This window comes from Streptomyces sp. NPDC032745 (assembly GCF_055579465.1).
Genome location: NZ_JBVING010000013.1, coordinates 138,724 through 253,519 on the forward strand (window position 1 = coordinate 138,724; position 114,796 = coordinate 253,519).

Here is a 114,796-nt window from a genome sequence, read left to right on the forward strand (position 1 = left end):
GCCCGCACGCCGCGGTCGGCCAGCCAGTGCGCCAGCCTGTTGGACCGCGTGTCCAGCTCCCGGTAGGTGAGCGATTCGTCCTCGCCGATGACGGCGAGCGCCTGGGGTCTCTCTTCGGCTTGTCTTCGCACGGCGCCCACCAGGCCCTGCTCCAGGGTCGGCTCGACGGTGTCGTTGACCTCTTCGAGCAGCCGTTCCCGCTCCCCCGCGATCAGTACGTCGATGTCCCCGACGCGCACGCCCGGGTCGACGACCAGCTGCTCCAGGACGCGCGCGAAGCGGGCGGCCATGGCCTCGACGGTGTCCCGGTCGAACAGCTGGGTCACGTACTGGATGTCGCCCCGCAGCGCCCCCGACTCGTCCAGGGCCATGCTGAAGAACAGGTCGACCATGGCCTTCGTGGTGAGGGCCTGTACGAACTCCACGTCGAGCCCGGGGAACTCGAGGACCGGCTTCTCGAAGTTCTGCCAGCCGCACATCACCTGGAACAGCGGCCGGTACGCCGTGGAGCGGTCGGGGTTGATCGCCTCGACCAGCACGTCGAACGGCACGTCCTGGTGCTCGTAGGCCGCCAGCGCCTTGTTCCGCACCTGTGCGAGCACGTCGGCGAACGACGGGTTCCCGGAGAGGTCCACGCGCAGGACCAGGTTGTTGACGAAGCACCCGATCAGATCGGCCAGCGCCTCGTCGGTCCGCCCGGCGATCGGGGTGCCGAGCTGCACGTCGTCCCCGCCGCCGAGCTTGCTCAGCAGCACCGCCAGCGCGCCGTGCATGACCATCGCCATGGTCGTTCCGCGGTCGGCCGCCAGCTTCTCCAGCCCGGCCGCCACCTCCGGCTCCAGGCGGAAGCCGACCGTGTCGCCGTGGGTGGTCGCTTCGACGGACCGCGGGCGGTCCAGCGGCAGGTCCAGCGGCTGCGGTACCCCGTCCAGTTCGTCGCGCCAGTACGCGATCTGCGCCGCGCCGAGGCTGTCCGGGTCGTCCAGTTCGCCGAGCACCTCGCGCTGCCACATCGTGTAGTGCTGGTACTGGACGGGCAGCGGCTCCCACTGCGGCGCCCCGCCGTCCTTGCGGGCGGCGTAGGCGGCGGCCAGGTCCCGTGCCAGCGGTGCGCCCGAGCTGCCGTCCGTGGCGATGTGGTGGATGACCAGGACCAGGACGTGCTCCTCGGGCGAGCAGCGCAGCAGGTGCGCCCGGAACGGGATTTCGACCGCCAGGTCGAACCCGTGCGCGACGGCCTCGTCGATCGCGCCGGGCACGCCCTCGGACGCCACCTCGACCACCGACAGCCGCGTCTGCTCCGAGGCCTCGGCCATCGGCAGGATCCGCTGGTGGGGCTCGCCCTCGCCGTCGGTCACGTACGTGGTGCGCAGGATCTCGTGCCGGTCGACCACGTCGCTGATCGCCGCGGCGAGGGCGCCCTGGTCCAGGGGGCCGGTCAGCCGCAGCGCCGACGGCATGTTCCAGGTCTCCCCGCCCTCCAGTTGGTGCATGTACCAGTAGCGGCGTTGCGCGAATGACAGCGGAACCATTGCTTCACTCCTTGAGGATCGTCTGGCTCAGGCCTCAGGGGACGCGAGCAGCCGATTCCTCCGCCCACGCAGCCACCTGTGGCAGGTCGAAGAACGTGCGGGCCTCTCGCTCCCCGGCTCGGCGAAGGCGCAGCCGATCAGCCGGGTGGGGAGCGGAAAATGCCCGCATGGTGCCAAACATGGAGCCGCCCCGGTGACGCGCGGTCAGCCGAGGCGGCTCGGGAGGAGACTCTGACCAGTTCGTACGAGCTGGTCGGGGTCACGCTCTCTTCTTGAACGTGGAGACCGCCCACACGTAGCCGAGGACGGCGATCCCGACGCACCAGGCGACGGCCGCGATGGCGTCGCCGCTCGAGGGGTTGCCCGCGAGCAGCCCGCGCAGCGTCTCGATGATCGGGGTGAAGGGCTGGTACTCGGCGAACTGCCGAACGCCGACGCCCATCGTTTCCGCCGGCACGAACGCGCTGCTGAGGAACGGCAGCATGATGAGCGGCACGGCGCCCAGGCCCGCCGACTCCGCGGTCTTCGCGGCCAGCCCCATGGCGACCGTGAGCCAGCCGGCCGCGATGCTGAGCAGCACGATGATGCCGACCACGCCGAGCCAGTCGACGGCGCTCGCCTTGGGGTCGAACCCCATCAGGAAGGCCACGCCGATGATGGCCGCGCAGCCCACCAGGGCGCGCACGGCGGTGATGACGACGTGTCCGGTCAGCATGGCGCCGCGGGAGACGTCCATGACCTTGAACCGGTTGATGATGCCCTTGGTCATGTCGGAGTTCACGGCCGTCGCGGTGGCTCCCAGCCCGTAGCTGATGGCCATGACGAGCAGACCCGGCGTCGCGTAGTCGATGTAGTCGTCGCCGACGCTGAACGCGCCGCCGAACACCTTGACGAACATCAGCATGATCACGATGGGGAACAGGACCGCGTTGAACATCGTGATGGGGTTGCGCACGTTGTGCTTGATGTTGCGGCGCAACATGATCGAGGAATCGGCCAACGGCGTCGAAGCAGTGCTCACTGTGCGATCGCCTCCTTGCTCAGGTGCTCGGTACGCGTGGGGTCGGTCAGGGCGAGGAAGACGTCGTCGAGGTCCGGTCGCTGCACCGAGAACTCCTGGGCGTCCAGCGAGTGCGCGTCGAGCTGGTCCAGCAGGACCCGCAGCGACCTCGTCTCACCGTCGCTGGCCACCCGCAGGGTCAGCTCCTCGTCGTCCCGCGTGGACCCGGTCAGGAGGCGGGCCGCCGCGTCGAGTTCGTAGAGGTCGGCGAAGCGGAATCGGATGTGGGTGCCGGGGATCTGGCGCTTGAGCTCCTCCGGGGTGCCCTGGGCGACCAGACGGCCCCCGTTGAGCACCGCGATCTGGTCGGCGAGCTGGTCGGCCTCCTCGAGGTACTGGGTGGTGAGGAAGATGGTGGTGCCCTCGGCCACGAGCTCGCGGACGATCCCCCACATGGTGCGCCGGCTGCGCGGGTCGAGACCCGTCGTCGGCTCGTCGAGGAAGATGATCTCCGGGTCGCCGACCAGCGTCATCGCCAGGTCCAGCTTGCGGCGCATACCGCCGGAGTAGGTCGACGACAGCTTGTCCGCCGACTCCACCAGGTCGAAGCGCTCCAGAAGCTGCGTGACCACCCGGTCACCGCCCCGCACCCGCTTCAGGTCCGTCATCAGCTGCAGGTTCTCGCGCCCCGACAGCAGATCGTCGACCGCGGCGAACTGACCGGTCACGCCGATGGCCGCGCGCGCCTGCTTGGTCGCGGTCGCCACGTCGTGCCCGGCGACGCGCACCGTACCGGCGTCGGCCTTCATCAGCGTCGTGAGGACGTTGACCGTCGTCGTCTTGCCGGCCCCGTTCGGACCGAGCAGGGAGAAGATCGATCCTGCGGCGACATCGAAATCGATGCCGTCGAGGACGACCTTGTCGCCATATGCCTTGCGCAGCCCTGAAACTGCAATCGCTGAACTTCTCATTCCTCCACTTTCCTCTCCGGGCCTGTCACGCACCTGTCACATCCCTGACACGGCGTTCGACAAGATCGCCCGGGCCAGAGGACCGCTCATTCCATCCGCGAAACCGCCCCGCCCTAACGACCGCGGGCGGACTGAGCCTCGATCACGTCCAGCACCTCACGGCCGAGATCGACCAGATACATGTGATCGCCCGGAAACTCCACATAGCTGAATTCGGCGGTGGTCGACGCCTGCCACTGCTGGGCTTCTTCCGCAGTGACCAGTCCGTCGGAGGCACCCCGCAGCGAGCAGATCGGGACCGAAACGAGTTCGTCGGTGCTCGGGACGTAGTTCTCGTGCATTTCGCAGTCGGCCTGCAGCACGGGGAGAATCAGTTCCCGCATCTCCGGGTGGTCGAGGGCCTCGTGCCGGAACCCCGCGAACTCCTCGACCCTGGCGAGGAACTCCTCGTCCTGGAGCCCGGTGGCCCGCCGCTCGCGCTGGGTCCACGGCCCGGGCGAACCGCTGACGACCAGCCGCTCGACCTGCACACCGCGCGCGGTCAGCAGGTGCACCAGCTCGTACGCGAGCACCGCGCCCAGGCTGTGCCCGAACAGCACGACCCGGGCCCCTTCGCCGAGGTCCGCGACGACCTCGTCGATCGAGCCCTTGGCCGCCTCGACGACGTTCCGGTACGGCTCCTCCAGGATCTTCCGCTCCCGGCCCGGCAGGTCGACCGAGGTGACGCGCCACCGGCCGGCGGCCGGCTCCCGCCACGGGTGGAAGAACGAAGGACCTGCTCCTGCGAACGGCACGCACAGCAGCGTGGCCTGGTCCCCGTGTTCCGCGGACATGCCGGGCTCTGTCACCCCGACCAACCCCAATCATCCATTCGATCGTTTGTTGAACAGTTCCGGTACATAGATGTCCGGTCGCTACGCGAGCTTGCGGCCCACGACCTCGAAGAATTCGGCCACGGGTGCGGGCATGTGCATTTCGTGGTGCGTGGCGTGCATCTCGTGCACCTCGAGGGAACCGCCGACGTACGGGCGCCACAGGTGCGCGTACGACTTCTCCTCGAGCGTCGCGTTGAAATACAGCACGTCGCCGCGGTAGACCGGAGATTCGAAATCCATCATCCGGTTCGTGTTGTTCGCCATGACCTTCGACATGGTGTCCAGCAGGCCCTGCCGGTTGCCCATGCGGATGTACTGGCTGAAGTCGTCCTCGAGCTCCACCCGGTAGTCCGACGACTCCTTGCCGGCGTGTACCTCCGTGAACCCGTGGCCACCCGGCTGGGCGTCCAGGATGGCCACGAAGGCGACCTCGTGGCCGAGCCGGTCGAGCGCATCCGCGACGGCCTGCACGATGGTGCCGCCGTAGGACCAGCCGATCAGGTTGAACGGCCCCTCCGACTGGATCTTCAGCATCTGGGTGACGTAGTCGTCGATCATCTCCTGCACGGAGCCCGCCAGCGTGTCCACGCCGTCGGAGCCGCGGGACTGCAGGGCGTAGGCCGGCCGGTCCTGCAGGTGCAGCACGAAGCTGTAGTACGCCCAGCCCAGCCCGCCGCCTCCGTGGAAGAACCACACCGGCGCCTTGCCCGTACCGGGATCGCTGTTCAGGGGCAGCACGACCGCGAACGAGTCCGCGTCGTCCGCGGGAACGCCGCCGGCGAGCATCAGCGCGGCCAGCTCGGCCACCGTCGGGTACTTGATGACCGTCCTGATGGGAATGTCGATGTCGAACTCGTTGCGGATGCGGACGCTGAGCCGGGTGGCCAGCAGCGAGTGCCCGCCGAGCGCGAAGAAGCCGTCGTCGATGCCGACCTTCTCCAGGCCGAGCAGCTCGCCGTAGAGGGCGCACAGCTTCTCCTCGAAGGCGTTGCGCGGCTCCCGGCTGACCACCGCGGTGTTCGCGTCCTCCGAGGGCAGTGCCCGCCGGTCGAGCTTGCCGTTCGAGGTCAGCGGGATCTCCGACAGCGGAATCAGCACGGAGGGCACCATGTAGTCCGGGAGTCGCTCGCGCATGTACTCGGACAGCTCGGCGAGCAGCGCACCGGTCGGCTCGTCGTCGGACTCGGGCACCACGTAGCCCACGATGCGCTTGTCGTCCTCGTGGTTCTCGCGCACCACGATCACCGCCTGCGCCACACCCGGATGCCCGGCCAGCACGTTCTCGATCTCGCCCAGCTCGATCCGGAAGCCGCGGATCTTCACCTGGGTGTCGGCCCGGCCCACGTACTCCAGCTGACCGTTCCGGCTCCAGCGGACCAGGTCGCCGGAGCGGTACATCCGCTCGCCCGGCACGCCGAAGGGGCAAGCGACGAACCGCCCCGCCGTCAGATCCGGCCGGCCGTGGTACCCGCGGGCCAGGCCGTAGCCCGCCACGTACAGCTCCCCGGTCACGCCGGTGGGCGCCGGCAGGAGGTTCGCGTCCAGGACGTAGGCGCGCAGGCCCGGGACGGCCGGGCCGATCACGCTGGCGCGGAAGCGGGCGGCGGAGTTCTCGTCCAGGTCGATGCGGGTGACGTGCACCGTGGTCTCGGTGATGCCGTACATGTTCACCAGCACCGGCGCATCCGGGGCGTGGCGCTGGTACCAGTCGGCAAGGCGGTTCAGGTCGAGGGCCTCGCCGCCGAACACCACGTACCGCAGGGCCAGGTCCTGGCCGGGAGCGTCCGCGTCGGCCTGGACGAGCTGGTAGAAGGCCGAGGGCGTCTGGTTGAGGACGGTCACCCGCTCGCGGGCGAGCAGCTGGAGGAAGTCGCCCGGGGAGCGGGAGACGTCGTAGGGGACCACGACCAGGCGTCCGCCGTGCAGCAGCGGCCCCCACAGCTCCCACACCGAGAAGTCGAAGGCGTAGGAGTGGAAGAGGGTCCACACGTCGTCCGCGCCGAAGGCGAAGTCCTCGGCGGCGCTGAAGAGCCCGACCACGTTGCTGTGCGGGATCAGCACGCCCTTGGGGCGGCCGGTCGACCCGGAGGTGTAGATCACGTACGCCGGGTGCTGGGGGCGCAGGGGCGTGCGGCGCTCGGCGTCGGTGAGGTCGGCGGCCGTCTCCTCGGCGAAGGACCCGGCCTGGTCGAGGTGGACCAGCGGGAGGTCCTGGTCCAGCCCCTGCGCGGCAGCGTTCGAACTGGTGGTGACCAGCAGGACCGGCTGGGCGTCCTGGACCATGTACGCGATGCGGTCGGCCGGGGAGTCGGGGTCGATCGGGAGATAGGCACCGCCCGCCTTGAGCACCGCGAGCAGCGCGACGACCAGCTCGGCCGAGCGCTCCAGGCAGACTCCGACCAGGGACTCGGGGCCGACGCCCTGGGCGACGAGGTGCCGCGCGAGCCGGTTGGCCCGGGCGTTGACCTCGCCGTAGGTGAGCGTGTCGCCCTCGTGGGACACGGCGACCTCGTCCGCCCGCTGCGCCGCCTGGCGTTCAAACAGCTCGACCAGGGTGACCTCGGGGATGTCGTGGCCGGCGGGGTTCACGTCCCGCAGCAGCCGCTGCCGCTCGGCCGCGCTCAGCACGTCGACGTCGCCGACGCGGACGCTCGGATCGGCGGCCAGCTGCTCCAGCACCCGGACGAGCCGGGCGGCGATCACCTCGGCCGACTCGCGGTCGAACAGCTGGGTCGCGTACTGGAGGTCGCCCTGCAGCGCGCCCGACTCGTCCGCGGTCAGGCTGAAGAACAGGTCGACCATGGCGGTCGACGGGATGGCCTGCTCGAACTTCACCTCGAGCCCGGGGATCCCGAGGTCCGGCTTCTGGTAGCTCTGCCAGGCGAACATCACCTGGAACAGCGGCTGGTAGGACGCGGAGCGCTCGGGGTTGATGGCCTCGACGAGCAGGTCGAACGGGACGTCCTGGTACTCGTAGGCCGTCAGCGCCTTGTCCCGCACCTGGGCGAGCAGCTCGGTGAAGGTCGGGTTGTCGGAGAGGTCCGCCCGCAGCACCTGGGTGTTGACGAAGAACCCGATCAGATCGGCCAGCGCCTCGTCGGTCCGTCCGGCGATCGGGGAGCCGATCGTCAGGTCGTCCCCGCCGCCGAGCTTGCGCAGCAGCACCGCCAGCGCGCCCTGCAGGACCATCGACATGGACGCACCGCGCTCGTCGGCCAGCCTCTGCAGCCCGGCCGCGACCTCCGCGTCCACGGAGAGGCCGATCGTCTCGCCGTGCGAGTTCGCCTCCGCGGGCCGCGGGCGGTCCGTCGGCAGGCTCAGCGGCTGCGGCACGCCGTCCAGCTGCTTGCGCCAGTACTCGACCTGCTGCGCGGCGAGGCTTTCCGGGTCGGACACCTCGCCGAGCACCTCGCGCTGCCACTGCGCGTACTCCTTGTACTGAACGGGCAGCGGCTCCCACTGCGGCGCCTGGCCGTCCTGGCGGGCGGCGTAGGCGGCGATCAGGTCCCGCATCATCGGCGCGCTCGAGCTGCCGTCCGAGGCGATGTGGTGGACGACCATGACGAGGACGCGCTCCTGGGGGGAGCAGCGCAGCAGGTGCGCCCGGAAGGGGAGTTCGCCCTCCAGGTCGAACCCGTGCGAGACGGCTTCGTCGATCGCGCGGGACATGTCCTCGGGCGCCACGTCGGCCACCTGCACCTGGGGCGAGGCCTCCGCCACCGTCAGGATCCGCGAGTAGGGCTCTCCGTCGTCATCCGTCGCGTACGTGGTTCTCAGGATCTCGTGCCGGTCGACCACGTCGCGGATCGCCGCGGCGAGGGCGTCCTGGTCCAGGGATCCGGTCAGCCGGAAGGCGGCGGAGATGTTGTAGGTCGCCGCCCCCCCTTCCAGCTGGTGGAGAAGCCACATACGGCGTTGTGCGAATGACAGCGGAATCATCACTTCACATCCTTAACGATCATCTGGCGCAAGCTGGGGCGACGGGGAGCGGCCGACTCCTGCGACCAGGTGGCGAGCGCGGCCACCGACGGCAGGTCGAAGATCTTCCGGATCGGTATCTCGATCCCCATCTCGGCGCGGGCGCGGCTGATCAGCCTGGTGGCGAGCAGCGAGTGCCCGCCGAGCTCGAAGAAGCCGTCGTCGATGCCGACCCGGTCCACACCGAGCACCTCGGCGAACAGCTTGGCCAGGGTCTCCTCGCGGGGAGTTCGAGGCGCTCTGTAGGCGGCGCCGTTGTACTCCGGTTCGGGCAGCGCGGCCCGGTCCAGCTTTCCGTTCGGGCCGAGCGGCAGCCGGTCGAGGAGCATGAAGGCGGCCGGCACCATGAAGTCCGGCAGCCGCTCCGAGACGAAGCCGTGCAGCTCCTTCGTCGACGGGCCGGAGCCGTCGCCGGTCTTGGTGTCCTCGCCGGTGACGACGGGCACGACATAGGCGACCAGCTGCTTGCTGGTGCTGCCGGCGCGCCCGTCGCAGGCGATGACGACGGCCTGCGCGACCCCGGGGTGCGCGGTGACCGCGGCCTCGACCTCGCCGGGCTCGACGCGGAAGCCGCGCACCTTGACCTGCGCGTCCCCGCGGCCCGCGTACTCCAGCCGGCCGTCGGCGTTCCAGCGCGCCAGGTCACCGGTGCGGTACATGCGCGAGCCGGACGGGCCGAACGGGTCGGCGACGAAACGCTCTGCGGTCAGTTCTGCGCGGCCGTGGTAGCCGCGGCCCACGCTTCCGCCGACGTACAGCTCGCCGACGGCGCCGGGCGGCAGCGGAGTCAGGCCGGGGCCGAGGACGTAGGCCCGCATGTTGCCGAGCGGGGTGCCGACGGGCGTGCTGCCCGACCCGGGCTGCATGTCGCCGTGGACGGCGAAGGTGGTGGCGTAGAACGACTCGCTCTGCCCGTAGGCGTTGACGACCCGTACGCCCGGGAAGGCCTTTCGCGTCTTCTCGACGAGCGACGAGGGCAGGGCCTCGCCGGCGAAGACGACCGTCTCCACGCTGGTGCGGCCGGAGATCTCGTCGACGAGTTCGGCGAAGGCGGACGGCACGGTGGAGATGACGCTGCCGCTCCAGCCCTCCCGCTCGCCCAGGACCAGGACGTCCCGGACCACTTCGACGACGCCGCCGGAGGCGAGGGTCGTGAAGATCTCGAACGCCGAGACGTCGAAGTTGACCGACGTGCCCGCGAGGAGCCGCTTGCCCGGCTCCATGCCGACGCGGGAGGCGAGCCGCAGCACGCCGTTGACCACGTTGGCGTGGGTGATGGCGACGCCCTTGGGCTTGCCCGTGGAGCCGGAGGTGTACATGACGTACGCCAGCTGATCCGCGTGGAGCGGCAGTGCGAGGCCCGTGTCGTCGCCGGACAGGTCGAGCGTGTCGAGGAAGACGTCCGGGGCGTCGTGCCCCGGCAGCACCGCGACGGTCTTGGAGTCCGTCAGGACCAGGCGCGGCCGCGCCTCCTCGAGGATGGCCTCGAGGCGGTGGCTGGGGTACTTGGGGTCGACCGGCAGGTACGCGCCGCCCGCCTTCAGGACCGCGAGCAGTGCGACCACCAGGTCCGCCGACCGCGGCAGCGACACCGCGACCACCGACTCCGGGCCCACCCCGCGTCCGGCCAGTTCGCGCGCCAGGCGGTTGGCCCGGGCGTCCACCTCGCGGTACGTGAGCGACTCGCCCTCGGCGATCACGGCGACCTCGTCCGGGGTCCGCGCCGCCTGTTCCTCGACGAGCTCGTTGATCGTGACGTCCGGAGTCGGGACGGCCGTGTCGTTGAACTCGGTGAGCAGCCGGTCGCGTTCGGCCGGATCCAGGATGTCGACGTCGGCGACCTTCAGGTCGGGGCCGGCCGCCAGCTGCCGCAGGACGCGCACGAGGCGGGCCGCGAGCACCTCCACGGCGTCCTGCTCGAAGACGCCCTGCGTGTACTGGAGGATGAAGTGGAGGTGCGGGTCGAGCGCCGCCATCAGCGTCAGCGGGTAGTTGGTGCCCGTGGCCGCGCGCAGGCCCGTGAAGGCGATCCCGTCCGCGGCGTCGGAGGCGGCGCCGATGCCTTCCTCGTCGACCGGGTACGACTCGAAGACGACCAGCGTGTCGAAGAGGGACTTCAGGCCGACGGACTGCTGGATCTCGGTGAGCCCGTAGTAGTGGTGGTCCAGGAGCCGGGCCTGCCGGCTCTGCAGCCGGGTGAGGACCTCGGCGAGGGTGTCGCCGGGTCCGTACTCGACGCGTACGGGAAGGGTGTTGATGAACATCCCGACGATCGAGTCGACGTCCGTCACCTCGGGCGGGCGCCCGGAGACGGTGGCGCCGAGCACCACGTCCTGGCGGCCGGTGAGCTGGCCGAGCAGCAGCCCCCAGGCACCCTGGACCAGGGTGTTGACGGTGACGCCCAGCTCGGTGGCGCGCCGGCTCAGGGCGCGGGCCTCCTCCTCGGGGAGCGTGATGTCGACCTGGCCGACGCCCTCGCCCCCGCCTTCGGAGCCGGGCACGAGCAGGGTCGGCTCCTCGACGCCGTCCAGCTCGGCCGCCCACACCCGGGCGGTCTCCTCCTGGTCCTGGCGGGCGCGCCAGGAGAGGAACTCGCCGAAGTCGCGGGTCGCGGGCAGACCGGCCGGGTCGCCGTGGGACGCGTAGAGCAGCAGCAGGTCCCGCATGAGCAGGGGCATGGACCAGCCGTCGATGAGCACGTGGTGGGCGGTCATCACTAGCTCGGCGCGGCCGTGCTCGAGGACGACGAGCGCCACGCGGATCAGCGGCGGGGTGGCCACGTCGAAGTAGGCGCTCCGGTCCTCGGCGAGGAACGCCTCGAACTGCTCGGTCCGTTCCGCCTCGTCGAGGGCGGTCAGGTCGAGGTACTGCCACGGCAGCGACACCGTCTCGGGCACCACCTGCACCACGTCGCCGTCCGCCCGGTTGACGAACGCGGCGCGGAGGCTGGGGTGGCGCGCCAGCAGGGCCTGCGCAGCCAGGTGCATCCGCTCCGGGTCGACCTCGCCGGACAGGTGGAACACCAGCTGCATGTGGTAGGCGTCGAACTCGGCGCCGGCCAGCATCGTGTGGAACAGCATCCCGGACTGCACCGGGGTCGTCGGCCACACCTTGGCCAGCTTGCCGAACCGGGTCTCCCAGGTGTCGATCTCCTGCTGGCCCACCTCGACCAGGGGTGCGTCGCTCGGGGTCAGGCCGCCGGCTTCGGGGGTCGTGGCGTGCCGGGCCAGGGCGGTCAGCGCCTCGACCCACAGCCCGGCCAGCTCGGTGACCTCGTCGCGGGAGAGCACCCCGGTCGGGAAGCCGAAGTAGGCGGTCAGCTCGTCACCGGCGGCCACGGCGTTGATCTCCAGCGCCGACAGCACCGGCATGTCCGCGTCGGGCGCGGCGATCAGGTCCTGGTGGGTGGTGTCCGGCGCCCAGCCGAGGCCCCGCAGCTCCTCGGGGATGTCCGCGCTGGACGCCCGGCCCAGGTAGTTGAAGCCGATCCGCGGCTCCCGCCGTCCGGCGAGCGCGGGGGCGGTCTCCGTGTTGAGGTGGCGCAGCAGGCCGTAGCCCATGCCGTTGTCCGGCACGGCGCGCAGCTGTTCCTTGACGGCCTTGACCGCGCGGCCGGCGGCGGGGCCGCCGGCGAACGCGTCCGCGACGTCGACGCCCGCCAGGTCCAGCTTCACCGGGTACATCGCGGTGAACCAGCCGATCGTGCCGGACAGGTCGGCACCGGGCACGAGGTGGTCCTCGCGGCCGTGGCCTTCGAGCCGGACCAGCGTCGAGTCCCCGGACACGCCCCGCGTCCGACGCCAGCGCGCCAGTGCCAGCGCCAGGCCGGCCAGCAGCCCGTCGTCGACACCGCCGCGGAACACCGCGGGCACCGTGTCGAGCAGGGTCGCGGTGACGTCGGCCGGCACCTGGATGCGTACGGTGTCCACGGTGGCCGTGACATCGCGCGCCGGGTCCACGTCCCGGGCGCCGAGCACGGGCTCCTCGCCGCTGAGCATCTCCTGCCACACGGGCAGTTCCGCCACCCGCTCCGGGGTGGCCGCCTCGTCGGCGAGGGCGTGCATCCACCGGCGCAGCGAGGTGCTCTCCGGGGCGGCTTCCGGGGCGAGGCCCGCACGGATCCGCTTCCATGCGGCGGCCAGGTCCGGCACCAGGATGCGCCAGGACACGCCGTCGACGACCAGGTGGTGCAGCACGATCAGCAGGCGGTCCGCCTCCGCGGCGGAGGTGAGCCACACGAACTGGGCCATGACGCCCGCGTCCGGGTCGAGCCGGTCCGCGGCCGCGTCCAGCTCGGCCTGCACGTCGGCGCCGGCGTAGCCGACCTCGTGCACCAGCGCGCCGGCGTCCACGCTGCCGACGGGCTCCATGCGCAGGCCCGGCTCCGCCCGGTCGAGGCGGGAGCGCAGCACGTCGTGACGGTCCAGGACGGCCTGGAGCGTGGCGAGCAGACCCGTACGGTCGATGTCCTCGGGCAGGGTGAGCAGCGCGGACATGCAGAACCGGCCGGTTGCGCCGCCCAGGCCGAGTACGTGCGCACCCGTCGGGGGCAGCGGAGCCCAGCCCACGCCACCGCCCGGCAGTTCGGCCAGGACGACCCGCTCCTCTTCCTCCCGGCCTTCGACCAGTTCCGCGAGCCGGGCGACCGTGCGGTGCTCGAAGATCTCCCGCGTGCTGACCACCACGCCGCGCGTCTTGGCCCGCGCGACGACCTGGATGGAACGGATGCTGTCGCCGCCGCTGGTGAAGAAGTCGTCGTCGATGCCCACCTGCTCGCTGCCGAGCACGTCCGCGTACACCTCGGCCAGGACCCGCTCGGCCTCGTTGCGCGGCGCCCGGTACTCGGTGCGGGCGAACTCCGGCTCGGGCAGCGCGGCCCGGTCCAGCTTTCCGTTCGCGTTCAGCGGCAGCCGGTCCAGCACCACGATCAGCGCGGGCACCATGTAGTCCGGCAGCCGCTTGGCCACGAACCGCTGCAGGTCCGCCGGGGAGAGGGCGGCGTCCGGGGCGGCTTCGCCGTCGGTGGCGCCCGCGGGCGCCACGTAGCCGACGAGCCGTGCGGTGCCGGTGTGGTCCTCGCCGACCGTGACCACGGCCTGGCCGACCGCGGAGTGCTGGGCGAGGGCCGTCTCGATCTCGGTCGGCTCGACACGGATGCCGTTGACCTTCACCTGGTTGTCGGCGCGTCCCGCGTACTTCAGCCGGCCGTTCTCGTCCCACTGGGCCAGGTCACCGGTGCGGTACATGCGCGCGCCGGCGGGGCCGAAGGGGCATGCGACGAACCGCTCCGCGGTGATGGTGCCGTTGCCGTGGTAGCCGCGGGCGATCAGACCGCCGACGTACAGTTCGCCGATCACGCCGGGCGCGACCGGGGTGAGCTCCGGCCCCAGCACGTACGTGCGCATGTTGGCCAGGGGCGCTCCGACCGGTACCGCACCGGTCCCGGCCGACTGCTGCGGGAGCGTGTGCGTGGCGGCGTAGAAGCTTTCCGTCTGTCCGTAGGCGTTGACGACACGGACGTCGGGCAGGGCGCGGCGCACCTTGCGGACCAGGTCGGCCGACAGGGCTTCGCCCGCGAAGATGACGGTGTCCACCTCGAGTTCGAGGCCGTCCGGGGCACCGGTGATCTGGTCGAGCAGCGCGGAGAACACCGCGGGCACGGCGCTGATGGTCGTGCCGGACCAGCTGCCGCGCTCGGCGAGTTCGAGCACGTCACGGACGACCTCGACGCTCGCACCGCTGGTCAGCGCGGTGAAGATCTCGAACACGGAGACGTCGAAGTTCACCGAGGTCGCGGCGAGCATCCGGGAGCCGGCCTCGACCTGCACGGTCCGACGCAGGTCCTGCACACCGTTGACCACGCTGCCATGGGTGATGGCGACGCCCTTGGGCGTCCCGGTCGACCCCGACGTGAACATCACGTAGGCCAGGTTGTCCGGCCCGATGCGGACGTCCGGGGCCTCGACGGCCCGGCCCTCGAGGCTCAGGTCGTTGAGGTGGAGTACCGGCTGGCGGCACTTGGACACGGTCGGCGCCGTCTGGTAATCGGTCAGCACCAGTGCGGGGTCGGCCGTGTCGAGCAGCAGGTCGACTCGTGCGGCCGGGTAGTTGGGGTCGATCGGCAGGTAGGCGCCGCCGGCCTTGAGTACGGCGAGGAGCGCGACCACCAGGTCAGCGGACCGTGGCAGTGCCACGGCGACCAGGACGTCCGGCCCGACACCGCGGTCCTGCAGCACCGCAGCCAGCCGGTTGGCGCGGGCGTCCAGCTCCCGGTAGGACAGCGTGGCCCGTCCGGACACCACCGCGGTCGCGTCCGGCGTCTGCGCCGCCTGGGCGGCGACGAGCTCCGGCACCGTCGTGCCGCTCACCGGTACCGTCGTCTCGTTCAGCTTGGTCAGCCAGCTGCGTTCGGCGTCGGTGAGCACGTCCACCCCGCCGAGCCGCGTCCCCGAGTCGGCGACCACCTGGCGCAGCACGCGCACGTAGCGGTCGACGAGGCTCTCGGCCGTGGCGTGGTCGAACAGCTCGGTCGCGTACTCCAGCCGCCCGTACGCGCCACCGGCCGGGGCCGGGACGATGTTGAAGAACAGGTCGAACTTCGCGGTGCCGGTGCCTGCCGGGACGGGGGTGATGCGCAGACCCGGGGTCTCGATCTGCGACCACTCGAACTGCCAGGCCAGCATGACCTGGAACAGCGGCTGGTAGGCGGTGGTGCGGTCCGGGCTCAGCAGCTCCACCAGGCGCTCGAACGGAACGTCCTGGTTGTCGTACGCGGCCAGGGCCCGGTCGCGGACCTGGTCCAGCAGGTCGCCGAACGAGGGGTTCTGCGAGAGGTCGACGCGCAGCACCCAGGTGTTGGCGAAGAAACCGATCAGGTCGTCGAGCTGCTCGTCGGCGCGCCCCTCGATCGGGCTGCCGATGGTCAGGTCGTTGCCGGCGCCGAGGTGGTGCAGGAGCACCGCGAGCACGGCCTGGGCGACCATGGGCGCGGTGGCGCCGTGCGACCCGGCGAGCTTCCCGACTCCGGCAAGGAGTTCCGGTTCCAGCTCGAAGTCGACGTGGCCGCCGCGGTGGTCGGCCGCCGTCGGCCGCGGCCGGTCCAGCGGGAGCTGGACCGGCTGCGGGACGCCGGCCAGTTCGGTGCGCCAGTAGTCCAGCTGCGCCGCGGCGACGCTGTCCGGGTCCTCCTCGTCGCCGAGGACCTCGCGCTGCCACAGCGTGTAGTCCTTGTACTGGATCGGAAGGGGAGTCCACTGCGGCGCACCGCCCTGCTTGCGGGCCGAGTACGCCGACAGCAGGTCCCGGATGAAGGGCGCCATCGACGCCCCGTCCGCGGCGATGTGGTGGATGACGAACACCACCACGTGCTCCTGCGGGCAGATCCGCAGCACGGTGGTCCGCAGGGGGAGCTCCGTGTCGAGGTCGAAGCCTTCGCACGCGGCCTCGGCGGCCGCGGCCTCCACCGCGTCCGCGGCCACGTCGACCACCCGGAACTGGAGGGCGGCCTCCTGCGCGGGCACGATCCGCTGCTCCGGGGTGCCGTCCTCGTTCTCGGCGATCAGGGTGCGCAGGCTCTCGTGCCGGGTGACGACGTCCGTCACCGCCGCGGCCAGGGCCGCCGTGTCCAGCGGCCCGTCCAGGCGCAGCACGAACGGGATGTTGTAGGTCGCGGACGGGCCTTCCAGACGGTGGAGGAACCACAGCCGACGCTGTGCGAAGGACAACGGGATCATCGACGTACTCCTACACGTTCATCGGGCGAAGCTGGGGGCGGTTCGACGTGCCCGTCTTCTCGAGCCGGGTCGCCAGTTCGGCGACGGTCGGACTGCGGAACACGGTGGTGACCTTCACGTCGACCTTGAGCTCGTTGCGGATGCGGCCGGTCAGCCGGGTGGCGAGCAGCGAGTGCCCGCCGTGGTCGAAGAAGTCGGCGTCGATGCCGACCTCCTCCAGACCCAGCAGTTCGGCGAACAGCCGGCAGAGGACTTCCTCGTTGTGGTTGCGAGGCCCTCGTCCGGTCACGGCGGCTTCCGTGTGGTCCGGTGCGGGGAGCGCCTTGCGGTCGAGCTTCCCGCTCGGCGTGGTGGGGAAGGCCGCGAGCGGCACGATGGCCGAGGGGACCATGTACTCGGGCAGGTTGTCCCGGGCCAGGTCCGTCAGGGCCGTGAGATCCAGCTGGGCCGCCGGCTTGGCCGTCACCACGTACGCGACGAGCCGCTGGTCACCGGGGCGGTCCTCGCGGACCAGGGCCACCGCGCCGTCGACGTCCGGGTGCTTGGCCAGCGCCGTCTCGATCTCGCCGAGCTCGATGCGGAAGCCGCGGAGCTTGACCTGGAAGTCGGACCGGCCGATGTACTCGACCTGGCCGTCCTGGTTCCACCGCACGACGTCGCCGGTGCGGTACATCCGGGTTCCCGGCTCGCCGAAGGGGCAGGCGACGAACCGGTTCGCGGTCAGCTCCGTCTGTCCCAGGTAGCCCCGGGCGAGCCCGGTACCGGCCAGGTACAGCTCGCCGGTGACCCCCGGCGCGACCGGGCGCAGCGCCTCGTCCAGCACGTACACCTGGGTGTTCCACACGGGGGCGCCGATCGGCACCCGGTCGGCACCCGGCACGTGCTGGTACGCCGTGACCTCGACGGACGCCTCGGTGGGCCCGTAGAGGTTGTGCACACCGCAGCCCGGCAGCACCTCGACGACGCGGTTGGCAAGCGCGGGCGGGAACGCCTCACCGGCGACCTCGATCCAGCGCAGGCTGGTGCACTCCTTCGCCGAGGGCTCGTTGACGAACGCCTCCAGCAGGGAGGGCACGAAGTCCGCTCCGGTGACACGCTCCCGCTGGATCAGGTCGGCGAGGTAGGCCGGGTCCCGACGCCCGTCGGGACGCGCGATCACGACCGCGGCGCCGACCTGGAGCGGCGCGAACAGCTCCGGCACCGAGACGTCGAAGCTGGCCGTGGTGCTCAGCAGCACCCGGTCCCGGGCGCCGACGTCGAAGTGCGCCAGACCCCACTTGAGCCGGTTCAGGATCGCCCGGTGCGCCACCTGCACGCCCTTGGGACGGCCGGTGGAACCGGAGGTGTAGATGACGTACGCGGCGTTGTCCGGCGTCAGTGCGCGCTCCGGGTTCGTCTGCGGGTACTCGGAGACGTCCGGAAGGTCTGCGTCGAGCACCAGCAGCGGCTTCGCGCTGTCCAGCACGCGCGCCACCCGGTCCTCGGGCAGCTCGGTGTCGATCGGCAGGTAGGCCGCACCGGCCTTCACCACCGCGTAGATCGCCACCATCAGGTCCACCGAGCGGGGGATCTTCACGGCGACCAGCTGCTCGGCGCCGGCACCCTGCTCGACCAGCCAGTGCGCCAGCCGGTTCGCGCGCCGGTTGAACTCGCCGTAGGTCAGGGTCTCCTGCTCGCCGATCAGCGCCACACCGTCAGGGGTGCGCTCCACCTGAGCCTCGAACGCGCCCGGCAGAGTGTCCGGCGCCACCGGATGTGCCGTGTCATTGATCCCCTTGACCAGCCAGTCCCGCTCCTGCGCCGACAGCACCTCCATGGCACCGACCGGCTTCTTCGGGTCCTCGAGCACCTGCTCCAGCACCCGGACGAGCCGGGCGGCGATCTCCTCGGCCGCGTCGCGCTCGAAGAGGTTGGTCTGGTAGTCGAGGGAGAGCCGCAGGTACGGGTCGGAGGAGTTGAGGGTGAGCGGGTAGTGCGAGCCGGCGAACGGCCGGATGGCGTCGATCGTGAAGCCCGCCGAGTCGTTCGCCTCGACGATGCCCTCGCGGTCGATCGGGTAGTTCTCGAACACGACGATCGTGTCGAACAGGGCGGGCAGTCCGACGCCGCGCTGGATGTCGGCCAGGCCGTAGTAGTGGTGGTCGAGCAGTGAGATCTGCCGGTCCTGCAGGTCGGCGATGACCTCGCCGACGGTCTGGTCCGGCCGGCAGCGCACCCTGGTCGGCAGGGTGTTGATGAAGAGGCCGACCATCTCGTCCGAACCGACCAGGTCCGCCGGGCGACCGTTGACGGCCGCGCCGAACACGACGTCGTTCTGGCCGGTCAGCTTCGAGAGGAGGACGGCCCACGCGCCCTGGAGCAGCGTGTTCAGCGTGACGCCGAGTTCCGCGGCGCGCCGGGCGAGTTCCCGGCCCTTGTCGATCGACAGCGGGACCTCGACGCGGCCGAGGCGGGAGGCCTCACCCTTCTCGGGAAGGTCCGCGGCCAGGAGGGTCGGCTGGTCGAATTCGGCGAGCTCGTCCTTCCACCGGGCGGCCGATGCGTCCCGGTCCTGCTTGGACAGCCAGCCCAGGTAGTCGCCGTAGCTCCGGACCGGGGCGAGCTCCTCGGTGCCGCCGTACAGCCGCACCAGGTCCTTGATCACCAGCGGCGACGACCACCCGTCGAACAGGGTGTGGTGGGCCGTGATGATGAGCTTCGCCTTCTGCGGCCCGCAGGTGAGCAGGGCCAGGCGGATCAGCGGCGGCCGGGTGGGGTCGAGCTGGTCGGCCCGGTCGTCGGCGAGGGCCTTGTCGACCGCCGCTTCCTGCCCGGCCTCGTCGAGACCGGTCAGGTCGATGTGCCGCCAGGGGATGTCGACGTGCTCCGCCACGACCTGGACCGGATCGCCGTCGGCTCCGGCCACGAACGCGGAGCGCAGGTTCGGGTACCGCTCGAGGAGCGCCTGCCCGGCCGCCCGCATGCGCGCCGGGTCCACGTGCCCGGTCAGGTGCAGCAGGAACTGCATGTGGTAGACGTCGAAGTTGCCGTCGGCGAGCGCGGCCTGGAACTGGATGCCGGACTGGCCCGGGGCCTGCGGCCACACCTGGACCAGCTTGCCGTAGTGCTCCTCCCAGTCGTCGATCTCGTCCTGCTTCACCGAGACCAGCGGGGCGTCCGAGGGCGTGAGCCCGCCGGTCTGCGGGCGCGCGGCGTGCGCGGCCATGCCGTGCAGCACCTCGACCCACAGCTCGGCCAGTTCGGCGGTGCGCTCGTGGGACAGCACCCCGGTGGGGAACATGAAGACGGCCTGGAGCCGGGCGCCGTCGGCGGTGTCCGTGACGACCGAGTTGACCTCCAGCGCGGACAGCGCGGGCAGGTCCGGGTCGGGCATCGGGATCAGCTGGGCGGACCAGTCCGCCGGCACCCAGCCGTCGGCGCGCAGGTGCTCGGGCACGTCGGCGTCGGAGATCCGGCCGAGGTAGTTGAAGCCGATCTGCGGCGCCGCGTAGTCCTCGAGCTGCGGGGCGGTCTCCGGGTTCAGCCAGCGCAGCAGACCGTAGCCCAGTCCCTTGTCCGGGACGCCGCGCAGCTGTTCCTTGACCAGCTTGATCGCCTTGCCGGCGGCGGAGCCGCCCGCGAGCACGTCGGCCAGGTCCACGCCCTGCACGTCGACCCGGGCCGGGTACATGCTGGTGAACCATCCGACGGTCCGGGAGAGGTCCGCGCCGGGGACGACGTCCTCCTCGCGCCCGTGTCCTTCCAGGCGGACGAGGGTCGAACGGTCGTCACCGCGCCAGCGGTTCACCGCGAGGGCGAGCGCGGCGAGCAGCACGTCGGTGCCGGTGCCCTTGAACGCGGCGGGAAGCTTGGTCAGCACCGCCTCGGTGACCTCGGCGGGCAGCTGCACGCGCACGATGTCGAGGGTGGACATGGTGTCCACGGCGGGATCGAACGCCCGCTCGCCCAGCGGGAGGTTGGGCGACTCGAGCATGTCGCGCCAGTAGTCCAGCTCCTCTTCCCGCTCCGGGGAGAGGGCCTCGGACTCCAGCGCCGCCGCCCAGCGGCGGGCCGACGTGCCGACCTCGGGCAGCTCGGCCGCCTTACCGGACTTGACCTGCTGCCACGCCTCGGCGAAGTCCGACATGAGGATGCGCCAGGAGACGCCGTCCACCACCAGGTGGTGCAGCACCACGAGCAGCCTGCCCGCACCGGAGTCCGCGGCGAACCAGACGAAGTCGGCCATGGTCCCGGCTTCCGGGTCGAGCCGGCCGGCCGCGGCGTCCACCTCGGCCTTCGCCGCCTCCAGCGCGGCGGGGTCGTCCCACCCGCCGGCTATGGGCACGCGGCGGATCAGCTCCGCCGCCCGTACGGCGCCCTGCGGACGTACGACGAGGGAGGGCTCGTCACCGCGCACCAGCTGCGCGCGCAGGAGGTCGTGCCGGTCGAGCACGGCGTCCAGCGTCGCGGCCAGTCCGCTCTCGTCGATGCCCGTGGGCAGCTCGAGCACGATCGACATGGCGAAACGGTTGATCCCGCCGCCGTGCTCGAACACGTGCTGCGCCACCGGCTGCAGCGCCAGCTCGCCGACGCCGCCGCCCTCGAGCTCCGCGAGCACCGGCACCTGGTCCTTGCGGTCGGAGGCCACCTCGGCCAGCCGCTCCGCGGTGCGGCACTCGAAGATCTCCCGCGTGGTCAGGTTCAGGCCGCGGGCCCGGGCCCGGGCCACGACCTGGATGGAGCGCAGGCTGTCGCCGCCGACGGCGAAGAAGTCGTCGTCGATGCCGACCCGGTCCACGCCGAGCACGTCCGCGTACGCGGCGGTGATGATCTTCTCGGCCTCGGTGCGCGGCTCCCGGTAGGCCTCGCCCAGGAACTCCGGCTCGGGCAGCGCCGAGCGGTCCAGCTTGCCGGTCGGGCCGAGCGGCAGCTGGCTGACGGCCACGAAGGCCGACGGCACCATGTAGTCGGGCAGCCGTGCCGCGACGAACTTGCGCAGCTCTGCGGCCGAGGCTCCGGCCTGCACGTCCACGTCGCCGATGCCGCCGGCGCCGTCGTCACCGACGGCCCCCTCGCCGGTGTGCACCACGTAGGCGACGAGACGCCGCCCGTCCGAGCCCACCTCGCGGCTGATCACCACGGCCTCGCTGATACCGGGGTGCTGCGTGATCGCCGCCTCCACCTCGGCGGTCTCGATGCGGAAGCCGCGCACCTTCACCTGGCCGTCACCGCGGCCGACGCACTCCAGTTCACCGTGTGCGTTCCAGCGGGCCAGGTCGCCCGTGCGGTACATCCGCTCGCCGGCGGCGAACGGGTTCGCCACGAAGCGCTCGGCGGTCAGGCCCGGGCGGTCGTGGTAGCCGCGGCCGAGGCAGGTGCCGACGACGTACAGCTCACCGATCACGCCCTGCGGCACCGGGGCGAGGCCCGGGCCCAGCACGTAGGCACGCATGTTCCCCAGCGGGGTGCCGATGGGCGCGACGTCGCTCTCCGCCCACTCCTGGGCCGCGGGGAGGGAGAAGGTGGTGGCGTAGAAGCTCTCGCTCTGCCCGTAGGAGTTCACGATCTGTACGTCGGGCAGGGCCTCGCGGACCTGGCGCACCAGTCGGGCCGGGAGCACGTCGCCCGCGAAGACGACCGTGCGCACGTCGGTCGCCTTGTCCAGGTGACCCACGAGTTCGCCGAGCACCGAGGGGACACCGCTGATGACGTGGCCGTCCCAGCTGTCCCGCTCGGCGAGCGCCAGCGCGTTCGGCACGACCTCGGCGGTGCCGCCGGTGGACAGGGTGGTCAGCAGCTCGAAGACCGAGACGTCGAAGTTCACCGAGGTGCCGGCGAGCATCTTCCAGCCGGTCGGGGCGTCGATGACGCGCACCAGCTCCTGCACGCCGTTGACGACGCTGCGGTGGGTGATCGCCGCGCCCTTCGGCTTGCCCGTGGAGCCGGAGGTGTACATCACGTACGCCAGGTTGTCCGGGCCCAGCGGCGAGATGCGGCCGGTGTTGTCCAGCGCTCCCCGGGGCGCGTCCCATTCGGCGCGGAGGTCGAGGTTGATGCTCGACATGTCGTTCTGCGGCAGGTCCTGCGCCGTCGCGGTGTCGGTGACCACGAAACGCGGGCGCGCCTCGGACAGCACGGTCTCCGCGCGTCCGGCGAGGTACTGCGGGTCCATCGGCACGTAGCCGGCACCGGACTTGAGGATGCCGAGCAGGCCGACGACGAGGTCCTCCGTGCGGGGCAGCGCGAGGACCACCAGGTCCTCCGGGCCGGCACCGCGCCGGACCAGCTCCCACGCGACGGCGTTCGCCCGGTCGTCGAGCTCCCGGTAGGTCAGCGTCCGGTCGTTGCACACGATCGCCGGGGCGTCCGGGGTCCTGGCCGCCTGGCTCTCGAACAGCTCCGGGACCGTCAGCTCGGACGCCGCCGTGGCGTTGTCGTTGAACCGGACGAGCAGAAGGTCCCGCTCGGCCGCGTCGAGCACGTCGATGCCGCCGACGGCGCGCTCCGAGTCGGCCACGAGCTCGCCCAGCACGCGCACGAACCGGTCGGCGAGGCGCTCGACCGTCGCCCTGTCGAACAGGTCGGTGGCGTACTCCAGACGGACTCCGGCCCCGCCGGCGCCGTCCGGGATCATGTTGAAGAACAGGTCGAACTTGGCGGTTCCGGTCTCGAGCGTCTCGGACTCGACACCGAGGCCGGCGAACTCCAGGTCCCCCAGGGGCTCCTGCCAGGCGAGCATCACCTGGAAGAACGGGTGGTAGGCGGTGGACCGGTCCGGGTTGAGCAGCTCCACGAGGCGCTCGAACGGCATGTCCTGGTTGTCGTACGCGGCGAGCGCCCGGTCCCGCACCCGCTGGAGCAGCTGGAGGAAGGTCGGGTTCCCGGACAGGTCGACGCGCAGCACCCAGGTGTTGACGAAGAACCCGACGAGGTCCCGCAGCTCCTCGTCGGTGCGGCCGGCGATCGGCGCACCGAGGGGGACGTCGTCACCGCAGCCGAGGTGGTGCAGGAGCACCGCCAGCGCCGACTGCATGACCATCGACACCGTGGTGTCCTGTTCCGCGGCCACCTTCTCCACGGCGCGGAGCAGGTCGGCCTCGATCGGGAACTTGACCAGGTCGCCGCGGGGGCTCGTCATCTTGGGGCGCGGGCGGTCCGTGGGCAGGGCCAGCGGCTGTGCCATGTCGGCCAGGGCCTCGCGCCAGTACTCCAGCTGCCTGGCGGCCAGGCTGTCCGGGTCGGACTCGTCGCCGAGCATGTCCTGCTGCCACAGCGTGTAGTCCGCGTACTGCACCGGGAGCGGCTCCCACACGGGGGCGTCGCCCTCCTTGCGGGCCGAGTACGCCGTGGTGAGATCGCGGAGCAGCGGCCCGAGGGACTCACCGTCCAGGGCGATGTGGTGCACCACGAGGACCAGGGTGTGGTCGAGCGGGCCGGTCCGGACCAGCGTGGCGCGGATCGGCACGTCGGCGGCCAGGTCGAAGGTCTCGACGGCAGCCGCGTCGACCGCCGCCGCCCTCTTCTCCTCGGCGACCTCGACGACCGGCAGGCCGAAGGGCTTCAGGCCGGACGCCAGCACCTCCTGGTGCGGGATGCCGTCGTCGCCCTCGACGATCACCGTGCGCAGGACTTCGTGCCTGTCGATGACATCGCGGAGCGCCGTCTCCAGCGCACCCACGTTCAGCTCACCGGTCAGCCGCAGGGCGAAAGCGCCGTTGTAGGTCGGCGAAGGGCCTTCGAACCGGTCCACGAACCACAGCCGACGCTGCGCGAACGACAACGGGATCATTGTTTCTCCAAATCGGCGGAACCAGGGAGCAAGTCGTCACTCAGCTCTGGTCGAGCAGGGTCAAAAGTTCGTCGTTGTAGAAGTCGTCGATGGAGCACGCCCCCGACAGCGTCGAGAAGTACCGGTCGATGTGCTCCTGGTGGCCGACCAGCTTCCGCAGCATGTCGACCCGGCCCTCGGGCTTGAGCTCGGCCACGTTGAGCGCGCCCTGGTAGTGGTTGAGGGCCTCGTTGCTCAGCTCGTTCTCGTAGCGCCTCAGCGCCGACTTGAGCTTGGCGTCGTCGTGCAGGCCGTCCCCGATGAAATCGGTGAGGTTCTGGGCCTGGACGAAGGCCTCGGTGATGCCGCGGGCGGTGATGGAGTCCTTGTGGTTCACCGCGTCGCCGACCAGCGCCCACCCGGGCCCGTAGGCCTTGCGGAAGTAGTTGTCCTGGTGGCCCGTGCCGTACAGCTGCTCCACGCGCTCGCCCGACTGCATGCGCTCCCACAGCTCGGGCGCGGTCGTACGGAACGCATCGAGGTAGGCGGGTTCGACGGCCTTGCGGACCGCGCCGAAGTCCGCCTGCGGGAAGTAGGCCATGAGCAGCGTGAGGTCGTTGTTGGTCGGCAGCACGCCGATCCAGCGGCCCGGCTGCTCGTACAGCTCGAAGTCGGACGGGACCCCGGCCCAGTAGCTGTAGTAGGTGCAGGTCAGCCGCGGGTGCTCGATGACGTTCTCCGCGCCGACCTTGCGGGCGACCAGCGATCGCATGCCGTCCGCGCCGACGACCAGGCGGGCCCGTTCCGTCGCCTCGGCGCCGCCCGGCGTGGTGTACCGCACGCCGACGACCCGGCCGTCCTCGAACAGCAGGTCGTTGACCGCGCAGCCCTCCTGGAAGTCGACGCCGGCCTCGACGGCGCCCTCCGCGAGGATCGGGTCGAGCACGAAGCGCCGCGGCGCGTACGTGGCGGTCAGGCCGTCCATCGGCAGGGAGAAGCCCTCGATGCGGACACCGGGGCCCTCGTAGACCTGCTTGGTGATGGGCCGGCAGCCCGCGTCCTTGAGCTTGTCGAGCAGTCCCCACCGGTTGAGCAGCGCCACGCCCTGCATGTGCAGGTAGTGCGAGGACAGCGTGTCCTGAGGGAATCGCGCTTTCTCCAGGAGCAGCACTCGATAGCCCTGCTGCGCAAATAGCATGGCCGTCGGCGAGCCCGCACAACGGGCACCGATGACAATCACGTCGTACATGGCGCCTCCGCCTCTCTTACCAGGTAGTTTTTGACCCAACGCGGCAGCAACCAGAAATCCGTTGTGATTGAGCGCGCTATCGACGCAGCGGACCGAATAACCACTGCCGAGCATGAATTCGATGCTAGCCGATACGAACTAGCGGGATAAATAGAGCCAGTGCGAGGAACACACGCCGATGCCGTGTCGTGTCTCGCCGGCGAGACACGACAGGGCATCGACCACGCTTGGAGCTACCGGGTCGGCGCACCCAGGGATTCGATGTACGCAGAGATCGACGCCACGGTCGAGTTGAGGAACATCTGGTCCATCGGAACCTCGACGCCCAACTCGTCCATAAAGGCACCCTGAATCTTGACCATGATCAGGGACTGGCCGCCCAGGGCGAAGAAATCGTCGTCGACCGATATGTCGTCGTGCTGGAGTTCCCGGCACCAAATGGCGCGCACACTGTCGGCAATCATCACAGCCCTCTCGGTTGTCATCAAAGTCCGTCGACTATGCGGCAATGCCGCTGTCGGCGAACTGCTTCCGGTATGCATCGACCAGCGCGACGCGGTCGACTTTCCCGTGCGGGCTGAGCGGAAGCAGCGGGACGTTCACGAATTTGGCGGGCACCATGTTCCGCGGCAGCGTCTCCAGGAGGCCGGTGCGCAGGTCGTCCTCGGCGAGGTCGTCCCCCGCCGGGACGATGAACGCGATCAGCTCGGCCTCGCCGGCGTCGGTGTACGTGATCGCCACGGCGGCCTCACGGACCCCGGACAGCCGGGCGAGCGCGCGCTCGATGTCGGTGGGGTCGATGCGCATGCCGCGCACCTTCACCTGGGCGTCGATCCGGCCGAGGACGACGAGCTCGCCGGCCTCGTTCACGTGGCCGCGGTCGCCCGTGCGGTACACGCGGCGCGGCTCCCCGTCGACCTCGATCGTCGTGAACTTGGCGTTCTCGGGGCCGTTGTTGAGGTAGCCCGCGCCGACGCTGGCGCCGGAGATGCAGATCTCGCCCTGCTCCCCCGGCGCGACACCGCGCAGGTCCTCGTCGACGAGGTGGATGTCGGTGTTGTAGGCCGGCCTGCCGACCGGCGGGACGTCGTGCTCGCCGGGCCGGTAGTCGGCCAGGTCGTACGAGGTCGCGACGTCCGTGCACTCGGCGACGCCGTACTGGTGCAGGAGGGTGCACGTGTTGCCCTCGCGCCGCGCCCAGTCCGTGAGCCGTTGGACCTTCAGGGCCTCGCCGCCGAAGAGCACGTAGTCGAGCTTGGCGAGGACGTCGCCGCCGCGTGCGGTCTCCCAGTCCACCAGCAGGTACAGCGTGCTGGAGGCGCAGTGCACCACGCGGATGTCGCGCTCGCGGAGCAGGCGGTAGGCCATCATCGCGTCGAAGTTCCGGGTCGCCATCAGGTTCTGGGTGGCGCCGACGAACAGCGGTGTCATCAGGCTGCGCTGGGAGAGGTCGAACCCGAACGCGCTGACGACCAGGTGGTTCGACCCGGTGTGCAGGCCGTACTCGAGCTTCAGCCAGTTCATCAGGTTGAACCAGCCCTCGTGCCGCACCGCGGTCAGCTTGGGCGTACCGGTCGAGCCGGACGTGAAGACCGCGTAGCAGATGTCGTCGCCGGTGACGGTGACGTCGGGAGCGGTCGCCGGGAGGGCCGCCAGGCCGTCGGCGAGCTGCTCGAGGTCGATGACGTCGACGTCCGCCGACTCGACCATGTCGGCCGTGGCCGGGGAGGCGACGATCAGGGCGAGGTCGGGCACCTGGCCCAGCAGCAGCTGGAGCCTGGCCGCGGGGTAGGCCGGGTCGAACGGCACGTAGGCCGCGCCTGCCTTCAGGGTTCCGAGGATGGCGACGAGCATGTCGATCGAGTAGTCGAGACAGACGCCGACCTTCGCACCCCGGCCGTGTCCGCGCTCGGCGAGGAAGTGGGCGAATCGATTCGCCTTCACGTCCAGCTCTGCGTACGTCAGCTCCTGGCCGGCCCAGAAGACGGCAACGGCGTCGGGCGCCGCCGCCACGTTCGCCTCGAACTGCTTGTGGACGACGGGCGCCGAGGGCAGGGCGACCCGCTTTCCCTGAAGGATCATCAACTGACTCCGATGTGAGAGGTGTCCGGTCGGACGAGCCGCCGGCGCACCCCCGGGAACGGGAGGGGGCGGCCGGCACGTGGGGGCGATGCGCCTCTAGGCGGTCCGGCGATCGGCGGTTTCGAGCACCTGGGTCACCCACTTGTCAACGGGCAGACCGTGCGCGGCAGCCGTCTTCGAGTAGTACTCCAGCTGGCCTGCGGACAGCTCTATGGTGAGCGTGGTGACCTTCTGCCGGCGCTTTTCAGCGGCCGCCGAGTCGGCCAGCCGGGGTACCTCTTGCTTCTCGTCGCCGCTGCCCGCGGGGACCTCGGTCGTGTCGCTCTGCACGGCCAGGCTGGCACGGACCGACCTGCGGAGTTCGTTGCGCGACCACTTCTGCTGTTCGGCCTTGCGCAGCCAGTAGTCCTGCTCCGGCGGCGACAGGCGGGCCACCTCTGCGTGGTGGGCGAAGCTGAGGCTGTCCCGCCTGCGGTGGTGCTCGAACCGCCGGCCCACCCAGGCGTAGTTGCGCAAGGTCTGGTAGTCGAGCCCCGTGCGCTCGATCGCCTCCTTGTACCGCCGCCACCCGTAGGTGGACTCCCCGTAGTTCATCCAGTCGGCGAGCCACCACGCGGAGGAGTTCACGAGCTCGCGCAGGTTGGTCCCGATCTGCTCCCAGGACCGCTCCGACAGGTTCTGCGGGAAGACCATCCCCGACTTCTGCACCGTGGCCTGCGACCCCGCGAACGACAGGACCGCATCGCGTTGCGCGGGCTCACCGCTGTTGCCCACCGGCCCCGCCTTGTATCTGCTGGCGGTCCTCACAGCGCCGCTCACAACCTTCATCTCCCCACTCAGAGTGTTTGCCTGGGCGTACACGGGTCGCTCGGGCGAGCACCCGGGCGGCGGACACTGTCGTTCCCCTGCGGCCGGCGTACGAGCATCCGAGCGGCGCTCAGCCCGCCGCCATGGCCTCGCGGAGGCTCTTGGGGCGCAGGTCGGTCCAGTTCTGCTCGACGTACTCCAGGCACTCGGACCTGGCCGCCTCACCGAAGACCACCCGCCAGCCGGCGGGCACCTCGGCGAACGCGGGCCACAGGGAGTGCTGCTCCTCGTCGTTGACGACAACGTGGAAGCGGCCGTTCTCGTCGTCGAAGGGGTTCGTGCTCAACTGGCACCGTCCTTAACTGTCACGGGGTGACTCGGAGTTGGAGATGGCCCAGGCGCGGGTTCACCGGTCGGCTCCGTCCGGTCGGCGGGACACCCGGCATCGGTGGCGACCCCGGCGTTGCCGCGTCACCGCAAGGACTCGACCGTCAGCGGTACCAGGGCGGCAGGCCGGCCGACCTCCCGGTCGTCCTCTGCACCCCACTGGATTCCTGGGAGACCGGCTGCCTCACGTTCCTGGGATGAGGACGTACGGCAGCCGATCGGCCCGTCCGCTGTCCGCTCCGGTTCGAGCGGTGGCGCGGGACCTCGGCCGTCTCGGTCGGGCCGCGGTCGTCGTACGGGCTTGGCTGCCCGCGTTGCTGGTAGCCGACTTGCCGCCACTGTATCCACGGCCCTTTTGAGACCCGGTCAAGGTCCGCTCGAGCGGCCGGGCGAACGGAGGTCTCCGAGCGCCTTCGGGCCGGTCTTCGCCGCTCACGGTGGCGAACCGCTCGAGATCCGCACGGACCTCGCCGCAGTCACGCGCGGGATTTCAGGCCACTGCCCGGCGTGCACCCGCGCTCTCCCCGATGTCCGCCGCCCCGTGTCCGCGCCGCACCGCCGGAGGATCGCTCGAGAGCCGCCACACCGGGGGCGGAGTCCGGCTGGTACCCGCACGCTGCCAGCCGGACAGCGCTCTATGGTCCGAGGACGCGCGGCCGATCGGAGGGAGAGAGATGGACGGCACACGACCTGCCTTGCGCCTGTTCGTCCTGCACCACGCGGGGGGCTCGCACCTGCTGTACCGCCACTGGCCCGCCGAGCTGCCGGACACGTGGGACGTGCGGCTGCTCGACGCCCCGGGCCACGGCCTCCTCCTCGACCAGCCGCAGATCGCAGACGCCGGCCGCCTCGCCGACCACCTGCTGCGCATCATCGAGCCCCAGCTGAGGGACGGCCCCTACGCCCTTTTCGGGCACAGCATGGGCGCTCTCCTCACGTACGAGATCACCCGGCGGGCCGTCGACCGGGGCCTGCCGCTGCCGGTGTGGATCGGTGTCTCCGCACGAACCTCACCGCAGCTGGCCGGGCCGAAGAACCGTTACCACCAGCTGCCCGACGCCGAGCTGCGGACTCGTCTGAAGCTGCTCGGCGGCACACCCGACGCGGTCTTCGACGACCCCGACCTGTGGGCCCTGTTCGAACCGGTCATCCGGGCCGACCTGCGCCTGGTGGAGACCTGGCGCCCCGCTCCCGGCACCGGTCCGCTGCCCGTGGCGCTGTCCGCCTACGCGGGCGGCGAGGACCACTCCGCCTCACCGGCGCGGATGACCGGCTGGGAAGAGCACACCGAGCACTTTCTGGGCCTGCACGTCTTCGACGGCGGTCACTTCTACTTCCAGGACGATCCCGGTCCGCTGCTGCGGCAGATCGAACGGGACGCGACCACTGCGCTCGCCGCGGCGGGCGCGATGCGCTCCTCCTGAACCCTTTGGCGAACCGCCGACGCGTGGCCGCCCGACTCCTGCAACTGACTGAGATGCCAGCGTGTGTGAGGGGATGAGATGGAGTTCCGCCTGCTCGGTCTCGTGGAAGTCCAGGACGAACGGACCGGTCTGCGGATCGTTCCCACCGGTGCCAAGCAGCGTGCACTGCTGGGGGCACTGGTGGTGAAGGCCGGACACAACGTCTCCGTGCAGCGGCTCATCGACGAGCTGTGGGGCGAGCGCCCGCCCGCCAACGCGGCGAACGCGCTGCAGCTCCATGTGGCCCGGCTGCGCCGGCTGCTGTCCGGACCGGAGAGCCAGAGCGTCACACAGCATGCACAGCACCCGTGGATCGTGACCACCTCGCGCGGCTACACCCTGCAGCTCGCGCCCGTCGAAACGGACGCCGCGCGCTTCCAGCACCTCACCGACGAGGCCCGGCGGATCCTGTCCAGCGACCCGGGGCGGGCCGGTGAGCTGCTGCGCCGGGCGCTGTCGCTGTGGCGCGGCCCGGCTCTGGAGGGCAGCGTGCTCGGCGACATCTGCGCCGGCAAGGCGGCCCAGCTCGAGGAACACCGGCTGACCGCTCTGGAGATGATGTACGACGCGTATCTGCGCACCGGGCGCCACGGCGAGATCACCGGCGAGCTGGTGGAGCTCACCACCGATCACCCGATGCGGGAGAGGTTCTACGACCTGCTGATGGTCGCCCTGTACCGCTGCGGACGGCAGGCGGAGGCGCTCCGCGTGTACGAACGGGCGCGCAACCGCCTGGTCCACGAACTCGGTGTCGAGCCGGGCCCCGCTCTGCGCGGCCTGATGGAGGCGATCCTCCACCACGACCCGGCTCTCGCCGCGGCGGCGGGCACCCGCCCGGCCGACCCGCCTCGGGCCGGGACGGCGCCCGCGGAGACGGACGCGACGGCCGACGACGCGGTGCTTCCCCTCTGCGAGGAGATAGCCCGTCTGCACCGCCGCATCGAGCGGCTGCAGCAGGAGCAGAACCAGCTGTGGTGCCGCTTCAACGAGCTGACGGCGAGCACCGCGCCGCGGGTGACCGCCGGCGCGGGGCTCGCCTAGGCCGTGTCGCCAGCGGGTCCACCGGGGCCCGCGGGGCGGGTTCAGGCCGCCGTCAGTACCTCGCCGAGGGCTTCGGACAGGGCCGCCCGGAAGCCGTCGAGGAACGTGTCCACCTCGCGGTCCGACACGTTCAGCGGCGGGGCGAGCCGGATGACGTCCGGCATCACCGCGTTCACCAGGAGGCCCTTGTCCTGGGCCGCCTGCTGCACCTGCGCCGCGAACTTCCCGTTGAGCACGACGCCCAGCAGCAGGCCGGCGCCGCGGACCTCGCGCACCAGCGGGTGGTCCAGGGTCTCCAGGCCGCGCCGCAGCCGTTCCCCCGTCCAGGTCACGTGGTCGAGGATGCCCGTCCGCTCGATGGTGTCCAGTACGGCGAGGGCGCCCGCGCACACCACGGGGTTCCCGCTGAAGGTGGAGCCGTGCGCGCCGGGCGTGAGCAGCTCGGCGGCCGCGCCGAAGGCGAGCGTCGCGCCGATGGGCAGACCGCCGCCCAGGCCCTTGGCGAGGGTGACGACGTCCGCCTCGACGCCTTCGGCCTCGGCCGCGAACCAGCGGCCCGTGCGCCCGATGCCGGTCTGGATCTCGTCCAGGACGAGGAGGGTGCCGGTCGCTGCGGTGATCTCGCGGGCGGCCCGCAGGTAGCCGGGCGGAGGCACGACCACGCCGTTCTCCCCCTGCAGGGGTTCCAGCATCAGCAGCGCGGTGTGCGGGGTGACGGCGGCACGCAAGGCCTCGACGTCCCCGAACGGCACGTGGCTGACGTCGCCCGGCAGCGGATGGAAGGGGCGCTGCTTGGCCGGCTGGCCGGTGAGGGCCAGGGCCCCCATGGTGCGGCCGTGGAAGCCGCCGACGGCCGACACCATGTGCGTGCGGCCGGAGAGCCGGCCGATCTTGAAGGCCGCCTCGTTGGCCTCGGCGCCGGAGTTGGAGAAGTAGACCCGGCCCCGGCGCCCGGCGAGCTGCAGCAGGCGCTCGGCGAGGCGCACGGTCGGTTCGGCCATGAAGAGGTTCGAGACGTGTCCGAGTGAGGCGACCTGTTCGGAGACGGCCCGTACGACCGCGGGGTGCGCATGGCCGAGCGAGTTGACCGCGATGCCGCCGACGAAGTCGAGGTACTCGTTGCCCTCCGCGTCCCAGACCTGGGTGCCCTCGCCCCGGACCAGGGGCAGCAGGGGGGTGCCGAAGTTGTCCATCATGACGCCCTGCCAGCGGCGGGTCAGCGCCGCGTTGCCCGCCCCGGTCAGGTCCGCCGTGTCCGCGCCGTTGCTCATGCCGTCGCTCCCTCGAAGCTCACGTCGTTGTTCACTGCGTACAGGGGGCCCTCATGAGACGGAGAAGCGCTCATGAGGCGTACTCGCTGTTCTCGTGGACGTACTCGGCGGTGAGGTCGTTGGCCCAGATGACGGCGGAGTCCGCGCCCGCGGCGAGGTCGACGGTGATCCCGACTTCGCGTCCGGTCATGTCCACCAGCGTGCGGTCCTCGCCCACCGATCCGTTCTTGCAGACCCACACGCCGTTGATGGCGACGTTGAGCCGGTCGGGCTCGAAAGCGGCGGAGGTGGTGCCGATGGCGGACAGGACGCGGCCCCAGTTGGGGTCCTCGCCGTGGATGGCGCACTTGAGGAGGTTGTTGCGGGCGACGGAGCGGCCCACCTCGACGGCGTCGTCCTCGCTCGCGGCTCCCACGACCTCGATGCGGATCTCCTTGCTGGCGCCCTCGGCGTCCCCGATGAGCTGCCGGGCCAGGTCGGCGCAGACCGTGTGCACGGCCTCGGCGAACTCGGCGTATTCCGGGGTGACTTCGGACGCCCCGGAGGAGAGCAGCAGCACGGTGTCGTTGGTGGACATGCAGCCGTCGGAGTCGACCCGGTCGAACGTGGAACGGGTGGCGTCCCGCAGCGCCCGGTCCAGTACCGCTGCGTCCAGGGCGGCGTCCGTGGTGAGCACGACGAGCATGGTGGCGAGCCCGGGCGCGAGCATCCCGGCGCCCTTGGCCATGCCGCCGACGGTCCACTCGCCCCGGGTGACGGCGGCCGTCTTGTGCACCGTGTCGGTGGTCATGACGGCGACTGCCGCGTCCTCCCCGCCGGACTCGGACAGCAGGGTGACGGCGCTGTCGACGCCGGCCAGGATCCGGTCCATGGGCAGCGGCACGCCGATGAGCCCGGTGGAGCAGACCGCCACGTCCGCCGCGTCCAGGCCGAGCCGCTCGGCGGCCTTCTCGGCGGTGGCGTACGTGTCCTGGAAGCCCTGCGGTCCGGTGCAGGCGTTGGCGCCGCCGGAGTTGAGCACGACCGCGCGGATCTCGCCGTCGGCGAGTATCTGCCGGGACCACTGGACGGGGGCGGCCTGCACCCGGTTCGAGGTGAAGACGCCGGCCGCGGCGCAGCGCGGCCCGTTGTTGACGACGAGAGCCAGGTCTCGGTTGCCGTTCTGCTTGATTCCTGCGGCGATGCCCGCCGCCGTGAAGCCTCGTGCTGCGGTGACGCTCACTACATCTCCTTGTTCGCCCCGCCGCGGTTGCGGCTGATGTCACTGCCGCCCGTGCAGCGCAGAGGTGCGACTGTCGTCGTCTGCGGCCCGGCAGCTGCGGGTGTTGCCCCAGCCACCGCTGGGAGGTGCCCCCAGCTCACGGTGCGACTCCGATCGTGGAAAGCCCCAGGCCCTCGGGCAGGCCGAAGGCGGCGTTCATGCTCTGGACGGCACCGCCCGCGGTGCCCTTGGTGAGGTTGTCGATGGCGCTGATCGCGATGATCCGGCCGACGGCCGGGTCGAGGGCCACCTGGATCTGCGCGGCGTTCGATCCGTACACGGCGCCGGTGCCGGGCCACTGTCCCTCGGGCAGCAGCCGTACGAACGGCTCGTCGGCCAGCGCCTTCTCGTACGCGGCCCGTACGTCGTCCGCACCGACCCCGGGCCGCGCCGCGGCGGAGCAGGTGGCGAGGATGCCGCGCGGCATGGGGGCCAGGGTCGGAGTGAAGGAGACGGCGACCCGGTGACCCGCCGCGGCGCTGAGGTACTGCACCATCTCGGGTGTGTGCCGGTGGCCGCCGCCCACGCCGTACGGCCGCATGGAGCCCATGACCTCGCTGCCGAGCAGGTCCGCCTTGGGCGCCTTGCCGGCGCCGGACGTGCCGGACGCCGCGACGACCACCGCCTCGGGTTCGGCCAGTCCCGCCGCGTACGCGGGGAACAGGGCCAGCAGGACGGCGGTCGGGTAGCAGCCCGGTACCGCGATGCGCTTGGTGCCTGCCAGCGCGGCGCGGGCTCCGGGCAGCTCGGGCAGGCCGTACGGCCAGGTGCCCGCGTGCGGCGTACCGTAGAACGTCTCCCAGTCGGCCGCGTCCGCGAGGCGGAAGTCCGCGCCGCAGTCGATGACGAGCGTCTCGTCGCCCAACTGCTCCGCGACGGCGGCGGACTGGCCGTGCGGCAGGGCGAGGAAGACGACGTCGTGCCCTTTGAGGACGTCGGCAGTGGTGGGCTGCAGCTCCCGCCCGGCCAGCGGAGCCAGGTGCGGCTGCAGCGCGCCGAGGCGCTGTCCCGCGCTGGAATGCCCGGTCAGAGCACCGATCTCCACTTCAGGGTGGGCCAGGAGCAGGCGTAGGAGCTCGCCCCCCGCATATCCACTCGCCCCCGCCACGGCTGCTCGCACTGTCATGAACCCTCCCGATGTGACACACATGTCCTTCTCACGCGATCCGGGCCTGTCACCCGTCGCGTTCGCCGTACATACGACAGCCTCGGAATTGATTGCGGCTCGAAGGCACGGCTCACAGGTGCCGGGCCCGCACCACGCCAACGGCTCGTCGTGCGGGCCGGCGTCCTGGTGTCGCCGGGTGTCGCGGTCGGGGAGGGCGCTCTCGTGACCCGCCTCGGCGTGAGCGCTAGGACGCGCCGCAGTACTCGGCGTTGAGGATGGTGAGGATGTCGTCCGGTCGCCAGTCGCTGTTGTAGTTGAACGTGAGCTGGTGGCCGGCGTCCTCGGTGGTGGCGACCAGGGAGAGCCAGCCCACCGTGCCTCCGTCGCGGTACCAGATGGTGGTGCCGCAGCCCAGCGTCAGCCGTTCGAGGCCGAGGCCGTAGGACGAGAGCGGGAAGTCGGGGTTGACGATGGTCGTCTTCATCTCCGCCAGCTGCTTCGGCGGAAGCAGCTTCCCTCGCATCAGGGCGCTGTAGAACCGGTTCAGATCGGCTGCGCTGGAGATGATGTCGAGGTTGCCCCAGGTCTGCGACCCGTTGACCTCGGTGACGTCGTCGATCTTGTCCGGCTGCGTCTGGAAGAAGAGCTTGGAGTAGGCGCGGCTGCTCGGCTGGGGCAGGTTGGTGCCGTTGCCGGGGGTGGACGTCGCCGTGAGCCCGAGGGGTTCGATGATGCGCTTGCGCACCTCGTCCTCGTACCGCTTGCCGCCGACCTTCTCGACGATCATCGCGGACAGGATGTCGTTGGTGTTGGAGAACCCGTGCCTGGCGCCGGGCTGGAACGCCGGCGCGTGCGAGAGGGCCACCTCCACGCGCTTGTTGTGCGGCATGGTCTCGTACCGGTGCTGGAGGTAGCCGTCGCCCAGGACGTACGTCGAGACGTAGTCGCCGTCGGCGAAGTAGTCGGACAGGCCGCTGGTGTGGTTGAGCAGCTGTCGTACGGTGATCGCGCGGCCGTCGTTGCCGTTGCCCGTCACCAGGCCCGGCAGATGGCGCTCCACAGCGTCGTCGAGGCTGAGCTTCTTCTCCGCCTCCATCTGGAGGAGGACCGTCGCCACGAAGGTGGCGGTGACGTGCCCGACACGGAACCGGTCGTTCTTGCCGCGCGGTGCACCCGTGTTCAGGTTGCCCACGCCCGATGCCGACTTCCAGACCCCGTTGGCATCCCGGGCTTCGACCGTGATGCCGGGGATGCCGGCCGCAACGGCCGCGTCGATCGCGCGCTGCGTCGCCTGGTGGGCGGCCGCCTTGGAGGCCGTGTCCTCCGTTGCCTGGGCGGGACCGGTGAAGGCGGTGGCCATGATCGCGAGTGCCGCCAGACCGACCACGCCGGCCTTTGGTCTCTTCCGTATCGTCATCTTCATTCCCCGTCCTGAAGGTCGTCTGAATTTCGCCGATGCCGTGCTTGTGCGATCCGTCGGCGAAGTCGAACCACGGCATGAAAATACCTGCCCGCTGGTTCTTTTCGACATTCAGGCGGCCGATTTACATGCACAAGCAGGCCCATTGAATGGCCCGAAGTCGCCGACCCGGGCGGGAAATAGAGCCGCGGCGGGCAATTAATTCCTGTCAGGATTGGACATGCGGTCGTGTGCCGTCCTGTCGACGGGACAACCCTGCGGCCGTTCGAACGCCGCTCAGGTACCGCTCCAGCCCGCCCCGCGAAACTTCTCGCCGGTTATATACACCCCTCTGATGGAGGCATGATGGCACGTCAGGCCGGTCTAACCGCAGGGCCGCATGGCGGCCCGGCAACCGCTCCCCCGCAGCCCCCGGCACGGCAGCCGCGCACTGCGGGGGCCGCGCCGCGCCGGGGCCAGGTGCTGACGACCAAGGTGGGCCTGCAGATGCCGACCGGGATGGCCTACGACGAGTGGGAGCGGGCCGGGCGCCAGCTCGCCGGCGTCCTCGACTCGTCCTCCTGGTGGCTGGGTGACTGGCTGAGGTACGGCAAGGACCACTACACCGACCGGTACCAGCGCGGGATACAGGCCGTCGGCCTCTCGTACCAGACCCTGCGCAACTACGCATGGGTCTCACGGCGCTTCGACTTCACTCGGCGCCGGCCCACCCTGAGCTTCCAGCACCACGCCGAGCTGGCTTCCATGACGGTCGAGGACCAGGACCGCTGGCTCGACCGCGCCGAGCAGGGGCAGTGGACCACCAAGCAGCTGCGCGGCGCCATCCGCGCCGCCCGCCAGGGGGAGCAGCTGCCCCGCACTCCCACCGAGCCGAGCCGCCGTCTGGAGGTTCCCGGCAGCCGTGTCCAGTGGTGGCACAAGGCCGCGGAGCAGCTGGGCGTCGACTTCGAGCAGTGGGTGATGACCACGCTGGACAGTGCGGCCGCGAGCGCCCTGGACGACCTCGCCGAGCAGACCCGGCCCGTGGCCGTCAGCGCCTGAGTCCCCGTCGCCGAGGCCCTTCGGCGCGTCAGGACAGCTGGCTCATCAGCCCGGCGGTCTGGCGCTTGTACGTGCACTCACTCTGCCCGAAGGACTTCTGTACCCGGTCGCGCACCTCGTCCGGCTGCTCCTGGCTGAGCTTGAACATTCCCTCGGCCCCAGTCACCGTGAACCGGAAGGCCCCTACGGCGGGCGCGATCTTGCGGAAGTAGTCGAGCGACTCGGTCATGTCCCAGCCGTTGCCGAACGCCCCCTCGAAGGCGCGCACGGTGGACTCGACCACGCCCAGCGTCTCGTCCATCGAGTCGATCTTCTCCACCACGCCCCGGACGTGCACCGCGGTGAAGTTCCAGGTCGGGGCGGCCGGCGTCTTCTCGTACACGGTGGGCGACACGTAGGAATGCGGGCCGGTGAACGTCAGCAGCAGGACGCCGCCCGTCTCCAGCGCCGACCAGTGCGGGTTCGCCCGGTTCATGTGTCCGAGCAGCGTGGCACCGGGCAGGTCGCCGGACCAGTCGCCGGACGTCTCGGGGTCGAAGATGACCGGGAGGTGCGTGGCGAACGGACCGTTCTCGGGGCTGCCATTGGCCACCGCGAGCGCCAATGGATTACCACGGATCAGGTCAACCATCCACGAACTGTCCGGTTCGCGGTAAGAGCTGGGCACGAACATTCGGATACACCCTTTCAACAATTGGCTCAGGGCATGACCCTGGCTCAGGGCATGACTGATCGCATTACTCCGGACACAGGACACATGGGCAATCGGCCACCGGCCGCGTCACGCGGAGATCTTGATAATCCGCGCCGACCATATCGCCGTCCCGTCGACAGGACAAAGCCTTCGGATAATCGAGCACCTCGAGAAGCCCTCAAAACAGTCTTCAGGCCGTCTTCAAGTTGCCTTGAGTTACTCTCGGGAGCAACACTGCAGAACGGTCTCTCGGGCCACCGGCCGAGTTTTCCAGACGCAAGCGGGAGAAATTTCTATGGGCATAACTGGCAGGCGCAACCAAGAGATCTACGACGTGGTCGGTATCGGCTTCGGCCCGTCCAACATGTCGCTCGCGATCGCCTTGGAGGAGCACGGGGCGAGCGCTCCGCAGCATCCGGTCAAGTCCCATTTCTTCGAGCGACAGCCCTCGTTCGGCTGGCACCGGAACATGCTGCTGCCGTCGACGACCATGCAGATTTCGTTCCTCAAGGACCTCGCGACCTTCAGGAATCCGATGTCCCGGTTCAGCTTCATCTCGTATCTGCACGCCTCCAACCGGCTGGTGCAGTTCGTGAACAACCAGGACTTCTTCCCGACCCGGCACGAATTCCACCAGTACCTGGAGTGGGCGGCCGCGGGCCTGCGCGACAAGGTCACCTACGGCGCCGAGGTCACCTCGATCCGGCCCGTCACCGAGGCCGGGTCACCGACGCCCAACCTCCTCGAGATCGAGGTGCGCGGCGGCGACGGAACCACCAGCGTGGTCACCGCACGCAACGTGACCATCTCGACGGGTCTGGTGCCGCGCCTGCCGGAGGGTGTGACGTCCGACGAGCGGGTGTGGCACAGCTCGGAGTTCCTGAGCAAGTTCAACGCCCAGGCCGCGGGCGACCTCAAGAGCGTGGCGGTGGTCGGTGCCGGCCAGAGCGCGGCCGAGATCACCCGGTTCCTCTACGACTCGCTGCCGCACGCGCAGGTCTCCGCGGTCATCCCGTCGTACGGCTACTCCGTCGCCGACGACACCCCCTTCGCCAACCAGGTGTTCGACCCCGACGCGGTCGACGAGTACTACTTCGGCACCGAGCGGGCACGGGACGCGTTCTGGCGCTATCACCGCAACACCAACTACTCGGTGGTCGACGCCGACGTCATCCGGGCCCTGTACCAGCGTTCGTACGAGGAGCAGGTGCGCGGCGGCGACCAGCGGCTGCACTTCCGCAACCTCACCCGGGTCGCCGAGGTCGAACGTGCCGGAAGCGGGGCGCGGGTGGTCCTGCACTCGGTGCTCGACGACCGGACGGAGGAGCTGGCCGTCGACGCGCTGGTGTTCGCCACCGGCTACGACGGCCTGGACCCGGCCCGCCTGCTCGGCGACTTCGACCAGCACTTCCAGCGCGACGCGGCGGGCAGGCACCGGGTGGAACGCGACTACCGCCTCGTCACCGCATCGGGACTGACCTGCGGCGTCTATCTCCAGGGCGGCACCGAGCACACCCACGGCATGTCTTCGTCCCTGCTGTCGAACATCGCGGTGCGCAGCGGCGAGATCGCCGATTCGATCGTGCTGCGGCGCACCGAGCGGGAGCTGGACCTCAACCACCCCGTGGCGGAAACGTCCTCGGCCGCCTGAGGCGGCACACCGTGGGGTGTGCCCCGGTGCTGCGGCTGCAGCACCGGGGCACACCCCACGGCGGTTCCGGGCCGTGCCCGGTCAGCTCACGCGGCGTCGGCGACCATCGCGTCCTGCAGGCTCTGCGGCCGCAGGTCGGTCCACTTGTCCTCCACGTACGTGAGGCACCTGTCGCGGCTCTCCTCGCCGAACACGATGCGCCAGCCGGCGGGAACGTCGGTGAACGAGGGCCACAGCGAGTGCTGCTGCTCGTCGTTCACCAGAACGTAGAACCGGCCGTTGGCGTCGTCGAACGGGTTGCTGCTCATCAATCCACTCCAATTCAAGCCGTCCACGATTCACTTTCGAGCAGAAAATGAATCATCATCCATCGGTGGGATGGAGTTGGCGAGACCGCCAAGCCAGATCATGCACCTTTCGGGAACCCGTGGAGGCCTGCGGGACCCATTACCTTGATATCTGCCATCCACTGTCCTGTTGACAGGACGTGTCCCGAAATCGGGACACACTCATGTGGCAGAATCGGTCGCCTTTTCGAGCGAGTCGACCGGAATCGGCTTCCGTTGGCCCGCGTCCGCGCGCGATGATTGCGGCACAAGCGCAGCTCGGGCCGAAATGTATTCACTTTCCCAAAAGCCCGCAGCGCAGCCAAGTGTCTTCGTGCCGTTCTCGAGCGCACGTCCACCGGCCATCGGGCCCGGCCCGTCGCCGGGGTCTTCCACAGAAGGAGTCGTGCCTATGACCGCCAGCATGCACCCGGCCATGGCCAAGGCCCAGTCGATCGGCGACGCCCTGCCGTGGCTGGCCCGCCACCAGGGCCGGACGGTCGTCATCAAGCTGGGCGGACACGCCATGGTCAACGAGGACCTCACGGCCGCCTTCGCCCGCGACATCGTCTTCCTGCGCTACGCCGGGCTGCGGCCCGTGGTGGTGCACGGAGGAGGCCCCCAGATCGATGCCGAGCTCGCGCGGCGGGGCCTGGAGCGCGAGTTCAGAGCCGGGCTCCGCGTCACCTCGCCGGCCGCGATGGACGTGGTACGGATGGTCCTCGCCGGCCAGGTGCAGCGCGAACTGGTCGGGCTGATCAACCGCTTCGGCCCGCTCGCCGTCGGCATGACCGGCGAGGACGCGGACACCATCACCGCGGTGCGGCACGTGCCGTGGATCGACGGGGAGCCGGTGGACGTCGGCAGGGTCGGCGACATCACCCGCGTGGACACCGGCGCCCTGGACAGCCTGCTGGCGGACGGCCGGATCCCGGTGGTCTCGCCGCTCGCCCGCAGCGCCGAGGACGGCCTGGTCTACAACGTCAACGCCGACACCGCGGCGGCAGCGCTCGCGACCGCGCTCGGCGCCGAGGCGCTCGTCATGATGACGGACGTCGCGGGTCTGTACGCGGGCTGGCCGCACAGTGACGAGGTCATCCCGCGGCTCACGGCCTGCGAGCTGGAGAAGCTCCTGCCGGAGCTGAGCGACGGCATGGTGCCCAAGATGACCGGTTGCCTGCAGGCCGTGCGGGGCGGCGTGGGCGCGGCCCGGGTGATCGACGGACGGGTCCCGCACTCGGTTCTCCTCCAGATGTTCACCGACGACGGGGTCGGCACGGTGATCGTGCCGGACCCGGACGAGGCGGAGATCCTGCGGTGAGCGATCAGCGGCAACGGCAACGGCAACGGTGTCGGCGAGCCATCGGCCCGGCATTCCTGCGCTACGGCCGGTCCCGGCTCGCCGGCACCCGAACGACGAAACTCGAGCGAAGGCGAGGACAGTGCCCGTGACACGCACACCTTGGGCTCCTCTCGCGCCGCAGCTGGCTGCCCTCGGCGACGAGCTGGCCGTCGCGGCCGAAACGGACGGGGACGCGGCCCGCGGGCTCGCCCGCCGTCTCGCCGTCTCCCTCTCGCCGGAGGCCCGGCTGATGCTGCGGAGCGCCCTGGCCGAAGCCGACGCACTGCACGAGAACGGCCGTGAGCCCTCCTGCGGCGTGCCCGGGCTCACGGCGGTCCCGCCCCCCAGCGGCCCGCCCCGGAACGGTCCGCCCGACGGTCTCGTCCGCCTGCGGTTCGCCGATGCGATCGCGCTCGAACGTGCCGGCGCCGCCTTCGGCGCCGGATCGGGGCCGGGCCTCGGCGGCGCGTGGAGCGACCCCGCGACGCTCACCCTCGAAATCCCCGCCGACGCCGGCATCGAGACCCTGCGGGCCGTGCTCGCGGTCCTCGACGCCGCAGCGATCACCTCCGAGTCGCTCACCGTGCACACGCACGAACTCGACGACGTCTTCGCCGCGTTCACCAGCCTGTCCTGAGCTCCGGGCGGGACCGTCGCCGGCCGCGCAGCAGCACGGCGAGGCCACCGCCGGTTCGGCGGTGGCCTCGACTCCGTGTCACGACAGCGGCTCAGGCCAGGTCGTCGCGGATCACCCGGCGGTGCGCGATGCGCCATCCGCCGCGGCTGCGGACCAGGACGTCCTCCATGACGCACACGTACAGGACCTTGGAGCTGCCTCCGGCCGGCGTGGCGCACACCAGGGCCGAGCAGCGGGTGTGCAGCGACCCGTCCGCCCGGGGCTGTACGTCGAGCATGCCGACCCAGTGGCTGAGGGGGCTGCCGGCCCGCCGCTGCGCGGCCGCGCCGACGCGCTCGTAGCGGGCGAGCCCGGCGCGGGCAGGCACCGGCTCGGGCAGGGAAGGCAGTTCGAAGACGGCGTCCTCGGTGAAGGTGCCCGCCCAGCGCTCGGTGTCGTGCGCGTCCAGGATCTGCATCTGCAGTGCGTAGAACTGCTGCGCCTCCGCGTACAGGGCGGCGAACTCATGGCCCTGGAGCGTACGTTCGGCAGTGGACAGCATCTCGACCGTCATGATCCAAGCCTCCAGGGAATCCGCACTCGGTACGGACAGTCTTTGAGGCTCGGATCGAGCATCCTTCAAATACTCCTCAAGCACTCGCGCCGGCGGCGGATGTGCGACGAGGGGCCGGTCCGGCGTAGGGCCGTCACCGGGCCCACGGCAGCACGCGGGTGCCCTCGGTGCCGGGCACGGAGACCACGCCGTCCGCGCGCATGGCGACGTGGGCCTCGGCCGCCTGCGGGGCGTGGACCCGGCGGAGCACTTCCGGCGGGAGGACGAGGGTCCGGCCGGCGGCGACCTTCTCGGTGCGGCCCTCACAGGTGACCTCGAGGACGCCCGAGGTCACCGTCCAGACCTGTTCGCGGCTGACGGAGTGCTCGGGGCCGCTCCGGCCCGCCTCCATCGCGACGGTCCAGGTACTGAGTTCCGTACTCCCGCGGCTGGGAGCGGCCAGGCCGGTCATGCGTGCGTTCGGGGACTCGATGACGTTCTCGGCGGTGGGGGTGATCACGAGCATGGCGGGGTCCTCCTCGGTCTGTGCGGGCTCGCCGGGTATGGCCCATTCGACGAGCTGGACGACGATTCCGTTCGGGTCGGTCAGCTGGAACAGCCGCTCGCCCCAGGGTTCTTCGCGCAGCGGCATGGTGACCGGGGCTCCGGCCTCGCGCAGGCGCCGCTCCTCGGCTTCGATGCCGGTGACGGTCAGCGCGAAGATCAGGCCCGTGGCCTGCCGGTCACGCTGCTCGGGCGGCAGCACTTCGCTGCCGCGGCGCAGTAGCACGATGTCGGCGGCGTCGTCGCCGCGGGTCAGGGACGCGAAGCCGTCGGCGGCTATGGCGACCGCATAGCCGAGGTGCGTGCAGAAGAAGTCGCGGGAGGCGGCCACGTCGGCGACGGTGAGGGACAGGGTGGAGGCGGTCACGTTCAAGGTGTCTCCTGCCAGGTTGGCCGCGCCGGGTCCGGGTGCTGCATCGCGTGTACGGGTGCTCAGCTGGCGCTGCTCTCGTCGGCGGCCTTCGTGTAGGTGAGGATGAGGTTGCCGCTGCTCTCGAACACGTGGCTGTCCGTGAGGCGGAAGGTGTGCGGCGAGAAGTCGGCGCGGAAGAGCGGGATGCCGGCGCCGGCCACGACCGGGTACTGCTTGACGATCAGCTCGTCGATCTCGGGGAGCAGCTGGCCGGCCAGGTCGGCGCCGCCGCAGAGCCAGATCCCGAGCCCGTCCTCCTGCTTGAGCTTGCGGACCAGGGCGACCGGGTCCTCGGCGGTCACCTCGACGGCCGGGTCCGGGCTGGTGGTGAACGAGCGGGAGAGCACGATCTGCCGCAGGTGGGCGTACGGGTTGCTGAGGCCGGCGGGCAGGCCCGGGGCGTAGGTGGCGCGGCCCATGAGCACGGTGTCGAAGCGGGTGTTGGGCGCGTCCGCGACACCGAAGGCCGCACGGCCCGCGGTCGGGAGGGCGTCCGCGTACTCGGCGGCCAAGTGCGGGACGTAGTCCTCGGTGAGGTGCGCCATGAGGAAGTCGAAGCTGCCGTCGGGGGCGGCGATGAAGCCGTCGATGCTGGCGCCGACGAAGTAGGTGAGCTTGCGCATCCGGTTCCGTTCACTCGGGATAATTTTGCGATGAACGTAACTTTATGCTGGGCCACTTCGATCGGTCAAGCATAATTTTGCGATGGATGTAAGATTTCCCCATGGCTACCGAGATGGGGCTCCGTGAGTCCAAGAAGCAGGAGACCAGGCAGCTGATCTCCGACTGCGCGACCAGGCTCTTCATCGAGCAGGGCTTCGAGCAGACCACCATCGCCGAGATCGCCGCGGCCGCACGCGTGGCCAAGAAGACGGTGACCAACTACTTCGCCCGTAAGGAAGACCTGGCCCTCGACCACCACGAGGCGTTCACCGAGGGCCTGGCCCGGACCGTCGCCGAACGCGGGCCCGGCGAAGAGCCGCTCACCGCCCTGGGACGGACGTTCCGCACCGCCCTGCTGGAGCACAACCCCGTCGTCGGCTTCACCGGCCCCGCCTTCGCCCGCATGGTCGCCGACAGCCCCACGCTCACCGCCCGGCTGCGCGAATTGCACGACCAGCGGGAGGCGGCGCTCGCCGCCGCCCTGACGGCCGCAGCCCCGGACCACGCCCCGGCCATCGCGCCCCGGGCCGCCGCCGCCCTGATCGCCGCAGCGGACCGGCTGCTCTTCCGGCGCATCCAGGAGCTCACCCTGGCCGGCTGCACCGACGACCTGATCGAGGCCACGCTGCTCCCGGAGACCGACCTCCTCCGCGCCATGCTCGGCGCCGCCCTGGGCACCACCCCACCGTCCTGACCTCGCAACTTCTCCGCGGACCGGAGCCTGCGCCGCGCTGCGGGCGTTCCCTGTCACACGCCTGTGACAGTCGGCGGACACCGTCGTGAAGGTACGGGCGCAGGATCTTAAACAGAACAAACCGGACATTCAGGTACATGTCCAACTGCTTCCGAGGGCGCGAGCAGAGATGACCGATCCGATCCGTCGGAGGGAAATCCCATGAGCCTCACCCTCACCACCCCGCAGACCGAGACCACCGCCCTCGCCCTCGCCCCCCGCGAGCAGGAGGCACTGGGCCACATCGCCGCCGGCCGCACCTACCTGCAGACGGCCCGCCACATGGGACTCTCCAAGCACACCGTCGACGCCTACCTCCGCCGCATCCGCGCCAAGCTGGGCATCAACAGCACCGCCGAGCTCACCCGACTGGCCATCTCCATGGGTCTGTGACCTCCTGAACGAAGACGGGAGCGGCTGAACAGAAACGGGAGCGGCATGACGGGTGGCGAGCGCACGGTCTCTTTGGTCACCGGCGGCAACAGGGGTATCGGACGGGAAGTGTGCCGGCAGCTCGGCGCGCTGGGGCACACCGTCCTGCTGACCGCTCGTTCCCTGCCCGCTGCCGCAGAGGCTGCGGCGGAGCTCCGCGCCGAGGGAGGGGACGTCCACCCGATGGCCCTCGACGTGCGGGACCGGGCGAGTGCCGGGCGGGCCGCGCGCGAGACCGGTGAACGCTTCGGGCGGCTCGACGTTCTGGTCAACAATGCGGCCATCGCGTACGACACCTGGCAGCGCGCCGCCACGGCCGACCTCGACGTGGTCGCCGAGGCCGCCGACACCAACCTCTACGGCCCCTGGCGCACCACGCAGGCCTTCCTCCCGCTGCTGCGGGCCGGCCGGCACGGGCGGATCGTCAATGTCAGCAGCGAAGCCGCGTCCTTGGCGAGCATGGGCGGCGGGACCCCTGCCTACACCGCCTCCAAGGCCGCCCTGAACGCCCTCACCCGCATGCTCTCGGCCGAGCTGCGCGGCGACGGGATCCTGGTCAACTCCGTCTGTCCCGGCTGGGTCGCGACCGACATGGGCGGCCCGGGCGGCCGTCCCGTACGGGAGGGGGCGGCGGGGATCGTATGGGCCGCCACCATCCCGGACTCCGGGCCCACCGGTGGCTTCTTCCGCGACGGCCGTCCGCTGCCCTGGTAAGCCGCCCGGCGGGTGGCGGCTCAGGCCCGCGCGGCCTCGGCCGCCACCGGCCGGACCCGGGTCAGCATCAGGTGCAGGAACCGGTCCGGGTGGCGGAACGACGCGAAGTGGCTCGCCTCCTCGATCAGCGCGAACTCCTTGACCGGGGCCTCGACCTCGTCGAAGAACGCCCGGGCGCGCCCGGCCGGGGTGATGACGTCCCGGTCGCCCTGGAAGATGAAGAACGGCAGCTCGAAGCGGGTGCCGTCGGACCGGTCGTCGAACGCTGCCAGCGTGGGGGTGAGCTGCGCGGAGAACTTCATGCCCGCGAAGTACCGACCCAGCTCGCGCAGCGAGTGCAGCGGCGAGAACCACAGCGACCCCAGCACGACCCTCTTGAGGGTGTCGAGCGTCAGGGGGTCGGAGGCCACGGTCAGCTTGTCGTACGTGGCCCGCTGGTCGGCGGTCAGGCGGTGCGGGTCGCTGCCCATCTCCGCCACCGCGGCGGCGTCCTTGTCCTTGCCGGCGGCGCGCAGCCGGGCCAGGAGCGCCTCGTGGACGGAGGTGTCGCGGCCGGCGTCCAGGATGTTCTGGTCGGTGCCGACGTAGGCGCAGTACAGCTCGGGGTGACTGCGGGCCAGGCGCAGGCCGAAGACGCTGCCGAGCGAGCTCCCGACCAGGACGACCCGGTCCGCGCCGAGCCGCTCGCGGGCGTACCGGGTGACCTCGAGGGCGTCCTCGTACAGCCGGGCGAAGCTCATCTCGCCCTGGCCTCCGGGGCCGGAGCGGCCGAAGGTCTTGCCCGCGCCGCGCATGTCCCAGCGCACGACCGTGAAGTGTTCCTCCCAGGACCGGGTGCGCGCGGCGAAGATCGAGTGGGAGGCACCGGGTCCGCCGTGGATCTCGACCACCACCGGGTTGGCCGTGTCCTCGCCGCGGATCGAGATCCACTGCTCGATGCCGCCGATCCGGACGAAGCGCTGTTCGTCGATGCCGCGCGGGCTGTCGATGCACAGGAGCCGGGCGTTGCCGGCGCGGCGCACGGCGCGGTGGCCCAGCAGGCCGGCGACGGGCGTCGCGAGGAGGACGGCGGAGGCGGTGAGGACAGCGGCGAGCATGGCGACTCCTCTGGACTGCGAGAGAACTGTGTACGCGGTAAGCGATTTCGTTTATGTTATATACAGTTCCAGGGCGTGCCGTCAACAGGTCCGGTACGCAGCGATGCGAGGAGCGGGGCCGCATGGCCAGGAGCAGGGACGATAAGCGGGATCCGGCGGTCAGCCTGGCGCTCCTGTGGGGCGAGCAGGGGCAGCCCAAGCGCGGCCCGAAGCCCTCGCTGAGCGTCGAGCGCATCGTGGACAGCGCACTCGCCATCGCCGATACGGAAGGGCTGGACGCGCTGTCCATGCAGAGCGTCGCCGCGCGCCTGGGCGTGACCACCATGGCGCTGTACCGCTACGTCCCCGGCAAGGCCGAACTGCTCGACCTGATGGTCGACGCCGCCTTCGGACCGGCTCCCGACGTCACCGACGTGCCGGGGGGCTGGCGTCCGCAGCTGGACGCGTGGGCGCGTGCGTGCTGGGAGGAGTACCGGCGCCGGCCGTGGATGGTGGTCGCCACCGGAATGCGCCGGCAGCTCATGGGGCCCCGTCAGCTGGCCTGGCTCGACTCCGCCTTGACCGCGCTGTCAGGGACGGGGCTCCCGTACGCGCAGCAGCACGCGGCCTTCCTGCTCGTCATCGGGCACGTCCGCAGCCTGGCGCAGCAGCTCGTCGACGACGACGAGGAAGGCCGTCAGGAGTGGAACCGGCTCACGGCGGACGTGTGGAAACGGCACGGCGACCGGTTCCCGGCACTGACCGCGGCCATCGCCGGCGGGGCCTTCACCCCGCACGGCGAAGATCCGCTCGAGTTCGGGCTCGAGCGGATCCTGGACGGTGTCGCCACGCTGATCGGGGGCGGTGGGGAAGAACCTACGAGGCCCAGGCGCCCGGCGCGATGAAGGACGGCCGGGGGCGCAGGGGCAGCTTCTCCACCTGGGCCTGAGCCTGCGGGGGCTGCGCCTGCGGGGCCTGCGCCTCGTGCCGGAGCCGGGAGGCGAGGAGCACGGCCAGAGCCGCGACGTCCTCCGCCGTCGGGTTGCCCTTGGTGATGCGCATCGCCGCCAGTGCCAGGGCGGTCCTGTCGTCGGCGGTCACAGCGGAACGTTCCCGTGCTTGCGGCTCGGCAGCTGGGCGTGCTTGGTGCGCAGCATGTCGAGGGTGGAGATGAGACGCGTACGGGTCTCGGCCGGGTCGATGACGTCGTCGACGAGGCCGCGTTCGGCCGCGTAGTACGGGTGCATCAGCTCGGCCTGGTACTCCTTGATCTTCTGCGCGCGGGTCGCCTCGGGGTCGTCGGAGGCGTTGATCTCGCGGCGGAAGATGACGCTGGCCGCGCCTTCCGCGCCCATGACGGCGATCTCGTTCGAGGGCCAGGCCAGGGCGACGTCCGCGCCGATGGAGCGGGAGTCCATGACGATGTAGGCACCGCCGTAGGCCTTGCGCAGGATGAGGCTGATGCGCGGCACGGTGGCGTTGCAGTACGCGTACAGGAGCTTCGCGCCGTGCCGGATGATGCCGTTGTGCTCCTGATCGACGCCGGGCAGGAAGCCGGGTACGTCGATCAGGGTGACCAGCGGAATGCTGAACGAGTCGCAGAACTGGACGAAGCGGGCCGCCTTCTCGGACGCGTGGATGTCCAGGACGCCCGCGAGGTGGGCCGGCTGGTTGGCGACGATGCCGACGACCTGGCCGCCGAGGCGGGTCAGCGCGCAGACGACGTTCCGGGCCCACTGGGTGTGGACCTCGAAGTAGTCCCCGTGGTCGGCGATCTCCTCGATGACGTCACGGATGTCGTAGCTCTGCGTGGGCTTGCCCGGGACCAGGTCGAACAGGCGCTCGCAGCGCCGGTCCACCGGGTCCTCGAGGTCGCCTGCGGGGGCGGGTTCGCGGTTGTTGGAGGGCAGCAGCGACAGCAGGTGGCGTACGTCCTCGAGGCAGCTCTGCTCGTCGTCGTACGCGAACGCGGCCACGCCCGAGGATCCGACGTGACGGTCGGCGCCGCCGAGGTCCTCCATCGTGACGGATTCACCGGTGACCGCCTGGACGACGTCGGAGCCGGTGATGAACATCTGCGAGGTGCCGCGCACCATGAAGACGAAGTCCGTGAGCGCGGGCGAGTACGCGGCGCCGCCCGCGCAGGGGCCGAGGATGACGGAGATCTGCGGGATGACCCCGGAGTTGCGGACGTTGCGCTGGAAGATGCCGCCGTACCCGGCGAGCGCGGTGACGCCTTCCTGGATACGGGCGCCGGCGCCGTCGCACAGGCCCACGACGGGGGCCCCGACCCCCTCGGCCAGGTCCATCAGCTTGTGGATCTTCTCGGCGTGGGCCTCGCCCAGCGCGCCGCCGAAGATGCGGAAGTCGTGGGCGTACGCGAAGACCGTACGGCCGTGGACCTTGCCCCAGCCGGTGACGACTCCGTCCGTGTAGGGCTTCTTGTCCTCCAGGCCGAAGCCGGTGGCGCGGTGCCGGCGGAGCTGCTCGACCTCGTTGAACGTACCTTCGTCGAACAGGAGCCCGATGCGTTCGCGGGCGGTCAGCTTGCCCTTGGCGTGCTGGGCGGCGGTGGCTCGTTCGCCGGGGCCGGCCTCGGCCAGCGCGCGTACGGCGTGCAGTTCCGCCGTGCGCTCGCGCAGGGACGCGAAGCGGACGCCGTCCTCCTGGTGACGGGCGGAAGGCGAAGGAGTGAGCCCGTCGTCCGGTGCGAGCACGCTCTCCAGTGGTCTTTCCTCGACGATGCTCATACGGGCCCTTTCGACGCAGAGGCACCGGGTCCGGCCGGTGTCTCGTCGTCCAGCATCGACCGCGGTGCTACAGCCCGGCTCGAGTTCCGTACGGGGCCGCCCGCGCCGCAGGCGGGGCGGGGGCCGGACATGCCTGTGCCCCGCTGCCCGGGCGTGGGTGTTCGGGCAGCGGGGCAAGAGGAGCGGCATGCTCCCGGCCGGGGGGTTGACCGGTGGCCGGCCGCAGGACCGACTCTCCTCCGGAGAACTCGGACCCGCCTACAGCGGTGGTGTGGCAGCGGTGGTGCCGCTGCCGGTCAGGCCCGCTCGAGGAGACCTGCCACCGTCGTCAGGAAGCCCTCGTCGAGCATCGTGGCGACGGCGGTGTCGCGCGAGGCGCCCAGGCCGGTGTCGTGGCAGGCGACGCTGACCAGGTAGCGGTCGAGTACCGGGTACGTGCCGAACGCCCACTCACCGCGGGCCGCGGGGGTGCCGTCCGGGGCGAGCAGGCCCGCGTCGCCCCCGCTGCCGGTCGCGAAGCCGAACTCCGAGAAGCCCAGCCGCAGTCCCTGGCCGAGCGCCTTGGTGTAGGCCTCCTTCAGGGTCCACAGCCGCAGCATCGCCGCGGACTGCTCCGCCTCGGGCAGCGCCGCGAGTTCGGCCTGCTCCCCGGCGGTGAGCACCTGGTCCTGCAGGAGGCTCAAGGAGAGCCTGCGGTCGACGGGTTCGGTGTCGATGCCGATCCTGCCGATGCGGCTGATGCCGACGGCGATCAGGTCGTCGGTGTGGGTCAGGCTGACGTCGATCTGGTCGAAGCCGCGCAGGTACGGGCGGCCGCCGATCTTGTACGCGAGGTCCAGGTCGGCGGGGTCGACGCCGAGCGCGGCCGCCGCCGTGTACTTGACCGCCAGCCGGGAGGCGACGAAGCGGTACCGGATCGTCGGGTCGACGGTCTGCCGGTAGCGCAGCCAGTCCCGGCCGAGCAGCGGGCGCAGCGCGGGTTCCGCGAGCGCCGCGGGGAGCCACTCGCCCCAGGTGGTGAACACCGAGGCGTTCCCGCGCAGGGCCATGCCGTCCCCCACCTCCTGCCAGGGACCGGCCGGCCCGGTGACGTGGACCGGAGTGGTGATGCGCTGTGCGTCGTCCGTCATCGGGCTGTCCTTCCCTGGTGCTGGATGTGCTGGGTGTCCTGGATGTACCGGACGGGAAACACGGGATGCCGGGCTGCCGTGCCGAGGCGGGGCGGCTGGGTCACTGCGCGAGTTCCGTCGCGTCGAGGTCGCAGCTGCGGCCCGAGCGGTAGCGGCGCATCAGCTCCTCCAGCACCTGCTCGAGGCAGCCGTCGGGCAGATCGGGCACCGGGATGCCGAGCCGGCCGCCGATCCGGGAGAGCGCGAGTACCGCCCAGGCCGGGGAGGCCAGGAAAGGATCGCTGCCGTCCTGGCCCTCCCAGGTGCCGAGGACCGAGGCGGCCGCGAGGACCAGGGCGTAGCGGTCGCTGAGCACGCACAGGGCGGGGTCGGACAGGGCGGCGGCGGTGCCGTGGGCGGGGATGGCCCGGCAGCGTTCGCGCAGGGCGCGCAGTTCGGTGACGAACCCCTCGGCGAGGTCGGCGAGGACGGCCAGCTGGCCCCCGACCCCGCGTACCCCGGCCAGCCGCGCGGCGGACTCGACCAGCGAGGCGGCGAGGAAGTCGCCGCCGTCGGCGATGCCGAGGAGCCGGTAGTCGAGGGCGGGCAGGGCGGCCCCGGTGCGGAACAGCTCGGGCGGCGGCTCCTCCTCGCGGAACCACGCCCGTTCGGCGAGGGTGCGCAGCTGGGGGACGATCACGGCCTGGCAGGCGGCGGTGCCCGCGTGCCCGAGACCGGCCACGGGCAGATCGCGGCCGAGCTTGTCGAGGGCGCCGTACGCGGGGGTGCCGCGCTGGTAGCCGCGGGAGCCGAGGACGGTGGCGAGTTCCTCGAGGTCCTCCCGCAGCAGGTCGGGGACCACGTACTTGACGGCGGCGGCGAGCACATGGGTGCGCTCGGGCAGCAGGCTCAGGGCCCGCAGGGCGACGGTGGCCATGCTGTCGCAGGCGAGCATGTCGGCGAAGACCCCGGCGAGCGGCTTGTGCCAGCGGCGGGCCAGGGGACGGCTGCGGCCGGTGGTCGCGGCCCGTACGGCGGAGTGCAGGACGGTGTCGACGGCCGCGACGGCGGTCGAGGCGATGACGCAGCGGTTGACCTGGTACGTGCGCAGGGCGAGGGCCACTCCTTCGCCGGGGCGGCCGACGAGCGCATCGCCGGGGACGGCGCAGTCGGTGAACTCCAGCCCGGAGAACAGGTTGCCGCGCATGCCGGTGGTGGGGACGCGGGGCAGGTGGTTGATGCCGCGGAGTTCGGCCGGGTCCACGAGCAGCACGGAGTGGCTGTACGGAGTGCGGGCCGGGTCGGTGCGCGCGTAGACGACGTACGCCTGGGCGCGGGCGGCGTTGATGATGACGTCCTTGCGGCCGTTGAGCTCGTAGCCGCCGCCCGGTGCGGCGCCGGCGGTGAACTCGTCGCGCAGGATGTCGTTCGCGTGCGCCATCTCGTGGTGGACGATCGAGGCGCGGCCGCCGCCGAGCAGCATGTCGGCGGTGAACCTGCGCTGGGTCTCGGTGCCTGCCGCCCAGACGGCGGAGGTGGCGAAGAGCGAGGTGATGCCGAAACCGAAGCCGAGGGCGAGGTCCCGGCGGAAGACCGGGCGCAGCACCTTGGCCAGGTGGTCGGCGCGGGTGAGCCGGCCGCCGTACTCGGCGGGCACGAACTCGGCTCCGAGGCCGGCCTCGGTGAGCAGCTGCTCGGTGGCCTCGGGCGGTTCGCGCCGCTCGTCGGCGGCGAAGAGGGCGCCCAGACCGTGCGGGTTGGCAGGGTCGTACGGGTCGCCGAGCTGTGCCTCGAGCCGGGCCGCGCGGCGCAGCGGGGCGATGGGCTCGGCATGTCTGGTGGCGGGGTCCGCGTGGATCTCGGTGGTGGCCATGGTCGCGGGATCAGCTCCTTCGTCGCGGGACTCGCCGTTGCTGGTGGTCCGGGGCTGGTCCGTCCGTGTGCACGGGTGTCTGAGCAGCCTCGGGGGAGCGGGGGTGCGTTTCCGCGTCGTTCGGTGCGTGCCGTCGGCGTGCCGGACGAAGGTCTGGTAGCCGGGCTACGCGGGCCTTCGGCCGGTGCGGCGAGAGTGCGTGCCGGGCGACGTGGGAACGTGCTCCCACTTCCCCGAGGATGCTCAGCCTCACGGGGGTCGCTCGACAGTCGCTCGAGCCTTCGTACAGCCGGGCACGTGAGTTGCCGGAAGCCGCCGGGGGCGGCGGCTTCCGGCAGGCGAACCGCCTCAGGCCGGCGGCGTGGCCTCGGCGAAGACCCTGGGCCAGGAGATCGGGTGGCCGTGGTCGTGGAGGCGGCCGAGAGAGGCCAGCACGGAGTCCACTTCGCTGCCGAGGGCGGTGCTTCGCGCGTCGGGTCCGCAGGGGTGGGTGCGGTGGAATCCGGCGGCTTCGAGGGCGCTCTGCGCGGCCGCGGGCGAGGGTGTTGCACGGGCCTGGCGCAGGAAGTATTCGGCGGTGAGGGTCCGCTCACCGGTGCGGGGACCGAGCAGGTCGCCGGTCGTCGCGCAGATCAGGGTGAGGTCGGGTGCGTTGATGCGGCAGCCCTTGGCCACCCGGAGGAACCGCTTCTCGGAGGCGGCGCGGGTCTTGTGCGGTGCATCGCAGGTGGCGAGCCGTCCGCGGGCGGCCACGAGGCGCGCCGCGTCGTCCAGGTCGAGTACGCCGGCCAGGTACGCCGCGGAGATCTCGCCCGCCGCGTGTCCCGCCACGGCCCGCGCCTCCATGCCCCAGGTCTCCCATACCCGGAACAGGGCGACCTGGTAGGCGAACAGGGCGGGCTGGGCGAACGCGTCGTCCCGGATCAGGGCGGCGTCCACCCCCTCCCGGGGGGCGAACACAACGGCGGCCAGCGGCAGGGGCAGCCAGAGGTCCAGAGCCTCGGCGACTTCGTTCCACGCCATGGCGAAGGCGCGGAAGGTGCCGTAGAGGTCCCGGCCGAGGCCGGGCAGCAGCGGGCCGTGAGCGGTGAACAGGACGGCCTGGTCCGCCGCCCCGCCCGCCGGGGCACCGGGTGCAGGACCGGCCCGGTCGGCCGGGCGTGGAGCGGAGGAGCAGCGTCCTGCGGCCCTCGGCGGCGCGGCGTCCGGTCCTGCGAGCAGGCTGCCCGAGGAGCGCTCATCGGACACCGGGCACCGCCTCCGTGGTCGCGCGGCGGCCCTTCGGGGCAGGGCACTCGTTGGTGTCACGGTGCGCGGTCGGCTTGTTGAGGAAGGTCACCATGGTCGCTCTCCTCGGGTCTGCTCGGGGTGTCGGGCAGCGGAGTGCCGCTGCCCGGGGTGACGACTGCTGTGCACACGGTCCGCGGTGGGGCTCAAGGAATCTTCGAACGCCGCTCGAGAAGTCCCGCAGGAACGGCACGGGGCCGACGGACCGGAGCGTGCCACGGCCGCGCGGCCGGACCGGGGCGCCGCTCCGGTCCGCGCTCCGGTGCAAGCTCCGGTGCAACGCGCCGGTTCGGGCGGCTTCGGCCCCGGCTTCGGGCCGCCGGCCCCGACGAGGGCCGCGCCACGCCGCCCGGCGCGCTCAGCCGGGCTGGCCGGCCGCGGCCTCCAGGGTGCGCGCGAGGTCGCGCACGGAGGCGGAACTCCCGTCCGCCGTGCCCGCGATGGCCACGAGCGGAGGCAGCCAGCCGTGGGCGGCGATGCGCTGCGCCACCTCGTACGCGACGCTCCCGCCTCCGGAGAAGCAGCCGAGGAGCAGCGGTTCGCCGGCCGCGAGCGCGGGTCGCACCGCGGCCAGGCAGGCCGCCGTATCGGTCGGGGCGGTGACCGTGGTGAGCGCCTCCGGGCCCGGATAGGCCTGTACGAGGGCGTCGTAGCAGGCTTCGGGTGCGGCCGGCGGCGGTACGAGCAGGATCGTGCCGGCGTCGGGCCGCGCGGCCGCGCGCAGCGTGAGCAGACCGCCGCCGGGCGGGACCGGGGCGGGCGCCACGGGCCCGGGCAGCGGCAGGCCGGCCAGGGTCTGCAGGACCTCCCCGACGCTGGTCGTTCCGTCGACGGACACCGGGAACTCGCGCAGCAGCCGCGCGGTGCGGGCGAGGGCCGCGGCCGCTTCGGGATCCGCGATGCGGGTCCGGTCGTTGACCGCCGTCAGCAGCAGGGCGCCCTCGGCGTCGTGGTACGCGCCGATGGCGATGGGCTGGGGCGTGTGCGGGCCCACGGCCTGCGGGAGGTCCACCCGAACGCCCTCGGCGTCGAGGTCGGTCCAGAGCGGGTCCCGGCCGTCCGGGGCGGGCGGCGGGCCCTGCGGGGCCTCGAAGGCGACGATCGAGTCCGTGAGTTCGTCGGGGACGGCCCGCCCGCTCCACTGGTGGACCTGGCCCGCCGAGACCCATTCGTACGCGGCCGCGCCCAGGGCCCGGTCGCGCAGGTCGGCCAGCAGCCGCTCCATCGGGGCCTCGGGGTCCACGTCGACGTGGACGGGCAGCGCGCCCCGCAGCGGGGCCGGGATGGTCGCGGCGCCCTCCAGGGCGATACCGCGGCCCGAGACGGCCATGCCGAACGCGACGGGCGCGGGCGCCGGGCCCGATCCGCCGTCCCGGTACAGCAGCAGCGCCCAGGCCGCGTGCAGCGCCGTGCTCTCGGTGGCGCCGAGCCCGGCGGCCCAGTCCCGCAGCCGGGCGGCCTCGTACGGGGTCAGCCGCTGGCGCGCGAGCCCGTGGCCCCAGCGGGCCCTGTCGCCGGCGGGCAGCCCGGCCGCGGTCGGGCCGGGCAGGGTGCGGGAGCCGGCCGGGGGCGTGGCGGTGGACCAGAAGTCGCGGGGCGGGGTGAGGTCCTGGTCGCCCAGCCAGCGCAGGTGGTCGCGCACATCGGGGCGGCGCTCGCCGCCGGTGGTACGCCCCTCGGCCAGGTAGGCGCGGTAGAAGGCGCGCAGCAGCAGGCGCACGCTCCAGCCGTCGAGCATGGCGTGGTGGTAGGTGAGGACGATGCGGGTCGGCCCGGCGGGTCCGGCCTTCTCGTCCAGGAGCGCGATGCGCAGTAGTCCGGGTCGGTGCAGGTCGAAGGCGCGCAGCCGCTCGCTCACCAGCAGGGAGTGCCAGTCGGCGGATCCGTGGTGGTGGCGGACGAGCTGCGGTGAGGCCTGCCGGTGCACGGCGACGCGTGGGGCGGTCCCGGGGCCGTCCGTGCGGGCGCGGTCGGTGAACGCGGCGCGCAGCACGGGCTCCTGCAGGAAGACGGCCTGCCAGGCGGCGTGGAACCGCCCGGTGTCCAGCGGTCCGTACCAGCGCCAGTGCAGCTGCTCGACGTGCAGCCCGGCGCCGGGCCTGCCGACGAGGACGTCGAGGAGTACGTCCCGCTGGCGCGCGCTCGCGGGGAGTCCGCCCAGGGGATGCACGGCCGGACTGCCGAAGGGGCCGGGTGCGTCCTGCCCGCCTGCCTCCTGCGGGGCCAGGCTCTCCCACGCGGCCCGCGACGCCTTCGCCTGCGCGGGCGTCTGCCGCGGCCGGGCTCCGGGGGCGGTCAGCAGGTCGGCCACCGTGCCGGCCGGGGAGTGCTGCGGGGGCAGGTGCAGGGTGTGGTGCGTCGCCGTGTGGCGGCGCAGGGTCGGGGTGCCCGAGGGCAGCGCGGCGAGGGCCGCCGCGAGGGCGTCCTGATCGAGGGGACCGCGCAGGTCCAGCGCCGGGGCGAAGCCGGGCGCGATGACCACGGTCATGGCGACGTTCATCCACTCCCCCTCGTCTCGGCGCTCGCCGGGGCGGCGTCACAGTTCAAAGGGGTCGAGTATGCGTGGCACGCCCACGTTTCGCTGACGCGCCGCTGACACGCCGCCGGAGTCCCGCCGGAGCGCCGCGGGGCCGGGGGCGGCCGACGCTACTTCGATCACTTTCCTAGAGCCTGCGGATGGCGGTCTCCGCGTACCGCTTGGCGAGGTTGAGGGTGGCGGTGCTGTTGCGGCCGAGCGCCTCGCGTACGTACGTCCTGGCCTGTGCGAGGTCCGCGCCGGGGCCCAGGACCCGCTCGACGGCCTCCTCCCGCAGCAGCACGCTGTGCTGGGAGACCGCGGTGACCCCGGTCTCGTCGGGGATCAACGACCACTCGCCGGCGTGCGCGGTCATCAGGGCCGGGGTGGTGGTCTGCTTGTAGACGATGCGGCCCGCGTGCGGGAAGCACACCCGGACGGACTCCGTGGTGTGCACCGCTCCGTCGGACGTCACGGTGTCCATGCTCAGCAGCTGGACGCCGGGCTCGTCCTCGGTGACGGCGACGCGGGAGACGTGGGGGACGCGCTCCGGCCAGTCGGCGACCGCGTAGAGGAACTGGTAGACCAGGTCGGCCGGTCCGTCGATGCGTACGGAGTCCTCGAAGGACAGCAGCAGGCCGTCGAGCCGGGTCCAGCGCTCCGCGGCATCCTTCAGCTGCGCCAGCTCGGCACGGCTGTTGGTGTCCGTCGCCTCCTTGGTCCAGTCGACGTCCGCGGGCCGGTCGCCGGCGACCGCGAAGTCGTGCAGCAGCGTCAGCCGCGAACGGTCGGCGCCCCGCGGCTCCACGATCCAGCTGCCGCCCATCGCGACGACGGGGGCGGCGGGGACCTCCTGGCGGAAGTCGATCCGCAGCCGGGGCGCGTCCAGGGTGCGGCGCGAGAGCCAGGACCTGACGCTTCCGTTCGCGGTGACCCACATGTGGAACCGGTCCTGGGAGCCGTCGAAGTCGAGCCGCTCGACGTGGATGCTGGGCGGAATGAACAGCGGCCACTGCGTCGTGTCCGCGATCAGACCGTAGACCACGCCCGCGGGCGCGTTCACATCCACGGCATAGGACGTCCGGTGCACTTGCTGGACAGACATCGCCACACCCTTCCCTCACACTTGGTCCAGATTCTGTCCGCGACCGCCGGAGTCCGGCTCGAGACAGCCTGGAGCCTCAGCTCGCGAGCGCCGACTCCGCGTGCTGCTTGGCGTACGTCATGGTCGCGGTGCTGTTGCGGCCCAGCGCCTGGCGGACGTACCTGCGGGCGGCCGCGAGGTCGGCGGAGGGGCCCAGCACCCGGGTGACGGCCTCCTCGCGCAGTACGACGCTGTGCTGCGAGGTGACCGTCGAGCCGTACGCGCCGCCGGTGACCGTCCACACGCCGGTGTGGGCCGACATCAGCGCCGGGGTGCGGGTCTGCTTGTAGACGATGCGGCCGGCCGCCGGGAAACACACCCGCACCGATTCGGTCGTGTGCGCGGACCCGTCGGCGGTGAGCGTGTCCATGGCCATGACCTGGACGCCGGGCAGCTCGTCGGGCTCGGTGAGCTCCAGGCGCGAGACGTGCGGCAGCAGCTCCGGCCACTGTTCGGCCCGCTCCAGGAACGCGTAGACCAGCTCCGGCGGGGCGTCCACGTCGACGCGGTCCTCGAAGGACATCACGAGTTCGTCGAGCTTGCCCCAGCGCTCGCCCAGCTGGGCCAGGTTCGCCAGCTCCGCACGGCTGTTGGTGTCGGTGGCGCGCTCGACCCACTCCACGTCCTGCGCCCGGTCGCCCTCGACCGAGAAGTCGTGCAGCAGCGTCAGTTTCGAGCGGTCGGCGCCCAGCGAGTCGACGATCCAGGTGCCGGTCATCGCCGACAGCGGGGCCGCGGGGATCTCCTGCCGGAACTCGATGCGCCGCGCCGCCGCGTCGAGCACCCGGCGCGAGGTCCAGGATTTGACCTGGCCGTTCGCCGTCGCCCACATCCGCAGCCGCTCCTGTACGCCGTCGAACGCCAGGCGCTCCACGTGCACGTTGGGCGGGAAGTACAGCGGCCACTGCACGGCGTCCGCGATCATTCCGTAGACCACGCCCGCGGGGGCGGCCACCTCGGTCTCGTGCACGGTACGGTGCACCCGCTCGGCCGCCATCAGAAGTTCCCCAGTCCGCCGCAGACGTTCAGCGCCTGCGCGGTGACGGACGCGGCGAGGTCCGTCGTCAGGTAGCCGACCATGGCCGCCACCTCCTCCGGGGTCGCGTAGCGCCCCAGCGGGATCTTCGCCTCGAACTGCTCCTGCACGTCCTCGGTCGTGGTGTCCCAGGCCGCCGCGTAGCCGGCCCGTACGCGCTGCGCCATCGGCGTCTCCACGTAGCCGGGGCACACCGCGTTGACCGTGATCCCGGCCGGGGCGAGCTCCTTGCCGAGGGCCTTGGTGAAGCCGACGACGGCGTGCTTGGACGCCGAGTACGGGGCGCCCAGCAGGACGCCCTGCTTGCCCGCCGTGGAGGCGATGTTGATGATCCGGCCGTAGGAGGCCCCGGCCAGGCCGCCGTGCTTGAGCACCTCCCGGGTCAGCAGGAAGACGCTGTTCAGGTTGGTGTCGATGACGTCGTACCAGAGCTCGTCGCTGATGTCGGCGGTCGGACCGCCGCCGCTGCGCCCGGCGTTGTTGACCAGGACGGAGATCGGGCCGAACTCGGCGACCGCGGCGGCCACCAGCTCCGCGATCGCCTCGCGGGAGCGGACGTCGGCGGCCAGGCCCGAGACCTCCAGGCCCTCGGCGCGCAGCTCCTCGACGGTCTGCTCGACGGTTTCCGCGGTCCGCGCGCACAGGAACACCCGGTGCCCGCGCCGGGCCAGGTCACGTACGACCGCCAGGCCGATGCCGCTCGTGCCGCCGGTGACCAGGGCGACCGGCTTCTCCGGCGCCGCCTGCGGCTGCGCTGACGGTGTTGTCGGTGTCATCAACGTGTCCCCTCCAGTACCCGTGCTGAGGTCTCGACCGTGTCGCGGAGCTCTGGAGAGGCGGTGGAAGCAGGGTCGAGGAGCGGTACCGAGGCGCGCGCTTCGCAGGATGCGGCCGCTGCCCCGGCCGGCACCGGCGGCGCGGACACCCGGGGTGCGCGGACCGCATCGCGGATCACGTCGGGCAGCGCGGCGGCCGCGCCCAGCGGAGCAAGGGCCCGTGCGAGCCCGCGCCGGGTCAGCTCCGTCCCGCTCGCGGCGATGTAGCCGTCGGGCCGGATCAGCACCCAGCCGCCCGGCCCGAGGTCCAGCGAGCGCCGCAGCAGCCCGTTCGGGTCGGGCAGCGGGGCGGGCCCGCCGCCGAGGCCGTCGCCCGCGGTCCGCACCGACAGCCACGTGCCGTGTGCGGCAGCGGCGGACGCCGCGATCCGTCCCGCTTCGCCGGGCTCCTCCTGCGCCGCCCACACCAGGGACCAGCGGGTGTCGCGCAGTTCGGCGCGCAGCGCCTCGGAGCCGGGGTCGTCCGGGTGCCGGCCGGCGGCAGCGGCGGCACGCGAGCCCGCAGGCACCGCCATCAGCGGGTCGGCCGTGGTCAGCGGGGACTCGGGGTAGGACAGCAGCAGCCCGGACATGCCGCCGAGCACCTTGCGCTGGATGGCCCGGCGCAGCGGCCCGATGTTGCGTACGAAGGTGAAGGCGACGGGCAGCCCCACGCCGGCCAGGGTGTTCTTGAACTGGACCAGGAAGGTGGCCTTGCGGACCGAGCCCAGCAGCTTCTTGCCGATCGGGACGCGCTCCTGCCCGTACGTGGCGAGCAGTTCCCGGCCCGCCTGCCCCAGCGCGGCCATGGCGAGCTTCCAGGCGAGGTTGTAGGCCTCCTGGATGCCGGTGTTCATGCCCTGTCCGGAGGCGGGGCTGTGCACGTGGGCGGCGTCGCCCGCCACGAAGCAGCGGCCGTCGTGCATGCGGGGCACCATGCGCTGCTGGAAGGTGAAGACGGAGGTCCAGTCGGGTTCGCCGACCTGCACCGGGCGGCCGAGCCCGGTGCTGAGCTTCTCCGAGAAGCGCTCGGCGGCCTCGCGCGGAGTCTCCGACCGGCCGGCGGGGGCGGTGTCGAGCAGCCGCCAGTACCCCTCGCGCTGGTACGGGACCATCATCATGGCCTGGCTGCCGGTGTGGGCCCAGTAGATGGTGTCGGGCGGCAGGTCGAGGGAGACGGCCGCGTCGGCCAGCGCCCAGGTCTCGCTGGACTCACCGAGCAGCGGGAGCCCGAGCTGCTTGCGCACCGTGCTGTGGCCGCCGTCGCAGCCGACCAGCCAGGGCACCTCGTACTCCTCGGTGGAGCCGTCGGCATGCTCGAGGCGGGCGCGTACGGTGTCCCGGTCCTGCTCGAGGGAGGTCAGCCGCACGCCCCACTCGACGCGGACGCCGAGCCGTGCGACGGCTTCGCGGAGCACCTCCTCCGTCTCGGTCTGCCCGATGACGAGGGTGTACGGGAACCGGGTGGGCATCGAGCGGTAGTCCGCCTCGAGCCGGACCAGGCGGCGGCCGCGCGCGAACATCGTGAAGGCCCGGTTCTTGCGGCCCCGGGCCAGCAGCCCGTCCACGAGACCCATCTGGTCGAACGTCTCGAGCGTACGCGGGTGGACGGCCACCGCACGGCTGGTGGGGGCCGGGCCGGGGGCGCCGTCCACGACGCGCACGGACAGTCCTCGGCGCGCCAGTTCATGGGCGGCGGTCAGGCCCACCGGGCCCGCCCCCACCACGAGCACGCGGGGGGACCCGGCCGCGGGTGATGTACCGGCGTTCGTCGCCACAGTGGTCGCTCCTCTGGTCGTACGGGATGTGGTGCGCGGGCCGTGCGGGCGGGGCGGTCTCACGCCGCCGCCGTCTCCGCCTCGGACCGGGTGCGCAGGCTGTGGCGCAGGGTGCGCCGCTCGGGCTTGCCGACGTGGTTGCGCGGCACGGCGTCGATCACTTCGACGCGGCGGATCTGCTCGAACCAGTTCAGGCTCCCGTTGGCGCGCTCCACGACGGAGTCGATGACGTCGAGGAGGCCGGGGGCGGTCGGGTCGCGCAGCACGATGCCGGTCCAGACGACCGCGCCGTGGACCGGGTCGGGCCAGCCCGCCACGATGCACTCGGCGACGCGCGGGTCGGCGCCGACGACCCGTTCGACGGCGGTGGGCGAGACGAGTTCGTTGTCGTACTTGAAGACGTCGCCGAGGCGGTCGACCAGGAACAGTTCGCCGTCCTCGTTGAGGTAGCCGACGTCTCCGGTGGAGAACCAGCCGTTCTCGTCGACCGGCGAGGGCGCGCTGTTGTCGAGGTAGCCGGACATCAGCTGGGGCCCGCGGACCTGGACCTCGCCGGTGGCGTAGACGTCGAGCGGGGTGCGCGTGCCGACGTGGACGATGCGGCATTCGGTGCCCGGTACGACGGGGCCCACCGAGCCGCTCTTGGGGTGGTGCGGGTCCTGGCAGTGGGAGAGCGGGGAGAGTTCGGCCAGCCCGTAGCCCTGGATGACGGGCACGCCCAGGCTCTCGCGCAGGGCGCGGGCGGCGGTGGGGGACAGGGCGGTGCCGCCGGAGAGGACGGCGGTGAGGCGGCGCCCGGCCGGGAAGTCGTCGGTGAGCCGCTCGTCCTGGGCCAGCACGTGCAGGCGGGCGGGCAGCCCGTAGTAGTGGGTGGCCTCCGCCTGCGCCGCGACGGCGAGGGAGGCGACCGGGTCGGGGTCGGTGCACAGCACCTGGCAGGCGCCCGCGTAGATCCCCGAGTTGAGGTGCATGGTGTGGTAGAGCGGCAGGTGGTTGAGGGTGACCGAGTCGCTGCCGAGGTCGTGCGCGGCGGCGGTCTGGGCGGCGTTCGCCACCAGGTTGCGGTGGGTGAGCCGGACGCCCTTGGGGCGGCCCGTGGTACCGGTCGTGAACTGGATGCACGCGTCGCCGTCGAGGTCGACGACTCCGGGCAGGGCCGTCCGCTCCGGTGCCGAGTCCAGGGCGGCGGCCAGCGGCAGGGCGTCGCCGGGGACGATCCCGTCGGGCGCGTCCGTCACCACGACGGAGCGCAGGTCCGGCAGCTGGTCGCCCAGTTTGATCAGCAGCTCGGCGGTGGCGACCGGCACGAACACCACTTCCACGGCGGCCGTCCGCAGCACGTGGACCAGGCCCGTCTCCTTGATGAGCGGGTTGACCAGCACGACCGTGTTCCCGCTGCGCACCGTCCCGTAGTAGGCGGCTGCGAAGACGGGGTCGAGGACGTTGGCGACGCCGATCCGCGCGCCGCGGCGGCCGCACGTGTGCTCCAGGTAGGAGGCGAAGCGGTCGGCCTGGCTGTCCAGTTCGGCGAAGGTCACCGTGGCCTCCATGCCGGTCCTGGTCGCGGTCCGGATCGCCCGGCCTGCGGGGTCGCGGACCGCCGCCCGGCGCAGCAGGCCGTCCAGCGGGAGTTCCGGGTACACGAATCTCGGCATGGTGCTGTCCTCCTGGCTCCCGAACGGGCGGCCGCGGCTGCGGCGCCACCCCTAGACCCTGTTGGCCCAGCCTGGGCAGGAACGCTTGAGGAGTCTTCGAAGAATGCTCGATCTGCGCCGCAGAAGCTGTCGGGAACCGAAGGAACGGAGTCCCGCGATGACCGCGACGATCGCCACCGAGGCGTCCCCCCGCCCGCCCCAGGGGCGGGAGTTCGGCCTGCTGTACGCGGAGGTCCAGCAGTTCTACTCCCGCCAGATGCAGCTCTTCGACTCCTTCGAGGCCGAGCCGTGGGCGCGGACGTTCACCGAGGACGCCGTCTTCGACGTGCCGACGCTGCCGGCGCCGGTGGTCGGCCGCGCGGCCCTCGCCTCGAACGTCCGGCGCAACGCGGAACTCAAGGCCACCAGCGGCGAGCAGTTCCGGCACTGGCTCGGCATGCTCGACGTGCAGCCGCAGCCGGACGGCTCGCTGCAGACCCGCAGCTACGCGCTGGTGTACCTGACCCCGCGCGGCGGCGAGTCGAAGGTGCACCGGGTGTGCGTGATGGAGGACGTGCTGGTCCACTCGTCCGGCACCTGGCAGGTCTCCCACCGCCTGGTCACCCGCGACGACCTCGCGTGACGGCCCGGCCGGGCCGCGGACCCGCTCGACGGCCGCTCACGGCGGGGTGGGCCGGCCGAGCGGCTTCCCCGAGGCCGCTCAGCCGCGGACGCGCCGGTCGGGCAGGACGGTGAACAGGTCGGTGCGGACCCCTGCCGGGTCGCGCCCGTGGGCGAACCTCCGGGTGATCTTCGCGCCGATCGGGGTGCGTGTGACGATCCCCGCCGCGCGGGCCCGCAGCAGTGCGGCGGCCGGCCGCCCCCCGCCGAGCATCGCCCGGGTCTGTACGACCTGCATCCGGTGCACGGCGGAGGCCGCCGGGGCCCGCCGCTCCTGATAGGCCGCGAGCCGCTGCGCGGTGGGCTCCCCCGCGTGCAGCGCGGCGACGAGTACGGGGTGCAGTGCGGCGGCGTCCTGCAGGGCCAGGTCGATGCCCTGGGCGCCGATCGGCCCGTGCGTGTGCGCACTGTCGCCGAGGAGCACGAGTCCGTCGCGCACCCACTCCCGGGCGTGCGAGGCGGACACGTCGAGCACGGTCAGGTCGGCCATGGAGCCGAGCTGGACGTGCAGCAGGTCGGCGAACTGCGGCAGGATCGCGGCCAGCTCCCGCCGGATGTCACCGATCCCGCGCCCGGCGGTGCGGGCCCGGCCCGGCGGCAGGGCCCAGACCACGCTGATCCGGTCGGGGTGGGTGTCGTGGACCAGGACGGCGCTGTCCGGCCCGCGGTGCACCCGTACGCGCCCGGTGGCCCGGCGCGGTGCGTGCAGCGAGAACCGCACCACGTCGTGGGCGAAGGACGTGCCGCGCCCCGCGTCGATGCCCGCGAGGGCACGGGTCTTGGAGTACCGGCCGTCGGCGCCGACGACCACGGCGGCCCGCACGGTGACCGGCGCCCGGTCGGGGCCGTGGACCACCGCTCCCTCGCACGGGCTGCCGGGACGCTTCTCCAGGAGCGCGGCGATCCGGTGCCCCTCGAGAGCGGTGAAGCCGGGCAGCCTGCGGCAAGCGGCCAGGAGTTCCTGCAGCACGTGCGGCTGCGGGAGGGCGAGCAGGTGGTCGTACGGGGCGGGCAGGCGCCCGTAGTCGATGTCGAGCAGCACCTGCTCGCGTTCCAGGATCTGGACACCTGGCAGGCTCGCCGCCCCGCGGGCCGCGGCTCCGGCGAGGGTGCCGAGCTCGTCCAGGATGCGCTGGCCGCCGGGCTGCAGGAGCTCGCCGTGGAAGTCGCGGCGGAACCCGGTGGAACGCTCGACGAGTGTCACGCGGATGCCGGAACGCAGCAGCATGAGCGTCAGCGCGAGCCCGGCGGGGCCGGCGCCGATGACGCAGACGTCGGTGTCGAGCTCTTCACCCACCGGTTCAGACCGTGGCCCGGGCTGCCAGCACCTCGTTGACCAGGGCGAGGTAGCGGCGCGGGGTGTCCGCGTCGTCGATGCCCTCCTCGTCGAGCACGACGTCGTACTCGCGCTCGATGTATCCGGTGGTCTGCAGGACGGCGAGCGAGTCGTAGCCCAGCTCGAACCAGTTCTGGTCCAGGACGTCGCCGTCGAGGTCGACGCCCTCGTCCTCGCCCGCGCACTCGCGCAGGATGCGCTTCAGGTCGTCGAGTTCCAGCCGTTCCATGCTCTTCCTCTGTTCTGGTGGGTGATGTGAAGCGGGGTGGGTGCGGGTCAGGCGTCCGCGGCGCGGACGACGACGGCGGAGTTGAAGCCGCCGTGGCCGCGGGCCAGTACGAGCGCGGTCCGCAGCGGCATCCCCAGGGCGGGGCTGGCCGCTCCGGTGACCAGGTTCAGCGGGCAGTCGTCGGCCGGTATCTCGGTCCCGGTGGTCGGCGGGATCACCTGGTCGCGCAGGGCGAGCAGGGCGGCGGCCACGTCGAGGGACGCGCCGCCGGCGGCGAGCCGCCCGGTCATCGACTTGGGTGCGGTGACGGGCACCCCGCGCGGGCCGAACAGTGCCGTGATCGCCTCCGCTTCGACGCGGTCGGCCGTACGCTCGCCCGCCGCGTCGGCGAAGACGACGTCGACCTCGTCGGGGTGCACGCCCGCATCGGCGAGGGCGAGCTCCGCGGCCGCGCCGAGCCGGGAGGTCCCGTCGGCGTCGAAGGTGGCGGCGTGCCCGGCGATCCTCCCGTAGACGCGGGCGCCGCGCCGGCGGGCTTCCTCGGCGCCCTCGAGGACGAGGAGCGCGCCGCCCTCGCCCGCGACGTGGCCGCTCGCGTCCTCGGCGAAGGGCAGGTAGGCGCGGGCCGGGTCCTCCCGGTCGGTGAGCCCCCCGCCGGCCAGGTAGGCGGCCCAGCCCCAGGAGCACAGCGCGGAGTCGATGCCGCCGGTGACGACGAGCTCGGCGCCCTTGCGGATCTGGCGGCGGGCGTGGGCCATGGCGTCGAGGCCGCCGGCCTGCTCGGAGACGATCACTCCGGAGGCTCCGCGCAGGCCGTGCCGGATGGAGATCTGGCCGCTGTTGACGGCGTAGAACCAGGCGAAGGACTGGTACGCCGAAACGTGCTGGCCGCCCTTGCTCCACAGCGCCTGGAGCTCCTGCTGGCCGAAATCGAAGCCGCCGAAGGAGTTGGCGGTGACCACGCCCGCGGCGTAGTCGGGCAGCTGCGCGGGGTCGGCCCCGGCGTCGTCGAGCGCCTCCTTGGCCGCGGCGAGCGAGAGCCGGGTGACGCGGTCGGTCTGCGGCAGAAGCCGGCTGGAGACGTGGTCGGCGTCGACGAATCCGGGCACCTCCCCGGCCAGCTTCGCCGGATAGCCGCTCGCGTCGAAGCGGCTGACCGGGCGGATGCCCGATTCGCCGCGCAGGACGGCGGACCACCAGGCCTCGGTGCCCAGCCCGTTGGGGGCGGCGACACCGATTCCGGTGACGACGGGGGCCGCGGTGCGGGAGCCCGTGACGGCGGGAGCGGCCTGGGCGGGAGCGGGGGCGGCGACAGCGGTGTTCATCGGTCCGCCTTCAGGTTCGGGCTGGTCAGGATCATCGCGCTCTGGAACCCGCCGAAGCCGCTGCCGACGGTCAGTACCGCGTCGGTGCGCTGACTGCGGGCGGTCAGCGGGGTGTAGTCGAGGTCGCAGGCCGGGTCGGGCTCGTGCAGGTTCGCCGTCGGCGGGACGGTGTCGTGCTCGATGGCGAGGGCGCAGGCGGCCACTTCGAGCGCCCCGATCGCGCCGAGCGAGTGCCCGATCATCGACTTGATGGAGCTGACGGGGACCTCGTACGCGCGCTGTCCCAGACTGAGCTTGAAGGCCTCGGTCTCGTGCTTGTCGTTCTGCTTGGTGCCGGAGCCGTGCGCGTTGATGTAGTCGATGTGCTCGGGCAGCAGCCGGGCCTCGTCGAGCGCGGCCGTGATGGCGGCGGCCATCTCGGCTCCGTCGGGCCGCAGTCCGGTCATGTGGTACGCGTTGCTGCGCGAGGCGAAGCCGGAGATCTCGGCGTAGATGTGCGCGCCGCGGCTGCGGGCGTGCTCGTACTCCTCGATGACGAGGACGGCCGATCCCTCCCCCAGGACGAACCCGTTGCGGGTGCGGTCGAAGGGCCGGGAGGCGGTCTCCGGCTCGTCGTTGCGCGTGGAGGTGGCGCGGATGGCGTCGAAGCAGGCTGCGGTGATCGGCGTGATGGGCGCTTCGGCCGCGCCGGTGACCATCACGTCGGCGCTGCCCTCGCGTACGAGGTCGACGGCGTGCCCGATCGCGTCGAGACCGGAGGTGCAGCCGGTGGACACCAGTGCCACCGGTCCCTGGGCGCCGACGGTACGGGCGACCTCGGCGGCCATCGAGCTCGGGACGAAGTGGTCGTACAGGTGGGGCACGGCCTTGGTGTGGTCGACGAGCGTACGGCTGCCCTGCTCGCTGACGACCCCGTACTCGGCGTCGAGGCTGGTGGTGCAGCCCAGCGCGCTGCCGAGGGTGACCCCGGTGCGCGTGGCGTCGTACGAGCCGGCCAGGCCGCTGTCCGCGACCGCCTCGCGGGCGCTGACGACGGCGAACTGGGCTGCGCGGTCCAGGCGCCCGGACTGCTCGGCGGTGAGCCCGGACTCCTGCGGGTCGAAGTCCGCCTCGGCGGCGATGCGGGAGCGGAACGCGGAGGCGTCGAAGAGGGTGATGGCGCGGGTGGCCGTACGGCCGTCGGTCAGCAGCGACCAGAATTCCTTGGTGCCCGGGCGGCCCGGGGCCACGACCCCGATGCCCGTGATGACGACTCGTCTCATCGCCCTTCCCCCTGTCCTGTCTGGTCGCGGTGGCCGCGCTGCACGATGCGGGCGGCCCGGCCGAGCATCCGGGGCAGTTCGCCGCCCCGGACGAAGAAGTGGTCGCCCGGCACGGTCCGCTGGACGAACCGTCCGGTGGTCCAGCGGTGCCAGCCCTCGGCGGCCCCGGCGCCGACGAGGGGGTCCTCGTGGCCGGTGACCGCGAGCAGCGGTACGGGCACGGGTCCGGGCGTGGTCGGCTCGGTGGCGGCGGACCGCAGGTTGCGGGCGAGCAGGAGATCGTCGCGGAGCACGGGGAAGACCGACCGGAACCAGATGTCTCCGGGCTGCACGCCGGGCGGCAGCGCGTCGAACCGGTCCAGGACGCGCAGCAGTTCCGCCTCGGGCAGTTCCGCGGAATCCGCGAAGACGGCCGGGGTGTCCGGCGGCGGGCTGGCCCCGACGGCCAGCAGTGCGGGCATCGGCAGCCCTTGCTCCAGCGCGACGTGGGCGACCGTGAGGGCCACCGTCGCGCCGAGGCTGTGCCCGTAGAGGATGTAGGGGACGCCGGGCTCGTCGGCGATCTGCTCGAACAGCGGCTTGAGGTCGGCCAGGAGCTCTTCGCGGCCGGTCAGCCGGATCTCACGGCGCCGCTCGTCACGTCCGGGCAGCAGCCAGGACGTGGTCTTCACGCCGCTCCCGGCGAGCTTGTCCCACCGGTAGAACGAGGACACTCCGGCCCCCGCATGTGCGAAGCAGTGCAGCCGTACCGCCTGCCTGTCGCCCATAGCCACCTCCCAGGAACCGAACCACGTAGACCTCGACCCTCACCGACCGCGCTGGAGACCGGCTCGAATCGGTGTGCAGGGGTCGAGGACGCGGTGCGGTCCGGTGGCGGCCGGGCGAGGAGCCGGCGGGCGGCCGCCCGCCCCGGCTCCCCCGGCGGCCGACGCTACTTTGACGACACGAACTAGGCCGCGTACAGGTCGAACGTCGATCCGCGGCGCGGGCCCGCCACCACGTCCAGTGCCGGATCCACCGTCAGCATCGCCTGGTGCAGGCGCTGCAGCTGCGGGGACGGCTCCACGCCCAGTTCGTCTATCAGGCGGTTGCGCAGCCTGCGGTAGACGTCCAGGGCCGTGGCCTGGCGGCCGGACCGGTACAGCGCGACCATGGCCTGCGAGTGCAGGCCCTCGTGCTGCGGATGCCGGGCGATCAGTTCGGTCAGCTCGGCGATGACCTCGACGTGGCGGCCCAGGCGCAGGTCCGCGTCGATGCGCCGCTCGACGGTCACGAGCCGGCTCTCCTCGAGGCGCATGACCTCGATCTCGAGGATCGGCCCCACCCGTACGTCGACCAGCGCCGGACCGTTCCACAGTCCGAGCGCCCTGCGCAGCATGTCGGCCGCGCGCTCGTCGTCCCCCTCCTCGTACGCGTTCTGCCCGCCGGCCACGAGCGTCTCGTACTCGTGTACGTCGACCGCGTCCGGCGGAATCTGCAGCAAGTAGCCGCCGTGCCGCGTCGCGAGCACGTCCTTGGCGCTGCCCGGGACGCCCGGGCCCATGGCGGTGCCCAGCCTCCTGCGCAGCTGCAGGATGTACGTCTGCAGTGTGGTGAGCGCGCTCTGCGGGAGCTCGGTGCCCCAGATCTCCTCCATGAGGGTCTGTACGGGCATCACCCGCCCCGGGTAGAGCGCGAGCAGCGCCAGGATCTGGCGCGGCTTACCGGCCGTCGGAACAATCGAGCCCCCGTTGACCTCGGCACTCAACGGACCCAGAACCTGAATCTGCACGGTCTCCTCCGTTATTTTGTCGAGTTCTCATCGATTTTCAGCCCTCGACTCCGGCACGCTAGCGGGATCCAGTGCCGCGCCTCCGAATTCTTGAGCAGGTATCGAGCCGCCCTCCGTCCAAGACGGTTGCAGGCTGAAAACACAGTGGTAGATTCCGCTCAGGGGATTAAAACCGGCGCATTCACTTACGGCCGCCGGTCTTCGTGTCTTTCCGCAGATCCCGCGAGATCGCCGGGAGGAGGCACCATGGATTTCGGCGCGCACGTCGCCCGGGACGTACCCGGCGACGCCGGGGTGGACTTCCGCATCCTGGGCCCGGTCGAGGTGTTCGACCGGCGTACGGGGGCGTGCATCGTGCCCTCCGGCTCCAAGCAGCGGGCGCTGCTCGCAGCCCTGGTGGTGCGGGCGGGCCACGTGCTGTCCGCGGAGCGGCTCATCCACGAACTGTGGGGCGACCGCCCGCCCGTGAGCGCGGCCAACGCGCTGCAGGCCCACGTGGCCCGGCTGCGCCGGCTGCTGCAGGGCGGGGCTCCGGAGGGGGGCGGCCACGAGTGGATCGCGACCCGTTCGATGGGCTACCTGCTGCGTCCGGGCCGGGCCACCGCCGACGCGCAGCGCTTCCACCGGCTGTCCGCCGAGGGCCGGGCGGCGCTCGGCTCCGACCCCGTGCACGCGGCCGAACTGCTGCGCGGGGCCCTCGCCCTGTGGCGCGGACCGGCGCTCGAGGGCAGTACGCAGGGGCCCATCTGCACGGTGGAGGCGGACCGGCTGGAGGAGCTTCGGCTGACCACGCTGGAGACGCTGCACGACGCGAACCTGCGCAGCGGGCGGCACGCCGAGATCACCCGGGAGCTGGAGCGGCTGACGGCCAGCCACCCCATGCGCGAGCGGCTCTACGACCTCCACATGCTGGCCCTGTACCGGTGCGGCCGGCAGACGGAGGCGCTGGGCGTCTACGAGCGGGCCCGCCGGCGGCTGGTGGACGAGCTCGGCGTCGAGCCCGGACCGGCCCTGCGCGAGCGGATGGAGGCGATCCTGCACCACGCGCCGTCCCTCGCGGTCCCCCGGCCCGCGCTGCCCGTCCCGCTCGCCCCGGCCGCCTCGCCGGACCCGCATGCGGCCCTGCTCGAACTCGGCCGTGAAATCGCCCGTCTCGGCGACCGGATCGAGTCGCTCAGCAGGGAGCAGGAGGAGCTGATCAGGCGTTTCAACCTGCTGGCCGCCGTTCCGGTGCCGGGCGGACAGCTCGTCTGACCCTCGCGGGCGTCCGTACGCGAAGACCCGTACGCGAAGACCCCCTGTCGGCTTCTGCGGCAGGGGGTCTTCGCGTCGGCTCAGGCGAGGCACTCCGAGGGGCGGCCGTGGTACGCGGTCATCTCCTGGAACAGGGCTCCGACGTCCAGCGGCGATCCCTCGGGCAGGCCCTGTTCCTCGGCGTATCCGCGGTGGAGGTTGGGCAGCAGGCGCTCGGTGTCCAGCAGGTCGGCGTAGGGGCCGAGGTCGGTGGCACGGGCCAGCTCGAGCGGGGTCGCGCCGGCCGCGGCGCCCTCCTCGGCCAGGCGCTGGATCCAGCGCAGGTAGGCCTCGTTGGCGTCGAGGAGCTCCGGGCCGCCGACCGGGCCGTGGCCGGGGACGACCGTGGTGGCCCCCAGTGCGCGCAGCCGGTCCAGCGCGCGCAGGGAGCCTGCCACGGACCCCATGACGCAGAACGGCGTGACCCCGTTCATCACGAGGTCGCCGGTGAACAGCACGCCCTGCTCGGGCAGCCAGACGATCGTGTCGTCGGTGGTGTGGGCCGCCGGGCCGATGTGCACGAGCTCGGCCCGGATGCCGCCCACGTGGAGCGTCGTGCGGTCCCGGAAGGTCAGTTCGGGCGGGGTGACCTCGATGTCGCCCCAGCAGACGTCCGGCCACAGCCCGGCCATGTGCAGCCCTGCCGCCTGAACCATGGCCCGGGTCCGCTCGTGGCCGATGGTCAGGGCTTCGGGGAAGACGAAGTTGCCGTAGGTGTGGTCGCCGTGGAAGTGGGTGTTGACCACGGCGCGCGGCGGCCTCGGGGCCAGGCGCAGCGCGGCCCGGCGCAGCTGCCGGGCCCGGCTCTCGGTGGCGGCGGTGTCGACGAGCGCGCTGTGGCCGCCGTCGGTGAGGATGCCGGCGTTGTTCAGGCACCAGCCGCCCTCTGGCTGGACGTACGCGTGGACGCCCTCGGCCACCTCGATGACGGCGCTCTTGGCGTCCACGGGGCACCTCTTTCTACGAAGATCCGGTAATACGAATTCTCGGACTCCGCGACGCCGCCCCGCTCGATTTTCCCTTGATTTTCCGTTGGATTCCGGACTCCGGTTCGTTTTCCCCACCCATCTCGATCGAATGTCGAGCGGATTTCCAAGGAAATCCTTTCCGGCCACCGATTCGTCACGGCGCGCCGCGGGTCCGTCAGACTCCGGCGGGCTCCGGCAGGACCAGGCGGCGGGGCGCGGCGCGCCCCCACGGGAATCCGTGGTGCAGGTGGACGGCCGGCGGCCGCGTGTCGTCGACCTCGACCGCGACCGCCGCCAGCACGTCGGGCACCGGCTCGACCTCCAGGAACCGCCAGCGCGCCGCCGCGTCGTCGGCCGGCGGCCGGAACGACAGGACGCCCCGGTCCTCGGCCAGGGTGAACACGAAGGAGTCGAAGGGCAGGCCGAGTCCCAGCCCGCGGGCTTTGGAGTACGCCTCCTTCAGCGTCCACAGGCGCAGGACGCGCCGGTCGCGCGGCCGCCCGGGGGCGGCACGGGCGATCCACTCCTGCTCCTCGCGGGAGAACGTCGCGATGATGCTCTCCAGACCGCGCTCACCGCGGTCGAGCCGCTCGACGTCGACTCCGATGCGCAGGCCCCGGGAGACGCCCAGCAGGTTGTACGCGTTGGCGTGCGAGAGGTTGAAGTCCAGCGTGTCGGCGCCGCGCGGCAGGCCTCCGGCGGGCGTCTGGAGGAAGGGCCGCCCGCGCGAGGAGCGCCAGATGATCGCCTCGGCCTCGGGGATGCCGGTCTCCAGGGCCAGCACCCGGCGCACCAGGGCGTGGGCGACGAGGTACTGGCGGCGGTCGCGTTCGAAGAGGAAGCGGCCGGCCACCTGCTGCTCGTTCTCGTCCAGCCAGTACGAGGCCAGGGTGGCGGCGATCCCGGGCGCGAGGTCCTCGTTGGGGCAGAACCACAGGTTGACCGGGGCCGGCTCGTTCTCCCCCTGCCCCGCCGGGTCGAAAGACAGCGCGGTCATGCCGAACCCTCCTCGCCGCCCAGCCACAGCGGTATGCGCAGGAATGCGGATGCGGGCAGCGGTACGGCCACGGCGGCTGCCCCGTGGGCCGGTTCGAGCGCGGTCCAGTCGACGTCGAGCCCGGACAGCCACAGGCCGCGGAGCTGGTGCAGGTGCCCGGCCTGCCAGAGCGCGGCGAGGTACCCGTCCGTCTCCGGTACGCCGCCCAGCCCCAGCGGGTCGGCGCCGCCGTCCCGCAGATCGGCGCAGGGAGCGCCCTCCCGTACGAACCGCTCCAGGACCCGCACCAGTTCGCCGGTGTCGGCGACGACGGCCGCGAACCGGCAGTCCATGCCGGCCCGGCCGGTGCGCAGGGCGCGGGCGAGCGCCTCGAGCGGGGGCAGCGGGCCCGGTCCGCCGAGCAGCTCGGCGAACCGCCGCGCAGTGGCGGCCAGATGGGCGGGTGTGGGGGCGGACAGTACGAACAGCTCGTCGGCCGCGGGAGCCCGGTCCGCCTCCGGTCCGGCGGCGGGGGTGGGTACGTACTCCTCCAGGACCACCTGCGCGTCCGCGCCGCCGGCTCCGCGCACACCGACGCAGATCCGCCGGGGCTCGCCCTCCCCGTTCTCCCCGCTCCCCCAGGGCTCTGCCTCGGCGCGGCCGGGGCCGGGTGCCAGGATCCGGTGGCGCAGCTGGAGCACGGCCCGGGTCAGGGCGGCGGCCCCGGTCGCGGGGCCCGCGTCGCCGACGAGGGCCCGTACGGATCCGGCGTTCTCGCGGACGGCCACGGCCGACGCGTCGACCCCGGCCGCGCGCAGGGCTTCGCGCAGCACCCGCTGCGCGGGGGCGTCCGCCGGGGCCGCGGGCTGCGTACCGCGAACGGCGCAGGACTCGCGCAGGGCAGCGGCGGCGCGCGCGGCGGCACCCGTACGCGCGTCGGCGGCCCGGGACCTGCGGCCGGGGCCGGCTGCCGACGGATCGGGGGCGGTGTGGCCGACCGCGCTGCCGCGGACCACGCAGTGGACGCTGTCCCCATCGGCCAGGGCCCGTTCCAAGGGCTTGAGCAGCAGCGCGCCGACGCCTTCGCCCGCGCCGGGGCGCCGGCTGGACGGGTGCAGCAGCAGCCGGACCCCGCCGACGAGCGCGGCGGCACATTCGCCGCGGTGCAGGGCGGCGACGGCCAGATGGAGGGCGACGAGCACGGAGGACTCGGCGGTGTCGACCGACTGGCTGGGGCCGGTCAGGCCGAGCAGGGCGGAAAGCCGGTTGGGCAGGCTCCACTGGCCGCCCGGGGGCATCGGGCGGGGCCGCTCGGGCGTCCACGTCCGGGCCGCGAGCAGCACGTAGTCACCGCTGCCGGCGCCGGTGAACACCCCGACGCTGCGCGGCGTCCCGTCGCGCGCGGTCAGGGCGTCCAGGCGGCCGCCGGTGCAGCCGGCGTCCTCGAGGGCCTCCCAGGCGGTCTCCAGGAACAGCCGCTCCTGGGGGTCGATCAGGGCGGCCTCGTGCGCGTCGATCCCGAAGAACTCCGGGTCGAAGTCCTGTACGCGCTCCAGGTAGTGGCCCCGCTCGTCGCCGGGCCGGCCGGACGGCGGCTCGGAGACGGTGTCGTGCCCGCCGCGCGCGTGCCGCCAGAAGGAGGCGAGGTCGGGGGCGCCCGGGTAGCGGCCGGCCATCCCGACCACCGCGATCGGCTCGGTTCCCGGCCCGGCGGGCGCGAGGGGCCCGGCGGGCGCGGAATCGGCGCTGCGGCCGGGAGCCGGGTGTGCTGCGGCCGGGGACGGCTCCTCGGCGTCCTGCTCCGGCCAGGCGTCCGGCAGTGCGAAGACCACGGGTCCCGAACCGGTGGCGGCACCGGCCCCACCGGCGGCGCCGGTCAGCAGAGCAGCCACCTGGGCCCGGTCCAGATGGCCGTTCTTGAACCGGGTCAGGACTTCCTTCTCGTCCATCTGGACGTGCTCCTTCTAGGGGTGTCCGGCGAGTCAGGGCCGGATGGGCCGGGTCGTCTGGTGCCGTGGAGTGCAGGGCGGAGGAGGGAGGCAACGCGGTGGGGGTGCCTCCCAGCGGTGGCTGGGGGACGTCGGCGACCGACGACAACGCGGCAAGGCGCGCGGTGCCTGGGGGAGGGCCGGGCCGGGCCCGGCCCTGACCCGCCGGACGGCCTCCTGGGATGGAAAGAGCTTCAGCCGCGGCGGGCGAGCAGCACGAGTGCCTCGTCCACGGTGAGCCGGTCGTCGCGGATCGCGTCCAGCAGGACGTCGAGATCACCGCCCGGCAGCGGCCGTACCGCATGGGCAGCGGCGGTGGTGAGGCCGGGAGCGGCGGACACCGGCCCGGCGGCCGGACGGAACGCCGGCTCCGGCACCTGGGGAACAGGGCTCCGGAGGGCCGCCGGAGCAGGGGCGGCGTCCTGCGCGGCCGCCCCGGTGCGCGCCGCGATGTAGGCGGCCATGGCGGCGAGGTTGGGGTGCTCGTAGAGCAGCACCGACCGCTCCTGGAGACCGAAGGTGCGGTTGACGACCGCGATGAACTCCGCGCCCACGATGGAGTCGACACCGAGCACGTTGAACGCGGCGGTGGTGTCGATGTCCCAGGGGTCGCAGCACAGGATCCCCGCGAGCTGCTCCCGCAGGACCTCCGCGATCCGGGTCGCCGCAGCGGCCGCGGGCACCTGCCGCTCGAGGCCCGTGGCCGGCGCCGGGACGGCGGCGGCGGGGAAGGGGACGGCGGGGAAGGGGACGGCGGCGGCAGCCGCGACCGGAGCCGCTGCGGAGACGGCGTGGGAGACGGGGGCGGAGACGGGGGCGGCGGCCGCACTGCTCGCCGCCCGCGCGACCTCGCGTGCGAAGGACGCCGGCGTCGGGAAGTCGTACAGGTCGGTCGCCAGCACCCGCAGCCCGTACCGGGTGTTGACGACGGCCACGAACTCCACGACCAGCAGGGAGTCGAGCCCCATGGACTGGAACGTCTGCTCGGGGTCGATCTTCTCCGGCTTGACCCGCAGCACGTCGCCGAGCACCCCGATGAGGTCCGTCAGTACGTCCGCAGAATGCTCATTCGTCATCGCAGGCTCCTCCAAGTCGTCGGTGGCACACGGTCACGCGGTGCTGCCCGAGAACACCGGCCGGGACCGGCGGGCCGGGGGTTCGGCAGGGGCGTCGCCCACGAGACGGGGCGCGGGATCGGTACCCGGCATCCCGACGCGGAAGTTCTTCTCCGCGCCCTCGGGCACCAGGCAGGGCAGCAGCAGCGACCACACCCCGGCCACCCGCCGCTGGAGCTCGGCGTACGGCATTCCGGTGGCGGCGAGCGACTCGATCCCGCAGCTCGCCGCGGCGACCAGCGACTCGATGCTCTCCCAGCGGCCCTCGGCGCGCAGTTCACCCGCGTCGCGGGCCTGGCGCAGCAGTCCGCAGACCTCTGCGAGCCAGATCCGGTGGAAGTCGGTGGCGAGCGCAGGCATTCCCGCGCACTCCTTGGTGATGCGGAAGCTGGCCGGGATCGCCGGCTCCTCGCGCAGGTTGAGCGCGAGCCAGTGCGTCGTGTTGATCAGCGTCTGGAGCGGAGAGAGGCCGGATGCGCGCAGTTCGCGCACCGACTCGTGCAGCAGCTCGCAGCCTCGCAGCTGGACCGCCTCCGCCAGTTCGTCTTTGGAGGCGAAGTGGAAGTACAGCGCCCCCTTGGTCACTCCCGCGAACGCGGCGATCTCGCCGAGTGTCGCGTTCGCATAGCCGTTGCGGTGGAACATCTCGGCTCCCGCATGTACGAGCTTCCTGCGGGTCCGCTCCGACCTGTCCTGCATCGCGCTGCCTCCTCGGCCCGTGGTCCGGGCTCGCGGCCGGCCCGGCGAGCCGATCGCGGCCGCGTTCCTCGTATCGCGTAGGGCCATCTCAGCCCACGCGTACGAGTCGCTCGCTGTTCGTGTCCGTGGCCACCGGACTCTCGGGGCTGGCCATCAGGATCGATCGCTGCAGCCGGCGCAAGGCGGCTGACGGCTCGAGCCCGAGTTCGCGCACCAGGGTGGCGCGCAGCCGCTGGTAGACGTCGAGTGCCTCGCCTCGGCGGCCGGAGCGGTGCAGGGCCAGCATGAACTGGCCGTGCAGGTTCTCGTGGGTGCGGTACCGGCTGGCCAGCACCGTCAGTTCGGCGAGCAGCTCGCGGTGCCGCCCGAGCCGCAGATCGGCCTCGATGCGCTGGTCGAGCGCGCAGAGCCGGGTCTCTTCGAGCCGCCGGGCCTCCATGTCCAGCTGGATCCCGCCGTGCACGTCGGCGAAGGCGGGCCCCGACCACAGGGCCAGCGCCTCGCGCAGTTGCCGGGCCGCGCCCGGGAAGTCGCCCGCGTCCATCGCCCGGTAGCCGATGCCGGCGAGCCGGTCGAACTCGCGGACGTCGCTGGTGCCGCCGCCGCTGTTGAGCAGGTAGCCGCCGGGCAGCGTGACGAGCACGTCCTTGGCGGTGCGCCGCTCCGTGTCGCCCGCGGTGCCCCCGGCACCTTCGCTGCCTTCGCCGTCTTCACCGGCGGCCGCGCCGTGTTCCAGTGCGTTCGCGATGAGGGCCCGCAGCTGCAGTACGTAGGTCTGCAGCGTGGTGCGGGCACTGCGAGGCGGTGTTCCCGCCCACAGTTCCTCGATCAGAGCCGACACCGGGACGACCTGGTCGGCATGAAGTGCCAGCAGTGCCAGCACCTGTCGCGGTTTGGGGGCCGTTGGCGTTACGGAGACTCCGTGCTCCCGAACCGCCAGTGTGCCCAGTACTTCGATGTCCACGCCGTACTCCCCTGTCCGTGGATGAGCCTTCGCCAGTAAAAAACAGGACCGGCGGTTTGTCAATACGAAACCGACCGTGCTGTTTTTATTTCTTAGCCCACCTAACGATCCCTCATGTACCGCTCTGACCTGGGACGTTACGGTCGTCAGAGCTCATGGGTACCCCTTCCGCCCCACTCTGCATCCCCTGCAGAACAAACCGAGGAGGGCAAAAACAGACCACCAGGTCTCCACTTGCAGGCCGAGGCGGGCGCACAAAAGCCCCGGCCCCTCCGCGCGGATGCGGGAGGGAGCCGGGGCAGGGTGGTCGTGTGGCACGCACCCCTACTGCTCGCGGGCACCCTCGGCCTTCAGGTCCGCGAGAACGGGAGCCGGTACGAGCGTCGGCAGCAGGAGCCGCCAGAACCGGGTGACCGTGGACTCCGAGAGCCACGCCACGTCCCGGGCGCCGAGCACCTCGAAGCCCACGGTCGCGGCCACCACGGCGGTCACCACGTCCCGGGCCGCCACCTCGGGGTGCAACTCGCCCTCGGCGTCGGCCTGTTCCAGCGTCTCCTCGACCCATCTCCGCCAGCGCTCGCGCAGATCGGACTGCGACACGCGGGACGGTTCCCCGCTCAGCTCGAAGCCGGCCCGCAGCACCACGTCGGTGCGCAGCGCCGCGGCGAGTCCGTGGGTGACGTCGACCAGAAGCTGCACACGGCCCGCCCCGGGCGGGGGCCCGGGATCGGTGACGGCCAGCAGCCGGGTGAGCGCCGCCGCCTCGACGGCGTCCGCCAGTGCGGCCTTGCTCGCGAAGTGGAAGTGCAGCGCCCCGTTGCTCACCCCGGCCAGCGAACTGATCCCGGTGAGCGACGCCACCGGGAAACCCTCCCGGTCGAAGATCTGGGCCGCGGACCGGATCAGGGTTTCACGCGTGCGCGCCGCGCGCTCCTGTTTGACCATCGACTACTCCGTCACTGCGAGGGTTTGCCACGCCCGCGAGGGAGCGGCGGTACGTGCTTGCTCGGAGCCGCGCGAGGGAGCTGCTCCTGATGGCGCCCCCGGCACCACCCCTCACAGCCAATGACAGGCCTCTCCAACAGGATGCGACCCCGCTCCGTACGGCCACTGTAACAAACCGCCTGTGCGGTTTTCGTCGAAACAACTCGCCACGCTCGGTAATGTCCGAAAAATGGGCCAAGTCGCCAGCGTCATTCGGGCACACTCGGTCACGTTCAGCCACGCTGCTCGAGAATCGCTGTCGCCACACTCGACTCACCCGGGAGAGCGGACAGCCGAAGCCGCTGGGACCACGGCGGTCCATAGGTCGAAGAAACCCCTCTGACCAGGGAGAACGACCCACTCGGAAGAAGGTTCTGCGGTGTTCGCAGTAGCGGAGGCTCAGCTACCGCTAGAAATTAAACCGGTTGGTATGTATCTTTCCCGGCCAGAGGCACATCACGCCCTACTCGCCAGCGGAGCCCAGGGGGAGCAATGTCTGCGAGCACGTTTCAAGTTGAACGAACCCCGTTCAACGGAGAAATGACGGGACGGGACGGCTGGACTTCCACGAACAGACCCGGCGTTCTTCACCCCACCACCTGGACCACGACCGTTCCCAAGGAGTTGGTGCACCGCGCCGCCGTCGCCGAGGTCATGCTGACCGACTGGCAGCGCCTGGACGACACCCACTTCACGGTGACGGCGCAGTGGCCTCGCGGTCACAGCTTCTACACCCCCGTCCACGGCAGCCATCACGACCCGCTCATAGCCGTCGAGACGTTCCGCCAGGTCGGCGCCCTGCTGGGCCATGCGGAGTTCGGCGTCCCGTTCGGGCATCAGTTCCTGCTCAGGGACCTCAGCATCGCGGTGGAGCCCCAGCAGCTCGAGATGGACTGGGCACCCGCCTCGATCGACATCGCCGTCACCTGCACCGACGTCAAACGGCGCGGCAACCAGCTGGCGAGCCTGCGCTACGAGGCCGTGATCCGCCGCGACGGTCGACTGGCCGCGACGGCGGCTGCCTCGTACACGTGCATCTCGCCGATCGTCTACCGACGGCTGCGCGGCGACCGCGCCCTGAGCGGCGAACAGCGGCAGCTGCCGCTCACCGCCCCGGCGGCCCCGCAGAGCGTCGGACGCCTGTCGCCCATGGACGTCGTCCTGTCCCCCACCGACAGGCCGGACCGCTGGTACCTGCGAGCTGACACCCGCCACCCCGTGCTCTTCGACCACCCTGTCGACCACATACCCGGCATGGTGCTGCTCGAGGCCGCCCGACAGGCCACTTCCGCCGTGCTGGGACGCTGCTCCTTCCTTCCCCTCAGCCTGGACAGCACCTTCGAGCGGTACACAGAACTGGACACTCCCTGCGTCATCGAGACGCACGAACTCCCCAAAGGGGTGGTCCCCGAAGGACGGGAGGCCATCCGGGTGACCGGCCATCAGAACGGCCGCCGCGTCTTCAGCTCCATCGTGACCGCAGGGTCGTGCGACCTCTGACGGCCACCGGCATCACGTTGACACGAAAGCGCTCAGGTGATCCCTCGCCCATCCGCGGAAGCAACGGGCAGGCCGGCCGAGCAGCGCGGGGACCGTCGGGTCCACCCGGGCCTTCGCTCCGGCGCGCTGGCGCTCCGCGCCGGCCAGGAGCGCCTCCACGAGGTGTCTCGGATAGCGCTCGCCCAGTGCGGTACGTGCCTGCTCCGGACCCAGTTCCTCGAAGCGCAGCGGACGGCCCAGCAGCTCGGCGAGCTGGGCGGTCTGCTCGGCCGCAGTGATCGCCTCGGGCCCGGTCAGCGTGTAGGCCCGGCCCGCATGGCCTCCCCCCGTGAGGGCGTGCACCGCCACGTCCGCGATGTCCCGCGGATCGATGCAGGCGTTGCCCGACGACCCGCACAGGGCCCGCACCACGTGGTCCGAGCGGACGGACGCCGCCCAGGACAGGGAGTTGGACATGAACGAGCGCGGGCGCAGCAGCGTCCATTCCATCCCGGAGCGTTGCAGCAGCTCCTCGTTCCCGCGCTGCCACCGGGTGATCAGGTCATCCGCCCCGGAGTCCTCGACGGCCGCGGCGGAGAGCTTCACCACGCGCCGTACGCCGGCCGACCGCGCGGCGTGGATGAAGCCCGCATCGTCGTCCCCCCCGACGCGGCTGGTCACCAGGAAGGCGGTGCCCACCCCGCGCAGGGCTCGTACGAGCGACGCCCTGTCGCGGTAGTCGCCGTGAACGAGCTCGGCCGTCGCAGACGCGCCCGTGACGCGTTCCGGTTCCCTGGCCATGACGCGCACCTGCAGCTCGGCGGGGAGCCGCCGGACCACTTCCCGCCCGATCGTCCCCGTGGCGCCGGTGACAAGAAGCATGTTTCCCCCCTGACCTGACAATTTCCTCCGCCGCTATCGGCCGAAGATGGTTACCCGCTGTAAGATACGAACTGAGCGGTTTTTTACTGACGCCCCACCACCAGAGCAGGGAGGATCCAGAGTGGCTGAGCAGGTCCGGGCCATCCGCACACGGCAGGCGATCCTTTCTGCGGCGGCCAAGATCTTCGAAGATTCCGGTTACCAGGCGGCCACGATCTCCCAGATCCTCACCGAGGCCGGGGTGACCAAGGGAGCGCTGTACTTCCACTTCCAGTCGAAGGAAGACCTGGCGCAAGGCGTACTCGCCGAACAGGATCAGCGGATCATGGTCCCCGACCGCACTTCCAAGGTGCAGGAGATCCTGGACATGGTGATGCTGCACGCCTACCGCCTGCAGACGGATCCCATGGTGCGCGCCGGTGTACGGCTGACCATGGACCAGCTTGCGCAGGGCCTCGACCGCAGTGGCCCGTTCGTGCGCTGGGCCGAGGTCGTCACCGCATCGCTCCAGAAGGGCCAGGAACAGGGCGAGCTGCTGCCGCACGTCGTTCCGGCCGAGACCGCCGACATCATCGTGGGCTCGTTCGCCGGCGTCCAGTCGATGTCCCAGGCGATCTGTGACTACCGCGACCTGGCCGTCAGAGCATCCGCACTGATGCGCCACCTGCTGCCCAGCATCACCGTGCCCTCCGTCCTGGCCTCGCTCGACCTCGCCGAGACGCGGGGAGCCACGGTCTACGCCGAGGCCCTCAAGGTGGCGGACGAGCTGGAGAACGCCGACGCCATCGCCTGAGCGGCCGGTCGTACCGGCCCCGGTTCCGTCACGGGCGCCCTGCACGGGACCCCTCGGCGAAGTACACCGACAGCGCGACGGCCAGGTCCTCACCGCCCGGTGCCCACGCGATGTAGCCGTCGGGCCGCACCAGCAGCGCCTCGTACGGCACGTCGGGGGTGGGCCGGGCGCGCACCACGCGCAGGATCCCCTCCCGGCCCCGCGCATCGTCGCGGTAGCCACCGCCCTTCTCGCCGAAGAGCAGCAGCAACGGCCGGCCGTCCTGCAGGAGCCCGATCACGTCGGTCTCGCCGGTCGCGGTGGTGAGCGCGACATTGTGCAGGAACCTTCCTGCACCGGGGGCGGCCCGCCCCGCGTGCTCCGGGAGCACCGTGTCCTGGGCACTGATGATGCCGCTGAGGTGCCCGTGGGCCCCGTCCGCCGCCAGCAGCCCGGAGAACACCCCACGCAAGGCGTCGGCCTCGGGCCCCGGCCGCATCAGGGCGAGCTGGGCCCGCGTGTTGTCGATGACCCGCCGGGCGACCGGCCGGCGCTCCGGGTCGTAGGTGTCCAGCAGGTCCGGGCCCGCCTCCCCGCGCACGGCGAGCGCCAGCTTCCAGCCCAGGTTGAGGGCGTCCAGCACCCCGGTGCTCAGGCCCTGACCGCCGATCGGGAAGTGCACGTGCGCCGCGTCCCCCACAAGGAAGACCCGTCCCGCACGGAAGGTCCTGGCCAGCCGGGTGAAGTCGCTGAACCTGCTGAGCCAGCGCGGCTCTTCCATCGCGATCTCGCGTCCGGCGATCCAGGACACCTCGCGGCGCAGCTCGTCCAGGGTGGGCGGCAGGTGCCGGTCGGCGTGCGCCCCGGTGCAGTTGAGCGTGCGGATGTGAGTCCTGCCCTCCGGGTCGCGCTTGACCACGATCCAGCCGCGGGGCGTACGGTGCCAGCCCTCCGCCAGCGCGTCCCGGTCGGCGAGCGTGACGGCCCCCATCAGGGCCGATACCGTTGCCGGATGGGTGTCGGAGTCGATGCCCGCATGCTGGCGGACCGTACTGCGGGCCCCGTCGGCCCCCACCACGTACCGGGCGGTGCAGACGGCCGGCCCGGCCGGCCCCTCGGCCGTGATCCGCACCCCGTCCGGCTCCTGGGACACCCCGGTCACCCGGTGCTCGCGCAGGATCCGCGCGCCCGCGGCGCCGGCCCGCCCCTCGAAGAGGCGCTCGAGCTGCGCCTGCGGGCATTTGAGGATCGGCTCCGGCTCGTTCTCGGGAGCCGTGATGACCAGGCCTGGCAGGCCCCCGAAGTGGAAGGGGCTGCTTGCCGCCGCACGGCTGTACGGGGCCGTCGGCGCCGGCAGATGGCCGCGCCGGGCCAGGCACTGCACCGCCCGGGCGTGCAGCGTGGTCGCCTTGGGTCTCTCGGACACGTCGGCCCCCGATTCGAGGACGACGGTGTCGACTCCGTACGCGGCCAACTCTGCGGCCACAAGCATCCCGACGGGCCCCCCGCCGACCACCGCCACCTGCGCCCGTATCCGGCGTTCCCCCTGCACAGCGGTGCCCTCCCCTTGGCCCATGTCCCCTACGGCAACAAAAATATACCGGCTGTGCTGTTTTTTTCATGCCCAAGGCAGGCTGAAATCGATCTCGTCGGCACGCACACCGAGTCCGTCGTCCGATTGCTCGGGGAAGGGGGGTCCGGAATCCGGGGCGGGGAACGCCCCGGCGCAGGTCAGGGCAGGCGCTCGCGCATCGCCGAGGACATGGGGCCGCCCTCGGAGCGCTCGGTCTTGCGCCCCTTGATACCCGGCGCCAGGGTCCGGGCGTCCACGGCCTCGGCCGGCGCCCCCCTCGCATACAGCCCGTCGGGGGCGGTGTCCCGGTCGTGCGGAAGCAGCCAGAACACCCGCCGCCGGAAGGTGCCGGAGGAGCGCGACGGCTTGGCCTTCGGCCCCAGCAGGGCGTACCCGACCATCCGGCCGTCACGGTGGTACGCGGGCCTGCCGCGCCGGGTCGGCAGCCGGTCCAGGCTCTGGCGGACGTAGTCGAGCCGGCTGATGTCCTCGAGCCAGACGAGGTCCACTTCGTGGACGATCTCGTCTTCTGCGATGAGGGCGCTCATGCTGTCTCCTCGTCCGCGAGCAGGCCGATGCCCGGGTAGTACTTGCGCTGGTTGGACAGGATCATTTCCTTCGGCGAGGCCAGTCCCACCACCTCGCGGACGCGTGCCGCGAAGGCCCGGGAAGAGATCGCAGGGGCCCCCTCATTCTGGCACCAGCCCCTGTAGGCCGCGTACAGCTGGGCTTGCTCCGCCCGCAGATCGGCCTCGAGGCGGCAGGTCTCGCCGATGAAGCGCCCGGTGTGGTCCTCGGTCTCCGCGTACGCCGTGGTTGCGATGCGCACCCGCTCGGGGCCCGTCAGGTCCTTGTCTCCGCCGACGTACCGACGGGCGCCCTCGATCAGCCAGTTGAGGATGCCCGGACCCTCCTGGGTGACGAGGAGGTCCGCCAGGTTGTCTATCTTGCGGTCGTCGGAGACGACCCGCTCGAACGGGATGAGCCGCATCCGCCGCCAGAACGCGAACCCACCGGTGCCCACCTCGGGCCGGTGGTTGCCCAGCAGCCACATCTTGTGCGTCGGCTCGAAGCTGAAGAAGTCCTGCCGCATCCTGCGTGCCTTGATGCGGTCGCCGCCGGTGAGCAGTTTGACTCGGGCCTCGTCGAAGCGGTCGCCCGGCTTGACCTCGCTGCACACGATCACGCGCCTGCCGTGCAGCTCCGCGAGGTCGGTCGGGTGCCCCTCGTACGGCCGTGACATCAGGAACCCGGGCGGCGCCGCGTCCGCGTAGTCCCCGAGCAGCTTCATCAGGACGTCCAGCAGCACGGACTTGCCGTTCTTGCCGGACCCGAACAGGAACGGCATGACCTGGGCGCCGACGTCCCCGGTGACGGAGTAGCCGAGCAGCAGCTGCAGGAAGTCGATCATCTCCGCGCCCTCCGGCCCCTCGCCGAAGGTGTCCGTCAGGAAGCTGTTCCAGCGCGGCGTGGGCATCGGCTGCGGCGCCGCCGAGGTGGAGCGGGAGTGGAAGTCCTTCGTGGGCTCGGCAGGGCGGATGTGCCCGGAGCGCAGGTCCACGACGCCCGCGGGGGTGCACAGCGCGTACGGATCGGCGTCCAGCCGGGCCGCGTTGAGCACCATGCCCGGGGCGGACTTCGCCTGGGTGAGCATCGCGTTCATCCCGCTGGTGCTGAGCGTGCGGCGGCGGTGCTGCTGGAGCGCGGCCGGGGTGTAGACGCCTCGCGGGTCGGCGGTCGCGATGGACTCCGCGAGGTCGCCCGCGGACCACATCACGGTGTCGTCCTCGTCGATCTGCCAGCGCGTGCCGTCCCAGCGGAACCAGCCGATCCCGGGAACGTGCCGGTAGTCGTTGCAGTAGAGCTTGACGAACAGCTTGGCGTTGCCGCGGTCGGTGAGCGTATCCGGCAGCAGTCCGTCCGCCGTCGCCTCGCCGGCCGCTGCCGGGGAAGCACCGGCCGCCTCCCGGACGGCGGAACTCCCCCTGGACTCCGCCGGCTCCCGGGGAGCCGGGACGGGCTGCGCAAGGATCTGGGCGGCGACCGCCTGCACGTCGAAGCCGGACAGCATGCTGTCGTTCTCCACGCTCACACGCGGCCTCGGAGGGCCAGCGGACGTGCCAGTCCCGCGCTGAGCCCGCCACGGATGATGCCGCGGCAGCGGTGCTCCTGCCCGGGGCGGGCCAGCTCGGCCGCATCCTGCAGGGCCCGCAGGACCTCGGCCTCGCCGACGTGCCCGGCGGCGACCAGTCCGCCGGCCGTGAAGGCGGCACGGTTCAACTTCTCGGAGAACGCGGCCCCTTCGGGTACGGCCGCGCAGGCGGCGACCTCGGCGAGCACTCCTGCCAGGACCCTCTCCGACACACCGCGTCCCCCGCCCGCCGCGATCACGGCCTGCCGGGCCCGGGGCGGTACGGGACGGGGCCCGTGGGCGGCCGCGGAGGGCAGGTGCCCGGTGCGCTCCAGCTCCCGGGCGAGCCAGGCCGGCAGCGTCGCGGGCACGCGCGTGGCGCCCACGGGCCGGTAGACGCCCGCCGGGGTCACGGTCCCAGGAGCCACGATGTACCCGCCGTGCGCCCGTACGTCGACCTGCCAGGCCAGGGCCCGGCCACCGCCCGATCCCGCGGAGCACTGCCACCGGTGGCCTCCGGCGTTGCGGTACCACACGTGCAGGCCCCCGGAGGGCGTACGCACGCGCAGGGTCGACTCGTCGTCCGCCGGACTGGCGGCGCCACGCAGCGCCGCCAGCACGCCCAGGGTGTGGAAGCCGTTGGCCAGCCCGGTGAGGTCGACCGTGTCGGATATCCCGACACCGGGCAGCAGCCGTTCGCGGTCGGGGAGTTCGCGCGCGTGCGCGTCGATGTCGATGACGACGAGGCCTGCGGGGCCCGTGGCGACACCGACCCCGAGCTCGGGGCGGGCACCCCACCACTGCTCGATCCGTTCGAAGTCGAGCGTGGCTGCATGGAATCCATGGCACCAGCGGCCCGCCCGGAGGCAGTCGCACGCCCCCCGGCTGTGGCCCGGGACCCGGCACGCGTCGCAGTTGCCCACCGGCGTCTTGCGACCCGAGGCAAGGGGGTGAACCGGCCACCCCTGACGCGCACACCATCTGGCAGTCGTCAGAGGCCGCGATGCGACCGTTGCAGCTCTGGTGAACTGCCGTGGGTCGCTGCGCGAAACCCGCAGCTCAGCTGCCATTCACTTCCCCCATCAGCGACTGAAGCGACTCAACGCCCAAAATCAGATTAGCGAAACCCGCGAGGGACGAGAGGCGTATGAGCCAGAACAGGTGTACGTGTCCACAGCGAGCCCCAGCGACCGAGCGACTGACCGGTCAGCTACCGAATCTCGTTCAGTCGCTCGCCGAGTAGCTCACAGAACACCAGGTCACAGGCCTGTGCAAGACAGAACAGCGACCGAAGCGACTCAAGTCGCCTATATATGACGCACACGCGCACACACGCGCACGCACGCCAATGTCTCCATATACCTGAGCCTTCAGTCGCTTCAGTCGCTGCCGCACTCAAACAAGCGCTCTGACCTGCGCCTTTCCCCAACTGCTCCCAGCGACCCAGCGATCGTTCAGTCGCTCCCCTTCAGTCGCTGCACCCGCACGCGCCCCTCCCGGGCCGCTCGAGCCCGCCTGGGCCGGAGGTCTAGCGGGAAGCAAGCGACTCGGGGCAAGGCGTCGTGGCGAGCAGGGACCGGAGCTTGTCCGCGTAGGCCCTGGGGTGCGTGGTGTTCCCGTTGTGCCCGCCGGGGAAGGTCTGTATCCCGGCACCCAGGAGGTCCGCCAGTTCGATCGCGCACCGGTGGTCGAACACCCCGGCCGGGGTCTCGGCACCGACCGCCGGGACGATCCGGGTCTGCGTGCGGGTCAGCCCGGCCGGGTCGAGGGTGTCCCCGATGACTGCGGACAGGTCGTGTTCGATGAAGTAGTCGAAGTTGACCCGCCGCCGGTCGTCGATCGGCTGCGGGGTCAGGCCCGGCTCGGCGTCCTGCCGGGAGGGGTCTATGCCCACCACCCGGGCCATCTCCGCCAACACCCCGCCGAGCCCGCTCGCCCGGTACAGCCCCTGCAGCCCGGCGAGCTCCGCCTCGTGACGGTCCCGCAGCTGCGCCGGCAGCAGCCGCGGGGCCACCGGCTCGTGGGCCACCAGGGTGCTCACCTGCCCCGGATACCGTGCGGCCACATGCAGCCCGATGAGGGCGCCCATGCTGCACCCCAGCATCAGGGCGGGCTCGTCGGTGACGGCCGCCAGCAGCCGGTGCACGTCCTCGGCGTGCTCCGCGAGCGACGTGGTCCGCCCGGGCTCCTCGAGCCGGCTGCGGGACAGACCGCGGCGGTCGTAGGTCAGAACCCTGAAGGTGTCGGTGAGATGGGGAACCATGTCGACGGTGCGGTCCGCGTCCCCCTCCCCGCTCTGCGCGATGAGCAGCAGCGGGCCGGAGCCCTGGACCCGGTAGTGCAGCGTGGCACCGGCCACCGCCAGGATCCCGGTGGTGTTGCTGCTGTTGTTGCTGCTGCTGTGAACGGTGTTGGACATGACGACTCCCCCAAGATGTCTGCCGCAACGGCCTTCGCCCGCTGCTCTGCGACCAGCCTAATCCATCGAAACGGATACATCAATACCGATGCATCCCTCTCGATGTATCGCTATTGATGTACCTTGCCTTCATGGATGGAATCGAACTGTTCCTGCTGGGCCGCGCCCTGATGAAGCTCGGCGAGGAAGCCCTGCCCGAACCCCCCGGCGGACCGGGCCAGTACGCGGGCAGCACCCGCTCCGTGGTCATCGTCGCCGGAGACATCGCCGCGCACCCCGACACCACCGTCGGCGAGACGGCCCAGCGCACCGGGCTGCCCCAGAGCCAGGTCTCCACCGCCGTCGCCCGCCTCCGCGAGGCCGGCTCGGTCCAGACGGCCCCCGACCCGGCCGACCGCCGCCGCACGCTGGTCCGGCCGTCCCCGACGGTCTCCGACCGCGTGGCCGCCGTCCGGGCCGCGGGCTCCTCCAAGGTCGAGGACGCCCTCACGAAGGCCCTCGGCACCGCCGAGGCCGCCCGCCTCCCGGAGTTGACCGAGGCCCTGGAGCTCCTGGCCCGCCACCTGGTCCGGCAACCCCGCTAGCCCGCCCCCGGGCCCCGCCAAAGGCCTCGGGCCCTCAGCCCGCCTGCGGGCCGAACTCCCCCGTCAGCAGGAGCTTCTTCTGCGGCTTGCCCATCGCGTTGCGCGGAACCGCCGGCACGAACCGCACCTCGCGCGGCCGCTTGTGCACGGACAGGTGCGCGGCGACGAACTCCGTGAGCTCGGCGCCCGTCACCCCCTCCGCGACGACGAAGGCGACGATCCGCTGCCCCAGGTCCGCGTCCGGCACCCCCACCACCGCGGCCTCGCTGACCTTGGGGTGGTCCAGCAGCGCGTTCTCGATCTCCCCGGCGCCGATCCGGTAGCCACCCGACTTGATCATGTCGATGGAGGCCCGCCCCACGATCCGGTGCACCCCGTCCGCCTCGTCCACGGCCGCGATGTCGCCCGTACGGAACCACCCGTCCTCGGTGTACGCGGCCGCCGTGGCCTCCGGACGGCCCAGGTATCCCGCGAACAACGTCGGCCCGGTCAGCTGGAGTTCCCCGATCTCGGCGCCCGGCTCGGCCGCGACCCGGGTCCGAATCCCCGGGAGCGGGGTGCCGACCGTACCGGGGCGGACCTCACCGCCCGCGCGGCCGCTGATGGTGATCAGCGTCTCCGTCATCCCGTACCGCTCGACGGGCCGCAGCCCGGTCAGCCGCTCCAGGTCCCGGAAGACCGGCGCGGGCAGTGCGGCGCTGCCCGAGACCAGCAGCCGGGCCCCGGACAGCGCGGCCGCGGCCTCCGGAGCCCCGGCGATACGGGACCACACGGTCGGCACCCCGAAGTACAGGCTCCCGCCCGCCGCCGCATACGCCTCGGGCGTCGGGCGCCCGGTGTGCACGAGGCGGCTGCCGGTGCGCAGGGCCCCGAGCACGCCGAGCACCAGCCCGTGCACGTGGAACAGCGGCAGCCCGTGCACCAGCGTGTCCTCGGCGCTCCACTGCCAGGCTCCGGCGAGCGCGTCCAGGTCGGCGGCGAGCGCCGCGCCGGTCAGCACGACGCCCTTGGGCGCGCCCGTGGTCCCGGAGGTGTACAGCACCAGCGCCGGGTCCTCGGGCGCGGCCGCGGGCCCGTTCCAGTCGGAGCGGCGGGCGAAGTCCACGTCCACGAGCACCGCCCCGGAGTCCCGCAGGATGTGCTCGCGCTCGGCGGGCCCTGCGTCGGGCGGCAGCGGTACGAACGGCACTCCGGCCAGCAGCCCGCCGACCACGGCCGCGACGGTCTCGAGGGAGGCCGTCGCGGTGACCGCGAAGGCCTTCGCCCCGGCCACGTCGGCGGCGACCGCGCGCGCCGCGCCCAGCAGCTCCTCGTACGAGGCGGTCCGCCCCGCGACGCCGATCGCGTCCTTGCGGTCGCCGTACACCCCGTCCAAAGCGGTCAGCACGGTCACGTCCCCCTCGGTGTTCCTTCGGCCTGGTCGGCCCCAGGCTACGGCCCGGCTCCCGCCCGCCGGGCAAGACCGGCCCGCCTGCGCTCGAGGCGGAGTCGAAGCCCGCCGCCGCCCGCCCGGCGGGCACCGCGCGCACCGCCCGCGCAGCGGCGCCGTACGGGGCCCGGGGCCGAAGCCCCGGGCCCCGTACGGTCAGATGACGCCCTGCGCCAGCATCGCGTCCGCGACCCGCTCGAACCCGGCGATGTTCGCGCCGGTGACGTAGTCGCCCGGGGCCCCGTACCGCTCGGCGGTCTCGTACGCGACGGCGTGGATCGAGCGCATGATGCCCGCGAGCTCGTCCTCGACCCGCTGCCCGCTCCAGGCCACCCGGCCGGCGTTCTGGCTCATCTCGAGGGCGCTGACCGCGACACCGCCCGCGTTGGCCGCCTTGCCGGGCCCGAACGCGACCCCGGCCTCCTGCAGGATCCGTACGGCCTCGGGAGTGGTCGGCATGTTGGCGCCCTCGGAGACCGCCTTGACCCCGCTCGCGACGAGCGTACGGGCGTCCTGCGCGGCCAGCTCGTTCTGCGTGGCGGAGGGGAAGGCGACGTCCGCCGGCACCTCCCAGACCCGCCCGCCGGGCACGAACCGTGCCGAGGACCCGCGCCGCGCCGCGTACTCGCTCACGCGCCCGCGCTCGACCTCCTTGATCTGCTTGAGCAGCGCCAGGTCGATGCCCTTGTCGTCGACGACGTAGCCCTTCGAGTCCGAGCAGGTGAGCGGGTTCGCGCCGAGCTGCTGGAGCTTCTCGATCGTGTACAGCGCGACATTGCCGGAGCCGGAGACCACCGCGGTCAGCCCGTCCAGCGACTCGCCCCGCACCGCCAGCATCTCGGCGGCGAACAGCACGCTCCCGTAACCGGTCGCCTGCGGCCTGATCGCGGAGCCGCCCCAGCCCTGGCCCTTACCGGTCAGGACGCCGGCCTCCCAGCGGTTGGTGATGCGCCGGTACTGGCCGAAGAGGTAGCCGATCTCGCGGCCGCCGACGCCGATGTCCCCCGCAGGCACGTCGGTGTGCTCGCCGATGTGCCGGTGCAGCTCGGTCATGAAGGACTGGCAGAAGCGCATGACCTCGGCGTCCGACCTGCCGTGCGGGTCGAAGTCGCTGCCGCCCTTGCCGCCGCCGATGCCCAGGCCGGTCAGGGCGTTCTTGAAGATCTGCTCGAAGCCCAGGAACTTCACCACGCCGATGTCCACCGACGGGTGGAAGCGCAGGCCGCCCTTGTACGGGCCGAGCGCACTGTTGAACTCGACGCGGTAGCCGCGGTTGACGTGGACGCGGCCCCGGTCGTCCTGCCACGGGACGCGGAAGAGGATCTGCCGCTCGGGTTCCGTCAGCCGCTCCACCAGGGCCACGGCCGGGTCGGCGTACTCGGGCCGGGCGGCGAAGACGGGGGCCAGGGTCTCGAGGACCTCCCGTACCGCCTGGTGGAACTCGGGCTGCGCGGGGTTGCGGCGCTCGATCTCGGCCCGCAGTGCTTCCAGCCTGTCCTTCGAGTCCTTCACGTGTGTCCCTCCAGGGAGTGCGCGGTGCGTAGACGACGGCAGGTGAATGGTGTCCGCGGGACCGCGCGTATGGACGCTCCGGGCGGAGCGCCCCGGACGCATCTTTTCGGAAAAACATTTCCGAAATGCGGCCCCGGCCCCCGGCGGAGGCTACCGCTCAGAGAGTCGCGCCGGGGAGCGCTTCCGTTCCCCGGACAGCGGACATCTCCGTGAATCCCCCGCGACACGCGGCCTTGCTGCCCCTACGATCGGCAGCCTTGACGATTCGATGACCCGTGCATGACCGCGAACAGACCATGCGCAGACCACCAACAGGGGGAAACGGACGTGGACATCGCAGGGCTCCTCTCACTCATCGCCGCGACGATCACGACGGGCCTGATGGCGGGCCTGTTCTTCGCCTTCGACGTCTCGGTGATGCCGGCGCTGGGACGCTCGGACGACCGGACGTTCATCGCGGTCATGCAGCGCATCAACGTCGCGATCATCAACGGCTGGTTCATGATCGGCTTCCTCGGCTCCCTGCTGTTCACGGGCCTCGCGCTGGCCCTGCACATCGCCTCCGGCGCAGGCGTTGTGGCGCCGCCGCTGATCGGTGCGCTCGTCGCGTACGCCCTCCAGCTCGGTGTCACCGGCAGGGTCAACATCCCGCTGAACAACGCCCTGGAGCAGGCCGGTCCCGTCGAGCGCATCGCCGATCCGGCTGCCGTCCGGCAGGCCTTCGCGTCGCGCTGGGTGCCGGCCAACCGCTGGCGGACGCTGCTGTGCACGATCGCCCTCGGCTGCCTGGCCTGGGCCCTCGTACTGCACGGCCGCCTCTGAGGCCGCTGCGGCTCAGCGCGCGGTGGCCCGCCCGTACAGCACCAGCGCCCGCGCGAGGGCCGTCAGGGCCGCCGTGCAGAGCAGGGTGCGGATGATGTTCGTGGTCACCCAGGTCCCCTTGAACTTCTCCACGATCGAGAAGTCGGTCAGCTTCGCCGCGTCCCCCGCATCGGCGAGCTCGTTGTTCAGCGGGATGTTCACGGTGAAGGTGATCACCAGCACGACGAGGTACAGGGCGGCCGCCGCCCCCACCCACACCGCGACCCCGCGCCGGCCCTTGCGGTACTCGAGGACCGCCGAGGCGACGGCGGCGAGCAGGGCCACCACGAAGACGGTGCCGAACAGCCCGTTCCCGTCGATGACGGCATTGAAGTTCTGCATCGCGGTGACGTACGTCCGCTCGTCGCCCCGCGCCAGCCCCGGCATCACCGAGACGTCGAACGCGGAGAACAGGCCCGCCATCAGGCCCACGAGCACGGTCGAGACCATGAGCAGGACGGTCGCGATCCGGTTGCTGCCGCCGGCTGTGTTCGTCTGCACGAGAGGCTCCCATCTGGTCGATCTGGTCGTACTGCCACGGGTTCTGTTCTGATCTGATCTGATCTCGAAATTTCCGGTGTCTGCGCAGGCCGCACCCTCGGTAGGGTGCGGCCATGAGCACCTCCGCACTCCGCCTGGAGCCGGTCACCGCAGCCAACTTCGACGCGGTGTGCGCGATACGGGTACGCCCCGACCAGGCCCACCTCGTCTCCCCCGTGGTCAAATCCCTGGCCGAGGCCTACGTCCACGGGGACACCGCCTGGCCGCGAGCCGTCGTCGACGGCGACGAGGTCGTCGGCTTCGTCATGGCCTTCGTCGACATCGCCTGGGCCCCGGAGCGGGACCCCGCCGACATCCGCTCGGGCATCTGGCGCCTGAACGTCGATGCCGCCCACCAGGCCAAGGGCTACGGCCGCTTCGCGGTCCAGGCCGTCACCGCCGAGCTCCGGCGCCGCGGCGCCGACCGCGCGTACGTCACCTGGGAGCCCGGCCCCGGCACCCCCGAGCCGTTCTACCTGGGCCTCGGCTTCCGCCTCACCGGCGAGGTGAGCGGCGGCCAGACGGTCGGCGTACTGGACCTGCCGCCCGCCTAGGTCGTGTCCGGCAGGACCACCGTGCGCGGGGGCCCGGCGGTCGCCGGGCCGCCGGCCAGGGCGGCGGCCCCCGTACGGAACTCCTGCGGGCTGACCCCGCGGACCCGCTTGAAGGCCGTCGACAGCGCGAACGCCGAGCTGTAGCCCACCCGTCGGGCCACCGTCGCCACCGTGGCGTCCGGCTCCCTCAGCAGATCGGCCGCCAGGGCCAGGCGCCACCCCGTCAGGTAAGCCATCGGCGGCTCCCCGACCAGGTCCGTGAACCGCCGCGCCAACGAGGCCCGGGAGACCCCCGCCTTCGTCGCGAGCTCCTCCACCGTCCAGCCGTGGGCCGGGTTCTCGTGCAGCAGCCGCAGCGCCCGCCCGACCACCGGATCGCCCTGCGCCCGGTACCAGCCAGGGGCCCCCGACCCGGGGTCCGCGAGCCACGTACGCAGCACCCCGATCAGCAGCAGGTCCAACAGCCGGTCCAGGACCAGCTCCTGGCCCGGTTCGTCCCGGGAGATCTCCGAGGCGAGCAGCCCGATCAAGGTGGCGTCCGCGGCCGCGGCCGGCCGGACCAGCACCGTCGGCAGCGCGGCCAGCAGCCGCCGGCCGATCTCGCTCGGCGCCTGGTAGGTGCCGCTCAGCATCACCGCCGACCCGGCGTCCTGGAACTCCGCGCCCCAGGTCCGCACCCCCAGTGCCATGGACTCGCTGACGTCCTCGCCCGCCTGCGTGCTGCACCGCTGCTCCGGGTCCACCGTGATCTGCACCGGCGTCCCGGGGGCGTCCGCCAGCGTGTACGGCTCGGGCCCCCGTACGACGGCCACGTCCCCGGGGCCGATCAGTACGGGCGTGCCCCCGTCGGGCAGCAGCCAGCCCGCCCCGTGCACCATCGTGACCACCGACAGCGGAGCCCGGTCCTCGATCCGCACCGCCCACGGCGGGTTGAAGACGGACTTGAGGAGGAAGGCGCCCCGGGCTTTGGGGCCTTCGAGGAGGCCGCTCAGCGTGTCCATGGGCCCATCCTCTCCCGGCGCCCCGCCCTGCGACAGGGAATCAGACGTCCCAGACACCGGTCGCCGCCGCGTCACGGGCGAACTCGGCGAAGTCCTTCGGCTTCCGGCCGAGCACCTCCTCCACCCCGTCCACCAGATGCGCGTTGCGCCCGTCCAAGATCATCGTGAACAGGTCGGCGAACTCCTGCGGCAGGCCGTGCTCGCGGAGCACCGCGCGGTACGCCTCATGGGAGACGGGGGCGTACGTGATCGTGCGCCCCGTCGCCTTCGACAGCTCGGCGGCGACGTCGGTGAAGCTGATCAGCCGCGGTCCGGACAGTTCGTACGTCCTGCCGATGTGCCGGTCGTCGCCCAGCGCGGCCACCACCACGTCGGCGATGTCGTCGGCGTCGACGAAGGCCTCCACGGCGTCCGCGGTCGGCAGGGCGATCTCCCCTGCCAGTACGGGCTCCAGGAAGAAGCTCTCGTCGAAGTTCTGGTTGAACCAGCTGGACCTGACGACCGTCCAGTCGGCCCCGGACGCCTTCAGGCTCTCCTCGGCGCGCTGCGCCGCCTCCTCGCCCCGGCCGGACAGCAGGACCAGGCGGCGCGCCCCGGCGGCCACGGCCGCCCGCGAGAAGGCGCCGATCTGCTCGGCGGCCCCCGGGAAGGCGAGGTCGGGGTAGTAGGTCACGTACACCCGGTCGACGCCCTCCAGCGCCGGTCCCCAGGTGACGGGGGCGTTCCAGTCGAAGGCGGGGGCTCCGGTACGGGAGCCGATCCGGACCGGGCGGCCCTGGAGCCGGAGCTTCTCGGCGACGCGCCGGCCGGTCTTGCCGTTGCCCCCGATGACGAGGGTGGAGGGGGCTGCGTTCTTCGTGTGCTGCGGTGTCTGTGTCATGGCTCCAGTCAAGCCCGGCGCCGCGAGACGGAACATCGCCGAAAAGCTCAGCTCCATACGCGTACGTCCACGCCCTGCCCCCCGTACGGCGGCCCAGCGCCTCAGGACCGCCCCGCGTCCTCGCCAAGGGTGTGCGCGACCAGGGCGTTGGCGTGGCCGTGCCCCAGTCCGTGCTCGGTCTTGAGCCAGGCAACGATCTCCATGTGCTTGGTCAGCGGAGAGGACCGGATCAGGTCCTTCCATTCCGCGACGGGTCGTCCGTACTTCTTCTCGATCGAAGGGAAGTAGCTGGCGGGACCCTTCACCGGCTCGCTCATGTCTGCGGTGCTCCTGTCCGTACGTCGTGCTTCGCTGTCACGGAGGTAGACCCGAGCCCCGCCCGGAACTCATCGCCGGCAGACGAAGAATCTTGCAGTCCGTACAGTCATCCGATATTCGCCCAGATGGCCTATCACGTCACCTCAACTATGGTCGAGATCAACTCATGTGATCACATGGCGGTATGACCCCCACGAGGACGCTCTACCTGCTCTGCTCCGCCGCCCCGCCCGTATTCGACGTGGCCCACGTCATCGAGGACGCCCAGTCCCGCGGCTGGGACGTCTGCCTCGGCCTCACCCCGACCGCCGCACACTGGCTCTCCGGGAGCCTCGACGGCCTTGCCGCCCTGACCGGTCACCCCGTGCGCTGGCAGTACAAGCTCCCCGGCGAGCCCGACGTATGGCCGGCGGCCGACGCCATCCTCTTCGCCCCGGCCACCTTCAACTCCCTCAACTCCTGGGCCCTCGGCCTCACCGACCGCTTCGCCGTCGGCGTCGCCGCCGAGGCGATCGGCAAGGGCACCCCCGTCATCACCATGCCCTGCACCAATGCCGCCCTCGCCGCGCACCCGCAGTTCGACCAGTCCCTGGCCACCCTGCGCGGCGCCGGCGTCACCGTCCTCTACGGCGAGGACGGCTTCGTCCCCGGCCCGGCCGGCCCCGACGCACCGTCCCACTTCCCGTGGCCGGTGGCCCTCACCGCCCTGGACGCCGTGACCGCCCCACGCACCCCCTGAGGGCGGCGGCTACTCCCCGGTCACGCCGTCGATCGCCTCGCGCAGCAAGTCCGCGTGCCCGTTGTGCCGGGCGTACTCCTCGATCATGTGGGCCAGGATGTAGTGCAGCGAGTACGCCTCGTCGCCGTAGTGCCCCGTCACATCGAGCGACCCGGCGGCGTCCACGATCGCCCGGGACCGTGCGCACGTCTCCTCCCAGACCTTGAACGACTCGGCAGGGTCCGCGTCCTCGACGTGGAAGTCCGTCCACTCCCCGGCCTCGTTCTTCGGGAAGTAGCCGCGTACGTCCTCGTCGTTCAGGACGTTGCGGAACCAGCTCCGTTCGACCTCTGCCAGGTGCCGTACCAACCCGAGCAGGGACAGCCCGGACGGTGCGACGGCCCTGCGCCGCAACTGCTCGTCCGTCAGCCCCGCGCACTTCATCATCAGGGTGTCCCGCTGCCACTACAGAACGCTGGTCAGGGTGGCGCGCTCGTCACCCACCAGCACGGGACGGGTCCGCTGTTCGTCGATCACCGGTCGATCATCACAGCCGTACGGCCCCCCGTAGGCGCCGTTTCACATGCCGGACCCCACCTCCCGGAGCGCAGCTCCCCGAAGCTCCGGCGCCCGCGGACCGTTAACGCCGTTAACGCCGTTAACGCCCCGGCTCCAGCCCGGGCAGACCGTTAACGCCGTTAATGCCGAGGCCCGGCCCAACCCGGCTCGCCCTGGGGCCTGAACCGTTAACGCCGTTAACGTCCCCGCCCCAGACCGGACCGGACGGGGACCGTTAACGCCGTTAACGCCGTTAACGCCGGACCCCGGCTCAGCGAGGACCGTTGCGCCGGACGCCCGCCCGGGGCCCGGACCATTAACGGCGTTAACGCCCGGGCACCAACCGGACGGACCGTTAACGGCGTTAACGCCGTTAACGCCCGCCGGACGCAGCCGCGCACCGCTAAAAGTACTTGTCGACTGGTTTTCTTTACCGCCGCCCCACTAGATTGACCTTGTACGAGCCTCCGCCGCAGCGACGACCACAGCTCGCACCCCGGCAACAGGCACCAACCGCCAAGCAACAGCGGGCGGCAAGCGGCAGGGAGAGCACATGGCAAGGGCCCGCCAGGAACGCGCCGAGATCACCCGGCAGGCGATCCTCGACGGTGCGGCCGTCGCCTTCGACCGTTTCGGCTTCGGCGGCGCCAGCCTGAGCGACGTGGTCAAGCACGCCGGGGTCACCAAGGGCGCCCTGTACTTCCACTTCCAGTCCAAGGAAGCCCTCGCCCGCACCCTGATCGACGAGCAGTTCCAGGTCGCCGCAGGCGTCCCCGCCGTCGAGGAACCGGGTCTGCAGACCGTCATCGACCTGACGCACCAGATGGCGTACGGGCTGCGTGCCAACGTCCGCATCCGCGCCGGCATCCGCCTGGTCATCGAGTTCGGCTCCTTCACGAACCCGGACCCGACCCCGTACAACGCCTGGATCGAAACCGCCCACGTCTGCCTGAAGCCGGCCCAGGAGCGCGGCGACATCATCCCGTCGCTCGACGTGTACGACCTGTCGACGCTCCTCGTCGGCTCGTTCACCGGAATCCAGGTCACCTCACACGTCCGCACCGGCCGCGAAGACCTGCACACCCGGATCGTCGACCTGTGGAACTTCCTGCTCCCGGGGATCGTGCCCGCGCACCGCATCCCCCACTTCGACCCGGCGGGCTCGCCCGCCTGCCGGGCCGAACTCGGTCTGCCCGCCCCGGAGTCCTCTGCGGTTCTGGTCGGCTGACGACGTATCCAGGGCGGCCTCGCACACGCCGTGGCGAACCACGGGGGTGCTCGCTACGGCGTGTGCGAGGCCGCCCTGTCGCGTACCCGGATCCGGCCGCGGCACCCGCGCCTTCACCCCTTCGTTAGCAAAACCCAAGCGTGGCGCCCACATCCGTCGGCAAACGTTAGTAAAGTCCCTCTCATGACTTCGCCCTCGTCTCAGAGCGACCGAGAGAAGGTCGTCTCCAAGCTCCCCCCGTGGCTCCGCCAGGAGTTGAAAATCCGCACCGCCCAGCTGCGGGTGGACATCCAGGACGCCGTCCACCAGGGGATCGCCCACTGGAGCGCTCTCGCCTCCGCCCCCTCCCCCGTCGACACCTCGGGCGCCGAGTCGTTCTCCACCTGGCTGCCCGCCGGCCAGTGGGAGTCCTTCCGCGCCGACTCCAAGGACCGCGGTGTCTCCCTCATCCAGGGTCTGGCCCAAGCGGTCCGCCTCTGGCTGGAGATGAATCCGGCGCCCACGGTCAAGCGGCCGTCCGTGGTGCGCCGCATCGTCGTGTGCAACCAGAAGGGCGGCGTCGGCAAGACCGCCATCACCGCCGGCACCGCCGAGGCCCTCGCCGAGGACCCGGAGACCCTCCACCCGGTCCGCATCGCCCGCCAGCTGGCCCGCGCCGCGGCATCCGACGAGGGCAGGCAGAGCGAGCAGCCCCACCCCGAGACGACCCCCCTGGACCTGGAAGACCTCCCGGGCCTCGGCATGCGCGTCCTGCTGGTCGACTTCGACCCCCAGGGCCACCTCACCAAGCAGCTCGGCCAGCAGCCGCTGCCCATCGGCGGCGACAGCCTCACCTGCCACATGGCCAGCGAGGCCAAGGGCCCCCTCGCCGACCTGATCGTCCCCGTCCCGGACCAGCGCTTCGGCAACCGCCTCCACCTCCTGCCCGCCTGCACGGACGCCTTCCTCCTCGACGTCCGCCTCTCGACCGTCCGCGCCCGCGAGGCCGCCCTCGAACGCGCCCTGGCACCCGTCGAATCCGACTACGACGTCATCCTCATCGACTGTCCGCCGAGCCTCGGCCTCAGCATGGACGCCGCCATCTACTACGGGCGCCGCCGCGACACCGAACAGCCGGGCGCCTCCGGCGCGCTGATCGTCGTACAGGCGGAGGACTCGTCGGCCGACGCGTACGACCTCCTCACGTCCCAGATCAACGACCTGCGCGACGACCTGAGCCTCGACATCGACTACCTCGGCCTCGTCGTCAACCTCTACGACGGCCGCCGCGGCTACATCGCGACCTCCTCCCTCCAGGCCTGGATGGACATAAAGGATCCGCGCGTCGTCGCCGTCGTACCGGACCTCAAGGAACAGCGCGAAGCCGTCCGCGTGAAGCAGCCCCTCTTCGTCTACTCGCCCAAGGGCGACCAGGCGATCGCCATGCGCGCCCTCGCCAGGGAGATCTCATGAGCAAGGCCGACAAACTCGGAGTCTCGGCATCCTTCGCACGGGCCCAGCCCGTCGGCGTCAGCTCCCGCCGCGCGGCGATCGCGGAGGCCACCGGCGCCCCCACCTCCGGGATGGTCCCCCCGTCCGAGGTCCCCATCGAGGCACTCGCCCACAACCCGTTCAACCTCCGCGAGGACCTCACCGAACTCGAAGAGCTGGCCCAGTCCCTCGTCTCCCGCGGCCAGCTCCAGCCCCTCGCGGTCGCCACCCGCATGGCCTTCATGGAGGCCCACCCGGGCCAGACCGACGGGCTGGGGCGCGCCCCGTACGTGGTCATCGACGGCAACCGGCGCCTCGCGGCGGCCCAGCTGGCCGGCCTGAAGACCATGCACATCCACGTGAACGACGCCCTGTCCGCCTCCGCGGCGGACATCCTCGAGTCTGCCCTGATCGCCAACGTCCACCGCGTGGACGTCGCCCCCATGGACCAGGCCCGCGCCCTCCAGGAACTCGTCGACGTCCACGGCTCCCAAGCCCAGGTCGCCAAGCGCCTGGGCAAGACGGCGGCCTGGGTCTCCCAGCGCCTGACCCTCCTGAACCTCACTCCGAGCCTCCAGGAGAAGGTCGACACGGGCGAGCTCAAGGTCGAGCCGGCCCGCCGCATCGGCCGCCTCCCCCAGGAGCACCAGGAGGCCGCGGCGGACGAGAGCCTCAACACCGTCACCCCTCCCCGCCAGCGCGCCCACCCGACGCCGACCGTTAACGCCGTTAACGCCGTTAACGGTCCCCCGACTCCCCCGTCTCCTCCGTCGCCCTCCACTCCCCCGTCGCCCCCCACTCCCCGGATCACGATCGCGACGGATACCCCGGAGACGATCGCCGACGCACTGACGGCCCACCTCACCCCTGACGACCTCAAGGCCGTCACCGAGCTCCTGCTGCTGCGACTCTGAGCGGGGCATGCGAGGCAACACCCACGACGGGGGCGCTGACGGCATTAACGCCGTTAACGCCCCCACGTGCGTTTCATGTGCGTTCGGTCGTGCGATTCGCATAGGCTGCCCTTGGAGGTACCGATGCCCAACGAACAAGAGAGCCTCTTCGCAGCGGTCGACGCCCTGCTCGAAGAAGCAGCCGCCCAGGACCCGCTCCCGCACCCGGACGAGCGCAAGCGCCTGCGCGAAGCCGCCGGCCTGAGCCAGGACCAGATCGCCAAGGCCCTCTCCGTCCGCCGCGAAACGGTCACCTCCTGGGAGACGGGCCGCACAGCCCCCCGCCCTCCCAAACGCGCCGCGTACGCCCGCCTCCTGGAGGGCCTCGCCACCCTCCACCCCGTTAACGCCGTTAACGCCGAACCCACGGTGGGCGGCACCCCCACCCCAGCGCCCACCGTTAACGCCGTTAACGCCGGATCCCCCACCACCCCCCTTCCCGAAGCCCGCCAGGACGCCCCCACCCAGGCGCCCACCGTCAACGCCACCCAGGCCGCGGCGCCCACCGTTAACGCCGTTAACGCCACCCCGTCCCCGGCATCGACCATTAACGGCGTTAACGCCACCCCGCTCACCATCGAGGCGACCGCCGCCCCGACGCAGAGCATCAACGCCGTCGATACCAGCGCCGCCCCGGCGCAGAGCATTAACGCCGTTAACGCCGCCGCCCCGACCGCACCCGTTAACGCCGTTAACGCCCCCGCCGAGCCCCAAGCCACTCCGGCAGCGCCGGTGGCCGCCCCGCGCGCCGCAGGCGTCGCGGCCCCCACCCCCCCGGGGTCTGGGGCGGAGCCCCAGTTTCGGGAAGGGGCGGGTAGGGGAACAGCCCCGCAGGGCCCCACCCCGACACCCCCCACCGTTAACGGCGTTAACGCCGTTAACGCCGAGCCCCCACAGGCGGCGGCCCCGGCATCGATCCCAGCGCCACCCGTTAACGCCGTTAACGCGAAAGCCCCGTCAGCACCCGCGACCGCGCCCCCGGCTCCGACCTCAACCCCGACCCCGACCGTTAACGCCGTTAACGCCGTTAACGCCCACCCCCCGGCCACACACCAACGGCCCCGCCGCCGGCCCCACCCCACCCCCCTGGAAGGGAACGGCCCCCTCGCCGTCCTCACCGGCACCGGCCAGGCCCACACCACCGCCGGCCTCGTCCTCGACCACCCCACCACCGGCGGCCTCCCGGCCCTCCTCACCTGGGCCCTCGGTCCCGACGCCGACCTCCGCTCCCCCCGCCTCCACCGCAACGGCAAGGACGGCGACCCCCTCCTCGTCCTCACCGCCCCGGCGCTGGAGCTCCTCGGCCTTCCGCCCGCCCTCGAGGACCGCCGCGGCCTGCGCCTCCCGGACAACCACCCGGTCATCAAGCAGCTCACCAAGGCCAAGTGGCAGCTGACCCGACGCGGCTTCGGTCCCTGGCCCCGCATCTACCGCCCCGCCACCCCCTCCACCGGCCGCCAGTGCGTCCAGCTCGCGATCCTCCCGTGGGGCGCCCTCGACCCCCGCGCCTGGGGCGAGGACACCGCCGACCTCCCCGCCCCGGAACTCGCGGAGCTCCTCACCACCTACGCAGCCCGCGTCCTCACCCCCCGCGGCTCCACCGCCGTCACCGGTCTCGAACTCATGACGGCCCTACGCCCGCCCACCCGTGCCGCGAAGGACGAAGCGACCAACACCTGGGTATCGGCCCCGGTACCCGGCTCGCTCACCCGCCCCGTCGACCCGGCCCCCCCGGAGGCCCCCGACGAGCACCCGGTGGTCGCCGCCCTCTACCCCCGCTCCCACCAGCGCACCCCGGCCGAGGTCCTCGACGAGGAGGCGTACGACTGGATCCGCGACCCGGAGCTCCTCAGCGACGCCGAGTGCACCCGCACCCACGCCGTCGGCATCGACGTGAACATGGCCTTCGCCGCGGCGGCCAACCGGCTCCTCGTCGGACTCGGCCCCGCCACTCACCGCACGCGCCCCCGCTTCGACCCGAAGCTGCCCGGCTGCTGGCTGGCGGACCTCTCCTCCATCGCCCTCGACCCCCGCCTCCCCAGCCCGTTCACCCCGCACGGCCGACCCCCCACCGGCCCGGCCTGGTACGCGACCCCGACCCTCGCCTACGCCCAGGAGCTGGGCCACGACGTCCACCCGGCCGAGGCCTGGCTCCGCCTCGACCACGGCCCGTACCTCGACGCCTGGTACACCCGCCTCCGCGACGCCTACATGGCCACGATGGCGGACCTCGGCATCACCTCGACGCTTCCCGAGCCCGAGTTCCTGACGGCGATGGCAGAGCTGCAGCAGCACTCCCACCCGGTCCTGAGGCCGGTCCTCTCGGCCATCAAGTCCACCGTCAAGGGCGGCATCGGCAAGCTCCGCGAACGCCCCCAGGGCGCCGGCTACCGCCCGGGCGAAGCCTGGCCCGCCCTCGAACGCCCCACCTGGCGTCCCGACATCCGCGCCGCCGTCATCTCCACGGCCCGCGTCAACATGCACCGCAAGATGAACAAGCTCGCCACAGCCGCCGGCCAGTACCCCATCGCCGTCCTCTCCGACTGCGCGGTGTACCTCTCCGACGGCCCCAGCCCCCTCGACTTCCTCCCCCGCACCCCCGAAGGCAAGCCCCTGCCCGGTGGCTTCCGCCTCGGCGTCAGCCCTGGCATGGTCAAGCACGAGGGCACCCAGCCCCTCCTCTGGGCCGTTCAGATGCTCGACGAGAACCACAACCCCGCGCGCCACATCAAGGGCCACGACGCGGCAGCCGACGGAGAGTAGTCCCCCATGACCCAGATCGACGACAGCCTGACCCGCGCGGACGAACTGCACTTCACCCGCCCCGTCCCCAAGTCGGCGGGCGCCCAGATGCGCTTCCTCGTCAAGCAGCTCAAATCCACCCGGGAGACGGCCCGCCTGCTCGGCATCTCCCAGCGCACGGTCGAGCGTTACGTCAAGGACCAGATCAAGCAGCCCAAGCCGGCCCTCGCCACCCGCCTCGAGTCCGAGGTACGCCGCCGCTGGCAGCCCCTGGTCCGCAAGCGGGCCCGCGACAGGGCCGCCTCGACCACCGGCCTGGTCATCGAGACCCGCGCCCGCTTCGGCTTCACCGCCGCCCCCGGCACCACCGACGACGGCCGCATGCGCCGCATCACCCAGCACCTGCCCCCGGAGTACGCGGCCCGCCTCTTCAGCGCCCAGGCAGCCGGCGCCGCCGAGGCCCGGCTCCAGCAGATCGCGGCCGAAGCCCTCCAGGAGATGTACTTCAAGGACAACGGCTCCCGCGCCACGGGCCTCCTGGTCGAGTTCACCGACATCGACTACGTCGACTTCGCCTTCTGAAACCCCGGCCGGAGGGACCGAAGGGACCAGAGGGACTGGATTTCGCCATTACCTGAAGCGCTTTCCAGCCATCGCGTCCGGGCGGCGGAAGGGTCTGAAGGGACCGGAGGGACTGAATCCGCCAACTGTCGGCATCAGACGAAAGTCGGCATCAGGCAACCGTCGGCGTGGACAGCCCTCGCTGCGACCGCACGGTCTTCCGGCCGACCTGCCGGGGTTCGATCGTGCGGGGATCCACGGCCTCGCCCGGCGCGCCCTCCCGGTACAGGCCTTCGGGCTCGGCATCCCGGTCGTGCGGCAGCAGGTAGAAGACGCGCCGCTTCTGCAGGCCGCTGTCCGGGTCCGCCTCGGCGGTGTCGCCGAGCTCGGTGAAGCCGATCATGCGCCCATCGCGGTGGTAGCGCGGCTTCCCCCGGCGGCGGGGGGTCTTGTCCAGGGCCTGGCGCACGTAATCGAGTTCTTCGGGGTCCTCCAGCCACACCACTTTGTCCTCGTGGGCGAGATCGCTTGAAGTCAGTAGCGAGCTCATGGCCTGGATCCTTCCTCGTTCACGTAGGCCCTTCCAGGCCCCTGGTTCCGCCACGCCGCGAGCGGCGCCGAAGCCGGTATCCGGCAGGCCCCTGCGGGCCGCCGTCGGCTGGTGGGTCTGTTCATCTTCCTTGTCCATCGTAGGCGTGCCCGCCCCTGGGCGGCGGCACACGTGGTCCTTTCACGGCGCGCTTGCCCTGTTCGCCTCGCGCGGGGTCTGCGCTTCGTCGGCCAGGAGGGCCAGTCCGGGGTAGAACTTCTGCCCGTTCGAGCGGAGCATCTCATTGGGCGAGGCGACGCCGACCTCGGCTCGAATGCGTGTGGCGAACGCGCGGGTCGTGGCGGGGCGAAGGCCCTCGCCGTCGAGACACCACGCACTGTACGCGCGGTACAGCGCTCCCTGTTCCACCTTCAGATCACGGGGATCGGGCAGATCCACCCCCGTGGTGCAGCACTCGGCCAGGAACCGCCCGATGTGGTCCTCGGTCGTGGCGTACGCCTGCGTGGCGGTACGAACCACGCTGGGCCCGGTCAGGGCCGGCTTGGTGGCGAGATAGGCCTTGGCCCCCTGGATCATCCAGTGCAGGATGCCGGGGCCCTCCTCCTGTACGAGCGCCTCCGCCAGGTTGTCGATCTTCCTGTGATCGGGGACGACCTTCTCGAACGGGATCAGCCGGATCCGGCGCCAGAAGGCATGGCCGCCCGTGCCGACCTCCGGCCGGTGGTTGCCCAGGAGCCACAGCTTGTGGGTCGGCTCGAAGCTGAAGAAGTCCTGCCGCATCCGCCGGGCCTTGAGCCGGTCGCCGCCGGTCAGCAGTTTGACCCGCGCCTCGTCGAACTTGTCGTGGGGCTTGAGCTCGCTGCAGACGAACAGGCGCCGGCCGTGCAGTTCCGTCAACTCGGTCGAGTGCTCGTTGAACTTGCCGCGCTCCATCAGGAACCCGGGCGGGGCCACGTCTGCGTAGTCCCCGAGGATCTTGATGACGACGTCGAGGAGCGCCGACTTGCCGTTGGCGCCCACGCCGTAGAGGAAGGGCAGCACCTGGCCGCCGACGTCACCGGTGATGGAGTAGCCGAGCAGGAGATGAAGAAAGTTGATCATCTCCTTGCCCTTGTCGTCGTCGCCGAAGGTCTGGTTCAGGAAGGCGTGGAACCGGGGCGTGGGCATGGCCTCGGGGGCCAGGTAGGTGGCGCGCGAGTGCAGGTCCCGGGTCGGGTCCGGCTTGTGCAGGTCACCGGTGCGCAGGTCCACGACACCCGCGGGGGTGCACAGCGCGTACTTGTCGCCGTCCAGGACGTCCGGGTCCAGGGCGAGCTCGGGGGAGGCCTTGGCCTGCGTGAGCATCGCCTTCACACCCGAGGTGGACATGGCGCGCTTGCGGTGCTGCGACAGCTCCCGGTCGGTGAAGACACCCCGGGGGTCGTGGGTGGGCAGTTCCTCCGCCATGTCCCCGGCGGCCCAGATCGCGGCCTTCTCCCCGCCGGTGCGCTTCCACCGGTACTCGTCCCACACGTACCAGCCCAGTCCCTCCACGTGCCGGAACCGGTTGTGGTGGAGGTGGGCGAACAGCTTCGCGTTGCCGCGGTCGCTGAGGTTCTGCAGCAGCCCCGTCGTGACGAAATCGGCTCCGCCGCCCCCGGCCGCCGGGGCCCCGCTCTGCTGGGCCGGCAGACGCCTGCCGCGCGCGGCGGCAGCGGTGTCGGTGCCCTCGGTGGCGAACGCAGCAAGCTGTTCCGCCGCTGCCTGGGCGTTGAACCCCGTGCTTCCGGCGCTGCTCATGGGCGTTCCTTGGGATGGATCGGTCGGTCGCTTCCGGCACGGAGCCCCGCTTCGACGATGAGGACGTTGCGGCGCGTCTGGTGGGGTCGTGCGTGGTCCGCGGCCTCGAGGAGCAGCCGGCGGCATTCCCCGGCTGCGAGGAGGCCCCCCGCAGCGAGCCCTCCGGCGGTGAAGGCCGCCCGGTTGAGCTTCTCGCTGAAGGCCGTTCCGGCCGGGCTCGCCCCGCAGGCCCGCACCTCGTCCAGGAGCCCCTCGAGAGCCCGCTGCCCGCCCTGCAGGGACCCACGGCCACGCGGACCCCGTACAGGCCCTGCAGGGGCCGCCACGGGCTCCGCAGCGGCCGTGTCGACGCCGTGGCCGGTCCGCACGAGTTCGGCGGTCAGCCACAGCGGCAGGGCCGCGGGCAGCCGTGCACCGGGCAGCGCCTCGTACACGCCGGCGGCCGTACGCGTCGTGGGCGCCACGATGTAGCCGCCGACGGCACGTACGTCGACCTGCCAGGCCAGCGCGACCTTCGAGCTCGATCCGCTGGAACACCGCAAGCGCGGACCGCCCTTGGGTACCCGGTACCAGATGTGCATCCCTCCGGAAGGCGTACGAACCCGCAGGGTCGACGTGTCCTCGCAGGGGTTGGGCCGGGACCGGTACGCGGCCAACAGCGCCAAGGTGTCGTAGCCGCTGCCGAGTCCGGTCAGGTCGACCCGCTCATCGATGGGGATGCCGGGCAGCAGCCGCTCCCTGCCGGGCACGGAGGCAGCATGCGCATCGACATCGATGACGACGAGCCCGGCAGGCCCGCAGGAGACCCCGATCCCGAACTCGGGCTCGGCCGCCCACCAGTCCTGAAGCGTACGGAGGTCGGTGGTGGCTGCATGGAACCCGTGGCACCAACGTCCCCGGGAACGGCAGGTGCAATCCTGCGGGGAATGCAGACCGCCCCGGCAGTCGGGGCAGTTCGGAGCAGGTGTCTTGGTCCCTGGGGCCAGGGGATGGACCGGATACCCGCGCTGGGCCATCCACGTCGCCACGTCCAGTGCCGTCCCGCCACTCACGCCCTGGGGCAGGTTCTGGGAATAGACGGGCACTGGCTCTTCCTTGACGCGCGTTCAGGGACGGTTCCTCCTGTCCCGGGCCGCTCTCCGAGGTGCTCGTCCGACCTGCACGTCAGGGACCAGAGGGACTGAAGATTCACTATCGCGGAGCGTACCTCAGACATCACGCAGGCTCCGCCCGATATAACCGCTGTATTGAGAGTTCAGTCCCTTCAGTCCCTCAGTCCCTGAAGTTCTACCCCAGTTCGTCCGCAAAAGTTCCCCGATCCACCCCGGTGCACGCCCGGGCGTGTCGCGGCCCGAACCCCCCGTCGGCAAGCGTCACTCCACCCCTCCTCCACCAGGACCCGAGAGTCCCTCGGTACGGCAGCCCTCCCCGCTGGGGAGCTGACGGAGATCCCGGCACGCCTTCCCCGGCACCAGCACCCCCAGGTACTCAACGGTCCCTGCCCTCGTTCAGTCCCTCCATTTTCAGTCCCTCGACAAAGTCGCAGGTCAGAGGCTTGGATCCGCGATCTCAGGGACTGAAGGGACTCAGAATCACTACTTCCACGCTTTACGTGCGTGCGTGTATGCGCGAGCGCAAGAAAGAGCAGGTAGGGGTACCCATGTTCATATCTGGCTCATAACTAGAAAGTTGAGTCCCTTCGGTCCCTGTCGCCGCGAGCCCGAGCCCCTGACCTGCAGGTTTATGCAGTGACTGAAGGGACAGGGACCGAAGGGTCCAAACGGCGCTTCAGCCCCTGTCCGGGGAGGGGGGTGCGGAGGGAGGGGTCCGGCTCGGCCCGAGGTCCGTCATCCGGAAAGCGAAGCACCTGCATCACCTCTTCCCCCGAACCCAGGCCAGCGCCGAGCCGGTGTTCCCCCGGGCGGCTCCACCCCACAGACGCGCTACGGCCGATCCCTCACGGCGCTGGGTACGACGGCGGTCACTGAACCGGCAAGGTGTGCCGCCGCACCGGGAACCTTCCGACAGCCCACCCCGTTGCCCGGGGACGACCGTCCCCAACCGAACCCAGAGGTACCGTGCCCAAAGCCTCATCCGTCCCCACCCCGTCCCCACTCCCGCCGCTCGCCGCCCAGGCCGAGCGCCTGATCGAGCTCGGGGTGCACCGGCTCGCGGGGATGCCCGCCGACGAGCTGCGCGCCTTCGCAGAGGAAGCCGAAGGCCGGTACGGCGACGCCCTGCTCGCCGTCCACCCCGACCGCGCCCCGGCCTCCGCCCTCACACCGCTGCTCCGCCACGATGCCAAGCCCGGCTTCGTCGTCACCGACATGCCCGACGTCGACCGCTTCGCCCCGCTCGACGGCATCGCGCTACCCGACGCCCCGCTCTACGTCGTCACCGGCCTCGACCGCGGCGACCACATGGCCAACTGGAGCCCGGAGGAGGCACTGCCCGCCCTCACGGAGCAGGACCGCACCCCGCTGCTCCTCACCGAGGGCATCCACTGGGTGCTCCAGCAACCGGCAGCCCTGGAACGCAACCGCTGCTTCATGACCATCGGCTCCCGGCTGCGCAAGGCGAACGGCGCCCTGGACGCCCGCACCCCGGCGATCTGGATCAGCAACGGCACGGGCCGGGACGGCCGCGAGCGGCGCAACGCCCCGAAGGTCGGCTGGTGCTGGTGGGGCAACCGCCACACCTGGCTGGGCTTCGCCTCCGCCACGGCCCGCAAGCCTTAGGGGGTGTCATGCCGATCAGTCCGGGCTCGCGTCGCCTCCCGGGGGCGTGTCAGCTGCGGCTGGCGTCGATGACGCAGAACCGGTTGCCGTCGGGGTCGGCGAGCACGACGAAGTCAGGGTCTTCCGGGTACAGGTCCCACTCCACCCGCTGCGCACCCAAGGACACCAGCCGATCCACCTCGGCAGCCTGCTCGGCGGCATCGTCCGCGTACAGGTCCAGGTGGACCCGCGGATGCTCTTGAACCGGTGTCTCACTCAGCCCGAGCGCCAGCTGGACCCCGGCCCCCGCTGCCGGCGTCAGCACCACCCAGTCCTCTTCGATCTCCCCGCGCGGCAGATACCCCAGAGCCTCCGTCCAGAAAGCGGCCGCACGCGGCACATCCGAGACACCCAGCACCACAGATCTGATCGTCAGCACGCACCAATCCTGCCGGACGCTCCGGGCTGTCAACAGCTGCCACAGCAGCCGGCGACGATGGCTGCGCCGCCGGGCCGTCAGGGCGTTGCCCCCTGTACCTTCCTGAACATCTCGAAGACGGCGGCCGCGACAGGCAGCCACTCCTCCGGCGGGACGTCGCCGGGCAGACGGCGAAGCTCGACCTGGACCAGCCCGGCGGCCCCGGACGCGTGTCCGGGATCGAGCCGGTGGTGCTGGCCCATGGCCGGCGAACTGGCCTTCATCCCCTCGGTCACCGTGCTTCCGCCACCCGCCGACATCAGGTCCGGACCACCAGAGGCGATGCTGTCCAGCCACGGCTTGCGCTCCGGGCCGCGGGACGCCGCCTTGTCTCCCGCACCCCGGTCGAGGAAGCCCATCTTGTAGACGGGCTCGCCGGGCGCGAGACCGGCCACTTCGAGAATGCGGCCGGGATCGAAGGCGGACTTCGCTTCCGCAGGCAGCGCCGCGTACATCGAGGAGAAGCTCATCCGGCTCATCAGCGGCAGGAAGTACTTCGCCTGATCGTGCCGTCCGGACTGCTGGGCGCCGGCCAGCAGGTACGAGAACACCAGCGCCAGCAATCCCTTGAGTTCTCGCGTTTCGGCCGTCTGCCCGTCGAGGTCCGCGACGTACTCCTCGGTGAAGTGCCGGGCGTTCCCGAGGATCGCTGCGTCCCGTTTCGGGTCGGCGCCGCCGAGCGTGGTCGTGTCGGTGCGCGTCTCCGGCTCGTCCCCCAGCAATGCCATGTCCCCCGGGTTCGACGGGGACTCGAGCGGGAGTTCCTGGCTCACGACCGCCTTGAACAGGGCGAGCATCCGCTCGAGGCTGACACCCCCGGTCGCCTGCGGTTTCGCCGTTGCCGGGTACACACGGTCCCCGCCGGACACGTACACATCGCTCCCGTTGTGCCGGTGGGTCGTGCCCGCGTCCGACAGCACGTCCTTGAGCTGCGTGTCCGCTTCCATGAAGGATGCGAACTTCGCATGGGTGTGGAGCGTGCTGAATGCCGCGGCCATCTCGCCGACCGCCTTGGCCATCCTCTCCACCTCCGGGGCGTCTCCCTCCTCCTCGAAGGGAACGGTGACGAATTCCAGCGCGCTGGAGTCGGGAGTGATGTACCAGTCGCCCGAAGCCGCCTCGAAGATCTTCTCGTTCTTGGCGACCACCTGCTCGTCGTCGGCCCTCACGAGCATGTTGGTCTCGAATTCGAATCCGACCTTCCGCTGGATCGGACCGTCTCCACCGGCGGGAACAGAAGCAGAAGCATCGGCGGCGGCGCTCTGCGCCCCGGAGGGCGAGGGCTCCACCTCCCGCTGGACCGGAGCCGGGGCGGCCATCGCCGCCGCTGAAACCGCCTCCGCCTCCCGCTCGGCGTAGTCGTTCTTGTCGGAGATCTTCAGACCGTTCCCCATGACGGTTCCGGGCACCGAGCCCTGCCGTTGCTGGCGGACATGGTGCAGCTCGTGCGCCAGGGTCTGTGGCCTGGATACGTCTCCGACGACGTGGTTACCGGAGGTGAACGCGATCGCGCCGATGGACCTGGCCACGTCGATGTCGCGCGGGGAGTCGTGGACGGAAACGGACCGGAAGATGCCGCTGGGAGCGCCCATCCGGCCCTCCATGTCCGACCTGACCGCTTCAGGGAGCGAGCGCCCCCGGGACGCGAGCACGTCATGGATCGCGGAGCGCTGGACGGGCTCGGCGGACTCCCCGTGGCTGCAGCCTGCGTGGTGCTGGTGGGCGTTCCGTTGCAGCACGCGGGTCACCGCGGCGTTCCCGGCGCTCAGCTGGAGCGCGTGGATCGCGGCCGGTGTGGCCTGGCCGGCCGCGCCGAACGGCGCCGGACTCTGAGCGGTCGACACGGCGCGGGGTGCGGGAGGGCGCGCCCTGTCCCCGTCAGGTGCCTTGCCGTCGTCTCGCACGTGCATGAAACGTCCTTCCCAGGGAGCCGAGGAGTCTCCTGCTCATCTATGACGAGCCGGCGGCACGACCGGAAGGGGAACGAGGGCACACCTCCGTACACACCTGCCCGGCCCGAACGGGCAACGGCGGCGCCTGGCGCGGGGAGGAGAAGCGCCAGGCGGCTCAGCGGACGCCGCGGCTGAGCAGCGCACCGTACTGGCGGAGGAGGCCGCGGAACTGGCCTCTCGGCATGCTGTGCACGAATGAGGGCGGCGTACGCCGACGTCGTGTCGGGTACGCCGCCCTGGGGGCGGACGGGGGCGGCTGCCGGAGGCAGGCCGCGCGCTCACATCGCCTACTTGGGGTCGCGCTTGAACTGTGCCGTCGACCAGCGGTAGCCGAGTGCGATGAGGGCGATGGACCAGCCGAGGGCGAGCCAGCCGTTGTTGCCGATCTCGGTGCCGAGGAGCAGGCCGCGCAGGGTTTCGATGGCCGGGGTGAAGGGCTGGTACTCGGCGATGGGCTGGAACCAGCCCGGCATCGAGTCGATCGGGGTGAACGCGCTGGAGATGAGGGGGAGGAGGATCAGCGGCATGGCGCTGTTGCTGGCGGCTTCGGCGTTGGGGCTGGCCATGCCCATGCCGACCGCGATCCAGGTGAGTGCGAGGGCGTAGATGGCGATGAGGCCGAAGGCCGCCAGCCATTCCAGGACGGAGGCGTCGGTGGAGCGGAAGCCGATGGCCACGCCGACGAGGCCGACGAGGACGACGCTGGCGATCGACTGCAGGACGCTGCCGACGACGTGCCCGATGAGCACGGAGCTGCGGTGGATCGCCATCGTGCGGAAGCGGGCGATGATGCCCTCGGACATGTCGGTGGAGACGGACACCGCGGCGCCGACGACGGTGCTGCCGATGGTCATCAGCAGGATGCCCGGCACGATGTAGGCGATGTACTCGTCGCGGCCGCCGCCGCCGATGCCGCCGCTCATCGCGCCACCGAAGATGTAGACGAAGAGCAGCAGCAGCATGACCGGGGTCATCAGCAGGTTCAGCGTCAGTGACGGGTAGCGGCGCGCGTGCAGGAGGTTGCGGCGCAGCATGGTGGAGGAGTCGCGCAGGGCGAGGGAGAGGGAGCTCATCGGACGGCCTCCTTGGCCTCGTTGGTCTGGCTGGGCACGGTGGCGCCGGTGAGAGCGAAGAACACGTCGTCGAGGTCGGGGGTGTGCACGGTGAGCTCGTCCGCCTCGACGCCGGCGGAGTCCAGCCGGTCGAGGATGGTGCGCAGTTCGCGCTGGCTGCCGTCGCTGGGGATCTGCAGCGCCAGTGCCTCGTCGTCGCGGGCGACCTCGCCCAGCGCGGCGGCGGCGGCCTGGTAGGCGGCCGGGTCGGAGAACCTGAGCCGGACGTGTCCGCCGGGGATGAGTCGCTTGAGTTCCTCGGCGGTGCCTTCGGCTGCGATTTTGCCGTTGTTGAGGACGGCGATGCGGTCGGCGAGCTGGTCGGCTTCCTCGAGGTACTGGGTGGTGAGGAAGACGGTGACGCCGCCCGTGACGAGTTCGCGGATGATCTGCCACATGTTGTGGCGGGAGCGCGGGTCGAGGCCGGTGGTGGGTTCGTCGAGGAAGATGATCCGGGGGTTGCCGACCAGGGTCATGGCGATGTCGAGGCGGCGCTTCATGCCGCCGGAGTAGCTGGCGGCGGGCTTCTTCGCGGCTTCGACCAGGTCGAAGCGTTCGAGGAGTTCGGCGGTGACGCGCTGTCCCTCGTTCTTGGGCAGGTGGTGCAGGTCGGCCATGAGGAGCATGTTCTCCTCGCCGGTGATCAGTCCGTCGACGGCGGAGAACTGTCCGGTGACGCCGATCGCCGCCCGTACTGCCTGCGGGTCGGTGGCCAGGTCGTGGCCGGCGACGCGGATCTCGCCGGCGTCGGGGCTGATCAGTGTGGAGAGGATCTTGACGGCGGTGGTCTTCCCGGCGCCGTTCGGCCCGAGCAGGGAGAAGATCGTCCCTTCCGGAACGCTCAGGTCGATGCCGTCGAGCACGCTCTTGTCGCCGTAGGACTTGCGCAGCCCGTTCGCGGCGATGGCCAGGTTGGTCATGGTGGGGTGCTCCCTTTAGAGGCTGCGGGCGGTGATGTTGCCGTAAGAGGTGCTGGCGTGGATGTTCAGGTCGGGGGTGCCGCCGGTGTTCTGGAGCGAGTTGTGGATGCGGCCGTAGGTGGTGCCGGCGTCCAGGGCTGCGGAGACGCCGCGGGCGGCAACGACGGTGATCTCGCCGTGCTCGGTGCGCAGCGTGACCGTGCCGCGCACGGCCTCGGTGATCTGGAGGTCGCCCTTCTGGGTGCTGATCTGCGCGTCCCCGCCCAGGCGGCCGACCGAGACGTCACCCGACATCAGGGTCAGACGGGCGCTCGCCGCCTCGTCGATCTTGACCGTGGCCTGCGCACCCTCGAAGGAGACGTCACCGAGGCGTCCGACGCCCCGGAGTTCGGCGCTGGCGGCCTTCGCCTCGACGCGGGAGCCGGCGGGCAGCTGAACGGTCACCTCCACCGACCCGGAAGAGCCGAGGATCCGGTTCTTGACCGGAGCGGCCTCGATGCGCAGGACGCCGTCGACGTAGGTGACGGTGGTCTCCTTTGCGGCCTTCGCGTCACGGCTCTTGGAGGCATCGGCGGGCAGGATCTCAACGGTGGTGTTGTCCCGGTCGGCGGCGATGAACCGGATGTGTCCGGCGGGGATGTCGAGGACGGCGGAGATCGGGGCGGGGGTGTCGAACTTCTGCATGGTGCTCTCCTTGCTCATGTAGCGCGCTCTCTCGGCCCGCTGTTTCTGATGATGGAAAAGCTACGTTGCATTCAGAGATCTGGCAACACTGTCGTTGCGCAAAATCGCCATCACTGCAGGTAGAAGCCGAGAATTCGTTGCAATGGGATCGAATCTAATGCAACACTCCCCACCCCATGCGTTGCAATGGATCGGGGGTGAACGCTATACTGGTGCCCTAGAGACGCCCTGGAGACACGACAGACCGCGAAGGAGCCCGCAATGCCGGGAGGCAGACTCACTCAGCAGGAACGCCAGCAGATCGCGCTGGGGCTGGCCGACGGCATCGCCTACGCGGAGATCGCCAGGCGTCTGGACCGTCCGACTTCAACGGTCACGCGTGAGGTGATGCGCAACGGCGGCCCGGCCGGCTACCGCGCGGACCTGGCCCACCGGGCCACTGAACACCGCTCGCACCGCCGCCGGCAGGCCGCGCCCCGCGACCCGAAGACACCCGCGCAGACCCACGGCCGCGACGCCGAGGCGGTGCGCGAGTACGAGGAGACGTTCACCACCGTCCTCATGCAGGCGGGCACGCCCAAGATGATGGCCCGGGTGCTGGCTTGCCTCTACATCACCGACACGGGCAGCCTCACCGCGTCCGAACTCGTCGAGCGCCTCCAGGTCAGCGCGGCGTCGATCTCCAAAGCGATCGCCTTCCTCGAGGGCCAGGGCCTGGTCCGCCGGGAACGCGACGAACGCCGCCGCGAGCGCTACGTCGTCGACAACGACGTCTGGTACCAGTCCATGATGGCCAGCGCCCGCGGCACCGCCCAGCTCGCCGAGACCGCACGGCAGGGCGTCGGCATCCTCGGCCCCGGCACCCTGGCCGCCACCCGCCTCGAGAACATCGCCCGCTTCGTCGACTTCGTCTCCGAGAGCATCGCCCGCGCCGCGGAACAGGCCCGTGACGTCCTCTACACGAAGCCCGAAACGCCCTCGGACAGCGCCACCTGAACCACGGTCAGCGTCTGCACCCGGCGTCCGGGGAGGGCGGCGGCGAAGCGGTACGGTCGGCCGAGCACCTCGCGGTCGCAGCCCCCAACAGCAGCAGGCCGTCCCAGGTGTAGCTGCGGTCCGGCTCCAGGTCGTACACCAGGGCGGCCTTTGCCTTGTCTGGCTCCAG

The 114,796-nt window shown here is 71.6% G+C and carries 93 protein-coding genes and 1 pseudogene (2 of these 94 running past the window's edge); 26 read left to right on the forward strand and 68 right to left on the reverse strand.

The annotated features are described in order from the left end of the window. From ACZ5WG_RS29250 to ACZ5WG_RS29305, 12 genes are all read right to left on the reverse strand, one after another. A protein-coding gene (locus tag ACZ5WG_RS29250; RefSeq protein ID WP_468727045.1) for a non-ribosomal peptide synthetase crosses the window boundary here: on the reverse strand, positions 1–1,532 show its beginning. It extends 2,305 nt beyond the left edge of the window; the window shows 1,532 of its 3,837 coding nt (coding positions 1–1,532); the start codon lies at positions 1,530–1,532; its stop codon lies off the left edge, out of view. Between the two features lie 259 nt (positions 1,533–1,791). After that, a complete protein-coding gene (locus ACZ5WG_RS29255; protein WP_266674330.1) occupies positions 1,792–2,553 on the reverse strand; it encodes an ABC transporter permease in 762 nt (253 codons plus the stop codon). Further along, complete coding sequence (locus tag ACZ5WG_RS29260) at positions 2,550–3,503, reverse strand: ATP-binding cassette domain-containing protein (protein ID WP_468727046.1); 954 nt, start codon at positions 3,501–3,503, stop codon at positions 2,550–2,552. Before ACZ5WG_RS29260 ends, ACZ5WG_RS29255 begins: the two co-directional genes overlap by 4 nt. A 113-nt stretch (positions 3,504–3,616) precedes the next feature. Continuing rightward, positions 3,617–4,336: a thioesterase II family protein gene (locus tag ACZ5WG_RS29265; protein ID WP_468727047.1), complete on the reverse strand. Its 720-nt coding sequence runs from the start codon at positions 4,334–4,336 to the stop codon at positions 3,617–3,619. 81 nt (positions 4,337–4,417) lie between these two features. Beyond that, on the reverse strand, positions 4,418–8,317 hold the full coding sequence (locus tag ACZ5WG_RS29270) for a non-ribosomal peptide synthetase (RefSeq protein ID WP_468727048.1): 3,900 nt from the start codon (positions 8,315–8,317) through the stop codon (positions 4,418–4,420). Next, a complete protein-coding gene (locus tag ACZ5WG_RS29275) occupies positions 8,317–16,089 on the reverse strand; it encodes an amino acid adenylation domain-containing protein (RefSeq protein WP_468727050.1) in 7,773 nt (2,590 codons plus the stop codon). The genes ACZ5WG_RS29270 and ACZ5WG_RS29275 overlap by 1 nt, the downstream gene beginning before the upstream one ends. A gap of 10 nt (positions 16,090–16,099) precedes the next feature. Continuing rightward, positions 16,100–23,857: an amino acid adenylation domain-containing protein gene (locus ACZ5WG_RS29280; protein ID WP_468727053.1), complete on the reverse strand. Its 7,758-nt coding sequence runs from the start codon at positions 23,855–23,857 to the stop codon at positions 16,100–16,102. 40 nt (positions 23,858–23,897) lie between these two features. Further along, positions 23,898–25,085: an NAD(P)/FAD-dependent oxidoreductase gene (locus tag ACZ5WG_RS29285; RefSeq protein WP_468727054.1), complete on the reverse strand. Its 1,188-nt coding sequence runs from the start codon at positions 25,083–25,085 to the stop codon at positions 23,898–23,900. A 233-nt stretch (positions 25,086–25,318) separates the two neighbouring features. After that, on the reverse strand, positions 25,319–25,549 hold the full coding sequence (locus ACZ5WG_RS29290; RefSeq protein WP_468727056.1) for an acyl carrier protein: 231 nt from the start codon (positions 25,547–25,549) through the stop codon (positions 25,319–25,321). Between the two features lie 34 nt (positions 25,550–25,583). Continuing rightward, positions 25,584–27,167, reverse strand: a complete 1,584-nt coding sequence (locus tag ACZ5WG_RS29295) for an amino acid adenylation domain-containing protein (RefSeq protein ID WP_468727057.1) — start codon at positions 27,165–27,167, stop codon at positions 25,584–25,586. Between the two features lie 96 nt (positions 27,168–27,263). Next, complete coding sequence (locus ACZ5WG_RS29300; protein ID WP_468727059.1) at positions 27,264–27,941, reverse strand: LmbU family transcriptional regulator; 678 nt, start codon at positions 27,939–27,941, stop codon at positions 27,264–27,266. A 163-nt stretch (positions 27,942–28,104) separates the two neighbouring features. Continuing rightward, positions 28,105–28,320, reverse strand: coding sequence for an MbtH family protein (locus ACZ5WG_RS29305; RefSeq protein ID WP_468727060.1), 216 nt, complete (start codon positions 28,318–28,320; stop codon positions 28,105–28,107). A gap of 715 nt (positions 28,321–29,035) precedes the next feature. On the opposite strand from ACZ5WG_RS29305, the gene ACZ5WG_RS29310 reads away from it, so the two are divergent. Both ACZ5WG_RS29310 and ACZ5WG_RS29315 read left to right on the forward strand, forming a co-directional pair. Beyond that, positions 29,036–29,785 carry a thioesterase II family protein gene (locus tag ACZ5WG_RS29310; RefSeq protein ID WP_468727062.1) on the forward strand — a complete coding sequence of 250 codons (750 nt, stop codon included), beginning with the start codon at positions 29,036–29,038 and terminating at the stop codon, positions 29,783–29,785. Between the two features lie 78 nt (positions 29,786–29,863). Further along, entirely contained in the window at positions 29,864–30,865 is a 1,002-nt protein-coding gene (locus tag ACZ5WG_RS29315) for an AfsR/SARP family transcriptional regulator (protein ID WP_468727064.1), read from the forward strand. Positions 30,866–30,906: 41 nt separating this feature from the next. Here the strand turns inward: ACZ5WG_RS29315 and ACZ5WG_RS29320 are convergent, their stop codons facing one another. The 4 genes from ACZ5WG_RS29320 to ACZ5WG_RS29335 all read right to left on the reverse strand — a co-directional run bounded on the left by ACZ5WG_RS29320 (position 30,907) and on the right by ACZ5WG_RS29335 (position 35,865). Beyond that, positions 30,907–32,136, reverse strand: a complete 1,230-nt coding sequence (locus tag ACZ5WG_RS29320) for an acetylornithine transaminase (protein WP_468727065.1) — start codon at positions 32,134–32,136, stop codon at positions 30,907–30,909. A gap of 70 nt (positions 32,137–32,206) precedes the next feature. Beyond that, the gene (argJ, locus tag ACZ5WG_RS29325) at positions 32,207–33,358 is read right to left on the reverse strand and encodes a bifunctional glutamate N-acetyltransferase/amino-acid acetyltransferase ArgJ (RefSeq protein WP_468727067.1); all 1,152 of its coding nucleotides are present in this window, start codon (positions 33,356–33,358) and stop codon (positions 32,207–32,209) included. Between the two features lie 136 nt (positions 33,359–33,494). Then, positions 33,495–34,523 carry an N-acetyl-gamma-glutamyl-phosphate reductase gene (argC, locus tag ACZ5WG_RS29330; protein WP_468727068.1) on the reverse strand — a complete coding sequence of 343 codons (1,029 nt, stop codon included), beginning with the start codon at positions 34,521–34,523 and terminating at the stop codon, positions 33,495–33,497. A gap of 226 nt (positions 34,524–34,749) precedes the next feature. Then, positions 34,750–35,865 (reverse strand): serine hydrolase domain-containing protein, encoded by a 1,116-nt coding sequence (locus ACZ5WG_RS29335; protein ID WP_468727070.1) that lies wholly within the window; start codon positions 35,863–35,865, stop codon positions 34,750–34,752. Between ACZ5WG_RS29335 and ACZ5WG_RS29340 the strand changes: the two genes are divergently transcribed. Both ACZ5WG_RS29340 and ACZ5WG_RS29345 read left to right on the forward strand, forming a co-directional pair. Continuing rightward, positions 35,864–36,127, forward strand: a complete 264-nt coding sequence (locus ACZ5WG_RS29340; protein ID WP_468727071.1) for a hypothetical protein — start codon at positions 35,864–35,866, stop codon at positions 36,125–36,127. The genes ACZ5WG_RS29335 and ACZ5WG_RS29340 overlap by 2 nt on opposite strands. A 143-nt stretch (positions 36,128–36,270) precedes the next feature. Further along, positions 36,271–36,966: an LmbU family transcriptional regulator gene (locus ACZ5WG_RS29345; RefSeq protein ID WP_468727200.1), complete on the forward strand. Its 696-nt coding sequence runs from the start codon at positions 36,271–36,273 to the stop codon at positions 36,964–36,966. A 28-nt stretch (positions 36,967–36,994) separates the two neighbouring features. Here the strand turns inward: ACZ5WG_RS29345 and ACZ5WG_RS29350 are convergent, their stop codons facing one another. Further along, complete coding sequence (locus ACZ5WG_RS29350; protein ID WP_468727072.1) at positions 36,995–37,639, reverse strand: FMN-binding negative transcriptional regulator; 645 nt, start codon at positions 37,637–37,639, stop codon at positions 36,995–36,997. A 316-nt stretch (positions 37,640–37,955) separates the two neighbouring features. Here ACZ5WG_RS29350 and ACZ5WG_RS29355 point away from each other — a divergent pair, with 316 nt between their 5' ends. Then, positions 37,956–39,311: a lysine N(6)-hydroxylase/L-ornithine N(5)-oxygenase family protein gene (locus ACZ5WG_RS29355; RefSeq protein ID WP_468727073.1), complete on the forward strand. Its 1,356-nt coding sequence runs from the start codon at positions 37,956–37,958 to the stop codon at positions 39,309–39,311. Between the two features lie 86 nt (positions 39,312–39,397). Here ACZ5WG_RS29355 and ACZ5WG_RS29360 read toward each other — a convergent pair whose 3' ends face one another. Further along, complete coding sequence (locus ACZ5WG_RS29360) at positions 39,398–39,619, reverse strand: MbtH family protein (protein ID WP_468727074.1); 222 nt, start codon at positions 39,617–39,619, stop codon at positions 39,398–39,400. Between the two features lie 430 nt (positions 39,620–40,049). Here ACZ5WG_RS29360 and argB point away from each other — a divergent pair, with 430 nt between their 5' ends. Both argB and ACZ5WG_RS29370 read left to right on the forward strand, forming a co-directional pair. Continuing rightward, the gene (argB, locus tag ACZ5WG_RS29365; protein WP_468727075.1) at positions 40,050–40,958 is read left to right on the forward strand and encodes an acetylglutamate kinase; all 909 of its coding nucleotides are present in this window, start codon (positions 40,050–40,052) and stop codon (positions 40,956–40,958) included. A gap of 127 nt (positions 40,959–41,085) precedes the next feature. Continuing rightward, positions 41,086–41,616, forward strand: a complete 531-nt coding sequence (locus tag ACZ5WG_RS29370; RefSeq protein ID WP_468727077.1) for a hypothetical protein — start codon at positions 41,086–41,088, stop codon at positions 41,614–41,616. 91 nt (positions 41,617–41,707) lie between these two features. Here ACZ5WG_RS29370 and ACZ5WG_RS29375 read toward each other — a convergent pair whose 3' ends face one another. The 3 genes from ACZ5WG_RS29375 to ACZ5WG_RS29385 all read right to left on the reverse strand — a co-directional run bounded on the left by ACZ5WG_RS29375 (position 41,708) and on the right by ACZ5WG_RS29385 (position 43,747). Then, on the reverse strand, positions 41,708–42,169 hold the full coding sequence (locus tag ACZ5WG_RS29375; RefSeq protein ID WP_468727078.1) for a nuclear transport factor 2 family protein: 462 nt from the start codon (positions 42,167–42,169) through the stop codon (positions 41,708–41,710). A gap of 133 nt (positions 42,170–42,302) precedes the next feature. Beyond that, on the reverse strand, positions 42,303–43,079 hold the full coding sequence (locus tag ACZ5WG_RS29380) for a VOC family protein (RefSeq protein WP_468727080.1): 777 nt from the start codon (positions 43,077–43,079) through the stop codon (positions 42,303–42,305). 65 nt (positions 43,080–43,144) lie between these two features. Further along, complete coding sequence (locus tag ACZ5WG_RS29385; protein WP_468727082.1) at positions 43,145–43,747, reverse strand: dihydrofolate reductase family protein; 603 nt, start codon at positions 43,745–43,747, stop codon at positions 43,145–43,147. A gap of 113 nt (positions 43,748–43,860) precedes the next feature. Between ACZ5WG_RS29385 and ACZ5WG_RS29390 the strand changes: the two genes are divergently transcribed. The 3 genes from ACZ5WG_RS29390 to ACZ5WG_RS29400 all read left to right on the forward strand — a co-directional run bounded on the left by ACZ5WG_RS29390 (position 43,861) and on the right by ACZ5WG_RS29400 (position 45,666). Beyond that, the gene (locus ACZ5WG_RS29390; RefSeq protein WP_468727201.1) at positions 43,861–44,481 is read left to right on the forward strand and encodes a TetR/AcrR family transcriptional regulator; all 621 of its coding nucleotides are present in this window, start codon (positions 43,861–43,863) and stop codon (positions 44,479–44,481) included. A gap of 201 nt (positions 44,482–44,682) precedes the next feature. Further along, positions 44,683–44,913: a response regulator transcription factor gene (locus ACZ5WG_RS29395; protein ID WP_468727083.1), complete on the forward strand. Its 231-nt coding sequence runs from the start codon at positions 44,683–44,685 to the stop codon at positions 44,911–44,913. Positions 44,914–44,958: 45 nt separating this feature from the next. Beyond that, on the forward strand, positions 44,959–45,666 hold the full coding sequence (locus ACZ5WG_RS29400) for an SDR family NAD(P)-dependent oxidoreductase (RefSeq protein ID WP_468727085.1): 708 nt from the start codon (positions 44,959–44,961) through the stop codon (positions 45,664–45,666). Positions 45,667–45,686: 20 nt separating this feature from the next. Here the strand turns inward: ACZ5WG_RS29400 and ACZ5WG_RS29405 are convergent, their stop codons facing one another. Next, the gene (locus ACZ5WG_RS29405) at positions 45,687–46,763 is read right to left on the reverse strand and encodes an alpha/beta fold hydrolase (RefSeq protein ID WP_468727086.1); all 1,077 of its coding nucleotides are present in this window, start codon (positions 46,761–46,763) and stop codon (positions 45,687–45,689) included. A gap of 122 nt (positions 46,764–46,885) precedes the next feature. Between ACZ5WG_RS29405 and ACZ5WG_RS29410 the strand changes: the two genes are divergently transcribed. Next, entirely contained in the window at positions 46,886–47,647 is a 762-nt protein-coding gene (locus ACZ5WG_RS29410) for a TetR/AcrR family transcriptional regulator (protein WP_468727087.1), read from the forward strand. On the opposite strand, the gene ACZ5WG_RS29415 is transcribed toward ACZ5WG_RS29410, so the two are convergent. The 11 genes from ACZ5WG_RS29415 to ACZ5WG_RS29465 form a co-directional block, all read right to left on the reverse strand. Next, positions 47,619–47,843 carry an acyl-CoA carboxylase epsilon subunit gene (locus tag ACZ5WG_RS29415; RefSeq protein WP_468727089.1) on the reverse strand — a complete coding sequence of 75 codons (225 nt, stop codon included), beginning with the start codon at positions 47,841–47,843 and terminating at the stop codon, positions 47,619–47,621. The genes ACZ5WG_RS29410 and ACZ5WG_RS29415 overlap by 29 nt on opposite strands. Then, on the reverse strand, positions 47,840–49,492 hold the full coding sequence (locus tag ACZ5WG_RS29420) for an acyl-CoA carboxylase subunit beta (RefSeq protein ID WP_468727090.1): 1,653 nt from the start codon (positions 49,490–49,492) through the stop codon (positions 47,840–47,842). Before ACZ5WG_RS29420 ends, ACZ5WG_RS29415 begins: the two co-directional genes overlap by 4 nt. A 296-nt stretch (positions 49,493–49,788) precedes the next feature. After that, positions 49,789–50,622, reverse strand: coding sequence for a 4'-phosphopantetheinyl transferase family protein (locus ACZ5WG_RS29425; protein WP_468727092.1), 834 nt, complete (start codon positions 50,620–50,622; stop codon positions 49,789–49,791). 100 nt (positions 50,623–50,722) lie between these two features. Then, complete coding sequence (locus tag ACZ5WG_RS29430; RefSeq protein WP_468727094.1) at positions 50,723–52,474, reverse strand: acyl-CoA dehydrogenase; 1,752 nt, start codon at positions 52,472–52,474, stop codon at positions 50,723–50,725. 348 nt (positions 52,475–52,822) lie between these two features. Then, the gene (locus ACZ5WG_RS29435) at positions 52,823–53,722 is read right to left on the reverse strand and encodes an acyltransferase domain-containing protein (RefSeq protein ID WP_468727095.1); all 900 of its coding nucleotides are present in this window, start codon (positions 53,720–53,722) and stop codon (positions 52,823–52,825) included. Positions 53,723–54,119: 397 nt separating this feature from the next. Further along, a complete protein-coding gene (locus ACZ5WG_RS29440; protein ID WP_468727097.1) occupies positions 54,120–56,261 on the reverse strand; it encodes a condensation domain-containing protein in 2,142 nt (713 codons plus the stop codon). 163 nt (positions 56,262–56,424) lie between these two features. Further along, positions 56,425–57,381, reverse strand: a complete 957-nt coding sequence (locus ACZ5WG_RS29445; protein ID WP_468727099.1) for an aromatase/cyclase — start codon at positions 57,379–57,381, stop codon at positions 56,425–56,427. A 76-nt stretch (positions 57,382–57,457) separates the two neighbouring features. Beyond that, positions 57,458–58,417 carry an aromatase/cyclase gene (locus tag ACZ5WG_RS29450; RefSeq protein ID WP_468727100.1) on the reverse strand — a complete coding sequence of 320 codons (960 nt, stop codon included), beginning with the start codon at positions 58,415–58,417 and terminating at the stop codon, positions 57,458–57,460. Further along, positions 58,417–59,232, reverse strand: a complete 816-nt coding sequence (gene fabG, locus ACZ5WG_RS29455; protein ID WP_468727102.1) for a 3-oxoacyl-ACP reductase FabG — start codon at positions 59,230–59,232, stop codon at positions 58,417–58,419. Before fabG ends, ACZ5WG_RS29450 begins: the two co-directional genes overlap by 1 nt. Then, positions 59,232–61,049 (reverse strand): FAD-dependent oxidoreductase, encoded by a 1,818-nt coding sequence (locus tag ACZ5WG_RS29460; RefSeq protein ID WP_468727103.1) that lies wholly within the window; start codon positions 61,047–61,049, stop codon positions 59,232–59,234. The genes fabG and ACZ5WG_RS29460 overlap by 1 nt, the downstream gene beginning before the upstream one ends. A gap of 59 nt (positions 61,050–61,108) precedes the next feature. Further along, positions 61,109–62,704 (reverse strand): class I adenylate-forming enzyme family protein, encoded by a 1,596-nt coding sequence (locus ACZ5WG_RS29465; protein WP_468727105.1) that lies wholly within the window; start codon positions 62,702–62,704, stop codon positions 61,109–61,111. A gap of 157 nt (positions 62,705–62,861) precedes the next feature. On the opposite strand from ACZ5WG_RS29465, the gene ACZ5WG_RS29470 reads away from it, so the two are divergent. After that, the gene (locus ACZ5WG_RS29470) at positions 62,862–63,326 is read left to right on the forward strand and encodes a nuclear transport factor 2 family protein (RefSeq protein ID WP_468727106.1); all 465 of its coding nucleotides are present in this window, start codon (positions 62,862–62,864) and stop codon (positions 63,324–63,326) included. A 78-nt stretch (positions 63,327–63,404) separates the two neighbouring features. Here ACZ5WG_RS29470 and ACZ5WG_RS29475 read toward each other — a convergent pair whose 3' ends face one another. From ACZ5WG_RS29475 to ACZ5WG_RS29500, 6 genes are all read right to left on the reverse strand, one after another. Continuing rightward, complete coding sequence (locus tag ACZ5WG_RS29475) at positions 63,405–64,661, reverse strand: FAD-dependent monooxygenase (protein ID WP_468727107.1); 1,257 nt, start codon at positions 64,659–64,661, stop codon at positions 63,405–63,407. 4 nt (positions 64,662–64,665) lie between these two features. Further along, positions 64,666–64,929: an acyl carrier protein gene (locus ACZ5WG_RS29480; protein ID WP_468727108.1), complete on the reverse strand. Its 264-nt coding sequence runs from the start codon at positions 64,927–64,929 to the stop codon at positions 64,666–64,668. A gap of 47 nt (positions 64,930–64,976) precedes the next feature. Beyond that, positions 64,977–66,254, reverse strand: a complete 1,278-nt coding sequence (locus tag ACZ5WG_RS29485; RefSeq protein WP_468727109.1) for a ketosynthase chain-length factor — start codon at positions 66,252–66,254, stop codon at positions 64,977–64,979. Next, positions 66,251–67,516, reverse strand: a complete 1,266-nt coding sequence (locus ACZ5WG_RS29490) for a beta-ketoacyl-[acyl-carrier-protein] synthase family protein (protein ID WP_267003595.1) — start codon at positions 67,514–67,516, stop codon at positions 66,251–66,253. The genes ACZ5WG_RS29485 and ACZ5WG_RS29490 overlap by 4 nt, the downstream gene beginning before the upstream one ends. Then, complete coding sequence (locus ACZ5WG_RS29495) at positions 67,513–68,283, reverse strand: thioesterase II family protein (protein ID WP_468727111.1); 771 nt, start codon at positions 68,281–68,283, stop codon at positions 67,513–67,515. The genes ACZ5WG_RS29490 and ACZ5WG_RS29495 overlap by 4 nt, the downstream gene beginning before the upstream one ends. 182 nt (positions 68,284–68,465) lie before the next feature. Further along, positions 68,466–69,287 (reverse strand): AfsR/SARP family transcriptional regulator, encoded by an 822-nt coding sequence (locus ACZ5WG_RS29500; RefSeq protein ID WP_266674249.1) that lies wholly within the window; start codon positions 69,285–69,287, stop codon positions 68,466–68,468. Between the two features lie 246 nt (positions 69,288–69,533). Here ACZ5WG_RS29500 and ACZ5WG_RS29505 point away from each other — a divergent pair, with 246 nt between their 5' ends. Beyond that, positions 69,534–70,541 carry an AfsR/SARP family transcriptional regulator gene (locus tag ACZ5WG_RS29505; protein ID WP_468727112.1) on the forward strand — a complete coding sequence of 336 codons (1,008 nt, stop codon included), beginning with the start codon at positions 69,534–69,536 and terminating at the stop codon, positions 70,539–70,541. Positions 70,542–70,621: 80 nt separating this feature from the next. Here ACZ5WG_RS29505 and ACZ5WG_RS29510 read toward each other — a convergent pair whose 3' ends face one another. The 7 genes from ACZ5WG_RS29510 to ACZ5WG_RS29540 form a co-directional block, all read right to left on the reverse strand. Then, the gene (locus ACZ5WG_RS29510; RefSeq protein WP_468727115.1) at positions 70,622–71,527 is read right to left on the reverse strand and encodes an MBL fold metallo-hydrolase; all 906 of its coding nucleotides are present in this window, start codon (positions 71,525–71,527) and stop codon (positions 70,622–70,624) included. A 196-nt stretch (positions 71,528–71,723) separates the two neighbouring features. Next, on the reverse strand, positions 71,724–72,545 hold the full coding sequence (locus ACZ5WG_RS29515; RefSeq protein WP_468727117.1) for a 4'-phosphopantetheinyl transferase family protein: 822 nt from the start codon (positions 72,543–72,545) through the stop codon (positions 71,724–71,726). Further along, positions 72,542–74,473, reverse strand: a complete 1,932-nt coding sequence (locus tag ACZ5WG_RS29520; RefSeq protein ID WP_468727120.1) for a beta-ketoacyl [acyl carrier protein] synthase domain-containing protein — start codon at positions 74,471–74,473, stop codon at positions 72,542–72,544. Before ACZ5WG_RS29520 ends, ACZ5WG_RS29515 begins: the two co-directional genes overlap by 4 nt. A 233-nt stretch (positions 74,474–74,706) precedes the next feature. Then, positions 74,707–75,588, reverse strand: coding sequence for a phosphopantetheine-binding protein (locus ACZ5WG_RS29525; RefSeq protein WP_468727122.1), 882 nt, complete (start codon positions 75,586–75,588; stop codon positions 74,707–74,709). A gap of 33 nt (positions 75,589–75,621) precedes the next feature. Further along, positions 75,622–76,326, reverse strand: a complete 705-nt coding sequence (locus ACZ5WG_RS29530; RefSeq protein WP_468727124.1) for a ScbR family autoregulator-binding transcription factor — start codon at positions 76,324–76,326, stop codon at positions 75,622–75,624. Positions 76,327–76,414: 88 nt separating this feature from the next. After that, a complete protein-coding gene (locus ACZ5WG_RS29535; protein ID WP_468727126.1) occupies positions 76,415–77,290 on the reverse strand; it encodes an AfsR/SARP family transcriptional regulator in 876 nt (291 codons plus the stop codon). A gap of 324 nt (positions 77,291–77,614) precedes the next feature. Next, on the reverse strand, positions 77,615–78,235 hold the full coding sequence (locus ACZ5WG_RS29540; protein ID WP_468727128.1) for a ScbR family autoregulator-binding transcription factor: 621 nt from the start codon (positions 78,233–78,235) through the stop codon (positions 77,615–77,617). Positions 78,236–78,814: 579 nt separating this feature from the next. Here ACZ5WG_RS29540 and ACZ5WG_RS29545 point away from each other — a divergent pair. Beyond that, positions 78,815–79,774, forward strand: coding sequence for a ScbA/BarX family gamma-butyrolactone biosynthesis protein (locus ACZ5WG_RS29545; RefSeq protein ID WP_468727129.1), 960 nt, complete (start codon positions 78,815–78,817; stop codon positions 79,772–79,774). Between the two features lie 12 nt (positions 79,775–79,786). Here the strand turns inward: ACZ5WG_RS29545 and ACZ5WG_RS29550 are convergent, their stop codons facing one another. Continuing rightward, positions 79,787–80,635: an NAD(P)H-binding protein gene (locus ACZ5WG_RS29550; RefSeq protein ID WP_468727131.1), complete on the reverse strand. Its 849-nt coding sequence runs from the start codon at positions 80,633–80,635 to the stop codon at positions 79,787–79,789. 121 nt (positions 80,636–80,756) lie between these two features. Between ACZ5WG_RS29550 and ACZ5WG_RS29555 the strand changes: the two genes are divergently transcribed. After that, positions 80,757–81,428 (forward strand): ScbR family autoregulator-binding transcription factor, encoded by a 672-nt coding sequence (locus tag ACZ5WG_RS29555; protein WP_468727132.1) that lies wholly within the window; start codon positions 80,757–80,759, stop codon positions 81,426–81,428. Between the two features lie 28 nt (positions 81,429–81,456). Here ACZ5WG_RS29555 and ACZ5WG_RS29560 read toward each other — a convergent pair whose 3' ends face one another. The 5 genes from ACZ5WG_RS29560 to ACZ5WG_RS29580 all read right to left on the reverse strand — a co-directional run bounded on the left by ACZ5WG_RS29560 (position 81,457) and on the right by ACZ5WG_RS29580 (position 87,530). After that, the gene (locus tag ACZ5WG_RS29560; protein WP_468727133.1) at positions 81,457–82,983 is read right to left on the reverse strand and encodes an FAD-dependent monooxygenase; all 1,527 of its coding nucleotides are present in this window, start codon (positions 82,981–82,983) and stop codon (positions 81,457–81,459) included. A 155-nt stretch (positions 82,984–83,138) separates the two neighbouring features. Beyond that, the gene (locus tag ACZ5WG_RS29565; protein ID WP_468727134.1) at positions 83,139–83,528 is read right to left on the reverse strand and encodes a DUF6009 family protein; all 390 of its coding nucleotides are present in this window, start codon (positions 83,526–83,528) and stop codon (positions 83,139–83,141) included. Beyond that, the gene (locus tag ACZ5WG_RS29570) at positions 83,525–85,051 is read right to left on the reverse strand and encodes a DNA primase family protein (RefSeq protein ID WP_468727203.1); all 1,527 of its coding nucleotides are present in this window, start codon (positions 85,049–85,051) and stop codon (positions 83,525–83,527) included. The genes ACZ5WG_RS29565 and ACZ5WG_RS29570 overlap by 4 nt, the downstream gene beginning before the upstream one ends. A 17-nt stretch (positions 85,052–85,068) precedes the next feature. Continuing rightward, positions 85,069–86,181: a bifunctional DNA primase/polymerase gene (locus ACZ5WG_RS29575; RefSeq protein ID WP_468727136.1), complete on the reverse strand. Its 1,113-nt coding sequence runs from the start codon at positions 86,179–86,181 to the stop codon at positions 85,069–85,071. A 458-nt stretch (positions 86,182–86,639) separates the two neighbouring features. Then, positions 86,640–87,530, reverse strand: coding sequence for an alpha/beta fold hydrolase (locus ACZ5WG_RS29580; RefSeq protein WP_468727138.1), 891 nt, complete (start codon positions 87,528–87,530; stop codon positions 86,640–86,642). Positions 87,531–87,661: 131 nt separating this feature from the next. On the opposite strand from ACZ5WG_RS29580, the gene ACZ5WG_RS29585 reads away from it, so the two are divergent. After that, entirely contained in the window at positions 87,662–88,114 is a 453-nt protein-coding gene (locus tag ACZ5WG_RS29585) for a MarR family winged helix-turn-helix transcriptional regulator (protein WP_468727140.1), read from the forward strand. A 34-nt stretch (positions 88,115–88,148) separates the two neighbouring features. On the opposite strand, the gene ACZ5WG_RS29590 is transcribed toward ACZ5WG_RS29585, so the two are convergent. Both ACZ5WG_RS29590 and gdhA read right to left on the reverse strand, forming a co-directional pair. Further along, complete coding sequence (locus tag ACZ5WG_RS29590; protein WP_468727205.1) at positions 88,149–89,501, reverse strand: AMP-binding protein; 1,353 nt, start codon at positions 89,499–89,501, stop codon at positions 88,149–88,151. 198 nt (positions 89,502–89,699) lie between these two features. Beyond that, positions 89,700–91,055, reverse strand: a complete 1,356-nt coding sequence (gdhA, locus tag ACZ5WG_RS29595; RefSeq protein ID WP_468727141.1) for an NADP-specific glutamate dehydrogenase — start codon at positions 91,053–91,055, stop codon at positions 89,700–89,702. A gap of 327 nt (positions 91,056–91,382) precedes the next feature. Between gdhA and ACZ5WG_RS29600 the strand changes: the two genes are divergently transcribed. Beyond that, a complete protein-coding gene (locus ACZ5WG_RS29600) occupies positions 91,383–91,877 on the forward strand; it encodes an anthrone oxygenase family protein (protein ID WP_468727142.1) in 495 nt (164 codons plus the stop codon). Positions 91,878–91,889: 12 nt separating this feature from the next. Here the strand turns inward: ACZ5WG_RS29600 and ACZ5WG_RS29605 are convergent, their stop codons facing one another. Further along, on the reverse strand, positions 91,890–92,417 hold the full coding sequence (locus ACZ5WG_RS29605) for an anthrone oxygenase family protein (protein ID WP_468727143.1): 528 nt from the start codon (positions 92,415–92,417) through the stop codon (positions 91,890–91,892). Positions 92,418–92,530: 113 nt separating this feature from the next. Here ACZ5WG_RS29605 and ACZ5WG_RS29610 point away from each other — a divergent pair, with 113 nt between their 5' ends. Continuing rightward, positions 92,531–93,010, forward strand: a complete 480-nt coding sequence (locus ACZ5WG_RS29610; RefSeq protein ID WP_468727144.1) for a GNAT family N-acetyltransferase — start codon at positions 92,531–92,533, stop codon at positions 93,008–93,010. Here the strand turns inward: ACZ5WG_RS29610 and ACZ5WG_RS29615 are convergent. From ACZ5WG_RS29615 to ACZ5WG_RS29625, 3 genes are all read right to left on the reverse strand, one after another. Continuing rightward, positions 93,007–94,011, reverse strand: a complete 1,005-nt coding sequence (locus ACZ5WG_RS29615) for an AraC family transcriptional regulator (RefSeq protein ID WP_468727146.1) — start codon at positions 94,009–94,011, stop codon at positions 93,007–93,009. The two genes, ACZ5WG_RS29610 and ACZ5WG_RS29615, sit on opposite strands and share 4 nt — an antisense overlap. Before the next feature lie 40 nt (positions 94,012–94,051). Then, positions 94,052–94,891 (reverse strand): NAD(P)H-binding protein, encoded by an 840-nt coding sequence (locus ACZ5WG_RS29620; protein WP_468727147.1) that lies wholly within the window; start codon positions 94,889–94,891, stop codon positions 94,052–94,054. Positions 94,892–94,992: 101 nt separating this feature from the next. After that, a complete protein-coding gene (locus ACZ5WG_RS29625; RefSeq protein ID WP_468727149.1) occupies positions 94,993–95,208 on the reverse strand; it encodes a DUF4287 domain-containing protein in 216 nt (71 codons plus the stop codon). 185 nt (positions 95,209–95,393) lie between these two features. Here ACZ5WG_RS29625 and ACZ5WG_RS29630 point away from each other — a divergent pair, with 185 nt between their 5' ends. Then, the gene (locus tag ACZ5WG_RS29630) at positions 95,394–95,948 is read left to right on the forward strand and encodes a flavoprotein (RefSeq protein ID WP_468727150.1); all 555 of its coding nucleotides are present in this window, start codon (positions 95,394–95,396) and stop codon (positions 95,946–95,948) included. Positions 95,949–95,957: 9 nt separating this feature from the next. Here ACZ5WG_RS29630 and ACZ5WG_RS29635 read toward each other — a convergent pair. Beyond that, positions 95,958–96,380: pseudogene (locus ACZ5WG_RS29635) on the reverse strand (DinB family protein); the annotation flags it as partial. Between the two features lie 658 nt (positions 96,381–97,038). Here ACZ5WG_RS29635 and ACZ5WG_RS29640 point away from each other — a divergent pair. The 5 genes from ACZ5WG_RS29640 to tpg all read left to right on the forward strand — a co-directional run bounded on the left by ACZ5WG_RS29640 (position 97,039) and on the right by tpg (position 103,460). Continuing rightward, complete coding sequence (locus ACZ5WG_RS29640) at positions 97,039–97,713, forward strand: ScbR family autoregulator-binding transcription factor (protein ID WP_468727151.1); 675 nt, start codon at positions 97,039–97,041, stop codon at positions 97,711–97,713. Between the two features lie 183 nt (positions 97,714–97,896). Further along, positions 97,897–99,165 (forward strand): ParA family protein, encoded by a 1,269-nt coding sequence (locus tag ACZ5WG_RS29645; RefSeq protein ID WP_468727153.1) that lies wholly within the window; start codon positions 97,897–97,899, stop codon positions 99,163–99,165. Beyond that, a complete protein-coding gene (locus ACZ5WG_RS29650; protein WP_468727155.1) occupies positions 99,162–100,097 on the forward strand; it encodes a ParB/RepB/Spo0J family partition protein in 936 nt (311 codons plus the stop codon). The genes ACZ5WG_RS29645 and ACZ5WG_RS29650 overlap by 4 nt, the downstream gene beginning before the upstream one ends. Positions 100,098–100,220: 123 nt before the next feature. Then, positions 100,221–102,899: a telomere-associated protein Tap gene (gene tap / locus ACZ5WG_RS29655; protein ID WP_468727157.1), complete on the forward strand. Its 2,679-nt coding sequence runs from the start codon at positions 100,221–100,223 to the stop codon at positions 102,897–102,899. A 6-nt stretch (positions 102,900–102,905) separates the two neighbouring features. Further along, positions 102,906–103,460 carry a telomere-protecting terminal protein Tpg gene (gene tpg, locus ACZ5WG_RS29660; protein WP_468727159.1) on the forward strand — a complete coding sequence of 185 codons (555 nt, stop codon included), beginning with the start codon at positions 102,906–102,908 and terminating at the stop codon, positions 103,458–103,460. 151 nt (positions 103,461–103,611) lie between these two features. On the opposite strand, the gene ACZ5WG_RS29665 is transcribed toward tpg, so the two are convergent. From ACZ5WG_RS29665 to ACZ5WG_RS29675, 3 genes are all read right to left on the reverse strand, one after another. After that, positions 103,612–103,989, reverse strand: coding sequence for a DUF6009 family protein (locus ACZ5WG_RS29665; RefSeq protein WP_030303970.1), 378 nt, complete (start codon positions 103,987–103,989; stop codon positions 103,612–103,614). 180 nt (positions 103,990–104,169) lie between these two features. Continuing rightward, the gene (locus tag ACZ5WG_RS29670; RefSeq protein WP_468727160.1) at positions 104,170–105,768 is read right to left on the reverse strand and encodes a DNA primase family protein; all 1,599 of its coding nucleotides are present in this window, start codon (positions 105,766–105,768) and stop codon (positions 104,170–104,172) included. Next, complete coding sequence (locus ACZ5WG_RS29675; protein ID WP_468727206.1) at positions 105,765–106,796, reverse strand: bifunctional DNA primase/polymerase; 1,032 nt, start codon at positions 106,794–106,796, stop codon at positions 105,765–105,767. Before ACZ5WG_RS29675 ends, ACZ5WG_RS29670 begins: the two co-directional genes overlap by 4 nt. 1,050 nt (positions 106,797–107,846) lie before the next feature. Here ACZ5WG_RS29675 and ACZ5WG_RS29680 point away from each other — a divergent pair. Continuing rightward, complete coding sequence (locus ACZ5WG_RS29680; RefSeq protein WP_468727162.1) at positions 107,847–108,506, forward strand: DUF5701 family protein; 660 nt, start codon at positions 107,847–107,849, stop codon at positions 108,504–108,506. A 49-nt stretch (positions 108,507–108,555) separates the two neighbouring features. Here the strand turns inward: ACZ5WG_RS29680 and ACZ5WG_RS29685 are convergent, their stop codons facing one another. From ACZ5WG_RS29685 to ACZ5WG_RS29705, 5 genes are all read right to left on the reverse strand, one after another. Continuing rightward, positions 108,556–108,924 (reverse strand): VOC family protein, encoded by a 369-nt coding sequence (locus ACZ5WG_RS29685; RefSeq protein ID WP_468727164.1) that lies wholly within the window; start codon positions 108,922–108,924, stop codon positions 108,556–108,558. Between the two features lie 77 nt (positions 108,925–109,001). After that, positions 109,002–110,873: an eCIS core domain-containing protein gene (locus ACZ5WG_RS29690; protein ID WP_468727165.1), complete on the reverse strand. Its 1,872-nt coding sequence runs from the start codon at positions 110,871–110,873 to the stop codon at positions 109,002–109,004. Between the two features lie 329 nt (positions 110,874–111,202). Next, complete coding sequence (locus tag ACZ5WG_RS29695) at positions 111,203–111,988, reverse strand: ABC transporter permease (RefSeq protein ID WP_468727167.1); 786 nt, start codon at positions 111,986–111,988, stop codon at positions 111,203–111,205. Continuing rightward, complete coding sequence (locus ACZ5WG_RS29700) at positions 111,985–112,947, reverse strand: ATP-binding cassette domain-containing protein (protein WP_468727169.1); 963 nt, start codon at positions 112,945–112,947, stop codon at positions 111,985–111,987. Before ACZ5WG_RS29700 ends, ACZ5WG_RS29695 begins: the two co-directional genes overlap by 4 nt. Positions 112,948–112,962: 15 nt before the next feature. Beyond that, a complete protein-coding gene (locus tag ACZ5WG_RS29705; RefSeq protein WP_468727207.1) occupies positions 112,963–113,631 on the reverse strand; it encodes a DUF4097 family beta strand repeat-containing protein in 669 nt (222 codons plus the stop codon). 261 nt (positions 113,632–113,892) lie between these two features. On the opposite strand from ACZ5WG_RS29705, the gene ACZ5WG_RS29710 reads away from it, so the two are divergent. Continuing rightward, complete coding sequence (locus ACZ5WG_RS29710) at positions 113,893–114,627, forward strand: GbsR/MarR family transcriptional regulator (RefSeq protein ID WP_468727170.1); 735 nt, start codon at positions 113,893–113,895, stop codon at positions 114,625–114,627. 7 nt (positions 114,628–114,634) lie between these two features. Here ACZ5WG_RS29710 and ACZ5WG_RS29715 read toward each other — a convergent pair whose 3' ends face one another. Further along, positions 114,635–114,796 carry the 3' portion of a hypothetical protein gene (locus ACZ5WG_RS29715; RefSeq protein ID WP_468727171.1) on the reverse strand. 105 nt of this gene lie beyond the right edge of the window, so the window shows 162 of its 267 coding nt (coding positions 106–267); the start codon falls outside the window, past its right edge — the gene reads right to left on this strand; it ends in the stop codon at positions 114,635–114,637.

Coding starts and splice junctions, on each gene's coding strand:
- ACZ5WG_RS29260 (WP_468727046.1), bottom strand. CDS start 3,503: ATGAGAAGTTCAGCGATTGCAGTTTCAGGGCTGCGCAAGGCATATGGC.
- ACZ5WG_RS29265 (WP_468727047.1), bottom strand. CDS start 4,336: ATGTCCGCGGAACACGGGGACCAGGCCACGCTGCTGTGCGTGCCGTTC.
- ACZ5WG_RS29270 (WP_468727048.1), bottom strand. CDS start 8,317: ATGATTCCGCTGTCATTCGCACAACGCCGTATGTGGCTTCTCCACCAG.
- ACZ5WG_RS29275 (WP_468727050.1), bottom strand. CDS start 16,089: ATGATCCCGTTGTCCTTCGCACAGCGTCGGCTGTGGTTCCTCCACCGT.
- ACZ5WG_RS29280 (WP_468727053.1), bottom strand. CDS start 23,857: ATGATCCCGTTGTCGTTCGCGCAGCGTCGGCTGTGGTTCGTGGACCGG.
- ACZ5WG_RS29285 (WP_468727054.1), bottom strand. CDS start 25,085: ATGTACGACGTGATTGTCATCGGTGCCCGTTGTGCGGGCTCGCCGACG.
- ACZ5WG_RS29290 (WP_468727056.1), bottom strand. CDS start 25,549: ATGATTGCCGACAGTGTGCGCGCCATTTGGTGCCGGGAACTCCAGCAC.
- ACZ5WG_RS29295 (WP_468727057.1), bottom strand. CDS start 27,167: ATGATCCTTCAGGGAAAGCGGGTCGCCCTGCCCTCGGCGCCCGTCGTC.
- ACZ5WG_RS29310 (WP_468727062.1), top strand. CDS start 29,036: ATGGACGGCACACGACCTGCCTTGCGCCTGTTCGTCCTGCACCACGCG.
- ACZ5WG_RS29315 (WP_468727064.1), top strand. CDS start 29,864: ATGGAGTTCCGCCTGCTCGGTCTCGTGGAAGTCCAGGACGAACGGACC.
- ACZ5WG_RS29320 (WP_468727065.1), bottom strand. CDS start 32,136: ATGAGCAACGGCGCGGACACGGCGGACCTGACCGGGGCGGGCAACGCG.
- argC (WP_468727068.1), bottom strand. CDS start 34,523: ATGACAGTGCGAGCAGCCGTGGCGGGGGCGAGTGGATATGCGGGGGGC.
- ACZ5WG_RS29340 (WP_468727071.1), top strand. CDS start 35,864: ATGATCGCGAGTGCCGCCAGACCGACCACGCCGGCCTTTGGTCTCTTC.
- ACZ5WG_RS29335 (WP_468727070.1), bottom strand. CDS start 35,865: ATGGCCACCGCCTTCACCGGTCCCGCCCAGGCAACGGAGGACACGGCC.
- ACZ5WG_RS29345 (WP_468727200.1), top strand. CDS start 36,271: ATGGCACGTCAGGCCGGTCTAACCGCAGGGCCGCATGGCGGCCCGGCA.
- ACZ5WG_RS29350 (WP_468727072.1), bottom strand. CDS start 37,639: ATGTTCGTGCCCAGCTCTTACCGCGAACCGGACAGTTCGTGGATGGTT.
- ACZ5WG_RS29355 (WP_468727073.1), top strand. CDS start 37,956: ATGGGCATAACTGGCAGGCGCAACCAAGAGATCTACGACGTGGTCGGT.
- ACZ5WG_RS29360 (WP_468727074.1), bottom strand. CDS start 39,619: ATGAGCAGCAACCCGTTCGACGACGCCAACGGCCGGTTCTACGTTCTG.
- argB (WP_468727075.1), top strand. CDS start 40,050: ATGACCGCCAGCATGCACCCGGCCATGGCCAAGGCCCAGTCGATCGGC.
- ACZ5WG_RS29375 (WP_468727078.1), bottom strand. CDS start 42,169: ATGACGGTCGAGATGCTGTCCACTGCCGAACGTACGCTCCAGGGCCAT.
- ACZ5WG_RS29385 (WP_468727082.1), bottom strand. CDS start 43,747: ATGCGCAAGCTCACCTACTTCGTCGGCGCCAGCATCGACGGCTTCATC.
- ACZ5WG_RS29390 (WP_468727201.1), top strand. CDS start 43,861: ATGGGGCTCCGTGAGTCCAAGAAGCAGGAGACCAGGCAGCTGATCTCC.
- ACZ5WG_RS29395 (WP_468727083.1), top strand. CDS start 44,683: ATGAGCCTCACCCTCACCACCCCGCAGACCGAGACCACCGCCCTCGCC.
- ACZ5WG_RS29400 (WP_468727085.1), top strand. CDS start 44,959: ATGACGGGTGGCGAGCGCACGGTCTCTTTGGTCACCGGCGGCAACAGG.
- ACZ5WG_RS29405 (WP_468727086.1), bottom strand. CDS start 46,763: ATGCTCGCCGCTGTCCTCACCGCCTCCGCCGTCCTCCTCGCGACGCCC.
- ACZ5WG_RS29410 (WP_468727087.1), top strand. CDS start 46,886: ATGGCCAGGAGCAGGGACGATAAGCGGGATCCGGCGGTCAGCCTGGCG.
- ACZ5WG_RS29420 (WP_468727090.1), bottom strand. CDS start 49,492: ATGAGCATCGTCGAGGAAAGACCACTGGAGAGCGTGCTCGCACCGGAC.
- ACZ5WG_RS29425 (WP_468727092.1), bottom strand. CDS start 50,622: ATGACGGACGACGCACAGCGCATCACCACTCCGGTCCACGTCACCGGG.
- ACZ5WG_RS29430 (WP_468727094.1), bottom strand. CDS start 52,474: ATGGCCACCACCGAGATCCACGCGGACCCCGCCACCAGACATGCCGAG.
- ACZ5WG_RS29440 (WP_468727097.1), bottom strand. CDS start 56,261: ATGAACGTCGCCATGACCGTGGTCATCGCGCCCGGCTTCGCCCCGGCG.
- ACZ5WG_RS29445 (WP_468727099.1), bottom strand. CDS start 57,381: ATGTCTGTCCAGCAAGTGCACCGGACGTCCTATGCCGTGGATGTGAAC.
- ACZ5WG_RS29450 (WP_468727100.1), bottom strand. CDS start 58,417: ATGGCGGCCGAGCGGGTGCACCGTACCGTGCACGAGACCGAGGTGGCC.
- fabG (WP_468727102.1), bottom strand. CDS start 59,232: ATGACACCGACAACACCGTCAGCGCAGCCGCAGGCGGCGCCGGAGAAG.
- ACZ5WG_RS29465 (WP_468727105.1), bottom strand. CDS start 62,704: ATGCCGAGATTCGTGTACCCGGAACTCCCGCTGGACGGCCTGCTGCGC.
- ACZ5WG_RS29470 (WP_468727106.1), top strand. CDS start 62,862: ATGACCGCGACGATCGCCACCGAGGCGTCCCCCCGCCCGCCCCAGGGG.
- ACZ5WG_RS29480 (WP_468727108.1), bottom strand. CDS start 64,929: ATGGAACGGCTGGAACTCGACGACCTGAAGCGCATCCTGCGCGAGTGC.
- ACZ5WG_RS29485 (WP_468727109.1), bottom strand. CDS start 66,254: ATGAACACCGCTGTCGCCGCCCCCGCTCCCGCCCAGGCCGCTCCCGCC.
- ACZ5WG_RS29490 (WP_267003595.1), bottom strand. CDS start 67,516: ATGAGACGAGTCGTCATCACGGGCATCGGGGTCGTGGCCCCGGGCCGC.
- ACZ5WG_RS29495 (WP_468727111.1), bottom strand. CDS start 68,283: ATGGGCGACAGGCAGGCGGTACGGCTGCACTGCTTCGCACATGCGGGG.
- ACZ5WG_RS29505 (WP_468727112.1), top strand. CDS start 69,534: ATGGATTTCGGCGCGCACGTCGCCCGGGACGTACCCGGCGACGCCGGG.
- ACZ5WG_RS29515 (WP_468727117.1), bottom strand. CDS start 72,545: ATGACCGCGCTGTCTTTCGACCCGGCGGGGCAGGGGGAGAACGAGCCG.
- ACZ5WG_RS29520 (WP_468727120.1), bottom strand. CDS start 74,473: ATGGACGAGAAGGAAGTCCTGACCCGGTTCAAGAACGGCCATCTGGAC.
- ACZ5WG_RS29525 (WP_468727122.1), bottom strand. CDS start 75,588: ATGACGAATGAGCATTCTGCGGACGTACTGACGGACCTCATCGGGGTG.
- ACZ5WG_RS29530 (WP_468727124.1), bottom strand. CDS start 76,326: ATGCAGGACAGGTCGGAGCGGACCCGCAGGAAGCTCGTACATGCGGGA.
- ACZ5WG_RS29540 (WP_468727128.1), bottom strand. CDS start 78,235: ATGGTCAAACAGGAGCGCGCGGCGCGCACGCGTGAAACCCTGATCCGG.
- ACZ5WG_RS29545 (WP_468727129.1), top strand. CDS start 78,815: ATGACGGGACGGGACGGCTGGACTTCCACGAACAGACCCGGCGTTCTT.
- ACZ5WG_RS29550 (WP_468727131.1), bottom strand. CDS start 80,635: ATGCTTCTTGTCACCGGCGCCACGGGGACGATCGGGCGGGAAGTGGTC.
- ACZ5WG_RS29560 (WP_468727133.1), bottom strand. CDS start 82,983: ATGGGCCAAGGGGAGGGCACCGCTGTGCAGGGGGAACGCCGGATACGG.
- ACZ5WG_RS29565 (WP_468727134.1), bottom strand. CDS start 83,528: ATGAGCGCCCTCATCGCAGAAGACGAGATCGTCCACGAAGTGGACCTC.
- ACZ5WG_RS29570 (WP_468727203.1), bottom strand. CDS start 85,051: ATGCTGTCCGGCTTCGACGTGCAGGCGGTCGCCGCCCAGATCCTTGCG.
- ACZ5WG_RS29575 (WP_468727136.1), bottom strand. CDS start 86,181: ATGGCAGCTGAGCTGCGGGTTTCGCGCAGCGACCCACGGCAGTTCACC.
- ACZ5WG_RS29580 (WP_468727138.1), bottom strand. CDS start 87,530: ATGTCCAACACCGTTCACAGCAGCAGCAACAACAGCAGCAACACCACC.
- ACZ5WG_RS29585 (WP_468727140.1), top strand. CDS start 87,662: ATGGATGGAATCGAACTGTTCCTGCTGGGCCGCGCCCTGATGAAGCTC.
- ACZ5WG_RS29610 (WP_468727144.1), top strand. CDS start 92,531: ATGAGCACCTCCGCACTCCGCCTGGAGCCGGTCACCGCAGCCAACTTC.
- ACZ5WG_RS29615 (WP_468727146.1), bottom strand. CDS start 94,011: ATGGACACGCTGAGCGGCCTCCTCGAAGGCCCCAAAGCCCGGGGCGCC.
- ACZ5WG_RS29620 (WP_468727147.1), bottom strand. CDS start 94,891: ATGACACAGACACCGCAGCACACGAAGAACGCAGCCCCCTCCACCCTC.
- ACZ5WG_RS29625 (WP_468727149.1), bottom strand. CDS start 95,208: ATGAGCGAGCCGGTGAAGGGTCCCGCCAGCTACTTCCCTTCGATCGAG.
- ACZ5WG_RS29630 (WP_468727150.1), top strand. CDS start 95,394: ATGACCCCCACGAGGACGCTCTACCTGCTCTGCTCCGCCGCCCCGCCC.
- ACZ5WG_RS29640 (WP_468727151.1), top strand. CDS start 97,039: ATGGCAAGGGCCCGCCAGGAACGCGCCGAGATCACCCGGCAGGCGATC.
- ACZ5WG_RS29645 (WP_468727153.1), top strand. CDS start 97,897: ATGACTTCGCCCTCGTCTCAGAGCGACCGAGAGAAGGTCGTCTCCAAG.
- ACZ5WG_RS29650 (WP_468727155.1), top strand. CDS start 99,162: ATGAGCAAGGCCGACAAACTCGGAGTCTCGGCATCCTTCGCACGGGCC.
- tap (WP_468727157.1), top strand. CDS start 100,221: ATGCCCAACGAACAAGAGAGCCTCTTCGCAGCGGTCGACGCCCTGCTC.
- tpg (WP_468727159.1), top strand. CDS start 102,906: ATGACCCAGATCGACGACAGCCTGACCCGCGCGGACGAACTGCACTTC.
- ACZ5WG_RS29665 (WP_030303970.1), bottom strand. CDS start 103,989: ATGAGCTCGCTACTGACTTCAAGCGATCTCGCCCACGAGGACAAAGTG.
- ACZ5WG_RS29670 (WP_468727160.1), bottom strand. CDS start 105,768: ATGAGCAGCGCCGGAAGCACGGGGTTCAACGCCCAGGCAGCGGCGGAA.
- ACZ5WG_RS29690 (WP_468727165.1), bottom strand. CDS start 110,873: ATGCACGTGCGAGACGACGGCAAGGCACCTGACGGGGACAGGGCGCGC.
- ACZ5WG_RS29695 (WP_468727167.1), bottom strand. CDS start 111,988: ATGAGCTCCCTCTCCCTCGCCCTGCGCGACTCCTCCACCATGCTGCGC.
- ACZ5WG_RS29700 (WP_468727169.1), bottom strand. CDS start 112,947: ATGACCAACCTGGCCATCGCCGCGAACGGGCTGCGCAAGTCCTACGGC.
- ACZ5WG_RS29705 (WP_468727207.1), bottom strand. CDS start 113,631: ATGCAGAAGTTCGACACCCCCGCCCCGATCTCCGCCGTCCTCGACATC.
- ACZ5WG_RS29710 (WP_468727170.1), top strand. CDS start 113,893: ATGCCGGGAGGCAGACTCACTCAGCAGGAACGCCAGCAGATCGCGCTG.